90 protein-coding genes and 11 pseudogenes (2 of these 101 running past the window's edge) are annotated in these 115,343 nt (G+C 69.6%); 54 read left to right on the forward strand and 47 right to left on the reverse strand.

Annotation, left to right across the window (positions count from 1 at the left end; genetic code table 11):
• The 3 genes in view from ACJX2R_RS47455 to ACJX2R_RS47465 are tightly spaced (at most 32 nt apart) and all read left to right on the forward strand, a layout consistent with a single transcriptional unit that may run on beyond the window.
• Positions 1-385, forward strand: partial view of a carbohydrate ABC transporter permease gene (locus ACJX2R_RS47455; protein WP_371105926.1) — the final stretch only. 527 nt of this gene lie to the left of the window's left edge; the window shows 385 of its 912 coding nt (coding positions 528-912); its start codon lies beyond the left edge, outside the window; the stop codon is at positions 383-385.
• An 11-nt stretch (positions 386-396) separates the two neighbouring features.
• Positions 397-1,740, forward strand: coding sequence for an ABC transporter substrate-binding protein (locus ACJX2R_RS47460; RefSeq protein WP_413105202.1), 1,344 nt, complete (start codon positions 397-399; stop codon positions 1,738-1,740).
• A 32-nt stretch (positions 1,741-1,772) separates the two neighbouring features.
• Positions 1,773-2,975, forward strand: coding sequence for a Gfo/Idh/MocA family protein (locus tag ACJX2R_RS47465; protein ID WP_413105203.1), 1,203 nt, complete (start codon positions 1,773-1,775; stop codon positions 2,973-2,975).
• Between the two features lie 34 nt (positions 2,976-3,009).
• Here ACJX2R_RS47465 and ACJX2R_RS47470 read toward each other — a convergent pair whose 3' ends face one another.
• Together ACJX2R_RS47470 and ACJX2R_RS47475 are read right to left on the reverse strand one after the other, a co-directional pair.
• Positions 3,010-3,690: a GntR family transcriptional regulator gene (locus tag ACJX2R_RS47470; protein ID WP_413106132.1), complete on the reverse strand. Its 681-nt coding sequence runs from the start codon at positions 3,688-3,690 to the stop codon at positions 3,010-3,012.
• A 127-nt stretch (positions 3,691-3,817) separates the two neighbouring features.
• Entirely contained in the window at positions 3,818-5,191 is a 1,374-nt protein-coding gene (locus ACJX2R_RS47475) for an aminopeptidase P family protein (protein WP_413105204.1), read from the reverse strand.
• A gap of 199 nt (positions 5,192-5,390) precedes the next feature.
• Between ACJX2R_RS47475 and ACJX2R_RS47480 the strand changes: the two genes are divergently transcribed.
• Positions 5,391-7,742, forward strand: a complete 2,352-nt coding sequence (locus tag ACJX2R_RS47480) for a collagenase (RefSeq protein WP_413105205.1) — start codon at positions 5,391-5,393, stop codon at positions 7,740-7,742.
• An 82-nt stretch (positions 7,743-7,824) separates the two neighbouring features.
• On the opposite strand, the gene ACJX2R_RS47485 is transcribed toward ACJX2R_RS47480, so the two are convergent.
• From ACJX2R_RS47485 to ACJX2R_RS47500, 4 genes and pseudogenes are all read right to left on the reverse strand, one after another.
• A complete protein-coding gene (locus tag ACJX2R_RS47485; RefSeq protein ID WP_413106133.1) occupies positions 7,825-8,310 on the reverse strand; it encodes a hypothetical protein in 486 nt (161 codons plus the stop codon).
• Positions 8,311-8,552: 242 nt separating this feature from the next.
• Positions 8,553-9,370: pseudogene (locus tag ACJX2R_RS47490) on the reverse strand (rod shape-determining protein).
• Positions 9,367-9,735, reverse strand: coding sequence for a TraR/DksA family transcriptional regulator (locus ACJX2R_RS47495; RefSeq protein WP_262697831.1), 369 nt, complete (start codon positions 9,733-9,735; stop codon positions 9,367-9,369). The pseudogene ACJX2R_RS47490 and the gene ACJX2R_RS47495 overlap by 4 nt, the downstream one beginning before the upstream one ends.
• Before the next feature lie 49 nt (positions 9,736-9,784).
• Positions 9,785-10,114: a TraR/DksA family transcriptional regulator gene (locus tag ACJX2R_RS47500; RefSeq protein ID WP_413105206.1), complete on the reverse strand. Its 330-nt coding sequence runs from the start codon at positions 10,112-10,114 to the stop codon at positions 9,785-9,787.
• A 375-nt stretch (positions 10,115-10,489) separates the two neighbouring features.
• Here ACJX2R_RS47500 and ACJX2R_RS47505 point away from each other — a divergent pair, with 375 nt between their 5' ends.
• From ACJX2R_RS47505 to ACJX2R_RS47520, 4 genes are all read left to right on the forward strand, one after another.
• On the forward strand, positions 10,490-11,452 hold the full coding sequence (locus tag ACJX2R_RS47505) for a HAMP domain-containing sensor histidine kinase (protein WP_413106134.1): 963 nt from the start codon (positions 10,490-10,492) through the stop codon (positions 11,450-11,452).
• A 2-nt stretch (positions 11,453-11,454) separates the two neighbouring features.
• The gene (locus ACJX2R_RS47510; RefSeq protein WP_413105207.1) at positions 11,455-12,186 is read left to right on the forward strand and encodes a response regulator; all 732 of its coding nucleotides are present in this window, start codon (positions 11,455-11,457) and stop codon (positions 12,184-12,186) included.
• A gap of 561 nt (positions 12,187-12,747) precedes the next feature.
• Complete coding sequence (secD, locus tag ACJX2R_RS47515) at positions 12,748-15,093, forward strand: protein translocase subunit SecD (protein WP_413105208.1); 2,346 nt, start codon at positions 12,748-12,750, stop codon at positions 15,091-15,093.
• A 130-nt stretch (positions 15,094-15,223) separates the two neighbouring features.
• Positions 15,224-15,607, forward strand: coding sequence for a hypothetical protein (locus ACJX2R_RS47520; protein WP_413105209.1), 384 nt, complete (start codon positions 15,224-15,226; stop codon positions 15,605-15,607).
• Positions 15,608-15,678: 71 nt separating this feature from the next.
• On the opposite strand, the pseudogene ACJX2R_RS47525 reads toward ACJX2R_RS47520, so the two are convergent.
• Positions 15,679-15,972, reverse strand: a pseudogene (locus ACJX2R_RS47525) (TetR/AcrR family transcriptional regulator); the annotation flags it as partial.
• A 72-nt stretch (positions 15,973-16,044) separates the two neighbouring features.
• Here ACJX2R_RS47525 and ACJX2R_RS47530 point away from each other — a divergent pair.
• Positions 16,045-16,769: pseudogene (locus tag ACJX2R_RS47530) on the forward strand (SDR family oxidoreductase).
• Between the two features lie 52 nt (positions 16,770-16,821).
• Here ACJX2R_RS47530 and pdxA read toward each other — a convergent pair.
• Entirely contained in the window at positions 16,822-17,835 is a 1,014-nt protein-coding gene (gene pdxA / locus ACJX2R_RS47535) for a 4-hydroxythreonine-4-phosphate dehydrogenase PdxA (RefSeq protein WP_413105210.1), read from the reverse strand.
• A gap of 411 nt (positions 17,836-18,246) precedes the next feature.
• Between pdxA and ACJX2R_RS47540 the strand changes: the two genes are divergently transcribed.
• From ACJX2R_RS47540 to ACJX2R_RS47555, 4 genes are all read left to right on the forward strand, one after another.
• Positions 18,247-19,227: an aldo/keto reductase gene (locus ACJX2R_RS47540; protein ID WP_413106135.1), complete on the forward strand. Its 981-nt coding sequence runs from the start codon at positions 18,247-18,249 to the stop codon at positions 19,225-19,227.
• Positions 19,228-19,265: 38 nt separating this feature from the next.
• Entirely contained in the window at positions 19,266-20,051 is a 786-nt protein-coding gene (locus ACJX2R_RS47545; RefSeq protein ID WP_413105211.1) for an HpcH/HpaI aldolase family protein, read from the forward strand.
• Positions 20,051-21,004, forward strand: a complete 954-nt coding sequence (locus ACJX2R_RS47550) for a phosphoglycerate dehydrogenase (RefSeq protein WP_413105212.1) — start codon at positions 20,051-20,053, stop codon at positions 21,002-21,004. The genes ACJX2R_RS47545 and ACJX2R_RS47550 overlap by 1 nt, the downstream gene beginning before the upstream one ends.
• 199 nt (positions 21,005-21,203) lie before the next feature.
• On the forward strand, positions 21,204-22,631 hold the full coding sequence (locus ACJX2R_RS47555) for an Nramp family divalent metal transporter (protein ID WP_413105213.1): 1,428 nt from the start codon (positions 21,204-21,206) through the stop codon (positions 22,629-22,631).
• Between the two features lie 216 nt (positions 22,632-22,847).
• Here ACJX2R_RS47555 and ACJX2R_RS47560 read toward each other — a convergent pair whose 3' ends face one another.
• Positions 22,848-23,135, reverse strand: a complete 288-nt coding sequence (locus tag ACJX2R_RS47560; RefSeq protein WP_413105214.1) for a hypothetical protein — start codon at positions 23,133-23,135, stop codon at positions 22,848-22,850.
• Between the two features lie 6 nt (positions 23,136-23,141).
• Between ACJX2R_RS47560 and ACJX2R_RS47565 the strand changes: the two genes are divergently transcribed.
• Positions 23,142-23,306 carry a MerR family DNA-binding transcriptional regulator gene (locus ACJX2R_RS47565; RefSeq protein WP_413105215.1) on the forward strand — a complete coding sequence of 55 codons (165 nt, stop codon included), beginning with the start codon at positions 23,142-23,144 and terminating at the stop codon, positions 23,304-23,306.
• A gap of 65 nt (positions 23,307-23,371) precedes the next feature.
• Here ACJX2R_RS47565 and ACJX2R_RS47570 read toward each other — a convergent pair.
• From ACJX2R_RS47570 to ACJX2R_RS47580, 3 genes and pseudogenes are all read right to left on the reverse strand, one after another.
• A pseudogene (locus ACJX2R_RS47570) lies at positions 23,372-23,998 on the reverse strand (MHYT domain-containing protein); the annotation flags it as partial.
• A gap of 1,003 nt (positions 23,999-25,001) precedes the next feature.
• Positions 25,002-25,952 (reverse strand): hypothetical protein, encoded by a 951-nt coding sequence (locus tag ACJX2R_RS47575; protein WP_413105216.1) that lies wholly within the window; start codon positions 25,950-25,952, stop codon positions 25,002-25,004.
• Positions 25,953-26,742: 790 nt separating this feature from the next.
• Positions 26,743-27,555 carry a LysR family transcriptional regulator gene (locus ACJX2R_RS47580; RefSeq protein ID WP_413105217.1) on the reverse strand — a complete coding sequence of 271 codons (813 nt, stop codon included), beginning with the start codon at positions 27,553-27,555 and terminating at the stop codon, positions 26,743-26,745.
• A 69-nt stretch (positions 27,556-27,624) separates the two neighbouring features.
• Here ACJX2R_RS47580 and ACJX2R_RS47585 point away from each other — a divergent pair, with 69 nt between their 5' ends.
• Together ACJX2R_RS47585 and ACJX2R_RS47590 are read left to right on the forward strand one after the other, a co-directional pair.
• Positions 27,625-28,521: an NAD(P)H-binding protein gene (locus ACJX2R_RS47585; RefSeq protein ID WP_413105218.1), complete on the forward strand. Its 897-nt coding sequence runs from the start codon at positions 27,625-27,627 to the stop codon at positions 28,519-28,521.
• Entirely contained in the window at positions 28,518-29,210 is a 693-nt protein-coding gene (locus tag ACJX2R_RS47590) for an SDR family NAD(P)-dependent oxidoreductase (protein ID WP_413105219.1), read from the forward strand. The genes ACJX2R_RS47585 and ACJX2R_RS47590 overlap by 4 nt, the downstream gene beginning before the upstream one ends.
• A gap of 51 nt (positions 29,211-29,261) precedes the next feature.
• Here ACJX2R_RS47590 and ACJX2R_RS47595 read toward each other — a convergent pair whose 3' ends face one another.
• Together ACJX2R_RS47595 and ACJX2R_RS47600 are read right to left on the reverse strand one after the other, a co-directional pair.
• Entirely contained in the window at positions 29,262-30,050 is a 789-nt protein-coding gene (locus tag ACJX2R_RS47595; RefSeq protein WP_413105220.1) for an MBL fold metallo-hydrolase, read from the reverse strand.
• Positions 30,047-30,610 (reverse strand): ester cyclase, encoded by a 564-nt coding sequence (locus ACJX2R_RS47600; protein ID WP_413105221.1) that lies wholly within the window; start codon positions 30,608-30,610, stop codon positions 30,047-30,049. Before ACJX2R_RS47600 ends, ACJX2R_RS47595 begins: the two co-directional genes overlap by 4 nt.
• Positions 30,611-30,765: 155 nt before the next feature.
• Between ACJX2R_RS47600 and ACJX2R_RS47605 the strand changes: the two genes are divergently transcribed.
• Entirely contained in the window at positions 30,766-31,500 is a 735-nt protein-coding gene (locus ACJX2R_RS47605; RefSeq protein WP_413105222.1) for an RNA-guided endonuclease TnpB family protein, read from the forward strand.
• A gap of 34 nt (positions 31,501-31,534) precedes the next feature.
• Here the strand turns inward: ACJX2R_RS47605 and ACJX2R_RS47610 are convergent, their stop codons facing one another.
• Complete coding sequence (locus ACJX2R_RS47610) at positions 31,535-32,638, reverse strand: hypothetical protein (RefSeq protein ID WP_413105223.1); 1,104 nt, start codon at positions 32,636-32,638, stop codon at positions 31,535-31,537.
• Between the two features lie 129 nt (positions 32,639-32,767).
• Between ACJX2R_RS47610 and ACJX2R_RS47615 the strand changes: the two genes are divergently transcribed.
• On the forward strand, positions 32,768-33,466 hold the full coding sequence (locus ACJX2R_RS47615) for a TetR/AcrR family transcriptional regulator C-terminal domain-containing protein (protein ID WP_413105224.1): 699 nt from the start codon (positions 32,768-32,770) through the stop codon (positions 33,464-33,466).
• Positions 33,467-33,617: 151 nt separating this feature from the next.
• Positions 33,618-34,385 carry a hypothetical protein gene (locus ACJX2R_RS47620; protein ID WP_413105225.1) on the forward strand — a complete coding sequence of 256 codons (768 nt, stop codon included), beginning with the start codon at positions 33,618-33,620 and terminating at the stop codon, positions 34,383-34,385.
• Between the two features lie 202 nt (positions 34,386-34,587).
• On the opposite strand, the gene ACJX2R_RS47625 is transcribed toward ACJX2R_RS47620, so the two are convergent.
• Positions 34,588-34,926: a GNAT family N-acetyltransferase gene (locus tag ACJX2R_RS47625; protein WP_262697853.1), complete on the reverse strand. Its 339-nt coding sequence runs from the start codon at positions 34,924-34,926 to the stop codon at positions 34,588-34,590.
• A gap of 168 nt (positions 34,927-35,094) precedes the next feature.
• Here ACJX2R_RS47625 and ACJX2R_RS47630 point away from each other — a divergent pair, with 168 nt between their 5' ends.
• The 11 genes from ACJX2R_RS47630 to ACJX2R_RS47680 all read left to right on the forward strand — a co-directional run bounded on the left by ACJX2R_RS47630 (position 35,095) and on the right by ACJX2R_RS47680 (position 47,510).
• Entirely contained in the window at positions 35,095-35,661 is a 567-nt protein-coding gene (locus ACJX2R_RS47630) for a snapalysin family zinc-dependent metalloprotease (protein WP_413105226.1), read from the forward strand.
• A gap of 130 nt (positions 35,662-35,791) precedes the next feature.
• Positions 35,792-36,868 carry an ABC transporter substrate-binding protein gene (locus tag ACJX2R_RS47635; RefSeq protein WP_413105227.1) on the forward strand — a complete coding sequence of 359 codons (1,077 nt, stop codon included), beginning with the start codon at positions 35,792-35,794 and terminating at the stop codon, positions 36,866-36,868.
• A 17-nt stretch (positions 36,869-36,885) separates the two neighbouring features.
• Positions 36,886-37,965 carry a FecCD family ABC transporter permease gene (locus tag ACJX2R_RS47640; protein WP_413106136.1) on the forward strand — a complete coding sequence of 360 codons (1,080 nt, stop codon included), beginning with the start codon at positions 36,886-36,888 and terminating at the stop codon, positions 37,963-37,965.
• On the forward strand, positions 37,962-38,759 hold the full coding sequence (locus ACJX2R_RS47645) for an ABC transporter ATP-binding protein (protein ID WP_413105228.1): 798 nt from the start codon (positions 37,962-37,964) through the stop codon (positions 38,757-38,759). Before ACJX2R_RS47640 ends, ACJX2R_RS47645 begins: the two co-directional genes overlap by 4 nt.
• A complete protein-coding gene (locus tag ACJX2R_RS47650; protein WP_413105229.1) occupies positions 38,756-40,165 on the forward strand; it encodes an MFS transporter in 1,410 nt (469 codons plus the stop codon). Before ACJX2R_RS47645 ends, ACJX2R_RS47650 begins: the two co-directional genes overlap by 4 nt.
• Positions 40,166-40,202: 37 nt before the next feature.
• Positions 40,203-42,029, forward strand: coding sequence for an asparagine synthase (glutamine-hydrolyzing) (asnB, locus tag ACJX2R_RS47655; RefSeq protein ID WP_413105230.1), 1,827 nt, complete (start codon positions 40,203-40,205; stop codon positions 42,027-42,029).
• Between the two features lie 12 nt (positions 42,030-42,041).
• Positions 42,042-43,316 (forward strand): cytochrome P450 family protein, encoded by a 1,275-nt coding sequence (locus tag ACJX2R_RS47660; RefSeq protein WP_413105231.1) that lies wholly within the window; start codon positions 42,042-42,044, stop codon positions 43,314-43,316.
• A gap of 72 nt (positions 43,317-43,388) precedes the next feature.
• Positions 43,389-44,324 carry an L-tyrosine/L-tryptophan isonitrile synthase family protein gene (locus ACJX2R_RS47665; RefSeq protein ID WP_413105232.1) on the forward strand — a complete coding sequence of 312 codons (936 nt, stop codon included), beginning with the start codon at positions 43,389-43,391 and terminating at the stop codon, positions 44,322-44,324.
• Between the two features lie 21 nt (positions 44,325-44,345).
• Complete coding sequence (locus ACJX2R_RS47670; protein WP_413105233.1) at positions 44,346-44,633, forward strand: hypothetical protein; 288 nt, start codon at positions 44,346-44,348, stop codon at positions 44,631-44,633.
• A gap of 31 nt (positions 44,634-44,664) precedes the next feature.
• A complete protein-coding gene (locus ACJX2R_RS47675; RefSeq protein WP_413105234.1) occupies positions 44,665-46,923 on the forward strand; it encodes a heavy metal translocating P-type ATPase in 2,259 nt (752 codons plus the stop codon).
• A gap of 74 nt (positions 46,924-46,997) precedes the next feature.
• Positions 46,998-47,510 (forward strand): copper chaperone PCu(A)C, encoded by a 513-nt coding sequence (locus tag ACJX2R_RS47680; protein ID WP_413105235.1) that lies wholly within the window; start codon positions 46,998-47,000, stop codon positions 47,508-47,510.
• An 89-nt stretch (positions 47,511-47,599) separates the two neighbouring features.
• Here ACJX2R_RS47680 and ACJX2R_RS47685 read toward each other — a convergent pair whose 3' ends face one another.
• Positions 47,600-49,534 carry an NAD-binding protein gene (locus ACJX2R_RS47685; RefSeq protein ID WP_413106137.1) on the reverse strand — a complete coding sequence of 645 codons (1,935 nt, stop codon included), beginning with the start codon at positions 49,532-49,534 and terminating at the stop codon, positions 47,600-47,602.
• Between the two features lie 471 nt (positions 49,535-50,005).
• Here ACJX2R_RS47685 and ACJX2R_RS47690 point away from each other — a divergent pair, with 471 nt between their 5' ends.
• Positions 50,006-51,379, forward strand: a complete 1,374-nt coding sequence (locus ACJX2R_RS47690; protein ID WP_413105236.1) for a PHB depolymerase family esterase — start codon at positions 50,006-50,008, stop codon at positions 51,377-51,379.
• Here the strand turns inward: ACJX2R_RS47690 and ACJX2R_RS47695 are convergent.
• Both ACJX2R_RS47695 and folE read right to left on the reverse strand, forming a co-directional pair.
• Positions 51,363-52,340, reverse strand: coding sequence for a glycoside hydrolase family 16 protein (locus ACJX2R_RS47695; RefSeq protein ID WP_121825891.1), 978 nt, complete (start codon positions 52,338-52,340; stop codon positions 51,363-51,365). The two genes, ACJX2R_RS47690 and ACJX2R_RS47695, sit on opposite strands and share 17 nt — an antisense overlap.
• Before the next feature lie 431 nt (positions 52,341-52,771).
• A complete protein-coding gene (folE, locus tag ACJX2R_RS47700; RefSeq protein WP_413105237.1) occupies positions 52,772-53,428 on the reverse strand; it encodes a GTP cyclohydrolase I FolE in 657 nt (218 codons plus the stop codon).
• Between the two features lie 216 nt (positions 53,429-53,644).
• Here folE and ACJX2R_RS47705 point away from each other — a divergent pair, with 216 nt between their 5' ends.
• Complete coding sequence (locus ACJX2R_RS47705) at positions 53,645-54,412, forward strand: helix-turn-helix transcriptional regulator (protein ID WP_413105238.1); 768 nt, start codon at positions 53,645-53,647, stop codon at positions 54,410-54,412.
• Positions 54,413-54,428: 16 nt separating this feature from the next.
• Here ACJX2R_RS47705 and ACJX2R_RS47710 read toward each other — a convergent pair whose 3' ends face one another.
• On the reverse strand, positions 54,429-55,109 hold the full coding sequence (locus tag ACJX2R_RS47710) for a response regulator (RefSeq protein ID WP_413105239.1): 681 nt from the start codon (positions 55,107-55,109) through the stop codon (positions 54,429-54,431).
• Positions 55,110-55,124: 15 nt separating this feature from the next.
• Entirely contained in the window at positions 55,125-56,396 is a 1,272-nt protein-coding gene (locus ACJX2R_RS47715) for a sensor histidine kinase (protein ID WP_413105240.1), read from the reverse strand.
• Between the two features lie 254 nt (positions 56,397-56,650).
• Here ACJX2R_RS47715 and ACJX2R_RS47720 point away from each other — a divergent pair, with 254 nt between their 5' ends.
• The 7 genes from ACJX2R_RS47720 (at position 56,651) to ACJX2R_RS47750 (ending at position 64,702) form a co-directional block, all read left to right on the forward strand.
• Complete coding sequence (locus ACJX2R_RS47720) at positions 56,651-58,867, forward strand: MMPL family transporter (RefSeq protein ID WP_413105241.1); 2,217 nt, start codon at positions 56,651-56,653, stop codon at positions 58,865-58,867.
• 772 nt (positions 58,868-59,639) lie between these two features.
• Entirely contained in the window at positions 59,640-60,143 is a 504-nt protein-coding gene (locus ACJX2R_RS47725) for an RNA polymerase sigma factor (RefSeq protein ID WP_413106138.1), read from the forward strand.
• Positions 60,140-60,958, forward strand: a complete 819-nt coding sequence (locus ACJX2R_RS47730; RefSeq protein ID WP_413105242.1) for a zf-HC2 domain-containing protein — start codon at positions 60,140-60,142, stop codon at positions 60,956-60,958. Before ACJX2R_RS47725 ends, ACJX2R_RS47730 begins: the two co-directional genes overlap by 4 nt.
• A gap of 20 nt (positions 60,959-60,978) precedes the next feature.
• Complete coding sequence (locus ACJX2R_RS47735) at positions 60,979-61,788, forward strand: ABC transporter ATP-binding protein (RefSeq protein WP_413105243.1); 810 nt, start codon at positions 60,979-60,981, stop codon at positions 61,786-61,788.
• Positions 61,785-63,182, forward strand: a complete 1,398-nt coding sequence (locus ACJX2R_RS47740; RefSeq protein WP_413105244.1) for a hypothetical protein — start codon at positions 61,785-61,787, stop codon at positions 63,180-63,182. The genes ACJX2R_RS47735 and ACJX2R_RS47740 overlap by 4 nt, the downstream gene beginning before the upstream one ends.
• Complete coding sequence (locus ACJX2R_RS47745) at positions 63,179-63,751, forward strand: hypothetical protein (protein ID WP_413105245.1); 573 nt, start codon at positions 63,179-63,181, stop codon at positions 63,749-63,751. The genes ACJX2R_RS47740 and ACJX2R_RS47745 overlap by 4 nt, the downstream gene beginning before the upstream one ends.
• 225 nt (positions 63,752-63,976) lie before the next feature.
• The gene (locus ACJX2R_RS47750) at positions 63,977-64,702 is read left to right on the forward strand and encodes a FadR/GntR family transcriptional regulator (RefSeq protein WP_413105246.1); all 726 of its coding nucleotides are present in this window, start codon (positions 63,977-63,979) and stop codon (positions 64,700-64,702) included.
• Between the two features lie 79 nt (positions 64,703-64,781).
• Here the strand turns inward: ACJX2R_RS47750 and ACJX2R_RS47755 are convergent, their stop codons facing one another.
• The 3 genes and pseudogenes from ACJX2R_RS47755 to ACJX2R_RS47765 all read right to left on the reverse strand — a co-directional run.
• Complete coding sequence (locus ACJX2R_RS47755) at positions 64,782-66,218, reverse strand: glycoside hydrolase family 43 protein (RefSeq protein WP_413105247.1); 1,437 nt, start codon at positions 66,216-66,218, stop codon at positions 64,782-64,784.
• A complete protein-coding gene (locus ACJX2R_RS47760) occupies positions 66,215-67,858 on the reverse strand; it encodes a glycoside hydrolase family 27 protein (RefSeq protein WP_413105248.1) in 1,644 nt (547 codons plus the stop codon). The genes ACJX2R_RS47755 and ACJX2R_RS47760 overlap by 4 nt, the downstream gene beginning before the upstream one ends.
• A gap of 143 nt (positions 67,859-68,001) precedes the next feature.
• Positions 68,002-68,949, reverse strand: a pseudogene (locus ACJX2R_RS47765) (arabinofuranosidase catalytic domain-containing protein); the annotation flags it as partial.
• Between the two features lie 852 nt (positions 68,950-69,801).
• On the opposite strand from ACJX2R_RS47765, the gene ACJX2R_RS47770 reads away from it, so the two are divergent.
• Positions 69,802-70,722 (forward strand): alpha/beta hydrolase family protein, encoded by a 921-nt coding sequence (locus tag ACJX2R_RS47770; RefSeq protein WP_413105249.1) that lies wholly within the window; start codon positions 69,802-69,804, stop codon positions 70,720-70,722.
• A gap of 235 nt (positions 70,723-70,957) precedes the next feature.
• On the opposite strand, the pseudogene ACJX2R_RS47775 reads toward ACJX2R_RS47770, so the two are convergent.
• Positions 70,958-72,156, reverse strand: a pseudogene (locus ACJX2R_RS47775) (family 78 glycoside hydrolase catalytic domain); the annotation flags it as partial.
• Between the two features lie 95 nt (positions 72,157-72,251).
• Here ACJX2R_RS47775 and ACJX2R_RS47780 point away from each other — a divergent pair.
• Positions 72,252-73,181 carry an alpha/beta hydrolase family esterase gene (locus tag ACJX2R_RS47780; RefSeq protein ID WP_413105250.1) on the forward strand — a complete coding sequence of 310 codons (930 nt, stop codon included), beginning with the start codon at positions 72,252-72,254 and terminating at the stop codon, positions 73,179-73,181.
• Between the two features lie 211 nt (positions 73,182-73,392).
• Here the strand turns inward: ACJX2R_RS47780 and ACJX2R_RS47785 are convergent, their stop codons facing one another.
• From ACJX2R_RS47785 to ACJX2R_RS47795, 3 genes are all read right to left on the reverse strand, one after another.
• A complete protein-coding gene (locus tag ACJX2R_RS47785) occupies positions 73,393-74,436 on the reverse strand; it encodes a LacI family DNA-binding transcriptional regulator (RefSeq protein WP_413105251.1) in 1,044 nt (347 codons plus the stop codon).
• Between the two features lie 152 nt (positions 74,437-74,588).
• Positions 74,589-75,971 (reverse strand): MFS transporter, encoded by a 1,383-nt coding sequence (locus ACJX2R_RS47790; protein WP_413105252.1) that lies wholly within the window; start codon positions 75,969-75,971, stop codon positions 74,589-74,591.
• Between the two features lie 196 nt (positions 75,972-76,167).
• The gene (locus ACJX2R_RS47795) at positions 76,168-77,088 is read right to left on the reverse strand and encodes a dihydrodipicolinate synthase family protein (protein WP_413105253.1); all 921 of its coding nucleotides are present in this window, start codon (positions 77,086-77,088) and stop codon (positions 76,168-76,170) included.
• Between the two features lie 322 nt (positions 77,089-77,410).
• On the opposite strand from ACJX2R_RS47795, the pseudogene ACJX2R_RS47800 reads away from it, so the two are divergent.
• Positions 77,411-77,694, forward strand: a pseudogene (locus tag ACJX2R_RS47800) (hypothetical protein); the annotation flags it as partial.
• A gap of 280 nt (positions 77,695-77,974) precedes the next feature.
• Here the strand turns inward: ACJX2R_RS47800 and ACJX2R_RS47805 are convergent.
• From ACJX2R_RS47805 to ACJX2R_RS47835, 7 genes and pseudogenes are all read right to left on the reverse strand, one after another.
• A complete protein-coding gene (locus tag ACJX2R_RS47805; RefSeq protein WP_413105254.1) occupies positions 77,975-79,957 on the reverse strand; it encodes an alpha-L-fucosidase in 1,983 nt (660 codons plus the stop codon).
• Positions 79,958-80,021: 64 nt separating this feature from the next.
• Positions 80,022-82,427, reverse strand: a complete 2,406-nt coding sequence (locus ACJX2R_RS47810; RefSeq protein ID WP_413105255.1) for a ricin-type beta-trefoil lectin domain protein — start codon at positions 82,425-82,427, stop codon at positions 80,022-80,024.
• A 468-nt stretch (positions 82,428-82,895) separates the two neighbouring features.
• A complete protein-coding gene (locus ACJX2R_RS47815; protein ID WP_413105256.1) occupies positions 82,896-84,329 on the reverse strand; it encodes an arabinofuranosidase catalytic domain-containing protein in 1,434 nt (477 codons plus the stop codon).
• 435 nt (positions 84,330-84,764) lie between these two features.
• Positions 84,765-84,914: pseudogene (locus ACJX2R_RS47820) on the reverse strand (transposase); the annotation flags it as partial.
• A 264-nt stretch (positions 84,915-85,178) separates the two neighbouring features.
• Positions 85,179-86,081 (reverse strand): annotated as a pseudogene (locus tag ACJX2R_RS47825) (non-reducing end alpha-L-arabinofuranosidase family hydrolase); the annotation flags it as partial.
• Positions 86,082-86,354: 273 nt separating this feature from the next.
• Positions 86,355-86,533: pseudogene (locus ACJX2R_RS47830) on the reverse strand (xylosidase); the annotation flags it as partial.
• A gap of 380 nt (positions 86,534-86,913) precedes the next feature.
• A complete protein-coding gene (locus tag ACJX2R_RS47835) occupies positions 86,914-87,879 on the reverse strand; it encodes a glycoside hydrolase family 6 protein (protein WP_413105257.1) in 966 nt (321 codons plus the stop codon).
• Between the two features lie 446 nt (positions 87,880-88,325).
• On the opposite strand from ACJX2R_RS47835, the gene ACJX2R_RS47840 reads away from it, so the two are divergent.
• Positions 88,326-89,339, forward strand: coding sequence for a LacI family DNA-binding transcriptional regulator (locus ACJX2R_RS47840; RefSeq protein ID WP_262697883.1), 1,014 nt, complete (start codon positions 88,326-88,328; stop codon positions 89,337-89,339).
• A gap of 376 nt (positions 89,340-89,715) precedes the next feature.
• Here the strand turns inward: ACJX2R_RS47840 and ACJX2R_RS47845 are convergent, their stop codons facing one another.
• The 3 genes from ACJX2R_RS47845 to ACJX2R_RS47855 all read right to left on the reverse strand — a co-directional run bounded on the left by ACJX2R_RS47845 (position 89,716) and on the right by ACJX2R_RS47855 (position 92,515).
• Positions 89,716-91,185, reverse strand: a complete 1,470-nt coding sequence (locus tag ACJX2R_RS47845; protein WP_413105258.1) for a sensor histidine kinase — start codon at positions 91,183-91,185, stop codon at positions 89,716-89,718.
• Positions 91,182-91,925, reverse strand: coding sequence for a response regulator transcription factor (locus ACJX2R_RS47850; protein WP_413105259.1), 744 nt, complete (start codon positions 91,923-91,925; stop codon positions 91,182-91,184). Before ACJX2R_RS47850 ends, ACJX2R_RS47845 begins: the two co-directional genes overlap by 4 nt.
• 164 nt (positions 91,926-92,089) lie before the next feature.
• Positions 92,090-92,515 (reverse strand): PepSY domain-containing protein, encoded by a 426-nt coding sequence (locus ACJX2R_RS47855; RefSeq protein WP_413105260.1) that lies wholly within the window; start codon positions 92,513-92,515, stop codon positions 92,090-92,092.
• Between the two features lie 505 nt (positions 92,516-93,020).
• Here ACJX2R_RS47855 and ACJX2R_RS47860 point away from each other — a divergent pair.
• Genes ACJX2R_RS47860 through ACJX2R_RS47885 form a run of 6 tightly spaced genes read left to right on the forward strand, consistent with a single transcriptional unit; the run spans position 93,021 to position 100,275 of the window.
• A complete protein-coding gene (locus ACJX2R_RS47860; RefSeq protein ID WP_413105261.1) occupies positions 93,021-94,616 on the forward strand; it encodes an IucA/IucC family protein in 1,596 nt (531 codons plus the stop codon).
• Positions 94,617-94,672: 56 nt separating this feature from the next.
• Positions 94,673-96,391 carry an IucA/IucC family protein gene (locus ACJX2R_RS47865; protein ID WP_413105262.1) on the forward strand — a complete coding sequence of 573 codons (1,719 nt, stop codon included), beginning with the start codon at positions 94,673-94,675 and terminating at the stop codon, positions 96,389-96,391.
• Positions 96,388-97,584 (forward strand): type III PLP-dependent enzyme, encoded by a 1,197-nt coding sequence (locus ACJX2R_RS47870; protein ID WP_413105263.1) that lies wholly within the window; start codon positions 96,388-96,390, stop codon positions 97,582-97,584. The genes ACJX2R_RS47865 and ACJX2R_RS47870 overlap by 4 nt, the downstream gene beginning before the upstream one ends.
• Before the next feature lie 6 nt (positions 97,585-97,590).
• Positions 97,591-99,183, forward strand: a complete 1,593-nt coding sequence (locus ACJX2R_RS47875) for an MFS transporter (RefSeq protein ID WP_413105264.1) — start codon at positions 97,591-97,593, stop codon at positions 99,181-99,183.
• Positions 99,180-99,659, forward strand: a complete 480-nt coding sequence (locus ACJX2R_RS47880; RefSeq protein ID WP_413105265.1) for a hypothetical protein — start codon at positions 99,180-99,182, stop codon at positions 99,657-99,659. The genes ACJX2R_RS47875 and ACJX2R_RS47880 overlap by 4 nt, the downstream gene beginning before the upstream one ends.
• A gap of 22 nt (positions 99,660-99,681) precedes the next feature.
• Positions 99,682-100,275 carry a DUF1232 domain-containing protein gene (locus ACJX2R_RS47885; protein WP_413105266.1) on the forward strand — a complete coding sequence of 198 codons (594 nt, stop codon included), beginning with the start codon at positions 99,682-99,684 and terminating at the stop codon, positions 100,273-100,275.
• 240 nt (positions 100,276-100,515) lie between these two features.
• On the opposite strand, the gene ACJX2R_RS47890 is transcribed toward ACJX2R_RS47885, so the two are convergent.
• The 6 genes from ACJX2R_RS47890 to ACJX2R_RS47915 form a co-directional block, all read right to left on the reverse strand.
• Entirely contained in the window at positions 100,516-101,055 is a 540-nt protein-coding gene (locus tag ACJX2R_RS47890; RefSeq protein WP_413105267.1) for a hypothetical protein, read from the reverse strand.
• Positions 101,056-101,358: 303 nt separating this feature from the next.
• Positions 101,359-101,631, reverse strand: a complete 273-nt coding sequence (locus tag ACJX2R_RS47895) for an HPr family phosphocarrier protein (protein ID WP_413105268.1) — start codon at positions 101,629-101,631, stop codon at positions 101,359-101,361.
• Positions 101,632-101,966: 335 nt separating this feature from the next.
• Positions 101,967-103,409: a glycoside hydrolase family 1 protein gene (locus tag ACJX2R_RS47900; protein ID WP_413105269.1), complete on the reverse strand. Its 1,443-nt coding sequence runs from the start codon at positions 103,407-103,409 to the stop codon at positions 101,967-101,969.
• Positions 103,409-103,786, reverse strand: a complete 378-nt coding sequence (locus tag ACJX2R_RS47905) for a PTS lactose/cellobiose transporter subunit IIA (protein WP_413105270.1) — start codon at positions 103,784-103,786, stop codon at positions 103,409-103,411. The genes ACJX2R_RS47900 and ACJX2R_RS47905 overlap by 1 nt, the downstream gene beginning before the upstream one ends.
• Positions 103,787-103,870: 84 nt before the next feature.
• A complete protein-coding gene (locus ACJX2R_RS47910) occupies positions 103,871-105,109 on the reverse strand; it encodes a PTS sugar transporter subunit IIC (RefSeq protein WP_413105271.1) in 1,239 nt (412 codons plus the stop codon).
• Positions 105,106-105,435 (reverse strand): PTS sugar transporter subunit IIB, encoded by a 330-nt coding sequence (locus tag ACJX2R_RS47915; protein ID WP_262697899.1) that lies wholly within the window; start codon positions 105,433-105,435, stop codon positions 105,106-105,108. Before ACJX2R_RS47915 ends, ACJX2R_RS47910 begins: the two co-directional genes overlap by 4 nt.
• Before the next feature lie 261 nt (positions 105,436-105,696).
• Between ACJX2R_RS47915 and ACJX2R_RS47920 the strand changes: the two genes are divergently transcribed.
• Complete coding sequence (locus ACJX2R_RS47920; RefSeq protein ID WP_413105272.1) at positions 105,697-107,634, forward strand: BglG family transcription antiterminator; 1,938 nt, start codon at positions 105,697-105,699, stop codon at positions 107,632-107,634.
• A 204-nt stretch (positions 107,635-107,838) separates the two neighbouring features.
• Here the strand turns inward: ACJX2R_RS47920 and ACJX2R_RS47925 are convergent.
• Positions 107,839-108,048, reverse strand: a pseudogene (locus tag ACJX2R_RS47925) (SDR family NAD(P)-dependent oxidoreductase); the annotation flags it as partial.
• A 467-nt stretch (positions 108,049-108,515) separates the two neighbouring features.
• On the opposite strand from ACJX2R_RS47925, the gene ACJX2R_RS47930 reads away from it, so the two are divergent.
• Positions 108,516-109,577: a sugar phosphate isomerase/epimerase family protein gene (locus ACJX2R_RS47930; RefSeq protein ID WP_413105273.1), complete on the forward strand. Its 1,062-nt coding sequence runs from the start codon at positions 108,516-108,518 to the stop codon at positions 109,575-109,577.
• A 221-nt stretch (positions 109,578-109,798) separates the two neighbouring features.
• On the opposite strand, the gene ACJX2R_RS47935 is transcribed toward ACJX2R_RS47930, so the two are convergent.
• Positions 109,799-110,416, reverse strand: coding sequence for a TetR/AcrR family transcriptional regulator (locus ACJX2R_RS47935; RefSeq protein WP_413105274.1), 618 nt, complete (start codon positions 110,414-110,416; stop codon positions 109,799-109,801).
• A gap of 245 nt (positions 110,417-110,661) precedes the next feature.
• Between ACJX2R_RS47935 and ACJX2R_RS47940 the strand changes: the two genes are divergently transcribed.
• The 3 genes from ACJX2R_RS47940 (at position 110,662) to ACJX2R_RS47950 (ending at position 115,193) form a co-directional block, all read left to right on the forward strand.
• The gene (locus ACJX2R_RS47940; RefSeq protein ID WP_413105275.1) at positions 110,662-112,134 is read left to right on the forward strand and encodes an aldehyde dehydrogenase; all 1,473 of its coding nucleotides are present in this window, start codon (positions 110,662-110,664) and stop codon (positions 112,132-112,134) included.
• Positions 112,135-112,203: 69 nt separating this feature from the next.
• A complete protein-coding gene (locus ACJX2R_RS47945) occupies positions 112,204-113,556 on the forward strand; it encodes an aspartate aminotransferase family protein (RefSeq protein WP_413105276.1) in 1,353 nt (450 codons plus the stop codon).
• Positions 113,557-113,681: 125 nt separating this feature from the next.
• Positions 113,682-115,193: an APC family permease gene (locus ACJX2R_RS47950; protein ID WP_413105277.1), complete on the forward strand. Its 1,512-nt coding sequence runs from the start codon at positions 113,682-113,684 to the stop codon at positions 115,191-115,193.
• Between the two features lie 26 nt (positions 115,194-115,219).
• Here the strand turns inward: ACJX2R_RS47950 and ACJX2R_RS47955 are convergent, their stop codons facing one another.
• Positions 115,220-115,343, reverse strand: the 3' portion of a protein-coding gene (locus tag ACJX2R_RS47955) for a DUF418 domain-containing protein (RefSeq protein ID WP_413105278.1). Its footprint extends 1,118 nt past the window's final position; the window shows 124 of its 1,242 coding nt (coding positions 1,119-1,242); its start codon lies beyond the right edge, outside the window — the gene reads right to left on this strand; its stop codon occupies positions 115,220-115,222.

Below are 115,343 nucleotides of genomic sequence, written 5' to 3' on the forward strand. Positions count from 1 at the left end.
GTTCGCGGTGTTCTTCCTGCGGCAGTTCTTCATGAACGTGCCACGGGAGGTCGAGGAGGCGGCGCTGCTCGACGGCGCCGGAAAGGTGCGGATCTTCTTCCGGGTGCTCCTGCCGATGGCGGCCACCCCCATCGTCACCCTGGCCGTCCTGACCTACATCACGTCCTGGAACGACTACTTCTGGCCGCTGATGGTGTCGTACAGCGACAGTTCGCGTGTCCTGACGGTGGCGCTGGCCACCTTCCGGGCACAGACCCCGCAGACCGGCACCGACTGGTCCGGGCTCATGGCGGCGACCCTCATCGCCGCGATCCCGATGCTCGTGCTCTTCGGTCTCTTCGCGCGCCGCATCGTCAGCTCCATCGCCTTCACCGGGCTCAAGTAGGGGGACATCAGATGCGATTCCGTACGGTCGTGGCGCTGACCGGAGCGCTGGCGCTGTCCCTGGTGACCGGATGCGCGAAGGGCGGATCCGCCGGGTCGTCCGCGCACACGGTGACGTACTGGATGTGGGACACCAATCAGCTTCCCGCCTACCGGGCCTGCGCGAAGGGCTTCGAGAGGGAGAACCCGGGCCTGAAGGTCAAGATCACCCAGATAGGCTTCGACGCCTACTGGACCAAGCTCACCGCGAGCTTCATCGCGGGCACCCAGCCGGACGTGTTCACCGACCATATCCAGAAGTTCGGGCAGTTCAGCGACCTGAAGGTGCTGCAACCGCTCGACGACCTGGGCATCGAGAAGTCCGACTACCAGCCGGGGCTCGCCGACAACTGGATCGGCGAGGACGGCCACCGCTACGGTGCCCCGAAGGACTGGGACACGGTCGCCCTCTTCTACAACAAGAAGATGGCCAAGGCGGCCGGGATCTCCGCCGGGAAACTCAACGCCCTCTCCTGGAACCCCGAGGACGGCGGCACGTTCGAGAAGGCCATCGCGCACCTCACCATCGACAGGAACGGCAAGCGGGGCGACGAACCGGGCTTCGACAAGCACCACGTCAAGGTCTACGGATTGGCCACCGGAGGCGCGGGCGACGACAACGGCCAGACCCAGTGGAGCCCCTTCACCGGCTCCGCGGGCTGGTCCTACACCGACAAGAAGCGGTGGGGCACGAAGTACAACTACGACAGCCCCACCTTCCAGTCCGCCGTCAAGTGGTACTTCAGCCTGGCGAAGAAGGGGTACCTCGCACCGCTCGAGGTCTACGGTGATCAAGCGAACCCGCCCAACGCGCAGGTGGCCGCGGGTAAGGCCGCGACAGCCTTCGACGGCGCCTGGATGCTCTCGACGTACTACGGGGCCAAGGGCCTGGACGTCGGCACCGCCCGCACCCCGGTCGGCCCCACCGGCAAGCGGGCCACGATGATGAACGGCCTGGCGGACTCGATCTCCAAGGACGCCCGCAACAAGGACGGCGCCAGGAAGTGGGTGAAGTACCTGGCCTCCGACGCGTGCCAGACCGCCGTCGGCAAATACGGGGTTGTCTTCCCCGCCACCCCGGCCGGCACCAGGGCCGCCGTCGCCGCCTACGGGAAAAAGGGAATCGACACCACGGCCTTCACCCAGCCGGTGGCGGACAAGAAGGACTTCACGACCTTCTCGTTCCCGATCACCAACTACGCCGCTGACGTGTATGCGCTCATGCGCCCCGCGATGCAGGACCTCTACGGGGGCGGCGCGCCCGCGAGCGGCCTCGACACGACCAACAGCCAGATCAACTTCATTTTCGATCAGTGAACTCTCCACGACTTCATGAAAGGCATTGCCGCATGACGTTCTCCCTCGGCATCGTCGGCGCCGGGCAGTTCTCCGGCCAGTTCGCCAAGCTGTTCCTCGCCCACCCGGGCGTCGGCGATGTCCACGTCACCGATCTGCTGCCCGAGCGGGCGGAGGAACTGGCCGCCACGGAAGGACTGTCGGGAACCTTCCCCTCGTACGAGGCGATGCTGGAGTCGAAGGCGGTCGACGCGGTGGCCATCTTCACCCAGCGCTGGACACACGGCCCGCTCGTACTCCAGGGTCTGAACGCCGGAAAACACGTGTACTCGGCGGTACCGATGGCGATCAGCCGCGAGGAGATAGCGGCGATCATCGAGACCGTACGCGCCACCGGCCTGACGTACATGATGGGTGAGACGAGCCAGTACAACCCGGCGACCGTGCACGCCCGCGACCAGATCGCCGACGGCGCCTTCGGACGGCTCTTCTACGCCGAGGGCGACTACGTACACGACATGGACCTCGGCTTCTACGAGGCATATCAGTACAGCGGCGGCGAGAACTGGAAGGCGACCGCCAGCTATCCGCCGCTGCTCTACCCGACGCACTCCGTCGGCGGGGTCCTCGGCGCCTGGCAGACGCACGCGGTGAGCGTGTCGGCGATCGGAGTGAAGGACGATCGCGGGGACGGCGTCTTCGACCAGGAGATCAGCCAGTTCGGGAACGACATTTCCAACGCCACCGCGCTGTTCGAGGTAGCGGGTGGCGGCTCGTTCCGTACGAACGAGTTCCGGCGGGTCGGCTATCCCTCGCACATCCGCGAATCGCGTTTCCGGTTCTTCGGGACGGACGCGAGCATGGAACAGCTCGCCACGGTGAGCTTCTGGCAGGACAAGGAGGGGGTCAAGGACATCACGGAGCTGCTGGAACCCAAGCCGACACTGGCTCCCGATGACCCGTCGCTCGAGCACATCGCGCCTGCCCTGCGCGCCGCCTTCACTTCGGGTTCCGCGCCCGTGCACGACCGGTCGCGGCTGCCCCGGGAGTTCGACCACCTGCACAACGGGCACGAGGGAAGCCACCACTTCCTGGTGGACGACTTCGTGAACGCGGTCAACACCCGCACACTGCCCTCCGTGAACGCATGGGTCGCGGCCCGCTACACCCTGCCGGGCATCGTGGCGCACGAGTCAGCGCGGCAGGGCGGAGTCCGGTTGGAGATCCCCGACTTCGGGGACGCGCCCGAGAGCTGAGCGGCCGTGGACCGGCTGCCCTCGGGGCAGCCGGTCAGGTGCCCGGACCTGTCGCGCCCTTGGCCCACAGCGAGCGCACATGGCCGAGGTGGCGGGCCATGCACGCCTCGGCGCCCGTCACGTCACCGGAGACCATCAGGTCGAGGAGTTCGATGTGCTCTTCTGCGGACGGGATCAGCTGGTCGCGCTCGTCCAGTGTGGTCAGTCCGTACAGCCGTGAGCGTTTCCGCAGGTCGCCCACGGTTTCTACGAGCCGGTCGTTTCCGCCGAGCGCGAGCAGGGACAGATGGAACTGACGGTCGGCCTCCAGATAGCCGATGAGGTCGTGCTCGCGCGCGGCGCGCACGATCTCCTCCGCCACCGGGCGCAGCGCCTCCAGATCCTCGCGGGCGGCGCCGCGGGTGATCCGGCCGATCATGGGGACCTCGATCAGAGCGCGGATCTCGGTGTACTGGTCGAGGTCGCGCTCGTTGACCTCGGTGACCCGGAAGCCCTTGTTGCGTACCGGCTCGACGAGGCCCTCGCGGGCCAGGTCGAGCATCGCCTCGCGCACCGGCGTCGCGGAGATTCCGAAGTCCTCGGCCAGACCGGGCGCCGAGTAGACCTCGCCGGGGCGCAGTTCCCCGGAGATCAGCGCGGCGCGCAGGGCATGGGCCACCTGGTCGCGCAGCCGCTCCCTGGTGGTGATGAGGTTGCGCTGCTTGAGGTGGCCCATGGCGGTTGGTGTTCCCTTCGTGTCCCGTGCCTTCACGGCCGAGAGGATCACCAGAGTACAATGTCATGTTGTTCTCGCGGGCGTCGTTCTCCGGGTACCCGTGTGCGGACGCGGCTGCCGCTCCGATTCAGCGACCCTCGATCAGCTCTCCCATCCACGCCTCGATCGCGTCCGGGGTGCGAGGTAGCGCACCCGACATCAGCCGTGCTCCTTCGGCCGTGATGACCAGGTCGTCCTCGATGCGCACCCCGATGCCCCGCAGTTCGTCCGGGAGCGTCTCGTCGTCGGCCTGGAGGTAGAGGCCGGGCTCGACCGTCAGCACCTGACCCTCCGCCAGTACCCCGTCCAGATAGGTCTCCGCCCGTGCCTGGGCGCAGTCGTGGACGTCGAGCCCGAGCATGTGTCCGCTGCTGCACAGGGTGTAGCGACGGTGGAAGTCACCCTCGGGGCTTTTGAGCACACCCCATTCGGTGAGCCCTTCCGCGATCACGCGCATCGCGGCCCGGTGGAAATCGCGGAAGCTCGCGCCCGGCCTGAGCGCCGCGATGCCCGCGTCCTGGGCGGCGAGCACGAGGTCGTACACCTGCCGTTGCACGGGGGAGAACCGCCCGGAGAGCGGGAGGGTGCGCGTGATGTCGGCGGTGTAGAGGGTGTCCGTCTCCACGCCCGCGTCCAGGAGCAGCAACCGCCGTGCGTCCAGGGGCCCGTCGTTCCGTATCCAGTGCAGGACGCAGGCGTGGGCACCGGACGCCACGATGGTCTCGTAGCCGGTGCCATTGCCCTCCGCGCGGGCGCGCAGACCGAAGACGCCCTCGATCCAGCGCTCGCCGCGCGGGTGGGCGAGGGCGCGGGGGAGGGCGCGCACCACGTCCTCGAAACCGGCGACCGTGTGGTCCACGGCGAGCTCCAGCTGCCCCACTTCCCAGGCATCCTTGATCAGCCTCAACTCGCTCAAGGCCGCGGACAGTTCGGCGTCGACCGTGGCGTCACGGCCCGGCGGCAGCTCCGTCCGGTCGCCGATGACGGCACAGCGGATGCCGGTCATCCGCGCGGTCTCGTCGAGGTCGGGGCGCCGGCCGACCCAGAACTCGCCGTAGCGCCGGTCCCGGTAGAAGCCGTCATCGGTGCGCGGCGAGCGGGGCCGCGCATACAGGACCGCCTCATGCCGGTGCGGCCCGTCCGGCTCCAGGACCAGGACATGCCCGGCCTGCTCCTCGCCGGTCAGACCGGTGAGCCAGGCGTACGCGCTGTACGGCCGGAAGCGGTGGTCGCAGTCGTTCGAGCGGACCTTCAGCTCTCCCGCGGGGATGATCAGCCGCTCGCCGGGGAAGCGGGCGGACAGCCGGGCGCGGCGAGCGGCGGTGAAGCCGGCGGCGGCCGGCCGGATGTCCACGGGCGGCGGGGACGGCGCCCAGCCACCCGTCATGAAGACCTCCAACTCCGGTGAGACGGGCAGGTCATGGCCGGCCGTCCGAGGTGCGCCGGTCAGGGGATCGTGCATCGGTCCTCCTCGATCCGTACGTTGACAGGCTCTCCGCGATCCGTCGCGTCGAGAGCCTTGCACCCTGTGCAATTTCACATTATTACGTTACGCATCACATGGCACCACGCGCTCTCATGTGCAGCCCCCCACAGGGCAGTTCAGGCCCTGAGGCACCGCTGCCCCATATCCCTCGCCACCTCCCTCACAGGAGCCAACGGTGTTCCAGTCGAGAAACCCGCGCGGATCCACGCGCGGAAGTCTGCTCACGGCCTTGGTGGCGGTGACGCTCTGCGTGACGGCGACCCCGTCCGGTCACGCGGCCGTCCCCGCTCCCGCGCGCCCTTCGGCGTTACGGCCGGTCGCCTCGCCCGACCCCTTCGACAGGGTCGACCGCCTGGCCAAGGCCCCCGGCCGGGCACGTAAGGTCCCCGCCCCCGGCGGCCTCACCGGCGGCGGTGTCCCCGGCACCCGAACGCCCGAGCCGAAGGGCCGGGGCAGTGCCGTCACTCCGCGCGCCACACTCGGCGAGGCATCCGTGCCCTGCACGCTGGACGGCGTCACCGGTCTGTCCCCGGAGCCGTTCGCCGACTTCCTGGCCGACCCCGCCGTCACCGCCGACGGCTGTCTGCGCTCCATCCTGTGGACCTGGGACCAGCGACTCGTCCCCGTCATGTCGGACGGGCATGTCCAGGCCGTCTCCCGCCGCATCACCCACCTAGCCGCCTCCCACGACGGCAAGGACGGCAGCCATCTGCTGGAGATGTTCACCTATCTGCACGCGGTGGCGTACCAGGACTTCTCACACGACGAGATCGACATCACCGACGCGCCGACCGTCAACGCCATGCGCGGGGCGGTCGACGCCTTCGGCTCGGCCGCCCGTACCTTCGACGCCACCCGGCCCAACGCCGAGACCCTGCGCGAAGCCCTGGACGCGGCCTCCGCCCCCGGTCTGCGTCAGCACCAACTGCCCCTGATCAAGCGGGTGCTGGCCACCATGGACGCCCAGCACCCCGAAACCGCCCAGGACACCTCCTGGGCCGGAGCCGCCCTCGCGGCGCTCACCGTCAACTACCTCGGCGTGTATCCCGGCAACAAGGACGCCGCCTTCCACGCCGCGGTGACGGCCGACCCCTCATACCGGGCGACCTTCAGCTCCTTCGCCGGCCACACCCACCTCAAGGACGGGCCCAACGCCTGGGTGGTGCGCGACGCGCTCAGCGAGTACGGCCGCTTCGGTCAGATCGAAGGGCTCCGCGACGAGATCGTCTCCGGCCTCGGCACCCTCCTGGACACCACCGCCCGCAACTTCGGGGACAGCAGCGCGCCCTGGGCGAAGGTCGCCACCTGGCTGGGGGTGTTCGAAGCCTGCGCCCCGTACCACGTGTGCAAGGACGACATCGAGAGGCGTCTCTTCCCGTACACGTACACCTACGGCACGGGCGGCACCGACGGCATCCAGGTCCGCACCGCCCTCGACCGGGACACCGTCGACCAGCTGTACTACGCGAGCAAGCAGGTCAAGGCGCAGTTCCACCGGGTGCTCGGCACCGACGCGCCCCTCGCGGACGACACCAACACCACGCTGCATGTCGTCCTGTACGGCTCCCGCGCCGACTACGAGAACTTCCACCCGCTCCTCACCGGCATGGACACCAACAACGGCGGCGTCTACATCGAGAGGGGGGCGACCTTCTACACCTACCAGCGGCGCGTACCGCAGGACTCCTCACTGACCCTGGAGGAGCTGTTCCGCCACGAGTACACCCACTACCTCAACGGTCGCTGGGCGGTGCCCGGACTGTTCGGCGAGGGACCCTGGTACGAGGGCGACCGGACCACCGCGATGGACGAGGGCACCGCCGAGTTCTTCGACGGCGCCACCCGCGACGACGGCATCCGGGTCCGCAAGTCCCTGGTCCAGGGGATCATCGACGACACGGCCGGCGGCGGGCCGCGCATGACCGTGAACCAGCTCCTGCACGCGACGTACGACGGCGACGGCTTCCGCTTCTACGACTACGCGGGCACCTTCTTCGAGTTCCTGTGGATCGAACACCCCTCCCTCCTGCGGGAGATGTACCGCGACCTGCGCTCCGACGACCCGGCGGCCTTCGACGCCTGGCGCGGCCGACTCGGCGGGGACGCGGGGCTCCAGAGCGCGTACGACCGTTTCCTCGACGAACGGATCGCCCACGTCGGCGACTTGTACGTGCCCCACACCACCTACACGCCCCCGGGCGAGCTCCGTGACACCACGGCCGACCAGATTCGCTCCTCCTTCACCGCGATGACCGCGTCCGACCCGACCTGCCGTGCCACCGGAGCGCCGGAGCGTCCCCGGTTCGTCTGCGCCGGCCGGATCACCGCGAACCTGACCGATGCCGGAGACACGGACGCGGTCTTCGAGGACATGTCCGAGACGGTCGACTACTTCATACTCGACCGCGCCGCGGGCGGCGACAACAACCTGACCGACATGAACTGCTGGTTCGGCGAGGTGGAGATCTGGTCCAACCAGCGCGCGGGCACGTCGGACTACACCTGCGAGGGCCCCCTCCACGGCTGACGCGTCACCGGCGTCGAGGTCGCGCCCCTGGCCCATGGACAAGGCTTCTCGGGCCGGGGGCGCGACTGCCGTCGGCCGTGGCTCAGGGGGAAGTGGTCCAGCGTGGCGCGGTCTCGGCCCACTCGGTGTCCCACTCGGCGAGATTGCGCCGGCGCAGGACCACGGCGGCGCAGCGGTAGGCGGCGGCACCGGTGAGGAGCACGGTCAGGAAGGCGACGAGCGCCCAGCCCATGGTGCGGCTGCGGATCTGTTCGGCGGTCATGGGCGGCTCGGCGATCGCTCCGTCCGCGTCGACCCACACGTGGACGGAGCTGCCCGCGTTCAGCCCGGGAAGGACATCGGTCTCTGCGGTGCGGGTCCGTCCGTTCGGGTCGGTGAAGCGGACCGTGGCCGGGTAGCGGTTCTCCCTCGCCTCCGCCGATCCGGGCTCCGGATGACCCGGGGCGTCGTGGGTGAGGACGGCGGTGGTGCGGTTCAGGGCCTGTCGCCGGTGCTCGACGGACGCGTGGTAGTGGCGGTGGGCGGCGTCACCGGTGGCGAACGCGGCACCGAGCCCCAGGACCGGCACGAGCAGCAACAACGCCAGTGCGATCCGGCCCCGAAGACGGTCGGTGCACCGGTACAGCGGATTGTGCCGCCAGCGCCACAGCGACAGGGGATGCGCGAGCCCGTGGTGCGGGGGGTCGGGAGGCGGCTGCGCGGGGGGTATCACGCCGGACACGGTGGTTCTCCTTCCGGGGTCGGGGGATGGCGTAGCGGAGACCCCGGCCGGTGGGGCGGCGGGGTCGGGACAGCGAAGGAGCGGGCCGGTCAGGGCGGGGACGTACCACTGGCCGACGGATGGCGGTGCGCGGCCTGGAGGAACTTGGCGGCGCCGCGGATCGCCGCGGTGTGCGGTGCGGGAACGGCCCGCAGAGGCGCGTGCGTACCGCCGATGAGCCGGCGAGTGAGGTCGGGGCGCAGGGCGCCGCCCCCGGCCAGCAGGGCTCCCCGGGCCAGGGCTCGGCGGTGAGGGACGTGCGGTCCTGCCGGAGCATTGAGGTGATCATGGCGGTGATGGCTTCGCCGATCTCCGCCGTGGCGCCGGCAACGGCGAGGTCGGCGGTGCCCAGGGCGGTGCGGCGGGCATCGAAGACCAGGCCGTCGAGGAGGAGCACCACTTCGGTGAGGTGGGCGCCGATGTCCACCACGAGCAGCGGCAGGGCGAGGTCGGCGTCCGCGGCCAGGGCGATGGCGCGTGCGGTGGGGACGATCAGCACCGCCCGCGGGCGCAGCACCTCCACGGCGGTGCGGGCCCGCTCCCGGTAGGCGGGGCCGTCCAGCACGGGCGCGGTGACCACCACCAGCGGGCGGGTGAGGCGGGGCAGGCGATGGCTGAGCAGCCGGTCGAGCATCCGGGCCGTCCCCGGGACGTCGACGATGGCGCCGCGCTGGATCGGGTACACCGCCCCGGCACCGGGGAAGGTGATGGTGGGTACGTCGAGGACCAGGCCGCGGCCGGCGATCCAGGCGCGGGTGCGGGCGCTGCCCAGGTCGAGGGCGAGGCCGCAGCAGTGCCGGCACGACGGCCAGGGCCGGTGCCGGTGCCCGGCGGGGGAGCCGGACCGGAAGCGGCGGAGGACGGTCATCGTCCGGCCTCCCGCACCTGCTGGCACCGTGCGCAGTAGCGGGCCTGCGGAACGATCATCAGTCGTTCGCGTTCGACGGGGCGGCGGCACAGGTGGCAGGTGCCGTAGCGGCCCTCGGCGATGCGCCGCAGCGCCGCCTCCACGTCGGCGAGGACCATGCGCGCGGAGGCGGCGACCTTGACGTGTACTTCGGTCTGTGCCGCGGAGCGGCGCCGGAGCAGATCCTCGGCGCGGGGCGGCGCGGCGATCTGCCGCAGCTGTTCCTGGCGGAACAGGAGCTGTTCGTGCAGGTTCTCCCGCAGCGCGGCGAGATCCTCTGGCGACAGGTGCGCGGCACGGTCGCCGATGGTCTGGTGGTTCACCACTTCACCCCTTTGAGCAGGGCGGAGACGAAGACGGGTCGGATGGGGCGGGTCAGGCGGTGGCGCGGCCCTGGCAGGCGACGCAGTACCGGGTGTAGGGGAGGATCTCCAGGCGTTCGGCGGGGATGGGCTTGGCGCAGCCCTGGCAGGTGCCGTAGGCGCCGTCGTCGACGCGGGCGAACGCCTCGTCGATCTCGGTCAGCACCTGCTGGATCGCCTCCGTCTGCGCGGACACCAGATGGGCGTCCGTGCTCTGCATGCCCTCGTCGAGGGCGCGCAGCTGGGCCAGGCGGCTGTTGCGGGCGTGTTCCAGGCGCTGGCGGGCCTCATGAGAGGTCAGTCGCCCGGGGCGGGGACCGGTCTGGGCGGTGTCGAGCGGCACGGTGAGGTCCTTTCTCGAAAGGCGCGCTACGCGCGGCAGCGGCCGCCCGGTCGCACCGGCCGCGGTCTCCACGACCGCGAGCACCGGCCGTACCGGACGGCTCGATCTTCTTCGACTCTGCTCGACTCGGCGTCGGAAGCCCATCGGGCGCGGACCCCATTTGCCCGGGACAGCGGTGACCACGGGGCGGTGGCGGGGGACGGCGCATGGGTACCCGATGACCTCGGATATGGGGAACGGACCCCATCGACCGTGCGCGGCGCGGGAGGCAGGCTGTGTCAGGCTCGGTCGTGATCAGTCGCCGCGACTCCGCCCGGGGCGATGAGCGACAGTAGAGATGATCACACCCGGAGCGCGGAAGGAGGAGTGTCCCAGGTGTCGCTGTTCTGGCGGATCTTCGGGCTCAACGCCCTGGTGCTGGGCACCGCCACGGCGCTGCTGCTGTGGGCGCCGGTGACCGTATCCGTGCCGGTGCTGCTGACCGAGGCGATCATCCTGGTCGGCGGTCTCGCCGTCATGCTGGTCGCCAACGGCACCCTGCTGCGCTGGGGCCTGGCCCCGCTGGACCGGCTGACCAGGCTGATGACCACCGTCGACCTGCTGCGCCCGGGCCAGCGGCTGCCCGTGCCCGGTGCCGGCGGCGGCAGCGAGGTGTCCGAGCTGATCCGCACCTTCAACGCCATGCTCGACCGGCTGGAGCACGAACGCGCCACGTCCAGCGCCCGCGTACTGCTCGCCCAGGAGGCGGAGCGCCGCCGCATCGCCCAGGAACTGCACGACGAGGTCGGGCAGAGCATGACCGCGATCCTGCTGGTGCTCAAGCGCGCCGCGGACGACGCCCCCGAGCCGCTGCGCGAGGATCTCTCGCAGGCCCAGGAGATCACCCGGGAGAGCCTGGACGAGGTGCGCCGACTGGTGCGCCGCCTGCGGCCCGGTGTCCTGGACGACCTGGGCCTGGTCAGCGCGCTGACCTCGCTCACGCAGGACTTCGCCACCCACACCGGGCTGCGTGTCGTGCGCCGCCTCGACGCCGACCTGCCCACCCTCGACCAGGAGAGCGAGCTCGTGCTGTACCGGGTGGCTCAGGAGAGCCTGACCAACGCGGCCCGCCATGCGGACGCACGGCAGGTCGAGGTGAGCCTGCACCGCGTCGGCGAGGCGGTGGCGCTGGAGATCGCCGACGACGGCCGCGGTATCGAGGCCGCCTGCGAAGGCGCCGGGATCCGCGGCATGCGCGAACGGGCCCTGCTCGCCGGGGCCACCTTGGACATCACCTCGACGCCCGGTACCGGCACCCGGATCCGCCTCATCACACCCGCACCCAGGAAGCAGCTCTGACCATGTCCGATCCGACCCCGCCCGGACCCAGCACGGACTCGGCACCGTCTCCCACGACCTCTCCCACGACCTCTCCCACGACCGCGACGCCGACCCGCATCCTGCTCGCCGACGACCACGCTCTCGTACGCCGTGGCGTACGCCTGATCCTCGACAGGGAACCGGACCTGGAGGTCGTCGCCGAGGCCGGGGACGGCGCCGAGGCCATCGAGGCGGCCCGGAGCCAGGAGATCGACCTGGCCGTGCTCGACATCGCCATGCCGCGCCTGACCGGCCTCCAGGCCACCCGCGAGCTGGTGGCGCTCAAGCCGGGCCTGCGCATCCTGATGCTGACGATGCACGACAACGAGCAATACCTGTTCCAGGCGCTCAAGGCCGGGGCCTGCGGCTATGTGCTGAAGTCGGTCGCCGACCGCGATCTGGTCGCCGCCTGCCGCGCCGCGATGCGCAACGAGCCGTTCCTCTACCCCGGCGCGGTCACCGCCCTGATCCGCAACTATCTGGACCGCGTCCGCCACGGCGAGGAAGACCCCGACCAGCTCCTCACCCCCCGCGAGGAGGAGGTCCTCAAACTCGTCGCCGAGGGGCACTCCTCCAAGGAGATCGCCGAGATCCTGTTCATCAGCGTCAAGACCGTGCACCGCCACCGGGCCAACCTCCTGCACAAACTCGGTCTGCACGACCGGCTGGAGCTGACCCGCTACGCCATCCGCGCCGGTCTCATCGAACCCTGACGCCCACCCCGCGTCGAGCACCCGGCGGGACATCGAGCACTCAGCAGGAAGGGACGGTGCATGCGCCCAGCACCCCGCACCATCCCGGCCGCCGGTCACCGGCTCGCGGGAACGCTCATCGCGCTCCTCGCCGTCCTGCTGGCGCTGATTCCCGCCGATACCCCGCGGGCCGTTTCCGGCCCGGTGCCCCAACCGGCCGCGGTGGCCCATCCGGCCCCGGCGGCCACGGGCGCCGAGCGCCCGGACACCGGTCCCCGCGCGGATGACCCGTGCGCCGCCGGATGCGCGGCCCAGGCCAGGGTCCGCCACGACCACCTCGGTGAGCGCCCGTGCCCACCGGATCACCACGCCACCGACCCCCGCGATACGGATGCCGATCCGGCTGTCGCGCCACGTACTTCGGCGCCTTCGGTATGCGTACCCGTCTCTCCCGGCCGATCGGCCCACGACCGCGGCCGGGCCCCTCCGGCGGCCGCGGGTAACTGACGCCACCCATCACCCTTTCTTCCGTCGCGGCCGCGCGTGCCGCTGCCGCGACGTGCCTGCCGGAGGCTCGTGTTGATGCGCCGCAACATGTGGAACAAGCGGAACAAACGTCAAAAGTCCCTGCGCATGCGTGCGCTGCTCGCCCTCGCCGTGATCGCCGGATCGCTGGCCATCGCCCTCACCACGCCGGTCCGCCTCGGCCTCGACTTGCGCGGCGGTACCCAGATCACGCTGGAAACCCGCTCCACCCCCACCGCCGACGCCGACGGGGCGGCCACCGACCGCACGGTGGAGGTGCTGCGCGGCCGCATCGACGCGCTCGGCGTCGCCGAACCGACCCTCGTCCGCTCCGGCGACCACCGTATCCTCGTCGAGCTGCCCGGTGTGTCCGACCCGAAGAAGGCCGCCGATGTGCTGGGCCGCACCGCGCAGCTCACCGTTCACGCGGTTCTCGGCCCGGCCGGGACCGCTGACCGCGCCGCCTCCCCGCCGGCCGATCCGGCCAAGGAGCGCGTTCTGCCGGACGAGTCCGGACAGCCGCTGCGACTGCGTGCCGCCGATCTGACCGGACGGGACGTCGAAGGCGCCGACGCCCGCTTCGACCAGCAGGGCGGCGCCGGCTGGCATGTCGCGGTCGACTTCTCCGAGACTGGCCAGGACCGATGGCGGCAGGTCACCGCACGGGCCGCCTGTCACCCGGCCGGCGACCCACAGCGCCGGGTCGCCATCGTCCTCGACAACAAGATCATCTCCGCGCCGCAGGTCGACCCCTCCGTATCGTGCGGGACCGGCATCCTGGGCGGCACCACCCAGATCACCGGCTCCTTCGACGACTCCGAAGCCCGCGAGCTGGCCCTGCTCATCTCCGGCGGCGCACTGCCCGTACCGGTCGAGACCGTCGAACAGCGCACCGTCGGCGCCACGCTCGGCGATGCGGCGATCGAGGCCGCGGCCCGGGCCGCCGTCATCGGCACCGCACTGACCGCACTGTTCGTCATCGCCGTCTACCGGCTCCTGGGCCTGCTCGCGACCGTGGCGCTGGCCTGCTACGGCCTCATCTCCTACGCCGCCCTGGCCGCGCTCGGCGCCACGTTGACCCTGCCGGGCCTCGCCGGGTTCGTCCTGGCGATCGGCATGGCCGTGGACGCCAACGTCCTGGTCTTCGAGCGGGCCCGCGAAGAGTACGCGGCCCGCAGCCGCCCCAGCCCCCGCTCGGCGCTGACGGCCGGGTTCCGCGGCGCCCTCAGCGCGATCGCCGACTCCAACGTCACGACACTGATCGCCGCGGGCCTCATGTTCGCCTTCGCCTCCGGCCCGGTACGCGGCTTCGGCATCACCCTCGCCATCGGCGTCCTCGCCTCGATGGTCAGCGCCCTCGTGATCAGCCGGGTGCTCGCCGAGTACGCGGTGGGCCGCCCCGCGGTCTTCCGCCGGCCCCGCGTCACCGGCATCGCGAGCACCGGCTGGGTCCGCGATCGGCTGCTGCGCCGCGACCCGTTCCTGCTGCGCCGTCCCCGCCGCTGGCTGGCCGCCTCCGCCGCACTCGCCGTCCTGGCCGCGTCCGGCATCCTCGTGCGCGGCCTGGACTTCGGCATCGAGTTCACCGGCGGCCGGCTGATCGAGTACGCCACCAGCACGCCCGTCGACCCCGACCGGGCCCGCACCGCCCTCACCGACGCCGGATTCCCCCGCGCGGTCGTGCAGTCCTCCGGCGACACCGGGCTCACGGTGCGCGCGGAGAACCTGACCAACACCGACGAGGCCACCGTCACCGAAACCGTCAGCACCCTCGGCGGTGAGACGAAGAAGGTCCGTGACGAGTTGATCGGCCCCAGCATGGGCGACGAACTGCGCCGCAACGCCCTCATCGCGCTCTCCCTCGCACTGGGCGCCCAACTGCTCTATCTCGCGGTCCGCTTCCGCTGGTTCTTCGGGACGGCGGCCGTCGCCGCGCTCGCCCACGACGTGGTGATCCTCATCGGCGCCTTCGCCTGGCTGGGCAAGCCCATCGACGGGGTTTTCCTGGCCGCCCTGCTGACCGTCATCGGCTACTCGGTCAACGACTCCGTCGTCCTCTTCGACCGCGTCCGCGAACTGCTCGGCCGCGACCGCGCCACACCGCTTCCCCGCCTGACCAACCGGGCGATCTTGCAGACCCTGCCCCGTACCGTCAACACCGGCATGGGTGCGGCATTCATCCTCACCGCCCTCGCCGTCCTCGCCGACGACACCCTCGCCGACTTCGCCCTCGCCCTGCTCATCGGACTGGCGGTCGGCACCTACTCCTCCGTCTTCACCGCCGCCTCACTCACCATCGAACTGCACCCGCATCGAAAGGTGTCGCGGCCGCCGCGGTCCGGTCGGCGGCACCCCTCCTCGGGGAAGAACGCGGTGTCGACTTCCGACGCAGCCCCTCGATAGGGTCACCGTCGTTTCCGAACTCATGTCCTTCCCCACGGCGCCCGCCGCGCCGGCCACTTGCCACTCGCCCGGTCGTTCATCGAGAGCGGCGGGCCCGTCCCCCGTGACACACCGACGAAAGGACAGCGTCATGCGCAAGCGCTCCCTCACTCTCGTGGTCTTATCCGCCGCCTTCGCGGGCATCGCCGCCACCGCGCCCAGCGCGTCGGCCGTCGGCCGCAGTGCCTGCCCGGACGGCAACTTCTGCCTGTGGCCCACCTTCGCGTCCTACCCCACACCCGTCGAAACCCCGGTCCTGGTGACCAGTGGCGACTGGTCCGGAGACGCCGACGGGCTCGTGTTCCAGAACACGGGGTCCCGCGCCGTCGACGTGGAGTACACCACCTATATGAACGACGGGACCGTCCCGGTGGACGGCACGGTGTGCGTCACGAGAGACAAGGCGAGCAGGCAGTTCTTCTACAACCCGACGACCGTGCACAAGGTCACCTGGCGTGCCGACAACACGTGCTGACATGACCGCACCACGGGCGCTTCCGGACCGGAAGCGCCCGCCCTTCCACCAGCCCCGGTCGCCCGGCCCGCTCACCGCGTCGCGCAGGGAGCCTTCAGACCGTCCAGGGTGAGGTCGAGGAGGCGTTCGGCCCGTTCCCGGTGTTCGGGTCCGGGTGAAGTGAGGGCGATGCCTTCGAGGGCGGCGCCCATGTCGGTGGGGCTGATGTCGGTGCGAATCGTCCCGGCGGCCGCACACGCGTCCATCAGGGCGGTGATGGCGGCCTGGATCATGTCCCGGCTGTGGCCGTAGGGGTTGTTTCCCGCGGCGGCGATGGCACGCAGGGCGTCGGCCATGCCGAATTTCGCGGTGACGTAGTCCAGGTAACCGGGGGCGTCCCCAGTTCCCCTGTAGGTCCTGGTCTGACCTGCGTATATCCCCTTGGAAGGACATTGGCCATGTCAGGTGTCGAAGGCAAGGTCGTAGCGATCACAGGTGCCAGGAGCGGCATCGGAGCGGCGACGGCCACCTACCTCGCCGAGAGGGCGCCCGGCTCGTGCTCGGGGCCCGGCGGGAAGACCGGTTGTACGCGGTGGTGGACCGGATCACGGCGCGGGGCGGCTCGGCCGTCGGGGCCGTCATCGACGTGACGCGCCGCGAGGACCTCAAGCGGCTGACGGATGTGGCGGTCGACCGGTTCGGCCGACTCGATGTCCTGGTCTCCAACGCCGGCACGATGGTGGTGTCACCGTTCGACGAACTGCGCCAGGACGACTGGGACGCGATGGTCGCGACGCATATCACCGGCCTGCTGAACGGTATCGGGGCGGCACTTCCCGTGTTCCGGCGGCAGCGCTCCGGCCAGTTCGTCAACATCGCCTCCACCGCGGCCTACGTCGTGAAATCCCCGCAGGCCGTCTACGCGGCCACCAAGACGGCGGTGAAGGTGCTGACCGAGGGGCTGCGGCAGGAGTCGGGACCCGATCTGCGCGGCACTCTGGTCTCACCCGGATTCACCAACACCGAGGGCGTGGGCAAGGGGGCGAGTCCCGAGGCAGCGGCGGCGGCGACCCGGCAGCGCGACGAGATCGCCATCCCGCCCTCCGCCATCGCGTCCGCGATCGAGCAGCCCGCCGGCATCGACATCAGCGAGGTGGTCGTCCGGCCCACCGTGCAGGCCTGACAACCGGGGGAGACGACCACGTCCGACCCGTCCCCCTGCCGGAGGCGGCGGTTCAGCCCGCCGGGGTGACCGGCACCGTGGCCATCCCGGCCGCCTGGCGCAGCGCCTCGACCATGCTGCCCGCTTCCGCCGTGCCCGTTCCGGCGATGTCGAAGGCGGTGCCGTGGTCGACGGAGGTACGGATGACGGGCAGGCCCACGGTGAGGTTGACACCCGCCTCGATGCCCAGGACCTTGACCGGACCGTGGCCCTGATCGTGGTACATCGCCACGATCAGGTCGTAGTCGCCGCGCGACGCGAGGAAGAAGGCGGTGTCGGCGGGGAGCGGACCCCGGGCGTCGACGCCGTCGGCGCGCAGCTTCTCCAGGGCCGGAACGATCTTCTCGTCCTCCTCGCCGTAGCCGAACAGGCCGTTCTCGCCCGCGTGCGGGTTGATGCCGCAGACGCCGATGACCGGGTTCGGGGTGCCGGCGCGGACCATCGCCTCGTGGCCGCGGCGCACGGTGCGCTCGACGAGGCCGGGCTCGATGCGGTGGACGGCGTCGATCAGACCGATGTGCGTGGTGACGTGGATGACCTTCACCTTCTCGGTGGAGAGCATCATCGAGACCTCCTCGGTCCCGGTCAGATGGGCGAGGAGTTCGGTGTGGCCGGGGTAGAGGTGGCCCGCGGCGTGCAGGGCCTCCTTGTTGAGCGGTGCGGTGCAGATGGCGTGCACCTCGCCCGCCACGGCGAGTTCGGCGGCGCGCCTGATGTACGCGTACGCGGCGTCCCCCGCGAACCGCGACAGCTTCCCCCAGGACAGATCGGCGGGGAGCAGCCCGAGGTCGACCACGTTGACGCGGCCGGGTGTGAACTCCGCGTCGCGCGGATGGTCGACGGCGGCGATCTCGCAGTCCAGGCCGAGGATGCGGGCGGCCTCGCGCAGCCGACGCGCGTCACCGATGACGACGGGGCGGCAGCGGGTCAGGACGGCGTCGTCGAGCAGGGCCGCGACGACGACCTCGGGGCCGATACCGGCACCGTCGCCCATGGTGACGGCGATGAGGGGGAGGGGGGTGGGCATGTGAACAACTCCTAGGCGGGAGGCGGGAGGCGGGGCGGGCGGCAGGAGGTGGACGGTGAGGTTCGGGCGGCCGCCGTGGTGGCAGCCGGACGGGGCCGCGGCGCGGCGGCGAGTACCCGGCACCGTCGGTGGACGACACGGGCCGGGCCCAGTCAGGATCATGGCATAAGCTGCGTGAACTGCGCGATACATCTTGCGTGATTTACGCAACCGTGCGAGCGTTCCCATGGCGCCGACGGCCGTCACCCATGGACCGTGTCGCCGCCGTGACCGGCCGGGACCACGGACCACAGAGCCACCCACGGCCCAATGTGCGATGCGCACATCACGCATGTGATCGCCTACGAGTACGACCGCACCACCCGTCTCACCCGCACCACCCGCAGCACCCGCCTCGGAAGGAACCCGCCCGTGACCGTCGGTCTCGCACTCCCGCATGTGCCCGTCCCGTTGTCCCCGCTCGTCCTCGGGACGATGACCTTCGGCGACACCGCCGACCGCGCGACGGCCGCCGCGATGGTGGACGCCGCGCTCGACGCGGGCATCACCGGCGTGGACACCGCCAACGGCTACGCGGGCGGTGAGAGCGAGCGCATCCTCGCCGAGCTGTTGCCGGGCCGCCGTGACCGGGTGGTCCTCGCCACCAAGGCCGGCATCCCGCACCCCGACCAGGGCGAGCACGCGCCGCTCTCGCCCGAGGGCCTGCGCGCCGCGCTCGACGGGAGCCTCAGGCGCCTGGGCACCGACCACGTCGACCTCTTCTATCTGCACCAGCCGGACCGCGCGACACCGCTCAGCGCGACCCTGGCGACCGTCGCCGAGTTCGTACGGGCGGGCAAGGTCCTCGCCCTCGGCGTCTCCAACTTCGCCGCCTGGCAGATCGCCGAGCTGAACCGCGTGGCCGACGAGGTCGGCGCCCCCCGCCCCGTCGTCGCCCAGCAGCTCCACAACCTCCTCGCGCGCCGCGTCGAGGAGGAGTACGTCGAATTCGCCGCCACTACCGGACTGCGCACGGTGGTCTACAACCCGCTCGGCGGCGGTCTGCTCACCGGCCGCCACCGCTTCGACCAGGTCCCGGAGGGCGGGCGCTTCGGCGACTCCAAGGTGGCCGCGATGTACCGCGAGCGGTACTGGAACGAGGAGGTCTTCCAGGCCGTCGCCGACCTCACCCGCATCGCCTCCGACGCGGGCCTGCCGCTGACCGACCTGGCCCTGCGCTGGCTGCTGTCCCGGCCCTCCACCGACGCGCTGCTGCTCGGCGGTTCCAAGGTCGAGCACCTGAAGGCCAACATCGAGGCCGCGTCCGCGGGTCCGCTGCCCGCGGACGTCCTGACCGCCTGCGACGAGGTCGGCGCCCGGCTGCGCGGCCCGATGCCCGCCTACAACCGCTGATCCGCCGCCCACCTCGCAACGCCGCAAGGGAGACACACATGGCCACCGGCCGCACCTCCGCCCAGTTCATCGCCGCACTGCGCGATCGTGAGCAGCTCATCGGCTACTGGTCCCTGCTCGATTCGCCCGTCGCCGCCGAGCGCCTCGCCCGCGTCGGCTACGACTACCTGGCCTTCGACGCCCAGCACGGCCTCTTCGGCTACCAGGGCATGCTGAACAACCTCCTCGCCACCGACACCAAGGGCAGCACCGCCGTCGGCATGGTGCGCGTCGAGGCCAATGACCTCACCTACATCGGCAAGGCGCTCGACGCGGGCGCGAGCGCCGTGATCGTCCCGATGATCGACAACGCCCGGGACGCCGCCGACGCCGTGGCCGCCGTCCGCTACCCGCCGCTGGGCCGCCGCTCGTACGGCCCGATGCGCGCCCAGCTCCGGATCGGCCCGAACCCGGCCGACACCCACGACCAGACCGCCGTCCTCGCGATGATCGAGACGGCCGACGGCCTGGCCAACCTCGAGGAGATCTGCGCGACCCCCGGCCTGGACGGCGTCTACGTCGGCCCGTCCGATCTGCGCCTGGCCATCGGCGGCGCGACGTCCACCGACCCCGCCGTACAGGACGAGTTCGAGCAGGCCCTCGCCCGCGTCCGCAAGGCGGCCGAGGCGGTGGGCATCGCGGCCGGCATCCACAACGCCGACGGCGAGAGCGCCGCCCGCCGGCTCGCCGAGGGCTTCACGTTCGCGACGGTCGCGGCCGACGTCGTGCACCTCCAGCAGATCGCGACGTCCCACCTCCGGGCGGCGCGCGGCGAGGCCCGCTGATGCCGACCACGCTCATCACCACACCCACCTTCGCCCGGCATTCGGCGCGCCCCTGGCAGATCCTGGAGGAGGGCGGAGCAGGTCCCCTGCGCCCCCGCGAGGACGCGGCGCTGCCCACCGCCGAACTCCTGTCGCACGCGGCCGAGGCCGATGCGCTGATCGTCGGCATGGACCCCATCACCGCCGAGGTGATGGACGCCGCACCCCGCCTCAAGGTGATCGCCAAGCACGGTGTCGGCGTCGACACCATCGACGTGGCCGCCGCCCACGCGCGCGCGATCCCGGTGGTGTGCGCGCCGGGCAGCAACTCGCGTGCGGTGGCGGAGTACACCTTCGGTCTGCTGCTGTCCGCGGCCCGCTCCCTGACCGCCTCGCACACCGCCGTGGCGGCGGGCGGCTGGCCGAAGCTGTTCGGCCCCGAACTGCACGGCAAGACGCTGGGCATCGTCGGCTTCGGCCGCATCGGCCGCCTGCTGGCGGGCTACGCCCGAGCCTTCGGGATGGACCTGCTCGCCCACGACCCGTACGTCTCCGAGGCCGACGTCCGCGCGCACGGCGCCGAACCGACCGCGCTCGACGCCCTGCTGGCGCGCGCCGACGCCGTCAGCCTGCACACTCCGCCCGATCCGTCCGGCACCCCGCTGCTCGACCGCTCCCGCCTGGCGGCGATGAAGCCGGGCGCGATCCTGGTCAACGCCGCGCGCGGCGGCCTCATCGACGAACGCGCGCTCGCCGACCTGCTCGGCTCCGGGCACCTCGGAGCCGCGGCCCTCGACGCGTTCAGCGCCGAGCCGCTGCCCGCCGGCCATCCGCTGCGCGAGGCCCCGCGCACCGTCCTCACCTCGCACATGGCTGCCTGCACACCCGAGGCCAACCAGGCCATGGGCGCGATGGTGGCCGAGGACGTCGTCCGCGTACTGGCGGGTGAGGAGCCGCACCACCCGGCGCGCTGAGACGCGGACCGCACACGGCCCCACGACACGCCGGGGCACACCGCACCGCGACACGCGGCGGCACACGGCCCCACGACATGCGGTGGCACCGGCACCACGGCACGCGGCGGCACACCGCACCACGACACGCCCCCCACCCGACCCCTGTCCCCATTCCGGATACCGGCGACGGCGCCGGAAGATCCTCTAAGGACCCGCTATGTCCACCACGACCGACGGCGCCACGGCGGCGCCGCCACCCGCGCAGACCGACCCGTACGCGCTGCGCGCCGAAGACGCCCGCCCGGCCCCCGAGACCTTCAGCGGCCGACTGCGCCACCTCGGCCCCGGGCTCGTGCTGTCCGCCGCCGTCGTCGGCTCCGGTGAGCTGATCACCACCACCTCGCTCGGTGCGAAGGCCGGGTTCGCCCTGCTGTGGCTGGTGATCGTCTCGACCGCGGTCAAGGTGTGGGTGCAGATGGAGCTGGCCCGCTGGACCATCCTCAACGGCCGGCCCGCGCTCGACGGGTTCCGCGACGTGGGCCCCCGGATCGGCCGGCTGAGCTGGATCAACTGGCTCTGGATCGGCATGGACTTCGCCAAGATGTTCCAGCGCGGCGGCATCATCGGCGGCACCGCGGCCGCCTGCTCGATCCTGCTGCCGATCCACGGCGGGTCGCTGAGCACATCGTCGCTGACGATCTGGGCCCTCATCGTGACCGGTGCCGCCATCCTCATCCTCCAGACGGGCAAGTACCCCGTCGTCGAGCGGGTCGAGATCATCGGCATCACCCTCAAGACGATCATCACCTTCGGCCTGGCCCTCGCCCTGCCGTTCACCGCCTTCGGATACGGCCCCGAGCAGTTCGCCGACGGGCTGAGCTTCCAGATCCCCGCCGGCACGGTCGGCATCGCGCTCGCCATGTTCGGCATCACCGGTGTCGGCGCCGACGAGATGACGACGTACACCTACTGGTGCCTGGAGAAGGGCTACGCCCGCTGGACCGGGCCCGACGACGGCAGCGAGCAGCGCGCCCGGCGGGCCGAGGGCTGGCTCAAGGTCATGCGGCTCGACGTGGGCGTCTCCTGGGTCGTGTGCACCATCTGCACCCTGTCCTTCTACGTGATCGGTGCCTCGGTGCTCCATCCGCAGGGCCTGGTGCCCGAGGGCAACGACATGATCACCACGCTGTCGCACATCTACACCGACACGCTCGGCCCCTGGGCGGAGTACCTGTTCCTGGGCGGCGCGATCGCCGTCCTCTTCTCGGTCACCGTCGCCTCGTCGGCCAGCGTTCCCCGCCTGTGGACCAACACCCTCGGGCTGCTCGGGGTGGTCGACTGGCACGACATGCGCTCGCGCACGCGCACCATCCGCATCCTCACCTGCTGTCTGCCCCCGGTGTGGATGTGTATCTTCCTGTGGGTCCAGTCCCCGGTCCTGATGGTGCAGATCGGCGGCATCGGCGGTGGCATCTTCCTGCTCGCGGTCGTGGTCGCGGTCTGGCGCCTGCGCTACACCGGTGTCCCGCCCCGCTTCCGCGCCAATCCCTGGCTGACCGCCGCCCTCGTCATGAGCAGTGTGGCGATCGCCTTCCTCGGGGTGTACGGAGTGCTCGACACGCTCGAGCTCACGCCCGGGAGCTGAACCGGCGTACCGGTCGACTCGTCCGCCTTCACGCCCTGGCACTCCCGCCCGGCCCGCCGAGTGGGAGTGCCTTCGCATCCCCACATTCCGCAGCAGGCGCCGACCTTCCGCATCGTCTGTCTCACGCACGCGCACCGGTTCGGCCGTGCCCAACTCCGTGGCCCGAGCACGCCGTGCGCGGGCCGAGCTCGACGGCCGCTGCGACCGGTCGGATCCTCAATCCCCATGTCCTTCGGCCGGTGTGTCCAGCAATCGGTTCAGCTCGTTCCCGGCCTCTTCGTAACCAGCGTCGGAGATCCGTTGCAGCTCACGTAGGTCGCCGGTCGCGACCGCGCGTCGAGTGAGCAGGAACCCGGCGCGCATGCACCCCTCGTCCAACAGCTCGCTCAGCTCCCCCAGGTCGCCGACTGCGTCGGCGAGGTCGGCCAGCCGGTCCAAAGCGGTCTCGTTTCCCTCATCGGCCAGCTCGCGCAAGGTCTCCCGGTTGATGTTGGTATTCGCCATGACGCCATGGTGCGAGCCTGCCCCTGGGGAAAGGTCAAGTGGGACGATGGCAGGGTGATCACCATCGGGCAGCTGGCCAGGTACGTCGGAGTGTCGATCAAGACCATTCGCGTCTATCACGACAAGGGCCTGCTCCCCGAGCCCGACCGTTCCTCGAGCTGTCAGGGGTGAGGGTCTTCGGTGAGATTGGGGGAGGCGGGGGACGGCAGGGCGGCGGGGCAATGCGGCAGCTGGACTCAGGCGGCCGGTGCCGCGGCGTCGTCGGGCGGTGCGGCCGCGGTGGCGTCGGTGCTTTCGGCTGCCTCGCGCTCCGTGGGCGACAGAGCCACGAAGGCCGAGGAGAGGAAGAGGAACGAACCGAGGAACACCGCGAGGGGGAAGATGAACTGCGTGGCCGTGGCCCCGTCCAGTACGCCCCCCTGCGGGGCGAGTTCGATCCGCACGGCGGCCATTCCGGTGTAGTGCATGCTGGACACGGCGAGCCCCATGACGAGCGAGGCGAGCGTCGCTCCCGCGGGGCCGCGCACCACAATGGCGGCCCACAGCGCGGCGGTCGCCGCGGCGACGGCGATGACCATCGAGAGGACGACGAACGGCAGCTTGTAGCCGACGCTGCCGTGCAATCGGAGTGCCGCCATTCCGAGGTAGTGCATGGCACCGACGCCGAGGCCGGTGCCCAGACCACCCATCAGGAGCGAGCGCCAGCGTGATCGCCCGTAGCCGATGATGAAGACGCCTGCCCCGACCACCGTCATGGCCACCAGCAGGCTCAGGAGCGTGAGCGGGACGTTGTAGCGAACCGGGGTCCCGTCGACTCCGAAGCCGAGCATGGCGATGAAGTGCATCGTCAACTTGCGAGTTCCGTGATCACGATCCGCGTCACCCGGACACTTCAGCTGTCCCGGCGATGAAACCCTTGCGGTGCGCCTATGGCATAGATCACTGTGCGGCACGCGGGGAGGTGCTTGGAGGCCCGTTCGGCACCGGAGGCTCGGGTTTTCCGCGGGGGCGCTACTGGCGAGGAGGTCGTCTGCCTCGTGGGGGCTGGTCGCTCCCTCTGTTCCGGGGCGTGCGGCCGGGCCGTTGGTGTTCTGCCGTGGCGGGAGCGGGGGCCGGTTCTCTGGGGGCTGCGATCAGTCCGATCAGCGCGGTCAGTAGTCCGATGACCTGGCCGAAGAACCCCAGCCACGTCGTCAGCAGGGCCGGCTGGTTGGCCTCCGGCTGCTGGGCCATTTCCGCGGTGTCCCCGGGTGGGCCGGAGGCTCCGGGCGGCGGAGGCGCTTGCGACGAGCCGGGGGCGGAGGGTGGCGGGGAGGTTGGTGGTGCTCCGGAGGTGGTCTGCGGGGCCGGGGTCGTGGGTGTCGTGGGAGGCGTCGGCGGGGTGGATGTCGGGCTGTGAGAGTGCCGGGGTTTCGGGGTGACCGTTCGCACCGGTTTCACCGTCAGCGTGGTCAGACCGCCTGCTGTGAGGAGAGTCCCGGCCAGCAAGAGGCCGAGGGCAACCATCAGCACGGTGGACTGGATGGTGAGGACGGCGAGAGTGCCACGTCGCGGGGGGCGCCACATAGGGGCCACTGTACGAACGCGCCGCATCGAAATGATTACGTTCCGTTGCGCCTGTCGGGGTAAGGACTCGCCGCCTGCCGCCGGTGCCCACCCGCAGGGACACGCCGGCCCGGCCTGGAGGCAGGCTTTGCTGACGGTCTCGGGGATCAGCACGGGCAGGTCGGCGCCGCCGTGGTCGAGGACGGCAGCGGTCGTCATGTCATAGCCGTCGGCCGGTGCCGGTGCCGGTGCCGGTGTGGCCGGGCGGGGAGCCGTCAGCCAGCCGTGGGTAACCGGCACCGCCACCGGCCAACCCCGATGCTACGGCTGTGTGATCGTCATGCTGGGAACACGCCCGCCAAGGCCTGAGATCGCCCCAGAGGTACCGACTCCCGCGGTATTGTCGGCGTATATCCAAAAGCCCACGTTGAACGTGTACTCGTGGCCCGCCCGCATCGGGAACTGGGTCCTCATCGGAGTATCCGTTACGGGGCTGGTTTGGGCCTGGTCCGCCCACTCGTCGACGCTGACACGCTTTCGCCACAGCTTGTGGGACTGATTCGCTTTGAGCTTGCCGTCTTCAAGGATCGTGCACTCCGTACCGCCCTCGACGGTGGCGTTGCTTCCGATACCGAACGCCCCCACGACCCAGAACCAGCCCAGTACTCTCAGCGAGTCCCCACTGAGCAACCCGTTGACAGTCGGCCGGAAGAGCAGGCCGAATCCCGCATGTGCTTCGACGAACTTGCCGCCGGCTCCCGGAATCCACGGTCCGCACCGGCCTTGCAGGGACACCTGCCCCAAGGGGCGGTTGGTGGATGACGTGTACGGGGCACTTCCACCTGTGTTGTGCCACCGCCAGTCGAAGTGATACGGCGCGGTGAAGACTTGCGTCGCACGAACGTCGTGAATACGCAGGGTGGCTTCTTCGATCCCGACGGGGTGGTCAGCGCCCATCTCCAGAATCGATGGCTCATCGAATCTCAGCGGTGTGTGGTCGCGCAGGTGGTGGAATTTCTTGATTGCCGCCTCATCCGCTTCGACTGCCTTGCGGAGAGGAGCATTGATCTGATCGGAGAGCTCCTGATACCCCGCTTCCACCGCGCGTTGCTGCTCTCGCGCTTCGATACCGCTGGCCGCCATATGCTCAACCGAGCGCCTGGCGACTTTGCGCTGCTCCGACGTGAGATCTTCACTGAAGTCGATCTCGATGGCTGGCTCCATCTCCCGCTCGGGAGTGGGCAGGAGGCCGGACTCATACGCGATGGCCATGGAGAGCTCCCTAGCTTCGTGCCGGTTTCCACTTCTGGGTAACGCAAAGAGAAGATGGACATGCGCGACTACAGCGGCGGACGATATCGTGAGCCACTCCCGCTCATGCATACGCGGCCTGGCATGACGCGCATTGCAACGCCCACACCGCGAGAGTTTTCAGCGGTGGTGGCTGGCCCCAGCACATTGGACTCTTTCAACTGGGATGGAGATACTTCGGTACCTCACTTCGAGTGAATCACTCCGGTTCGGTCCTCGCAATGTGTGCGTTAGCGCGTCTACTCTCCGCCGTCGCGACCCGCGCCGTTAACCCTGAGTATTCAGCGCACGTGGGTGATCTGATGCCCTGATAGCAAAAAGGTCCCTTGGATCGCTGGATCGGCCTGCCTGACTGTAGGTGAGCCCGGCCACGCGTGACCGGCTTGCCGCGCTGGCGGCCGAGGACAAGCACGACGATCCGGCGGCTTGTCGAAGAGCTCGCCGAAGGCCGACTGACCCAGGCCCCGAGCGCGCAGTGCGCCGCGCAGGCCCGTGCCGAGCTCGCCTCCCACCTGGCCAGCGTGCTCATACGACCGCGGCTTGCGCCGCTGGTGCCGGTGCTCCTCAACGACCCGCGCGTACGGCTCTGTGAGGTTGTGCGGTCGGCTCGGCGCGCGATTCCGTCATCGGCACGCACAAGATATTCGACCCGCGGCTGTGGCCGTCGGTGCTCACCGCCGTCCGGGTCGCCGGAAGCCTGGGACCCACCCTGCCCTGCCGGTCGGTGACCGGTTCGGGCTCCGCCGGCCGCTCAGGCGCGCCGCAGCGTCGCGGTGGCGATCTCCAGGAAGTCGCGCAGCGGTTGCTTCTCGTGCCGGTCAGCGGCGACGGCCAGGCAGGTCTCGGCCCCTGGCGCGTCCGTGACGGGGAGGTGGACGAGGTCGGGGCGGGAGTAGGAGCGCGCGGCGCTCATGGAGATGAGCGCGATACCGTGCCCGGCGGCGATGAGCTCGAACTTCTCCTCGATCGAGGACATCGGCCGGGTCGTCGCGGTGATCATCTTCTCGCCGTCGAGGTCGGCGGTGGTGAGCTTCTCGCGGTGCGCCAGCGGATGCGTCGCGGGCATACAGGCGACCCTGGGCTCGTGCCCGATGGGGATGGTGCGCAACCCCGAGTCGTCGAAGGGCTGGCGCAGATAGGCGACCTGGGCCCGGCCGTCCCGGAGCGGCGCGTCCGGCTGCCACCAGTGGGCCGGGACGACGTCGGTCTCGACGTCCGGGTGGCGCGATGTGAAGGCCCGGATCGCGGCCGACACACGCAGCCCGGGGGAGAAGGCGACAACGAGGCGCTGGGCACCCCGTTCGGCGTCGTGTACGCGCCGCACCGCCGCGGCGACCGTCCCGAGGATCCGCTGCGCCTCCTCGTGGAGCTGTTTCCCAGCGGGAGTCAGCTCCACGCTGCGAGTGGTCCGTACGAGCAGGGCGCACTCCAACTCCTGCTCGAACGCCTTGATTTGGCGGCTGAGGACCGGCTGGGCGATGAAGAGCTGCTCCGCGGCCCGGCCGAAGTGCCGGTGCTCGGCCACCGCGGCGAAATAGCGGAGCTTGCGCAGATCGAGATCCATGCCCTTAAGGTATCAATTGCCGGAGAAGGTATTGGACGCTACAGGGCGCCCGCCCCGAGACTCATAAACATGATCGTTATTACCGCTCCCACCGGCCAGATCGGCAGCCGGGTCATGGGAATCCTGCTCAACGAGGCCCCCGAGCGGGGCGAAGAGCTGAGGGTCATCGTGCGCGACCCGGGGAAGCTCCCCGAAGCCGTCCGCGCCCGAGTCGACGTCGTCACCGGCTCGCACGGCGACGCCGAGGTCGTCGACCGGGCCTTCGCCGGCGCGGACGCCGTCTTCTGGCTGGCCCCGCCACACCCGCGGGCACCGAGTCTGGACGCCGTCTACTCCGGGTTCACCCGCCCCGCCGCGAAGGCGTTCACGGTTCACGGGGTCGGACACGTCGTCGGCGTCTCCGCGCTCGGCCGCGGCACCCCCGCCGCCGACCGCGCCGGGCATGTGACGGCCTCGCTGGCCATGGACGACCTCATCGCGGGCACGGGCGTGGCCTACCGGGCGCTCGCCTGCCCCAGCTTCATGGACAACCTGCTGCGCCAGGTGGCCTCGATCCGCGACGACGGCGTGTTCACCGACACCGCAGCCGCCGATCGCACCGCACCGACGGCCACCACCGGAGACATCGCCGCGGCCGCCGCCGGTCTGCTGCTCGACCGCTCGTGGACGGGGACGGGCGAGGTCCCGGTGCTGGGCCCCGAGGACCTTTCGGCCAACGACATGGCGCGCATCATGTCCGAGGTGCTCGGCCGTCCGATCCGCTACCAGCGGCAGTCACTGGAAGACCTCCGCGCCGCATTCACGGGGCGCGGCGTCGGCGACGCCATCGTGCAGGGCTACGTCGACATGATGCGCTCCAAGGACGACGGTATCGACGAGGGCGTGCGGCGCACCCCCGAGACCGCCAGTCCGACGACCTTCCGCCAGTGGTGCGAAGAGGTCCTCAAGCCGGCGGTCCAGGCGTGAACGCCCCCAAGACCGCGCTCATCGTCGGCGCGTCCCGCACCCTCGGACTCGGTCTCGCCACCGAGTACGCGCACCGCGGCTGGAACGTCATCGGTACGGTCCGGGGCGAGCGGCGCACCGGCCTCCACGACCTGGCCGAGGCATCCGGGGGCCGGGTCATGGTCGAGTCGATGGACATGACGAAACCGGACGAGGTCGCCGCGCTGCGCGAGCGCCTGGCGGGGCGCACGCTGGACCTGCTGTTCGTCAACGCCGCCATCACCAGGGGCAACATCCCGATCGGCGACGTGCCGACGGAGATGTTCACCGAGGTCATGGTCACCAACGCACTCAGCCCGATGCGCGTGGTCGAGTCCCTCCGCTCGCTGGTCGCCCCGACCGGGACCATCGGCGTCATGTCCTCACGCCAGGGCAGCCTCGGCCTGAACACCAAGGGCGGCCAGGACGTCTACCGCGCCAGCAAGTCCGCCCTGAACCAGCTGATGCGCAGCTACGCCGCCCGGTACGCCGAAGCCGCGCACACGCTGCTGCTCATGTGCCCCGGCCACGTCCGCACCGAACTCGGCGGCCCGGACGCACCGCTGACCATCGACCAGTCCATCCCGGGCGTGGTGGACACGATCGACCGCCACGGCGGCGAACCGGGCCTGAAATTCCTCAACCACCAGGACCAGCTCGTGCCCTGGTAGCCCAGGTAGTAGCCGCCGCACCCGGGTGCGGCGGTACCCGGGCTTCTTCCCTCAACCGGCCCGCATCCTCTCGTACAGGACCGGGTCGTGGGCGCAGATGATCGTCAGGTCGGGTTCCGCGCGCCGGTGCAGCTCGCCGAGGCGGGCGTGGTTGGCGCGGACCTGTTTCAGGTCGTACGCGACGGCCGCTTCCATGGCGCGGAGGGCAACGGGCACGGGGGTGCGGCCGTCGAGGGTGCCGGGGTGGTAGAAGGCGTCCCCGGCGTGCAGGATCCAGCGGGTGCCGGTGTCGACCGCGACGCAGGCGTGGCCGCGGGTGTGGCCGGGGAGGGAGACCAGGACGATGCCGGGCGCCACGGAGTCGAGCTCCTTGGCGGCGGCGAACCCGCGCCACGCCTCGCCGTCCGGGCCGTGCTCGACGATGCTCGGGCCGTGGGCCCACTGGGCGGGGCGGAAGCGGAGGCGTTCGCGCCAGGAGGGGGCGTGGATCGCGCCGTGTGCCTCGGCCGCGGTGACGTGGACGGTGGCGTGCGGAAAGTCGGCGAGGCCACCGATGTGGTCGGCGTCGAAGTGGGTGAGGACGATATGGCGGACGTCGTCGCGGCGGAAGCCGAGCCGTTCGACCTGGCGGGCGGCGGTCTCTTCGGGGTCCAGGGCCGGTTTGATGTAGTGGCGGGCCGGGCCCACTCGGCGGCCTTGGGTGGCGATGTCCATGAGACCGAAGCCGGAGTCGACGAGCACCAGCCCCTGTGCGTCCGTCTCGAGGAGGAGGACGTGGCAGACCAGCCGCGGTCCGCCGCGCAGGCGCATGGTGCCGCAGTTGAGGTGGTGGACCTTCACGACAGGTCCGCCTTCGGCGTGTTGACGAGGGCGGGGTGTGGGGTGCCACCGGCCTCCTTGAGGAGCCCGCGCAGGCAGCGGACGGCCAGGAGCCAGTTGCGCGGATCGCGCAGGTTCAGACCGCCGATCAGCTGTTTCAGCAGTGTGAGGCTGTCGAAGTAGATCCGCTCGCAGACGAGGTTCTCGGCCCCGTCCCCGTCGTCGCCGAAGATGAAGTACGCGGTCATGCGGACACGGAAGCGGCTTCCGGTGGCCGGGATCGCGCCGAGCGGGCCGAGGTGCGTGCCCAGCAGCCAGAATTCGACGATCACGGCGTCGCCGCTGTGGCGCAGGGCGATGATCTCGTGGTCCTGGTCGGGGAAGGCGCGGCGGCTGTCGCGGTAGTAGCCGCGCACGGCGGTGTCGCCGTCGTGGACCGTCATCGTGGGGATCAGTTCGTAGCGCGGATGCGGGAAGGTGGCCAGAACGTCGTCCCACTCCTGGCGGACCTCGTCATGGAAGTGGTCCAGGACCAGCTTCTGGCGGGACGCGAGGATTTCGTCGCTGATCACGGTGGTCATCGGGAACCTCCGAGGAAGGCTCCGCCTTCGGTCGGGGGAGGGACCGGACTCCTGCGGAGCAGGACAGGGAGAGCCGAATCGCCGTCGGGGCGATGCGGTGTCCGCCACTGACAACCCGTCATATGGTCACGAGCTGATGTGCTGGTTTGTGAGTCATGGCCACTCACGTGAAGCGGGCGTATCGGTACCGCTTCTATCCGACCGATGCGCAGGCGGCGGAGTTGTCGCGCACGTTCGGATGCGTGCTGTCCTCGGTCCCCCTCCAGCGGTTCGTCTCCCTCCTGGTCGAGGACCCCGCCGTCCAGCCGCTTCCCGCCACCGGCTCGGCGGTCGGTATCGACGCCGGGCTCGGCCACCTGCTCACCCTCTCCACGGGCGAGAAGATCGCCAACCGGGCCAAGGTGCGGCGCGACGTCGCCAGGGTCTACGCCCGCATCACCGACCGTCGCCGTGACCATCTGCACAAGCTCACCACTCGACTCGTGCGTGAGAACCAAACGCTCGTGATCGAGGACCTCACCGTCCGGAACATGCTCAGCAACGGCAAGCTGTCCCGGGCGATCTCCGACGCGGCATGGTCGCAGTTCCGGAGCATGCTGGAGTACAAGGCCGCCTGGTACGGCCGTGAGGTGATCGCGGTCGACCGCTGGTTCCCCTCCTCCAGGCTGTGCTCCGTATGCGGCACCCTGCAAAAGAGGACGCCGCTCAGTGTCCGTACCTGGACGTGCGCCTGCGGTGCGACCCATGACCGGGACGTGAACGCGGCGAAGAACCTTCTGGCCGCCGGACTGGCGGTGTCGGCCTGTGGAGCTGGTGTAAGACCTCAACGGGAGTCCTCCCGGACGGGGCAGTCGGTGATGAAGCAGGAAGCCCCACGGCGCGAGCCGTAGGAATCCCCCTCGTTCGTTTACGAGAGGGAGGAAGTCAACGGTGGGTCACTGCCTTGTGGGTGAAGGTGGGGCCGGTGCCGGGGTTGGTCCAGGCGGCGGTCAGTTCGCTGGAGGGGAAGAACTGCGGGAAGCGGGGATCGGCCTGGGCGCGGTCGACGAGCGTCTTCTCGATGATGAGCGAGTTGTACTGCTCGGCGGTCGTCTCGATGGTGTTGGCGTTCAGCACGACCTCCTGCTGCCACGCGCGAGCCCAGCGGGCGATGCCGGGCATGCGGGAGTGCTCGGGGGTCAGGCACTCGGCGGCGATGGCGTTCTCGCTGGACGCCCAGATGCCGCTGGAGGTGTTCAGCAGCAGGGTCTGATTGCCCAGCACATGGCCTGGGGTGGAGATGACCGCGACACCGGGGCCGAGGAGCAGTGAGCCGTCGATGGCGCACAAGGCCTCGGGCCGCACGTCCCGATAGGCCTCGGGCTGGTACCAGGGGCGCTGGAGCGGGTGGAGCTCGGACATGGCCAGCAGTTCATGCCGCTGCACGATCACCTTGGCGCGGGGGAACGCGGGCTCGACCGGACGGTCGCCGAAGTCCGGCTGGGGGGTGCTGGTGCCGATCCACCGGCGCAGGTCCTGGGTGTGCAGATGGTCGAAGAGGAGATAGTCGACGTCCTCGGGCGCGATGCCGAGCCGGGCCAGGTGCCCGAGGACGGTGCCGTGTTCGGTGACCATCAGGGATCGCACCGGGCCGGGTGTGCGGCGGGCCAGTGCGGCGAAGTACGGGGTGTTACGGCCGAGTTGGACATCGCTCGGCTCGAACAGGAGCACCCGTCGCCGCCCGTCGCTCTCGGTCCAGCGGATGACGAGCATGCGGTTGGTGATGGCGAGGAACGGGGCGATGGCCCGGGAGGCGCGGAAGAGGCCGAATCTCGTCGGATAGGGCAGGGTCACCAGGTCGCAGGTGGTGACGGTGTCCGGGGTACCGGTCGCCGCGAACTCGGTACGCAGCGCCTCCGCCCGCGCGCGGGCCCACACGAGCTGTGCGCCGTAGCCGCCGGGTATGTCCGCGAGGCCGTCGAGGGTGGTGATCGGGGTGCCGAGCGTGGGCATGTCGCGGGCATCGGTGTCCTGCCAGGCGAGTTCCATCGATCGAGTCCTTCTTCCCTGGTCGGCTCGTGAACCCCGTGTGACCGCCCGCAGTGACACTTGCACCGCAAGTCTTGTGGGGCGGAACGCTAGACTTGCGCCGTAAGTGATGTCAAGGGAAGGTGACGCATGGCGGCGCGAGGAACCGGCCGTGGCAGGCGGGTCGGCCTGACCCGTGAAAAGGTGATCGCGGCGGCGGTGGCGATGATCGACCGCGATGGCCCCGACGCCTTCTCCCTGCGCAAACTGGCCACGGAGCTCGACATCGAGAACATGTCGCTCTACAACCACGTACCGAACAAGGGGGCCCTTCTCGACGGCGTCGCCGAAGCGCTCCTGGCCGGTATCGCCTTTCCCGAGGAGGAGGGCGGATCATGGCAGAAGCGGATCAGGGCGCACGCCGCCGCCTTCCGCGCCGCCGCCAAGCGGCACCCGAAGGCGTTCCCGCTGGTGCTGACCCGGCCCACGCAGTCGCCCGCCGCCCTGGAGGCCATGCGCTCCACGCTGTCCTGCCTCGACGAACTCCGACTCGCCCCCAAGGAGATGGTCCATGTCCTGCGCGGCTACACCGCCTTCATGGTCGGCTCGATCATGCGTGAACTGGGTTATGCCATCTATCTGGGCGCCATGGACAGCGACCAGGTCCAGCAGCGCACCGAAGCCATCGCGGCCTCCGGCGACCCGATTCTGACCGCGACGGCGCCCTATCTGGCCGACAGCGATCACGACGCGGAGTTCCAGTACGGGCTGGAGCTGATGATCTCCGGCCTGGCCGCCAAGGTCGGCGTCCCCTACGAGGCCCCAGCTGCGGGTATCAGCTTGATCTGATGTGTCACGAGTGGGTATCCGTCTTGCGGTGGGGCGCCCACCTGGGGATGTGTGGCGACGCGGCTCGCCTAGAGTGCCGGTCATGTCCCAAACAAAGATCTTCAAGAACCTTGCTCACCACCCGCGGTCCACGTGGGCGCCGTCCCGGCGAATGAAGAAGACCCTGATCGCGGCCGTTGGCATCGGCATGGCCGTCGCGTTGAGCGGATGCAACGAGGACACCAGCAGCGGCACGGACAAGGACACCGGCGCCGCGGAGTCGAAGGCGCCCTCCAAGGGCTCGTCCCAGTCCTCCGCCCCGGCCAGCCCCTCGGGCGATCAGCCGTTGTTCACGGGGTGGCAGACGCAGACCTCGCAGAAGCACCACTTCCGTTACGACGTGCCCGCCAAGGCCGAGAAGTGGAAGATCCTCGACGAGGAGACGGCCCTCTCCTACACGGACAAGAACGGCCAGCCGATCGTCGTCATGACCGCGGCCGGCAACTACCGTGAGGGCGGCTGCGCGTCGAGCCCCAATCCCAAGGCCTTCGGTGAGGCGGGGAAGGGGCAGCTCGCCACCGTCGGCACCACGGGCGGTGGCAAGGACGGCACGCTCCAGGAGAACGCCCGCAACTGGGCGGGCAACTGGGGCTTCGCCGCGTACGGCGGTGCGGACCACAAGCCCAAGATCAAGGTCAGCCAGGCCAAGCCGTGGAAGCAGGGGGGTATTGAGGGCTACACCGCGACCGCCCAGGTCACCGTCACCAACCGGCCGAGCTCCTGCGTTCCGCCGAAGGCCGTCGTGCACAGTATCGCGCAGAAGCTCCCCGACGGGACGATGCACGGCTGGGTGATCTACGCGGACCAAGGAGTTCCGAAGGCGCTGACGGACGCCCAGCTCAAGAAGATCATGAGCACCGTCCGGTCCACCGGCAGCTGACCACCGGCTGGCTGCCGGGCAGGGCGAACCGCCAGGCCACGCAGCCGTACGGGGGTCGCTGGATGTTCGGGTGCCGGACCCGGAAACGGGTCCGGCCGCATCCGAGGTGATTCAACCTTCGGGCGCAGACGCGGAGCGGCGCCAGGGCCCCGCACCCGGCGGATGGTGCGCCCTTCGGCCGCTGGTGCGCCCTCCTCAGCGGTCAGTCCAGCTCCGCTTCCAGCCACCGCAGGACATCGGGGGTCACGGGGTCGGTGATGTCGGCGAACTCACCGTGCTTCTCGACGAACTTGGCCACGTACGAGCAGACGGGCACGATCCGCTTCCCGGAGCCGCGTACGTCGGCGAGTGCCCGCTGGACCAGCAGCGCGGCCAGGCCCTGCCCGGCGAACGCGTCGTCGACCTCAGTGTGATGGAAGACGCGCTGCTCACCGCGGTCGCGGTACGCGGTCAGGCCGGCGCGCTCACCGTCGACCAGGATCTCGTATCGATGCCGGGCATCCATCCGCTCGACGATCGGACCGGCGGAAGGCTGGCTCATGGGGTGCCTTTCGGACGTGGTTTCAGATTGCGGATATTTTGTCATGGTAGCTGCCGCGGAATCCCTCCAGTGGATTCCTGCTGCGGTGCGGGCACGGGAAGGGGCGCGGAAATCCGCGACTTGTTCCCTGCTTTCCGTGCGAGACGTCAACGGAAACCCATAGGAGCGATGGAGATGGTGGCAGTGCCGAGACGAGTGATGAATCTGATGGCGGCCGCAGTATGCGCCGGTGCCGTCGTGGTGAGTGCCGGTGCTCCGGCGAATGCCGTGGAGCCCGAGCCGGAAGTCATTCCGATCGATCTCCTTCTGGCCGGATCCTATGCGGATCCGGTCCGGGATGCGATGGACATCTGGAACAAAGCCGTCCCCGGAATCACGTTCGTCGAGCAGAACACCCCGGCGGCTTTACGGGTCAAGGAATACACGACCGCGAACGGCACCGGTTCCCACTCCTTCGTCAACGGCTTGGGCAGGGGCTGGGTCTACCTCGAAACCGGGGATGCTCAGAAGTACAAGCCGTCCCGCATCGCCGTGCATGAACTGGGGCACATTCTGTCGCTCAGCGACCTTGGACCGGGCAGCGTCTGCTCCAAGGTGATGTCCGGCGCCTGGGCCGGCCCCGAATGCACCAACGATCAGCCGGACGCGGAAGAAGCCGCCGAAGTCGCGGATTTCTTCGCCGCGCACGATGTCGGTGACCCGGTACCGGGCTGGGGCACCCCCTCGGAGGGCTGAACGCGCGACGCCGCCGCGGGACGGCATTCGCATGCCCGCCAACGCGCGGGAACCGACTCCGGATCCGCCACGACTACTGCACCGGGCGATGTTCCCGCCCCGTGTGGCAAGTGGATCCAGGAGTGTTTCGATGCGTTCTCGTGTGTGGTGGGGTACGACGGCTGTCGTGCTGGGCGGCCTCCTCGTGGCGGGCTGCGGCGACGGAGGCGGCGGCGGGGACGGCGACAAGGCGAGGGCCGGCGCCGAGAAGCCCGCCACCGGCGACCACCCGGTCACCGTCACCGACTGCGCGGGCGCCGAGACCACGTTCTCGAAGGCCCCCGAGAGGATCGTCACCAGTAACGCCTCCGGCCTGGAGCTGCTGCTCCGCCTGGGCGCCGGTGACAAGGTGCTCGGCACCGGCTTCCCGCCCGGCGAGGGCACGCTGCCGGGTGAACTCGACGCGCGGGCGCGGAAGGTGAAGGTGCTCGCCCAATCCGTGATCCCGAAGGAGAAGCTCCTCGGCTCCGGCGCGGATGTGTACATCGACACCTTCGCCTCGATGAACATGGGCGGCGGTATGGGCGACGCTCCGACGGAGGAGGAGTACCGGGCGGCCGGGATCAAGCACATCTACCTCAAGTCCACCGCCTGCGCGGCACGGAACAAGCGCGCGCTGACCGACCTGTCCGCGGTGGAGGCCGACATCACCTCCCTGGGCGCGGTCACCGGCACGGGCGCGAAGGCGAAGGAACTCGTCGACGGCATGAAGGAGAAGGTGGCCGCCGTCCAGAAAGCGGTCGGCAAGACGGCGGAGGATGAGCGGCCGACGTACTTCTTCTTCGACTACGACGCCGGTACCAAGCAGCCCACCGCGGTCTGCGAGAGGCAGGTCGCCAACGCGGTGATCACTCTGGCCGGTGCCCGCAATGTCTTCGCCGACTGCGACGGCGACTACAAGCAGGTCGGCTGGGAGGAGGTCATTTCCAGGAACCCGGACTGGATCCAGCTCGGCGTCCGTAACCGGGGCAGCCGGGCGGCGAACGAGAAGGCGTTCGACGAGGCGCGGAAGTGGCTTGAGTCGAACTCCGCCACCAAGGGCCTGAAGGCCGTCAGGGCAGGCCACTTCCTGCGCATCGGCTCCGAGCAGACCACCATCGGCGGCGTCGAGAACGCCGACACCGTCCAGAAGATCGCCAAGACCCTCTACCCGGGCAAGGTCGGCTGACCGTGCTCGATGTCACGGTGAGCCGGAAGGGCGCCACCGATGGCGCCACCGACGCCCCCGCGCGCACGCGGCGTTCCGTCCCCGCCGGGCCGCTGGCGCTGCTCCTCGCGGTGGCGCTGCTCGCGGCCCTCACGGCGGCGGTCGCCTGGGGCTCCACGTCGATCCCGCCGGGCGAGGTGTGGAGCGTGGTCTGGCGCAGACTGACCGGCCATGCCCCCAGGCCCGGAACGAACGACCTGATCGTCTGGCAACTGCGCCTGCCCCGCGCCCTGTTGGCCGCGCTGGTGGGCGCCGGGCTCGGTCTGGTCGGTACGGCGATGCAGGCCCTCGTCCGCAATCCGCTGGCCGACCCCTACTTCCTGGGCGTCTCCAACGGCGCCTCCCTCGGCGCCGTCGCCGCCATCGTCCTCGGCCTCGGCACCGGGGGCGCCCTGGGCCTCGGCCTGTCCGGCGCCGCGTTCGCGGGAGCCCTGGCCACCTTCGCCCTCGTCTGGGCGGTGGCCCGGCGCGGCGGGGGATTCGCGCCGCTCAGACTGGTGCTCGCCGGGGTGGCCATCGGGCAGTTCCTGTCCGGCTTCACCAGCTACCTCGTCCTCCAGGCCGGGGACGAGCAGCAGACGCACAGTGTGCTGTTCTGGCTCATGGGCAGTCTCAGCGGCGCGAGCTGGCCCCTGCTGGCCGCCCCCGCGGTGGCGGTTCCTGCGGTCCTGCTGCTGCTCCAGGGCCGGGCCCGGGGGCTCAACGCGCTGCTGATGGGCGATGAGACGGCCGCCGGGCTCGGCATCGACGTCGTACGGCTGCGCCGTGAGCTGTTCGCGGTCACCAGCCTGCTCACCGGCGTCCTCGTCGCGGTCTCCGGGGCCATCGCCTTCGTCGCGCTCATGGTCCCCCACGTGTGCCGTCTGGTCGTCGGCGGTGACCACCGTCGCCTGCTGCCCGTGTCGGCGCTCTTCGGCGCGCTGCTGCTGGTGGTGGTCGACCTCGTGTGCCGCACGGCCATGGACACGCAGGAGCTCCCGGTCGGGGTCGTCACGTCGCTGATCGGCGCTCCGGCGCTGCTGTATCTGCTGGACCGGCGGTTGGGGAGCGGGAGTTGAGGATCGACATCGAGGGCCTTGACGTGGCGTACGCCGGACGCACGGTCGTGGCCGGGGCCCACCTCATCGCGGCCGCGGGCGAGATCACCGGCCTGGTCGGGCCCAACGGCAGCGGCAAGTCCACGCTTCTGCGGACCGTGTACCGGCACCTGAAGCCCGCCGCCGGGCGCGTGCTGCTCCAGGGCACCGACATCCGCGAGCTGAGCCCCGCCCGGTCGGCCAGGCACATCGCGGCCCTTCCGCAGGAGCGCGGTGAGGACTTCGAGCTGACCGTGCGAGAGGTCGTCGCCATGGGCCGCACCCCCTACAAGCGGGCGTTCGCCGGGGAAGACGCCGCCGACCGGGACATGGTCGCCCGTGCCCTCGCCGATGTCGGCATGGCGGACCACTCGGCCCGCCGTTTCAACGAGCTGTCCGGCGGCGAACGCCAACGCGTGCTGCTGGCCCGCGCGTTCGCCCAAGCGACGGACGTCCTGGTCCTGGACGAGCCGACGAACCACCTCGACCTCCGCCACCAGGTCGAACTGCTCGCCCTGCTGCGCGGCCACCGTCGTACGACCCTGGTCTCGCTGCATGACCTCAACGCCGCCGCTTCCGTGTGCGACCGGCTCCACGTCCTGCACGGCGGCCGCGTGGTCGCCTCCGGCGCACCCCGCGAGGTGCTGCGACCGGCCCTGCTGGCCGAGGTGTTCGGCGTGCGCGCGGCCGTGATCGAGCACCCGCTGACCGGGGACCCGCTGATCGCCCTCGACCACCGGGAAGACGTGGTGGTTCACCAGAGGGAGGGCGCATGACGGACGACACGTCCGGTGCGGAGCGGCCCGGGGACGTAGCCGAAGTCCACGACCGCTGGCTCCTGGTGTCCGTGGCGGGCGTGCTGTCGTTCGTGGCGATGCTCGACATGAATATCGTGAACGTGGCCCTCGCGGACATCTCCGCGGGCCTGGGGGTGTCCGCCACGGTGGCGCAGTGGGTGACCCTGGGCTATCAACTCCCCGTCGTCGCCCTGCTGTTGCCCGTCGGCCGCTGGCTCGACGACATGGATGTCCGCCCCGCGCTGCTGGCCGCGACCGCCGGCTTCGGGCTGTGCAGCGCGCTTGCCGCCGCGTCCCCCTGGGCGTCCTGGCTGATCGCCGCCCGGATCGGACAGGGTGCGTGCGGCGCCGTGCTGTTCGTGCTGATGCCGGTGCTGGCGGTCCGCTCCGTACGGCCGGAACTGCGCGGGCGTGCGATGAGCGTGCCGGCGACCCTCGGCCCCCTGGGCGCCGTCGTCGGACCGGCGGTCGGCGGGCTGGTCCTCGACCATCTGGGCTGGCGCTGGATCTTCCTGGTCAAGATCCCGCTCTGCCTGGTGACGCTGGCGGTGGTGCGGCGGGCGATGCCCCGGGGCGGGCGCCCGCGCGGCCCTGACCGGCGCTCCGTTGCCGATACGGCCCTGGTGGCCACGGGAGTAACGATCCTGCTGTTGGCCCTGACCCTGGGCTCCGACGCGCCCGCCTGGCTCACTCTCGCCCTCGTCGCCGTACCACCGCTGTGGTGGTGGCTGCGGGGCCCGGGCGGCCGTCCGGTGACCGATGTGCTGCGGGCCGCGGGGCTGCTGCGGGTGCACGGCGCGGTGCTGGCGCTGGCGGTGGGCTTCGCCGCCATGCACTACGTGGTCGCCCTGCACCTCCAGCACGACGAGGGCGTCGGCGCGACCACCACGGGCCTGACCGTGCTCGCCTTCCCCCTCGGCATGGGGCTGGCGGGCCCCCTCGGCGGACGGCTCGCCGACCGCTGCGGTGCCAGGCCCGTCGCGGTCGCCGGTGCCGCCCTCACCGCCACCGGGCTGCTGCTGCTCGTCCTGCCGGGCGACGGCTGGTCCCCGCCCGAGGTGGCCTGGCGGCTGGTCCTGGCCGGCCTCGGCATGGGGCTGACCGGTGGGCCCACCCAGGCCCTGGTCATGGGCGCCGCTCCGCCGGGCCGCACCGCCACGGTCGGCTCCACGGTGCAGCTCGCCCGCAGCCTCGGCTTCACGCTCGGCCCGGCCCTCGCCACGGCGGCCTGGCGGCTGACGGGTCCGGACGGCGGCGCACGGACGGCCCTGGCGCTCGCCGCCACCGCCGCCTGCCTCGCCGTACCCCTGCTCGCCCTGCCCGCCCGGGGTCCGGCGAACCTCCCCGAGAAGGCCACCGACACGGCACCCGCCGCACCCCGCTGAGCATCGATCCGTAAGCCCCCACCGAGGAGTCGTACCCATGTGCGGAATCACCGGCTGGGTGTCCTTCCACCAGGACGCCCGCACCCGGGCCCCGGTCATCGAGGCCATGACCGCCACTCTCACCCCGCGCGGGCCCGACGCGGGCGGGGTCTGGCTCGGCGAGCACGCCGCGATCGGCCACCGGCGCCTGGCCGTCATCGACATCGAAGGCGGCGTACAGCCGATGACCGACCGGCCGGATCACCCGACGAGCGTCCTCACCTACAGCGGTGAGATCTACAACCACCATGAGCTTCGCGCCCAACTGAGGAACCTGGGCCATGAGTTCCGGACCCGCGGTGACACCGAGGTGGTGCTGCGCGCCTACGCCGAGTGGGGCGAGTCGGTGGCCGACCACCTGGACGGCATGTTCGCGTTCGCGGTGTGGGACGAGCGGAAGGGGCGGCTGCTCCTGGTCCGCGACCGGCTGGGTGTCAAACCCCTGTTCTGGGCGGCCGTCGACGGCGGTCTGGCCTTCGCCTCCGAGCCCAAGGCGCTCTTCGCCCACCCGGAGATACGGCCACGGGTGGACGCGGACGGGCTGCGCGAGGCGTACAGCCTGCTGTTCAACACCGGTCCGACAGTGTGGTCGGGCGTACGGGAGGTCGAGCCCGGCGGCCTGCTCCTCCTGAACCGGCACGGCATCCGCGAACGCCGCTACTGGCGGCTGGAGGCCGGTGTCCACCAGGACGACCGGGACACCACCGTCGCCCGCGTCCACGACCTGGTGAGCACCGCCGCCCGCGCCCAGCTGGAGGCCGACGTCCCCCTGTGCTCCCTGATGTCCGGCGGTATCGACTCCACCGTCCTGACCGCCCTGCTCGCCGACGAACTGCGCCTGCGCGAGGGCCCGGACGCCCGTATCCGCTCCTACGCCGTCGACTACAGCGACCAGGCCGAGAGCTTCACCGGCGATGTCCTGCGCACCGGCCACGACACCCCGTACGCCACGGAAGCGGGCGCGTTCATCGGCACCGATCACAGCACGGTCGTGCTGGACCCGCGCGCTCTGCTCGACCCCGAGCACCGCAAGGCCGTGGTGGCGGCCCGCGACTCGCCGATCGGTGTCGGCGACATGGACACCTCCCTCTACCTCCTCTTCGGGGAGATCCGGAAACACTCCACCGTCGCCGTGTCCGGTGAGGCAGCCGACGAGGTTTTCGGCGGCTACCCCTGGTTCCACGACCCCAAGGCGCTCGCCGCGCCCACCTTCCCCTGGCTGCTGGTGACCGGCGACGAGGCCGCCATGCCGCTCAACCCCGAACTCGACCTGCGCATCGGGGAGTTCCGCGACGACACCTACCGCGGGGCCCTGGCCGCCGTACCGCATATCGAGGGCGAGTCGCAGACCGAGCACCGGCAACGTGAGACGCAGCACCTGTCGCTCACCCGCTGGCTGCGCCAGCTCCTGCACCGCAAGGACCGGCTGAGCATGGCACAGGGCCTGGAAGTGCGCGTCCCCTACTGCGACCACCGGCTCGTCGAGTACGCCTTCACCTCCCCATGGGCGCTGAAGAGCTTCGACGGCCGGGAGAAGAGCCTGCTGCGCGCGGCGGGCACGGGGCTGGCGCCCGAGTCGGTGCTGCACCGGCCCAAGAACCACTACCCGGCCACCCACCACCCCGACTACAACCGCGGCCTACAGGACATGGCCCGCGACGCACTCACCGATGACCGGGTCCGCTCCCTCGCCGACGAGACCCGCATCAAACCCTGCCTCGACACCGCGCCCGATCAACTCCGGTGGGGCCACCGGCTCCGCCTCGAACGCGTCGTCGACCTCGCCCTCTGGCTCGACCACCACCAGCCCGACCTCGCCCTCTGAGGAGCGCCCTCCATGACCCCCCAGGAGCCTCTGCCCACCAGGGCCGCGGACCGCCCACGCGAACCCCTGCCCGACCCGGTCCCGCTCATGGGCCGCCCATACAAGGCCGATCCCTATCCGCTGTACGAGCGGATGCGTGAGAGCGGTCCGGTCCATCGCGTCCTGTTCCCCAGCGGTGTGCATGCCTGGCTCGTCACCGGTTACGAGGCCGCCCACGCCGCGCTGAACGACGACCGCCTGGGCAAGGACCACGACCGGGGCAACGACCACTGGCGCGCCCGTGCCTCGATCATGCCCGAGCCACAACACTCCCAGCTCCAGGCGCACCTCCTGCACCAGGACCCGCCCCACCACACCCGCATGCGGCGCTTGGTCACCGACGCCTTCACCCCGCGCCGTATCGAGCGGCTGCGGCCCCGTTTCCAGGAACTGGCCGACGCCCTCGTCGACGCCCTCCCGGAAACCGGTCCCACGGACCTCGTCTCCGGCTTCGCCGCCCACTTCCCGTTCCGGGTCCTCGCCGAAGTGATCGGCCTGCCGGCCGAGTTGGCCGCCCGTTTCGACCGCGACTGGGGCAAGGTCGTCCAGCCGGTAGGCCCCACCGACCCCGGACGCCCGCTGTACGAGGCCCGCCTGCACGGACTCCAGGGCTACATCGCCGACGTCGTCGCCCACAAGCGCGAACACCGGCAGGACGACCTGCTCAGCAGCCTCGTCATGGCCCGCGAACGCCGAGAGCTGTCGCCGGAGGAGCTGGACTCGATGATCTTCCAGCTCCTCGTGGCCGGACAGGAACCGGTCACCAACCAGATCACCACCGCCCTGATCGCCCTCTTCCGCCATCCCGCCGAGCTCGCCCGGCTGCGCGACGACCCCGGCCTGACGCCCCGCGCGGTCGACGAACTCCTCCGCCACGACAGCGCCTTCGAGCTGACCACATGGCGCTTCCTCGACCAGGACGGCGACCTGCACGGTACGAGGATCCCGGCCGGTGACTCGGTGATCATCTCGCTGTGCGCCGCCAACCGTGACCCGCGCCGCTTCCCCGACCCCGACGCACTCGACCTCGACCGCTCGCCCAACCCCCACCTGGCCTTCGGCCACGGCATCCACTTCTGCCCCGGAGCCGCCCTGGCCCGGACCGAGCTCCGGATCGCCCTGGACACCCTCCTGGCCCGCCTGCCCGGACTGCGCCTGGCCATCGACGACGAGGACATCGAGTGGATCCCGGCGGTCCTCGGACGGGGCACCAACCACCTGCTCGTCGGCTACGACCGGCGCGTATGACCCGGCACGCCGAGGCGCCATACGGCCATGCCCGCTTGCCCGCGTCGCACCCCCTCACGGAGGACCCCATCCATGCCGCCGACGACCACGCCGGACATCCGCTCCACGAGCGGCATCAGCGCCGCCATCCTCAACCTGCTCCTGCCGCACCACCGCACGAGCGCCGCCGCGCCCGGGGGAGTGGTGGCGTTCCCGCACCAACTGCGCCAGATCGCCGGCTTCGTACGCGCCGGAGAACCCGTGATCTTCACCCTGCCCGGCTTCCCGTGCAAGTCCCCCAACCTCGCCAAGGTCCTCGGCCACCTCCCCGACCAGGGCGAACGCCTGTCACTGGGCTTCCTGAACACCCTGTGCGAGGAGATCGAGCGGATCCACCCGCCGGGCGCCCGCGTGATCATCTGCTCCGACGGCCATGTCTTCGGCGACCTCATCCGCGTCCCGGACGACCGCATAGACGCCTACGCGGACGCGCTCGGACACCTCATACGGGAGGCGGACCTGCACCGCCTGTCCGTCTTCGACCTGCGCGATGTGCTGGGAGACCTGCCGTACGGCGCCAAGCGCGCCCGGGTGCACCAGGGTTACGCCCCCACCCTGGAGGCGCTGCGGGCGGAGGTCCGCTCCGAGGGCCACACCCTGGCCCTGTACCGGGGCATCACCCGATTCCTCGTCGACGACACCGCGGACTTCACCGGCACCCGCTCCGCCCTCCAACGCGAATGCCGCAGACGCGCGTACGGCGTCATCCAGCGCAGCCGCGCCTGGGGCGGACTGATCGCCGAACACCACCCTCGCGCCGTCCGGTTGTCCATTCACCCCCAGCCCGTCGGCGCCCCGAAGTTCGGCATCCGCCTGCTCGACGCCCACGACGTCTGGACCACCCCCTGGCACTCCGCCGCCCTGCACCGCACCGACGGCACATGGACCCTCATGCCCCGGACCAGTGCGGAACAGCTCGGCCGCCTCGTCCACCGCCACGGCAGACCGAGCCATTACGAACAGAGCTGAGAGCGATCGGAGTTTCCTCATATGGAGCAGAACCACCGACCTGCCCGCCGCCGGGCGGCCACGTCGCTGACCCGAGCATTGCCCCCGCCCGCGCTGTGCGGCTTCCTCCTGCTGCTCGTGGTGGTGTTCGCCGCCTCCCACGCCGTCGGCACGAGCGCCGGGCCCGTCGCCCCCGGCATGCACGGCACCGGCACGACACAGGACGGCTCAGGAGGCGGCCACGACGGTGGCGGCATGGACATGGACGGCATGGGCAGGGACGGCATGGGCAGGGACGGCATGGGCACGGACCACGGAAGCGGGCGCTGATGGCCACCGGATCGACGTCCCGGACGGCCGTGTGACCGACCTCTCCGTCGGCGGAATGACCTGCGCGGCCTGTGTGCGGCGCGTCGAGAAGAAGCTGGCCGGGCTGGACGGGGTCACGGCGAACGTGAACCTCGCCACCGGCCGGGCCCGGGTGAACCACCCGCCCGGAGTCGGCCAGGACCAGCTGATCGCGGCCGTCCAGCAGGCCGGCTATTCCGCCGCGCTCCCCGAACCGCCCGGCGAGCGACGGCGCGAGGACGGGGACGAAGGGGACGAGGCGGAGGACGCCCGGCGGGAGCGCGACCGGCTGGTGATCACGACCCTGCTCGCGGTGCCGGTGCTGGTCCTGTCGATGGTGCCCGGTCTCCAGTTCCGCGACTGGCAGTGGCTGTGCTTCGTACTCGCCGCGCCCGTCGTCGTCTGGGGAGCCTGGCCCTTCCACCTGCGGGCGGCGCGCGGACTGCGACACTCGGCGGCGACCATGGACACCCTGGTGTCGCTGGGAGTCGTGGCCTCCTTCGCCTGGTCCTCCTACGCGCTGTTCCTCGGCGGCGCCGGCGCCCCCGGCATGCGGATGCCGTTCAGCCTGGTGCCCACCGCCCCGGACGGCGTCGCCCATATCTATCTGGAGGCCGCCGTCGGCGTACCGCTGTTCGTCCTGGCGGGCCGCCACCTGGAAGCACGGGCCCGGCGGGGAACCGGCGCGGCACTGCGCTCACTGGCCCGGCTGGCCGCCAAGGAGGTCTCGGTACGCGACGGCGACGCCGAGCGCCTGATCCCGATCGGGCAACTGCGGGTCGGTCAGGTCTTCGTCGTCCGGCCCGGGGAGCGCCTGGCCACCGACGGCACGGTCGTGGAGGGCGGCTCGGCCGTCGATCTCTCCCTGGTGACCGGGGAGAGCGAGCCGGTGGAGGTCGGCCCCGGCGCGCCGGTGATCGGCGGTGCCGTCAACGCCGGAGGGCTGATCCTCGTACGGGCCACCGCGGTCGGAGCCGACACACAACTGTCCCGTATCACCCGGCTGGTGACCGAGGCCCAGGCGGGCAAGGCACGGGTGCAGCGGCTCGCCGACAAGGTCGCGGGGGTCTTCGTCCCCGTCGTGCTCGCCCTGGCCGTCACGGTGCTGGGATTCTGGCTCGGGGCCGGCGCCGAGCCGCAGGCGGCGATCACCGCGTGCGTGGCCGTCCTGGTCGTGGCGTGCCCCTGTGCGCTGGGGCTGGCGACCCCCACCGCGCTGATGGCGGCCACCGGCCGGGGAGCCCAACTCGGCGTCCTGGTCAGCGGGGCGCGGGCGCTTGAGGGACTGCGGCACCTCGATGCGGTGGTGCTCGACAAGACCGGCACTCTCACCTCCGGGCACATGAGCGTCGCCCGGGTCACGGCCGTGCCGGGCGGACTCGGCGAGGAGCGAGTGGTCCGGCTGGCGGGCGCGGTCGAACAGGGATCGGAACATCCGCTGGGGCGTGCCATCACCGCGTATGCCCGGCGAACCGTTCCCTGGGAGCCGCTTCCGGCCGTGGCCGACTTCCTCGCGCTGCCGGGGAGGGGCGTCCGCGGGCGGGTGGCGGGCCGGCTGGTCGAGGTCCTGGCCCCGGACGACGCGTTGCCTCCCGCCCTGGCCCGGGCGCTGCCGGTCGGCGCGACCGCCGCCCGCACCCCGGTCGTGGTCCGCGTCGACGGCGAGACCGAGGCGCTGATCGAGATCGGGGACGTCCTGCGGCCGGGGAGTTACCGGGCGGTGGACCGGCTCCGCCGCCTGGGGGTGCGACCGGTGCTCGCCACCGGCGACCGGGAGGCACCCGCCCGCGCCGTCGCCGCCGACCTGCGCATCGAGGAGGTGCACGCCCGCTGCACCCCGGAGGGCAAGGCGGCCCTCGTCCGCGAGCTGCGGGAGCGGGGCAACCGGGTCGCCGTCGTCGGCGACGGTGTCAACGACGCGGCCGCCCTGGCCGGAGCCGACCTCGGCATCGCCATGGGCACCGGCACGGACGTGGCGATCGGGGCGGCCGACGTGACCCTGGTACGCGGTGACATCGAGACCCTGGCGGATGCGGTCGGTCTCGCCCGCAGCGCGCTGGGCACGATCCGGGCCAATCTGCTCTGGGCGTTCGGCTACAACGTCGTGACCGTGCCGCTGGCCATGGTCGGCCTGCTCAACCCCATGCTGGCCGCGGTCGCGATGTCGGCCAGCTCGCTGCTCGTGGTCGGCAACAGCCTGCGACTGCGTGTCTGGCAGCCGTCACCGACCGGCGGCCGCCCTGCCCGGCCCGCCGCCCGGACACCACTGTGATGCCCCTGTTCGCCGCTCGCGGACTGACTGCCTGCCCGCGACCGCGGCCCGATACCGAGGTGGAGATCCGCCCGATGACAAACCCCTCCTGGACGCCCAGCCACCGTCGCCTCACGGACTCCCTGCGGGTCGCGGCCGCTCCGGCCTGCGCCTGTGTCCTGGCACTGGGCGGTCTCGCCGTATGGACCGCCTCGGGCAACGCGGGCAGGCCCCCGCGCATCGACGTCACCGACGCGCGGCTCTTCCTTCCCGCCCCGGGAGCGTCCCGGACCGCCGCGTTCTTCCGGATCACCAACACCGGCGGGGCGCGGGACCGGTTGATCGGGGTGACGTCCTCCGCGGTCACCGGGGGGATCTCGCTCAGTCGTCACCGGATGACCGGGCGGGGATCGGCCTACCCCCAGGCCGCGGAGTCCCTGCCGGTTCCGGCGGGCGGCACGCTCGACATGTCACCGTTCACCAGTGATGTGACCGTCCCGGCCACGGCCCGCTGGCGGGCCGGAGACCTGGTGCCCTTCACCCTCCGTTTCGAACACAGCGGACGTGTCGAGGCCAACGCCGTCGTCGTGCGACCCGGCGAGGGCTGAGTGAGCCTGGTCGAGTGGGGGCGGGGGAAGCCGATGCCGAGGCGATGGTCTCCGCCTTGCCGACCGCGTCCCGTCTGCTGGTCGCCGTCTCAGCGGTCCGCTCTCCGCGGTCCGTGAATACCGGCGGGCGGGTGACCGCCGAGGAGTTCACCCAGGCCCTGGCGGGTGACGGCCAGCACCACGCGGTCCTGTGACCGCAGGACGTAATCGGGGCGCGGCTCCCACACCAGGGCGGGTTGCCGGGTGGCCTCGCCGTAGCGGGGTGCCGCCGCGAGGTCGCGTTGCCGGTCCTCGGGTTCGGCGGTGTCCAGTGCGATCACCCGCCAGGCACCCGGTGCGAACGCCTCGGCGACGGTACGCCCCTCCAGCCGCGGATGTCCGGCGACGTGCAGCGCGGCGAAGATCAGTACCCGGCGCTCGACCGGTATGGCACCCAGGATCTGGCGGCCCATCATCGCCCCGGCGAAGGCGGGCGCGGCCAGACTGGAGACGCTGCGGCTGCGGGTCAGCGCCTGTGGGTGGGCGGCGCGCAGGGTGCGGTAGACGGCGGTGGCGAAGTGGTCGTCGTACAGGCGCAGGGCCACCCGCAGCCGGGGTTTGACCGAGCGGGCGTACAGTGTCGCCTCCAGGTTGGTGGTGTCGACGCTGGTCAGGGCGAGCAGGGCGTGTGCGCGTTGGATTTTGGCGGCCTCCAGGACGCCCTCCTGGGTGACGTCGCCGATGACGGTCGGCACCCCCAGCCTGCGGGCCAGCGGGATGCCGCGCGCCTGGGGATCCTCTTCCACGCACACCAGGGGGATGTCCATCTCCCGGAGTCTGGCCAGGACCCGGGTGCCGACCTTGCCGAGTCCGAGCAGCACGACGTGGCCGGACAGGCCGCGCGGCGGGCGGCGCAGCGCGGACGCGGTGCGGAAGGTGCCCATCGCTTCCAGCGCGGCGGCCACCAGCACGGGCAGCAGGAGCAGTCCGGTCAGCCCGGACAGCAGCTGGAGGATCTTGCGTCCGGTCGGCTCGTCGAGCGCGGGGTCGTCGATCGCCAGGACGTCCAGCACCGTGAGGTAGGCCCCGTGGAGGAGACCGGCCCCGGTGAAGTACCAGGAGGCGACGGCGAGCGCGAGCACGGCGGTCGCCATGCCGGCGACGGACCAGCGCAGCCGGCGGGAGAACAGTGAGGCGAGCGGCAGTCTGCGGCTGCCGAGCCGCCGCGGCGGCAGCGGTGTGCCGGTGGCGGAGACGGCTTCCAGCACCACCGTGCCGCGCCCGGTGGCGGCGGCGACCTCGTCGTCTCCCGGCAGCAGTCTGGGCCCTTCGTCCCCGCTGCCCTCGGAGCCCTCGCTGCCGCCCGGATCGCTGGTGGTGGACGAGAGCAGGGCGAGGGTGCACAGCCCCGGATCGGCGACCTCGTCGGAGCCGGGCGGAATGCGCTCGGCCGCGCGCAGCAGCAGCCCGTCTGCCTGTACCACCTTGCTGGTGCCCGCGACGGCGGTGGCCGCCAGTGCGGGGGCCACGGTGTCGGCATCCGACAGCACGGCGGTGGACGCGTCCAGTTCGGCCGGGTCCATACCGGGGGCGGCGACCCACGCCGCCTGGTCGAGGAGTTCCTCCAGGTGCTGGCCGAGTTTGCGGTTGTAGAGCCGGATGACCAGGCGCAGCCGGGGGTTGAGGCGGCGAGCCCGCAGCGCGGCGTGGATGTTGGCCTCGTCGTCGTCATGGACCAGGGCGAGCGCTGTCGCATGCTCGATGCCCGCCTCGGCCAGCACCTCGTCGTCCAGCGCCGGGGCCTCCATGACCTCCACTCCCCGGTCCGGGGCGGCGTCGTCCGGGGACCTCGGCGGCGGGACCCGTCCCACGGCCGTGGTCAGCCGGCCGAAGAGCGCGGCGGCACGGCCTCCCGCCATCCTCCGCCCCGTGGGTTCCGCCAGGGAGACACCGCCCGGGATGATGAGCGTCACCCGTGCCCGGTAGACGACGTGGAGCTCCGCGGCCAGGCGGTGGGCGAGCGCGTCATCACCACAGACGACCATGTGCGGTGCGGCCGGCCCGGGTGGTGCGGTGGATGAGGAGAACACGACGTCGAAGCCCCCGTTCGGTCAATGGCTGTCGGCGGTCACCTCAGGGCGGAGTGCCGCGGCCACGGGCATCCGAGGCACAGTGACACCGTCACGTTGGAGAGCCCGGTACGCGCCCGAGCGAAGTCCAGCACTTCAGCTACCGCGTCAACAGCCTTCATCGTATGGGCCCGCGCGGCGAGCACCGGCACTGTCCCCGCGTGACGGAGCCGACTCACCTCCGCTCGCCCGATTCCGACGGGACAGGGCCAGGCCCTGACCACACAAATGCGCTTCCGCCTGCCTCGCCCTCTGAACGGCGCACCCGGCCACGCATCGGCGCTCACCCCGCCGTACCGCTCATCCTCGGTTCCCCGCACCAGGCGACCGGCTCCACGTCCGGCCCTCTCGGGCCGCCCGACAGCTTACGGAGGACCCATGAGAAAGATGACCAGACGTACGGCGTTCGCCATGGCGGGGGGTACCGTCACCGGCTCATTGCTGAGCAACACGGCCACTGCGGTGGCCGACGCTCCGGCGCCGGGACGGCCGGTGGCGTCCGGAGCCAATCCCGTTCTGCGGACCGCCCTCGTCACACAGGTGACGCCCAGGGACAACTGGCGGGTGACCGCCGTCGCCATCCGCTACGCGGATCCCATCGACATACGCGGCGGTGTCATCCCACCCTCCGCGTTCCAGGTCACCGCCGACCTCGGCGGACAGAGCGCGGCCCGGACGGTCACCCGGGCCTACCCGAACACCGTGGCCAGGACGGACGACCGCCCCAACGCCGGACGGCCGGGCAGATATCTCGTCATCGAGCTCGACCCGGACGACGCCAACGCACGGGCCTCCGGCACCGACCCTCTTCCGCTTCATCGCGCCTACACCGTCAGGCAGGTGGCGGATGTGCGGACCCACGGCGGTGACCTGGTGCTCGCGGCTGGTCCGTTGGCGATCCGGAACGACGACGTCATCACCCCGGTGGTCGACGACTTCACCGCGGGATCGTTCACCGACTCCACGGGATTCGGGCTGGCCTTCCGGCTGTACCAGCCGGAAGGGTTCGTACGGAGCCCGGGGGCGGCCGCGCGGTATCCGCTCGTCGTCACCCTGCACGGCGGTGGCGAGGTCGCGGACAACAACATGACCCAGCTCACCGCCAATCGCATCGCCGTCACCTTCGCCAAGCCGGAACGTCAGCGTCGGCACCCGGCGTTCGTGCTCGCCCCTCAGATCCCACTGCCCCGCCCAATGGACGGACCCGACGGTACGGACTGGACCGACCCCAAGGTCCGCGCGGCGCTGGTCGAACTCATCGACGCCTTCACGACGCGGCGCCCCGTCGACGCGGATCGGCTCTATCTCGTCGGTCTGTCATCGGGCGCGCGAGGCATCTTCAACCTGCTCCCGAGGCGTCCCCACACCTTCGCCGCGGCCCTGGCCACCGCCGGCTGGGGCGCCCCGTCCACCATGGACGGGATCACGCACATCCCGATGTGGACCGACCACTCCATCGACGACCCGGTGGTCCCCTACCGCGAGGGACGGTTCGGAAAGCCCGGCACCTGGACGCTGATGAACGCGCTGGAGAGCGCCGGTGCACCGGTCACCCGCGGGGAGTGGGCCAACGGCCTGCCGAAAGCGGAGTTCGAAGCCCGTTCCAGGGCCCTGCTGAACCGGGCCCGCCGGGCCGGCAGCCATGTGCTGTTCACGAGCTACACGCCGATGCGCCCGGCCCCGCCGCGCTGGTGGGACCGGGCGCTCTGCTACCAGGACGAATGTGCTGCGCGGTACTACTTGCTCACTTGCTCACCTTGACCGAGAACCAGTCCACGCTCATCCCCGCACCGGAGGTGGTGTCCGCCGCCGGTGAGGTGCAGCCGCAGACCTTGTTGGGATATGAGCCGCCGACCGCGACGTTGAAGATGGCGAAGAACCCGTGGTCCACGGCCTTCTTCCAGGTCTCGGCGGACACCTGGTTCTGCTTCACCGTGAAGGTTTCCTTGCCGTCGCGGTAGAAGCGCAGCTGTTCGGCGGAGGTGTCGGTGCGATCCACGATCACGGAGTACGTGTGGTAGTCGGTCTGACAGCCGTCACACGGCAGCAGATCGCTGGTGATCCCGTCCGGGTCGTGGCACTCGCCGGCCCACTCACCGCAGTGGAAGGTGTTCGAGTGCTTGCTGAGCCCGTTGACGTCCTCCATGATGTCCAGCTCGCCGATGCTCGGCCAGTTGGTGGCCCCGACCGGGCGGGCGTCGGCGCCCATGGCCCAGAAGGCGGGCCAAATGCCGAGGCCCTTCTCGGGGTTGGGCTGCTTGAGGGAAGCGCTGATCTCCAACTGCCCACCGGCGGGCGCCTCGAAGTCGGTGCGCTGGGTCTCCACGCGGCCGGAGGTCCACTTCCCGGAGCCGTCGCGGATCGGCTTGATCACCATGTGACCGTCACCGTCGTGGTAGACGTTGTCGGTCGAGTCCGTGACCGACTCGATCTCGCCGGTGCCCCAGTTCGCGGCGCCGCCCGGGTAGCCGGTGCCGATGTCGTACAGCCAGTCGTTCTTGTTCAGGCCGGTGCCCGCCGCGCCGTCGAAGTCGTCCTGGAAGACGGTGGTCCACTCGGCCTTGGCCGCGGGCTCACCCGCGGCGGCGGTGTTGGAGGACACCGTGAGAGCCAGCAGTCCGGTCACCGGAAGCGACAAGGCGGCCACGAAGGCCAGAACGCGTCGTCGGCGGCGGCGGGGTTTGGCCTCCGCCGTCGTGCCTGAGGAAGTGATCCTGAACATGTGGGGGGCTGCTTTCGTTCGTAGGAACAGCGTTGATGGGGTGTGCGAGCCCCCGTAGCCCGCTCCTGGCGTGGGGTGATGGGAGATCGGGCTACGGGAACTCGGGCACAGTGGGCAGAGCGAGCGCCGATGGGGCCGAGAGAGCGCTCACACGGAACGACTGTCTTGGACCTTGCCCTTGCCGGTCAAGGGTCATGCTGAATTCACTAGTTGAACTAAAGCCTTTGGCTTGACCGCATCGCCGCGGGAGTATCGATCTCCCCACTTCAGAGTTGGAGGCATGGCTCGGGTGCCATCACTCGCTCTCGCCAACTCTTGACGGCGCGCCACGTCGTCATCGGGTGCGATCGCCGCACCGGCCGGCATGGCGTCATGCCTCACTCGGACGCGAACCGTCACCGGTCGCCGCGGTGTCGTCCGTACCGTAGCGATTACGAGGTCGCGCCGGTCAGGGCGAGGAATTCGGCGCGCGAGCGGGCGTCGGAACGCAGCAGTCCGAGCAGGGTGGAGGTCATGGTGCTCGATCCGGTGGCCTGGACCCCGCGCAGGGTCATACAGGAGTGCTCGGCCTCGATCACCACACCGACGCCCTTGGGCTCCAGATGGGTCTGGAGCCAGTCGGCGACCTGCTTGGTCAGGCGCTCCTGGACCTGCGGGCGGCAGGCGAAGTGCTCGACGACACGGGCCAGCTTCGACAGCCCCAGGATGCGGCCGCCGGGCAGGTAGCCGACGTGGGCGGTGCCGACGAACGGCAGCAGATGGTGTTCGCACACCGACCGGACGGGGATACGCCGGGCGAGGACGAGCTCGTCGTAGCCCTCGTCGTTGGGGAAGGTGGTCAGGTCGAAGGGGCGCGGGCTGAACAGCTCGGCATACGCGCGGGCCATCCGGCCCGGTGTGCCGCGCAGGCTCTCCGACGAGGTGGGGATTCCCAGGGCGTTGAGGAACTGGCCGGCCGCGGCTTCCGCGGCGGCCAGGTCGATATCGCCGGACTCATGGACCACCCGCAGAGCGGGGCCCGCGGGCGCCGACTCCTCCTGGTCATGCGGGCGTATCCGGGCGGTGGCGCGGGGTGCGAGCTCGGTCATGTCAGCTGCCACCGATGCCCGGAGCCGTGGGCAGGACGAGGACGTTGTCCATGGAGAACTCCCGAGATGAGCATGGCGAAGGCAGCCGGACACTCCTGGCTCCCAAACGAGTTTCGCCAATAAATCTTGGTCTTATTGCGGTGGTACGTCAAGCCACGCAGTGCAGAGAGCCAAAAGGGTGCATGTGCCCATGTGAGTGGGGGTTATCGTGCTCGGGTGGCTTCTGACTCGACTCCGCCGGCCGACGCGGTCAACACCGCCATCGACTCCGTCAGCGTCCTGAGCGAGGACTCGCGGCGGCGCATGTTCGTCTTCATCCGGCGTGCCGGACGTCCGGTCACCCGCGACGAGGCCGCCGCGAGCGTCGGCATCTCCCGCAAGCTGGCCGCCTTCCACCTCGACAAGCTCGTCGACGCCGGCCTGCTGCGCGCCCGCTATGAAACGCCCGGCGGGATCCGGAAGGTCGGCAGACGGCCGAAGGTGTACGAACCCACCGACGCTCAGATCACGGTCAGCATCCCCGAGCGGCGCCATGAACTCCTGGCGGACCTCCTCCTGGATGCCGTCCTCACCGAGGAGGCCGACGAAAACGCCGCGCAGGCGGCGGTGCGGGCCGCCGAGCGGCGCGGCCGGCGGATGGGCGAGGCCGCGCGGGACGAGACCCGCCCCGGCCGCCTGGGCCCCGAGCGCGGGCTGACCGTCTGTGAGCGCCTGCTGGACGAGTACGGCTACGAACCCGTCCGGGAAGCCCCCACCGAGCTCCGGCTGCGCAACTGCCCGTTCCACCCGCTGACCGCGAAGGCCCCCGACTTGGTGTGCGGCATGAACCACGCCTTCCTCGCCGGTTACGTCAACGGCCTCGAGGTCAACGGGGTCCGGGCCGTGCTGGCTCCCGAGCCCGGGAAATGCTGTGTGCGGCTGGGCCCGAGCGACCTCAATTCTCCCCGAGGAGTTCAAGAAGTCCCTCACCAAGCTGGAACGTGAGGTGCCGGCGGCCGTCTCATCCGCTCCCGCGGACTGCTCCATGTTCCCAGGCCCAGGCCGCGACCTCGACCCGGTTGCGGGCGTTGAGCTTGGCCTGGATGCGTGCCAGGTACGTTTTCACCGTCGACAGCGACAGGAACAACTCATCGCCGATCTCCTGGTTCGTGCGCCCTACGGCCACCAGCCGGACGATGTCCCGCTCCCGTTCGCTGAGACCTGCGTCATCGGACCCCTCGGGTGCCTGTGCCGTCCCGCGTTCCGTCGCTTCCAGCCGCCGCAGGAGCCGCACGGTGACCGCTGGGGAGATCAGGGCGTCGCCCCGTGCTGCCGCCTGGACCGCCTCCACCAGAAGGTCGGGAGAGGCGTCCTTGAGCAGGAAACCGCATGCGCCGTTGCGCAGTGCGGTTCTTACGTAGTCGTCCTGGTCGAATGTGGTGATCACGACGACGTTCATCGGATCGGCCACGCCGGGACCGGCCAGCTGTCGCACGACTTCCAGCCCGTCCAGCCGCGGCATGCGAATGTCGGCCAGCACGACCCGGGGACGCAGACGACGCGCGAGTTCGACGCACTCCACACCGTCTGCCGCCTCACCGACCACGGTGATCCCTGGCCGCACACCGAGGATCAGGCTGAATCCCATCCGCACCAGTTCCTGGTCGTCGGCGATGACCACGTCAATCCGGGGTTCGGGCACCGACCGTTCCTATCATCACGGGGCAGGGCTGCGTCGAGATGGCCCGGGCCGCTTTGTCAGGGCCTGGCTCGGTCGGGGCTCGGCCCGGGGGCATGACGCTGCGAGCGGGAGGGCGGCGGAGACTTCCCATCCGCCGCCGGGCAGCGGCCCGGCGCGCAGGGTGCCGTCGAGGGCCTCGATGCGCTCTTGGAGCCCGAGCAGGCCGAAACCGCCCCGGCCCCCGGCCGGTTTGAGCGCCCTGCGGTGCGGTGGAGTGTTGGTGACGGTCACGCGCAGTCGCTCGGTGTCGGCGTCCAGGCGGACGATGGTGTGCGCGTCCGGTGCGTGGCGGCGTACGTTGGCCAGGGCTTCTTGGACCACGCGGTGGGTGGAGGTCTCCACTTCGGGCCGCAGTCGGGCCGCCCGCGCTGCCGCTGTGGCTTCGAGGCGTGCGGTATCGGCTTCGGTGGGCCCGGAGCCGGGCGACGCGGCGGCGCAGTGGGCGGACACGAGTTCACCGAGATCGGTGAGCAAGTCGCCGGGCAGCAACGGCGTGTTGTTCTCCTCTCGCAGGACGTGGACCAGACGGCGTGTGGATTCCAGGGTCTCGGCACCGGCCTGGGCGATGTTGCGCAGGATGGGCCCGACCTTGTCTGGTGCGGCGGCCTGGATGGACAAGGCGGCGTTGGCCTGCACGATGATGCCGGTCATGTGATGGGCGATGAGATCGTGCAGATCGCGGGCCAGGGCGAGGCGCTCCCCGTATCGGACCTCGCGGGCCGTGCGCTCTCTCCGCGCTTCCAGGGCTCGGATGGTATAGCCGAGCGTGATGAAGATGGCGAGCGCGACGGTCAGCACATAGCCGCCGCCGGTGAACGCCTGCCACGACCCGGTACGCAGGGGCAGCAGAAGTACGGTCGCGCTGATCAGGACGGTTTCCGCCACCGCGGCGGCCGCCCGGCCGGGTTGGGCCGCGGTGCGCAGGAGCATGCACAGCAGGCCCAATGTCTCCAGTGCTCCCCACCACGCCATGGTGCTCGGTGCGATCAGGCTCCAAGCGGTCAGTGCCAAGGACAGTGACACCACGGCGGCGACGCACTTACCCAGCGACGGTGACCAGGGGGTCTCGGTGACAGCCAGGGCGATCAGGGGGCCGGTAGCCACGACGGGCAGCCAGACGGTTCCGAACGCTATGGAATCGCTCCTGACCACGGCGATGTCCGCCAGCCAGGTGAGAGCGAACACGAACAGGCCGCTGACGGTGATCAGCCGTCTGACGCGCGGAGTACGCGGAAGATGTCGATCCACGCTCCTCAGCGTAGGAGGGCGGGTGGGCGCGCGGCTGTCGGCCGAACGACCGACAGCCGCGCGCCCACCCGGTACGTACGGCTGACGTGCCGCCCCGTGCCCCGGGCCGACGATGGTGATCGCGGGCGGTCGACGACATTCACCAAGGGTCGGCCTGTGACCAGCGCGCCGTCCCAGGAGGCGGCGTGTGCGGCACTTCCCTGTCCCAACCTCCCGTCCCAACATCGCATTAGTAGAAAGTTTTCCGCACCCTCATGGCCACCTTCTTGCACTGGATCGGTCGGACCGCTTTCAAGCGGCGCTGGCTGGTGCTTGTCTTCTGGGGCATCGTCGTTGCCGCTGTGGGCGGCGCCGCCGCGCAGACCACCAGTGGTTCGACGTCCGCCATCACCCTGCCCGGCACCGAGTCACAGCGCGCCAACGACCTGCTGGGCGACAAATTCCCCGCGGCCAACGCGAGCGGCGCCACCGCCCGCGTGGTGCTGCGGGCCCCGCACGGGGAAAAGATCACGAGTAAGGGCAACCATGCCTCGGTGGCCACGACCCTGAAGGACCTGGCGGCCTCCTCTTCCCGGATCAGTACCGTCAGTGACCCCTTCACCAGCGGAACGGTCAGCAAGGACGGCGCGACCGCCTACACCACGGTCACGTACCGGATCACGGCCGCGGAGCTCACCGATCGTGACCGTGAGCGATTCGACGACGCTCTGAGCGAGGGCAGGAAGACGGGGCTGACGGTCGAAGCGTCCGGCAACGCGGTCGCCACGGAGGAGGAAGGGGCCTCGGCCGAGGCCATCGGCTTCGCTCTGGCGGCGGTCATCCTCTTCCTCACCCTCGGCTCATTGATCGCCGCAGGTCTTCCGCTGCTGACGGCCGTGGTCGGAGTGGGCATCAGCCTCTCCGCGATCACAGCGCTGAGCTCGGTCTTCGATCTGAACAGCAGCACCTCGGCACTCGCCTCGATGCTGGGTATCGCGGTCGGGATCGACTACGCGCTGTTCATCGTCTCCCGCTACCGCTCCGAACGTGCCGCGGGCCACGGCGCCCGCGAGGCAGCGGGCCGGGCGAACGGCACCGCGGGGTCGGCCGTCGTCTTCGCCGGCATCACCGTCATGATCGCCCTCGTCGGCCTGGCCGTGGTCAACCTCCCGGTGCTGACGGCCATGGGCATCACCGCGGCCGGAGCCGTCGCCGTCGCCGTCCTCGTCGCCATCACGCTGATCCCGGCCCTGCTCGGCTTCGCCCCCGAACGCGTCCGCGGACGCTCCCGCGACCGAGCGGAGGGGCGTGACAGCCGTGAGGCCAAGGCGCGGTTCGGCCGACGGTGGGTCACCGCGGTGGTGCGCCGACCGGTGCGGGCCCTCGTCCCCGCTGTGGCAGCACTGATCGTGGTGGCGCTCCCGGTTACCGGGCTGGAGCTCGGACTGCCCGACGACGGCTCCAAGCCGCCGTCCACCACCCAGCGCAAGGCATACGACATGCTCGCGCAGTCCTTCGGAAAGGGCTTCAACGGCCCCCTGACCGTGGTCGTCACCGACCAAGCCGCGGCCACCGCCAAAAAAGCCGCCGTCACCATGGGCTCGAAGATCCGCGAACTGGACGACGTGACCGTGGCGACCGCCGCCGTGTTCAACACCTCCGGTGACACGGCCATCATCACCGTCATCCCCGACAGCGCGCCGTCCGACGACGCGACCAAGGCCCTCGTCACCAACATCCGTTCCCTGGCGACAGCGACGGAGCACTCCGTCGGTGCCCAGTCCATGGTCACCGGCACCACCGCGCTGAACATCGACGTCTCCGACAAGTTCAGCGCCGCCCTGGTGCCCTACCTCCTGGTCGTCGTCGGACTGGCCTTCCTGGTCCTGATCCTCGTCTTCCGCTCCCTGCTGGTGCCCTTGAAGGCAGCACTGGGCTTCCTGCTGTCCGTCCTGGCCTCGCTCGGCGCCGTGGTCGCCGTCTTCCAGTGGGGGTGGCTGAAGGACCCGTTCGGCGTCGAACAGCCCGGGCCGATCATGAGCCTGATGCCCATCCTCACCGTCGGCATCGTCTTCGGCCTGGCCATGGACTACCAGGTCTTCCTGGTCACCCGCATCCGCGAGGCATATGTCCACGGCGCCGATCCGCGTCAGGCCGTCGTCACGGGCTTCGAGTACAGCGCCAAGGTCGTCACAGCCGCGGCCCTCATCATGATCTGCGTGTTCGCGGGCTTCATGAGCTCCACCGACTCCGTCATCGCGGCCCTCGGACTCGGCCTCGCGGTCGCTGTCGCCCTCGACGCCTTCATCGTCCGTATGACCATCGTGCCGGCGGTCCTGACACTCCTCGGCCGCCGGGCGTGGTCCCTGCCCGCCCGGATCGACCGTGTCCTGCCCAACGTCGACATAGAAGGCGAGCGGTTGGCCAAGTCCCCAGCGGCCGGCGCGCGGCCAGAACCCGCGACCGAACTCTCGAGGCCATCGACCCGCTGACCGCCCGGGTTGAGATCCCGGGCCAGGGCGGCGTTGACGCGCTCGTCCGCGGGACGCAGCGCCGCGGATGCCGCGGCGATGTTGGCCACGGCACCGCAGTGTGCGCGGGAGGTCCCGATCAATCCATGCCCATCTGCCACTGGCGTGCGGCGCGGCGATCGGCGTAGCGGACCTTGCGGTTGGCAGCCCTCACCCACCCCTGCCATTCCTTATACGCTGAGCGTTCCTGGGTGCGTGCGCAGCATGTCCATGGGGAGGCCATTCCGGTGACGGTGGCCCATCGGCAGCGGGTGCCGGTGTCCTGCCGGGGCGGGTGCGGCGGAAGGTCGCAGGGGCCGTGCCGGTGGTCGTGCAGAGGCAGGCCACCGTGCTCTCGGTGGCGTACCCACGATGGTTTCGTCTTGTCCGTGCGGGACATCTCGTTCCTCCGGAACCAGCCGCCCGGGGTCCCGGGCTCTCCGGGCGGCTAGCGCAACCGCGTCATCACCATCTCCTGCTCTGTGTCTGTGTTGCCTGTGCCGGGCAACGTATGCGTCGTCCATGTACATCTTGCGGGCCGGAGGCTTCGGCGCAGCGCTGTCGGCGGCTCATTCTGCCGCGGACTGGTGACCGGCCGCACTGCCTCTGCCGTCGGGGCGGGGCTTCCGAGCCCCCGTATGTGACGGGGGTCACGCCCGGAGGAAAACCTGGCGTTCCTGCCTGACGTCTTGCGGGTGTGAGATCAGTCAGGAAGACAGTGGGCGAACTGGACGAGGAGCGTCTCGTCCGGCTGGTGGCCAGAGGCGACCGTGCCGCGTTCGAGGAGCTGTACCGGCGTACGTCGCCGTGGATGGCGGTGCGGTTGCGCCGCAGATGTGCGGACGAGCAGATCGTCGCCGAGGTCATGCAGGAGACGTATCTGGCGGTATGGCGCGCGGCGGGTGCGTTCATCGGGGCCCCGGCCGGGGGAACCGCCGTCGGCTGGCTGTGGACGATCGCGGCGCGTCGGCTCGTCGACGCGTTCCGGCGCAGGGCCCACCACGCGGAGCCGCCGCCCGCGGCTGTCCCGCGGTCCCTGGCGCCCGCCGCCGAGGAGGAGGCGCTCGCGGCGACCGTCGGCGGTGAGGTCGGAGACGCGCTGCGGCGCCTCGCGCCGGAGCTCAGAGAGGTACTGCAAGCCATGGTGCTCGACGGGCTGTCCGTCCGGGAGACCTCCGTCTTGCTGGGATTGCCCGAGGGCACGGTCAAGACCCGTGCCCGCCGGGCCCGGATCGAGATGCGGAAGGCACTGGCATGAGTGTGGAACACGCGTCGATTCGGATCATCGACGCCTACGCGCGCGGCGAGACGGACCTCGCCGCCGACGAGGTGTGGGCCCTGGAGGCCCATCTGGAAACGTGCCGGGTATGCCGTGACCGGCTGTCCGCCTCCGTCACGGCGCAGGCGCCCGCCGTTGCGACGCTGATCGGCACGGTGTGGTCGGACCTCGAACCCCAGCTCGCCGGCACCGCCCGGGCACCGCGTCGACGCCGCTGGTCGGCGCGGCTGTCGAGGTGGATGACGCCCGTGATGGTGCCCTGGCTGACCATGGTCGTGGGCGTGACGCTGCTCGCGTTGCTGCTCGACCTGGCCGACACCGGCTCCGGCGAGGTGTCGCTGGTGCTGCTGCTCTCCCCGGTCCTGCCCGTCCTCGGCGTCGCGGCGTCGTGGTCGCGCGGTCTGGACCCGGCGTACGAGCTGACGGCCTCCGCGCCGAGGGCGGGACTGTACCTGGTGCTGCGGCGCACCGCGTCCGTACTCGCCGTGGTCGTCCCCGCGTTGCTGCTGGGCGGATGGGTGACGGGAGTGACGGCCGCGCAATGGCTGCTGCCCTGTCTGGCCTTCACCTCGACGACTCTGGCGCTCGGCGGTGTCGTCGGTGTGACCCGCGCCGCCGCCTGGGTGGTGGCCGGATGGGCCGCTGTGGTCGTGGCACCGACCCTGGCCGCCGGCCGTACGACCTTCGCTCTGGCGACGGACGGCCTGCCCGTGTGGGGGCTGATCCTCGCGCTCGGCATCGGTGTCGTGATCGCCCGCAGGGGCGCGTACTCCGTGCTGGGAGCCCATCGTTGACCATGAGAAGGGAACACCACATGATGACCGCGGTGAGCGCGGCCGACATCGCACCGACGCCCTACGCCTGGGAGATCCGGGCCACCGGGCTGAAGGTCAGGGTCGGCAGAAAGCAGATGGCCGTCGACGGGGTCGACCTGTCGCTGGGCACCGGCGTACACGGCCTCCTCGGCCCCAACGGGGCGGGCAAGAGCACCCTCATCCGGGCCCTGGCCACCGTACTGCGCCCCGCCGAGGGCACCCTGGAACTGCTCGGCGAGTCCGCGGGCGGCAGGGGTGAGTACCGTGCGCTGCGCCGCCGGATCGGCTACCTGCCGCAGGAGTTCGGCTACTACAAGCGCTTCACGGTCCGCGAGTTCGTCGAGTACATGGCGTGGCTGAAGGAGGTGCCCAAGGCGGACATCCCCGCGGCGGTGCAGCACGCCGTGGAGCGGGTGGGCCTGGCCGACCGTGCCGACAAGCGGATGAAGACCCTGTCCGGCGGCATGGTGCGGCGGGTGGGCATCGCCCAGGCCATCGTCAATGACCCGTCGATCCTGCTGCTGGACGAGCCCACGGTCGGCCTGGACCCGGCGCAACGGCTGCGCTTTCGCGAACTGCTACAGGAACTGGGCAAGGACACCTGCGTGGTCGTCTCGACCCACCTCGTGGAGGACGTGGCCGCCGCCTGCACCGACGTGGTGCTCTTCGCCGAGGGCCGACTGGTCTTCCAGGGCACCCCGGACGACCTGGCCGCGGCGGGCGGTCCCGAGCACGTGGGCGACAGCCCGCTGGAGCGCGGCTACTCGGCACTGCTGCTGGGCCCCGGCCAGGGAAGGGGCGCCTGGTGAATACGCATGTCCTGCGAACCGAGCTGAAGCGCTCCGTCGCCCCCTGGGCCGGCGCCGTGACCCTGACGAGCGCGCTGGCGTTCCTGTACCTGGTGAACGCCGAATGGTGGAGGGGCACTACGGCGTGGACGGCCCAGTGGACGTCCCTGGCCCTGTGGACCCGCGCCCTGCTGTTCTACCTGTGGCCGCTGGCCGTGGGGCTCGGGGCGTTGCAGGGCCTGCGTGACCACCGCTCGAAGATGTCCGAGCTGCTGACGACCACATCGCGCCCCGCCTGGCACCGCGCCGCCACGCTGGCGGGCACGATGGCGATCAGCCTGGCCTCGGCCTTCGCGCTGCTCGTCCTCGTGGGCGCGGTCCAGGTGCTCGCCAACACCGAGTACACCCACCTCGGATGGCTGCCGATCTCGCTGGTGGGGGCGCTCTCGCTCGTCGCGGGAGCCGTGCTGGGCATGGGAGCCGGGCGCGCCCTGCCGTCCGCGCTCACCCCGCCGCTGCTGGCCATGGGCGCCTTCGCGTTCACGGCCCTCATGCACATGTCGCTGGGCCGGACGGAGACGGACACGGCGACGGGAGTCCCGAGCACCGAGCCGAACCGTCTCTCGCTGCTGTCACCGGCGGTGGACGACGTGCGCGACGCGCTCGTCACGCTCTCCGCCTCCGTGCACGTCGGGCAGACGATCTGGCTGCTCGGCCTGGCCGCGACAGGCTTCGCGCTGCTGGTCGCCGTGACCCCGCGCACCCGGCTGCTCGCCCTGACGCCCGTACTGGCGGGCGCGGCCGTCGCCCTGCTCGTCCTGCCCTCCGACCCGCGCCGGATGTATGTCCTCGACAAGGCCGCCGCGGAGTTGGTGTGCGATGGCCCGGTATGCGTGACCAGGATGCACCAGGCACGACTCGCCGACCTCGCGAGTCACGGCAAGAAGGCGCTGCGCCTGCTGCACGGTGCCCTGGGAAGCCGGGCGCCGGTCTCGGTCCGGGAGAACACCGCCGTACAGCCGGAGGGTTCCACGCCGCGGTGGTCGAGCAAGACCGTGCTCATCGACTTCGACGACGACATCATCGCCGCCGCGAAGGGTGAGGAGCTGTCCCGGGCCCTGATCGCCAAAGGCATGGTGCCAGGGTGCTCTCCCGTTGGCTGGAGCGGCACGGGGGGAGAGGACATCGCGCGGACCGTCGCCGTGGGCTGGGTTCTCGGCGACCTCAATTCGATGCCCGGCCACGGGGCGCCGAACATGCGACGCGAGGTCGGCACCCAGGCCCGCGCGGTGTGGAAGGACCTCAAAGTGCTGCCGCGGGCCGAGCAGCTCCAGCGGATCAACGCCATGCGCGCCAACGCGCTCTCCTGCAAGGGAGACGCACTCGACGCGCTGACCGGCGGTGCGTACTGGTGAGATGGCTGACGCTGTACGCGCGCTCGCGTCAGGTACCCGCGTCACTCGCCGCGGTGGTGATCACCACGGTGACGGTGTGGACACTCGCCCGGGATGGCAGCGGGGGGCCGGGTGATCCGCGGATGCCCGCGCTCGTCCTCGCCGCGGGAGCGATGGCGTTCTCGACCGGGCTCAGCGGGCAGGACCTCGCGCTGGACCGGACGGCCGCGATCCGCTGGGCACCCCGCAGGGCGGTGCACGTGCTGGCCGCCGGCGCGGTCGTCGCCGTGGTGCTGCTGGCGGTGCAGGCGACGGGGAAGGACCTGGCCACCGCCGAGTTCGTCGTGCGGGACAGCGCGGGCCTGATCGGGCTCGCCGCCGGGGCGGCGGTGTGCGGGGGACAGTACGCGTGGACGCTGCCGTTCGCCTGGCTCTCGTTCTCGTTCTTCGCCCCGCCTCCGACGAGCGTGCCGACGCAGGTGGCGTCCTGGATGATGCTGCCACCCGGCACGGCGGCGGGCACCTGGACAGCCCTGGTCCTCACGTTCGCCGGCACCACGGCCTACGCGGTCGCGGGACCGAGGCGGTAGCCGGTCCGGGCCACCGGACCGGGGCACGTCAGGGACCATGTGCGCTGCGGACTCGCCGCGGCGCACCATGGGGCGACCTACGGCGAGGACAGCCTCATGAGCTTCTTCGCCGGCGGCGGCACGGCCATCTTCGGCTCCGCCGGCGCACCCTGATCCCGTCCCTTTTGGAACATGGGAGGTCCTGTTAGCGTGGCATGGCGTGAGCAGGGAGTGTGGAGTCCGCCTATGTCACTGACCGACAAGGCAATCGCCCGCATCAGGGAGCTCATCCAGTCCGGCGAACTACCGCCGGGCGCCAAACTGCCCCCCGAGCAACAACTGGCCACGGAGCTTGGTCTGTCCAGGAACCTGATGCGTGAGGCGGTCAGGGCGCTTGTTGTCGCGCGGGTCCTGGATGTCAGGCGGGGCGACGGGACCTATGTGACGAGCCTGGAGCCCGCGCTGCTGCTCGAGGGGCTGGGCGCGGCGGTGGAATTGCTCCACGGTGACACCCTGCTGGAACTGACCGAAGTGCGCAGGCTCTTCGAGCCCGTTGCCACCGGCTTGGCCGCCACCCGGATCTCCGACGACGACCTCGTCGTGGTCAGGCACCACCTGGACGCGATGAGGACCGCCCGCGACGATGTCGAGTTGCTCAACGAGCACGACGCCGCCTTCCACAGGGCGGTGGTCGCAGCTGCCGGGAACAGCACGCTGGCTACGCTGCTGGAGGGCATCTCCAGCCGCACCGTGCGCGGCCGGGTCTGGCGCGGCATGGTCGACGACCACGCCGGTGACCGGACCATCGCCGAGCACGAGGCGATCTACGCCGCCCTGCTGCGCCGGGACTCCGCACTGGCCGAGGCTGCGGCGCTGATGCATGTGAGCACGACGGAGCAGTGGCTGCGTCAGCACCTGGACCACGACGAGCCCGCCGGCCGGCCGGGTCCGGCGGGCGACGAGGCGTCGTAGCGGAGTGGCGCCGTACGGCGCGCCCACCGCCACCACGACGAGGCCGTCGCGGTGGCGGGGCCCGGCCGCGCGTCAGCCATCACCCGCCCGCCCGTCCCGGCGGGGCAGTGGTGGCGCCGGCGGTGAACCGCCACCAGTCCGCGTTGGCCAGGTAGCCGCTGCCGCCCGCAAACCGCAGATACAGGTCCTGCGTGCCGGTGGCGCCGCTGACCGGGCAGGACACCGTCGTCCAGGTCTGCCAGCCGCCGGTGTTGGGCACGCCGCACCGGCCCACGACGGTTCCGTTGGGTCCGCCCAGACGCAGTTCGATGGCGCTGCCGCCGGTCGCCGAGGCCACACGTGCGGTGAAGGAGGACGGGCCCGCGCCGAAAGCGACACCTTTGACCTTGATGTAGTCGCCGTTCTCGGTGTACCCGACGTTCCTGCCTCCCTCGCTGGACGGCTCCGTCTCGATCCCGGATTCCCAGGCGATCGTTTCGGCCTCCTGACGGGTGTATGGGTCGAGCGTGCCGACTTGGGGCGCCCCCGTACTGGTCATGTTGATCGTCGGGATGGTGCCGTCGGGGTTGTAGGAGAACCTCTCCACGCCGACCGAGCGGGTGTAGCCGCTTCCGCCCGGAAGCGCGCCGTTGTGGTAGAAGAAATACGAATTACCTTTGAAATCGACGATGCCCGGGTGGTTGGTGAAGCTGGCGCCCTGCGTGGGCATGATCGTTCCGCGGTAGGTCCATGGTCCGGTCGGGCCGGGGGCGGTGGAGTAGGCGATGAACTCCGAGCAGCACTTGGCGGCATACACGATGTAGTACAGGCCGCCTCGTTTGTAGACCCAGGGCCCTTCCTCGAACAGCGTGGGCCGGTTGGGATCACCGGTGCGGGTGCCGAAGCCCGCCGTGGTGAGCGGGATCTTGGCCGGGTTGCCGGAGTAGGAAATCATGTCGGCGTTCAGCCTGACGTACCACAGGTTCGGGTTGCCCCAATACAGATACGCCTGTCCGTCATCGTCGATGAAGACGGTCGGGTCGATCTCGCCGTTTCCGACCAGCGGGTGGCCGAGGGCGTCGCGGAAGGGTCCGGTGGGGCTGTCCGACACCGCCACGCCGATGGCCATGCGGCCGGTCGCGCGCTCCGTTGTCGGCACGTACCAGTAGAACTTTCCGTTGCGGTTGACGACCTGGCCCGCCCACGCGTTGGCGGACGCCCAACTGAAGGAGGCCACGCTGAGCGGAGAGCCGTGGTCGGTCCAGTTGACCATGTCGGCGGAGGACCACACCCGCCACTCTTTCATGGTGTAGTTGGTCGAGTTGTCCTCGTCGTGCCCGGTGTAGAGGTAGACGCGGCCGTCATGGACCAAAGGCGCGGGGTCGGCCGTGTAGACGTGCTGCACGATCGGGTTGTCCGCCCTGGCCTCCGTGGGATACACCCCTGCGGGCGCGAGGACCATGGCCAGCAGGAGACCAGCCGCCCAGGCGACCGCTCGCGTGAGTCTCGTACGAGTGGGCTGTGGTCGTCTTCTCATGTGCGGGTCCACCTCTGGTTGCCCTGACCGTTGCAGGTCCACAGGATCAGCGGGGATCCGTTGGTGGTGCCGGCTTGATCGACGTCCAGGCACAGGCCGGCGTGGACGTTGCGGATCGAACCGTTCGCCTCGAGTGTCCATTTCTGGTTGTCCTGTCCGTTGCAGGGCCAGGTGATGATGCGTGTGCCGTTGGCGGTGCCCTGGTCGTAAGCGTCCAGGCACTTGTCGCCGAAGACGCGTATCTCGCCGCCGGCCCAGGTGGTCCACAACTGGCCGGCGGCCGTGTGGCAGTCCTGGATCAGCACCCTCGCCCCGGCCGCGGTCGAGGCGTTCTCCACGTCCAGGCAACGGCCGGACCCGTCACCGCGCAGCCGGGAGGTGGTGGCGGCCAGCGGAGTGCCGCCGGTCACCCGGAACGCGGCGACGCCGTGTGCGGGCACACTCGCCGAGACCTGTCCGGTCGTGCTCGATGTGCTGCCGGTCCACAGGTCGGTGAGGGTGAACGACCCGCCGGACAGGCCGACCTGTGCCGCCGTGGCGGTGACGGTCGCCGTGCTGTTCCCCCGGTTGAACAGGCCCACGGCGACCGAGCCGTCGGACAGGGGCTTGGCGAACACCTCGGTGTCTCCGTCGTCGCGCACCCTGCGCCCGCCCGCGCCCAGCGGGTCCTGGTTCACCGCCAGCAGGCGCGGGTTGCGCAGGACCGCGCTCACATCGGCCGACATGGTGCGGATGTCGTTGCCCGCCATGAGCGGCGCGGCCATCAGTGCCCACAGGGCGAAGTGGGAGCGGGACTCGGTCAGCGACAGCCCGGGGCGGCCGACGACGAGCATATCGGGGTCGTTCCAGTGGCCGGGACCCGACTGCGCGGCCAGCGGCGCGGTGACGTCCACGACGTTGCCCACGCCCATCGGATAGCTGTTGGTGTTGCCGTTCTGCCAGATGTCGAGCAGGTCCTCGGTCGTCCGCCACAGGTCGGCGACCTCGCCCCAGTTGTATGTGTCGCCGGTGATGGCGTGGTAGCTGTTCGGGTTGATGCTGTAGACGATCGGGCGCCCGGCCCCGCGCAGCGCGTCGCGCATGAGCGTGAACCGCGCGACTTGCTCGTCCCGGGTGCCGGCGGAGGAACACCAGTCGTACTTGAGGTAGTCCACACCCCACGAGGCGAACGTGCGGGCGTCCTGGGCCTCATGCCCCTTGCTGCCGGTGGATCCCGGGTAACTGCCCCCGCCCTGCGCACACGTGCGCTCGTTGGGCACCTGGTAGATGCCGAACTTCAAGCCTTTCCCGTGGATGTAGTCCCCGAGCGCCTTCATCCCGCTCGGGAATTTTGTCGGGTTGGCCCGCAAGTTGCCCGCGGTGTCGCGTTGCGGGTCGAACCAGCAGTCGTCGACCACCACGTATCGGTAACCGGCGTCCCGCATGCCCGAGGAGACCATCGCATCGGCGGCCTGCCGGACCTGTGCCTCGGTGACGCCGCACCCGAAGCTGTTCCAGCTGTTCCAGCCCAGCGGCGGGGTGAGCGCCGGACTGCCCGGGGCCGCCTGGGCGGTCGAGTGGCCCGAGGCCGTGGTGAAGACGGTGCCGATCAGCGCGGCGGCCGTGAGGAAGCGGAGTAATCGTCCGCGTGGTTTCGACACGAGATGGTTCCTTCCTGGAAGGATGCGGCGAGCGATCGCCCGCGGTGCGCGCGATGCGGCGGCAGGCGGATGCCGGGCAGACTGTCGGCCCGGATGGTCGCGGAGGAGGGCGGCGGTCGTCGGGACCGGGGAACAGCCGCGGTTCAGCGGTACCCGGCCGCGGTGATATTGGCCTGTACGGCGTTCTCCGTCTGGTCGGAGGGGTAGCCGGAGACCATGGCTCCCTCGTAGAACGTGCCGGCGCTGAGGTTGGTGTTGCCGTTGCAGCAGTCACCGCCGCTGCCCAGGATGATGGCCCCCTGCTTCTTCATGGGGTTGTAGCCACCGGGGAGGGAGCCGGCGTACAGCGTGTTCAGGCTTCCGGACTGCGCGTTGCTGCCCTTGATCGCGAACCGGGTCGTCCCGTTGTTCTTCAATGTGGCGGTGACGAACTTGCTGGTGAAGGCCCGCTGGTTCGGGTTCCAGGACTGACTGCCCCCGGAGTACAGGCCCCATTCGAGGTCTGCCTGGACCCATGGGCCGTTCCCGGAACATCCGCCGAACCAGCACTGCGTGCTGAAGTTGATCGCGTCCATGGCTCCGGGGCCGTCGGCCTTGCGGGTGGTCTCGCTGTTGCCGTAGTCGAAGCAGCAGCCGCCGTTGACGTGCGTGCCACTCGTCACCATGTACATGCCCTCAGGCGTGCTGCCGGTGGGGACGCCCGTCGTGTGGCCGTCACGCCAGTAGCTGTTCCTGGGATTGATGTACAGCGAGTAGGCCTTGTTGCCGCCGACCGTCAGCGATTCACTCGCCGCGTTCGCGGCGGTGTCGGAGCCACCGACTCCGCCCGGCCCCTGGTAGCCCAGGTTATTGCCGTGCCCGGACTGGTCGTAGACCCAGGTGATGACGCATGAGGTGCCCGCGCAGAACGAGTCCTGGGCGGCGGCGTCGGCGACGCCGCCTGCCGCCAGGGCGCCGATGTCCCGGGTCGCGTTGTCGGACGAGCGCCTGACTTGGTAAAGCTTGCCGGTGTACGAGCCATAGAGCGCCCGCACCGTGCTGTGCGCGGCCACACACGGCGTGCCGCCCGACGCGTAGATGTCACAGGGGCCGGTGGCGGCTGCGGACGCCGGCGCCGGCCGGCCGAACACCGCCACAAGTAACGCAATCAACATCAGCGCCGAGCCTGTGGCCAAGGTGGCGGGCGAGCGCCGGCTACGGGACACACCGCCCGGCACGGAAACCAATGAAGACTGCACCGTCTCCTCCTGGAGGGTGTCTGATCAGGAACATGACATATCTGCGCGGCGCGGGTCAGCTGGTGGCGTAGGGCACAAGAAGCGGTCGTTTGATATCTCGAACTGCTGTCGAAACACCGGACAGAGATGGATGATAGGGGAGCCCCGAAGGCTGTCAAGACCGCACACCGAACGGGTGTGGAGATCGCGATGAAACCGCAGTCCGGCGGTGGTCCTGCGGGGCGGAATCGTCGGCGACATGTGATGTTTGGCCTCTCCCGCCGCCCATGCCACAGGGCCGTCGGCTCGAGTTCCGCAGCAGGTGCCCGTATTGTTCGACGTCAAGTCTCTTGACAGCCCCAAAGATCCCATGGGACCTCTAGAGGGACATGGGATGTATCGGAGCACCTGCTGCCCCTCCCGTGCCCGCGCTCCCCGCTTCCGCACATGCCGCCGGAAGGTCATGTCATGACGATCGACAGGCGCGTCTTCCTCACCGTCTCGGGCGCGACAATGCCGGGCCCACCGCACCGCGACGGCCATCACCACCCTGGACGGCGGCCACTTCGCCCTACCGCTGGGCTCGCGCCTCCGGCGGTGGCGGCCGTTCCACCGCCGGACTGACGCCCGTATCCGCCCCCTGAGCAACCTCTGCGGGATTCCCTTTCACGCTGGCGCACCGCGCCCGTGTGCCCCGCTCACCCCTACAACAAGAAGGAGTCACCCATGTCGATGCGACGGCGTACCTTACTGGGCCTCGGCGCGGCCGCGGCCACGGGCATGGGCACGTCCCTGCTCGGCAGCAGCGCGGCCGCCGGCACCCTGTCACCGCGGATGGCCTCACCGCGGCAGGCACCCACCGCGCAGTTCGCCATCGGCGTGCGCCAGTTCTACTGGTCGCGTGGCAGCCGCCAGCTGAACACGAAGATCTTCTACCCGGCCTCCGGAAACGCGGGCGGCAATCCCATCCCGAACGCGCCCATCGCCAACGGCGTCTTCCCCATCGCCGAATGGAGCCACGGCATGGGGTGCAACTCCGACTGCTACTCCTCCCAGACCCACGATCTGGCCGCCGCGGGCTTCATCTGCCCCGCCCCCTCGTTCTCCGACAACACCAACATCGGCAGCGTCTACAACGGCAACTGGTCGAAGGACGTCTCCGAGGTCCTCACCCGGACACTGGCTCTCAACAACACCTCGGGCGACCCGTTCGCCGGGCACATCGACACCCGCGCCGGTGTCGGTGTGTCAGGCCACTCGATGGGCGGGATGACCACCCACGGCCTTCTCACCTCCTGGCCGGACAACCGCATTGTCGCCGCCGTCCCGGTCGCCTGCGTGGACATGGGCAACCCCGCCGGCCTCCACGCCAATGTGCTGTTCATCCACGGTGATCACGACCCGACCTGCGACTACAATTCGGCGCGCGCCGCGTACGCGGAGCTTCCCTCGCCCAAGGCGTTCCTCACTCACGTCGGGGCGGACCACGGTCAGTACCTGACCCCGGACTACCGGTACTACGCCCAGACCAAGAACACCTTCCTGGACTGGTTCCGCTGGAGCCTGTACGGCGACACCGCCGCCCGCGACCGCCTGCGAAGCGACGCCACCAGCAACGGCACCTCCTGGCAAGCGGCCCTCACCTAGTGAGAGTCGGACCGCTCCAGCAGGCCCGGGAAAACCTCAGTACGGCCGGCCCACTGAGGGCCGACCCGTTCACCGTCCATGGGCTCGGACAGTGAACACCCAGGTTCCGGAGCCGACTCGGTACGCGGCCGCTTGGCCGGTGACCTGTGTCTTCCTCGCTTCGGTGGGGGCTTGGACGCGGTGGTCCTTGTCAGTCAGAGGTACCCGTACCACCGCGCGGCTGTTGGCCGGGATGGAAGCGTGCGTTGAACGCGTTCTTGATGCGGCCTGCCAGGGACGCGAAGTGGCGCGCGTCCTGCCGGTCCCCGAGGACTCCCGCGGCCTTCGCGGCGGCCCGGGCCTGCTGGTAGGAGAGGGCGGTGTTGACCAGGGAGACCTCGCTGGTGCAGCCCCCGGCGGTGGGGCTGCCCATGCCGTCGTTGGCCTGCGACCGCCGGCCATATCGGGCTACTGTGCCTTGACGTCGTCGGATGGCAGCGCCGTGCCCGGCGGCAGGTCCCGCAGATACTTCGCGTAGCAGCTCCCCATGCCGAATTCGCGCGTCGCGGCGTCCCGGTAGGCCTGGACGTCCATGGCCGGAGGGGTGCGCTCGTCGCGCACCGGGGTATCGGTGGGCGTGCTCATGGAGTTGTTGAGGACGCTCCAGCGGTTGTTGTGCCAAATGCGGTTGAGAACCTCGCTGGAGGAGCTGAAGGTGCCGGTCGACGGCACATCCGCGTGGACGACGCGTGCGCGCACGTCCCCGAGGCCCGCCGTCCCGGGGAAGCCGGTGACTTCCAGGTAGCGGAAGCCGTGGTAGGTGAAGCGCGGCTCATAGGTCTCGCGACGGCCCGTTCCCGCCAGGGTGAAGGTGTCGGTCGCCGCCGCATCGCGATTGGTGGGGGCGTCCAGCGTGCCGTCGGCGTTGAGCTCCTCGACCACCGACACGCTTTCCCAGGAACGGTCGTCGAAGCCGGACTCGTCCCAGCCGTCCTGTTCCTTCCGTGCGTCGTAGGACTCACCGTCGTACAGATCGTCCGCGGTGATCGGGCCGAGGGACCACTTCCAGGACGGGTCGGTGGTGAGGCGACGCCGGGTACCGTCGGTGAAGGTGACGTCCAGCAGTGCGATCGCCTGCCGTCGGCCATTCCAACGGAAGCCGTACCGGCTGAAGTTCTCCCCGTAGCCATGACCCAGCCACAGTCCCACGGTGTTGCCACCCTTGCGCAGCGCCTTCGTCACGTCGTACGTGTCGTACAGCACCCGCCGGTCGTAGGGCGTGTTCGCAGGTGCGAGGACGCGGTCACCGACCTTCGCGCCGTTGAGGCGCAGCTCGTGGAAGCCGAGACCGGCCACATACGCCCGCGCGCCGGCCACCTCCTTGTCCAGGGAGAACTCCTTGCGCAGCAGGGGAGCCCCGGCCTGTGGATCGGATGGGCCGATCCACCGCGCACCCGCCTTGAGCCAACATTGGGCACAATATGGTCGGCCGTCATGAACATGCCTAACCTTGTGAGTGAATCTCGTGACCACTAGGAGGTGGTTGCACCATGACCGCAATCAGAACCGTGCTGGCGGCTGTCGCCAGCGCCTTGGCACTCCTCGTCTCCGGTCTCGTTCTCGCGCCGCAGGCGACGGCCGCTTCGCTCACGGAGGTGACCAACTTCGGCAGCAATCCGGGCAACCTGCGCATGCACGTGTACGTGCCGGACTCCCGTCCGGCCAAGCCGGCGATCGTGGTCGCCATGCACGGCTGTGGCGGCTCGGGGCCGGGGTTCTACCAGAGCAGCGAGTTCGCGTCGCTGGCCGATCAGCGCGGCTTCGTCGTCATCTACCCGACCGCCACGAAGCAGACAGCGATGAGTAATTGCTTCGACGTGTGGTCCGATGCCTCCAAACACCACAACGGCGGCAGCGACCCGGTCTCGGTCGTCTCGATGGTGTCGTATGTGGAACAGCACTACGACGGAGACCCGCAGCGGGTCTTCGTCACCGGCAGCTCGTCCGGCGGCATGGAGACCAGCGCGCTGCTGGCCGACTACCCGGAGGTCTTCAAGGCCGGCTCGGCGTTCATGGGAGTCCCCTTCGGTTGCTTCGCGAACGAGGCCGACTTCCCGCCGTGGACGAGCAAGTGTGTGGGTGGGAACATGCACAAGACGGCACAGGAATGGGGAGACCTGGTCCGGCAGGCGTACCCGGGCTACTCCGGCCCCCGTCCTCGCGTGCAGCTGTGGCACGGCACCAACGACACACTCGTGCCTTTCCAGCTCATGCAGGAAGAGACCAAGCAGTGGACGGACGTCTTCGGGCTGAGCCAGACACCGACCTCGACGGACCAGCCGCAGCCGAGCTGGACGCGGCAGCGCTTCGCCGGGGCCGACGGCGCCGTGCGGCTGGAAGCCATCAGCGTCTCCGGGGCGGGGCACCAACTGCCGATGGGTGGCATGGCCGCCGCAGCCGTGCAGTTCTTCGGTCTCTGATCCTGTTGCGCGACCTCGGCAGTTCGCCTGACCTGCTGAGTTCGAGTCCTTCCCGAGACCGTCAGCCCGCTGTGGGGCAGTCGCTGTCGGGCGGGCATGCGTTGCCGGCCTGGCCCACCTCTTCCTAGCCCACCGGGCCGTGGCGCGGGACCATGAGCCGGAGTTCAGCGGTGCGCGGCGGTCGAGATGCCCATTCGGCCGTTGCGGGCGGTCAGGCTGCGCGCCCGGTGGTACGGCGGGGGATGAGGGTGGGGGCGAAGGTTCGGGTTTCGGCGGGTGCTCCGGTGACGAGGCCGATGAGTTGGTCGACGGCTGCCGTGGCGATGGCATCGAAGGGGACGCGGACCGTCGTCAGCGGTACGGGCAGACGGGCGGCCAGAGGGATGTCGTTGTAGCCCACCACCGAGAGGTCGTCGGGGACGCGCAGGCCCGCGCGCTGGACAGCCGAGAGGACACCGATGGCCGTGTTGTCGTTGACCGCGAAGACCGCTGTCGGCCTCGGTGTGAGGTCGAGCAGCTGGCGGCCCGCGGTCTCGCCGCTTTCCATGCTGAAACTGGAGGGCAGGATCAACTGTTCGTCGGCAGGGAGACCGGCTTCCCGCAGCGCGTCCTCGTAGCCGGCGCGGCGGCCCAGCGCGCTCGAGGCATAGGCAGGGCCCGCGACCAGGGCGATGTGCCGGTGGCCGAGGTCGATGAGGTGGCGGGTGGCGAGATAGCCGCCCAGGCGGTCGTCGCCCACCGCGGCCGGGCTGCCGCCGTGGGCCCGCAGCGCCAGGACGTGCGCCACGCCCTTGTCCGCCAGTTCCTGGCAGAAGCCGCCGTCGGTACGGGCGGTGGTGAGGATCAGGCCGTCGACGCGGCGCTGGAGCAGGACGTCGCCGCTCTCGTGTTCGCGGGCAGGGTCATCGTGTGTGGTGGCGACGAGGGTGTGATACCCGCGTTTGAGGCCGGCGGTGGCGATCTCCTCGTAGAGCATGGCCATCACGGTGTCGGTGAGCCGGGGTACCAGCACGCCGATGGTATTGGTCTGTTGACGGCGGAGGTTGGACGCCACCGGGTTGGGCGCGTAGCCGATGGCGTCGGCGACCTCACGGATCCGCGCGGCGGACGGGCTGCGGTAGAAGCGGTGCTCGCGGTTGAGGGCGCGTGACACCGTGGAGGGGCTGACGCCTGCGGTCCGTGCCACGTCGGCGATGGTCGGCGGTTTGCCCCCGTTGGCCGCGGGCGCGGAGTCCCCGGTCTCGGGCCTGTCCATCGTCCTGGTGTCCCCTCCGTCGGCTCCTCGACACGACAAGCCTATCTACAGCGCAACCCGGAGAGAAAACGATTGCACAAAAGGGTGTGCGCGACTTTCGGCGGATGCTCCTGTGCCGCCCCGTGGGCGGCACAGGGCGGCGTGGCGATTGCTCAGGGTGACAGTTCCTCCAGGACCCTGCCCTTGGTTTCGATGGCGAAGACCGTTGTGACCAGGCCGCCGATGAGTGCCACGGCGGCGAAGGCGGTGAACACATAGCGGATGCCGAAGTCCGCGACGATCCAGCCCACCATCAGCGGACCGATGGACGACCCCGCCCGCAGCCACGCACTGCCGAAGCCGGTGCCGATCGCGCGCAGTCGGGTGGGGTACAGCTCGGCGGAGTAGAGGTACAGGGAGAAGGCGATGGTCTGCAAGATCGCGTAGGCGATGGGGGCGAGGACGACGACCTGGGTCGCGGCGGTGGCGCCCAGGGCCGTGAGGACGAGGAGCGGCACGGTGGTGACGAAGAAGGCGACGGCGTACCACCGCTTGCGGCCGACCTTGTCGATCAGCAGCGCGCAGATGACGGAGGCGACGACACCCACGCCCGAGGTGATCCAGCCATAGGCGAGGCTGGTCTCCAGAGGGAGGTGGAAGACCTGCTTGTAGAGGGTGGGCAGCCAGGTCACCAGGCCGTTGTTGATCATGTAGACACACACCCACAGGACCCAGATCATGAGGGTCCGCTTGAGGTAGATGCCTTTGAAGAGCTCGCGCCAGTCCGACCGGGCCGCGGACAACGTGTCCACCGGGCGGACGACCGGCTCGGGCAGCGGCAGGCCCTGTTTGGTGGCGTCGGCCTCCAGTTTCCGTACGACGGTCTCGGCTTCCTCGTGGCGTCCCTTGGCAGCGAGCCAGCGGGGGGACTCGGGCATCAGCCAGCGCAGCGGGATGGCCAGGATGGAGGGGATGAGACCGACGACGAACAGGGCCCTCCAGCCGAACACCGGGGCCAGGAAGTAGGCGGCGATCCCGGCGAACATCAGGCCGGCGGGGAAGATGACCTCGTACATGAGGAAGAAGCGGCCGCGCTTGCGGGCCCCGATGAATTCGTTGATATAGGCGCTGGCCACCGGTACCTCGCCTCCGGTGCCGACGCCCTGCACGAATCGGAAGATCATCATGGATGTGCCGCTCCAGGCGAAGAGGCACGCGATGTCCATCGAGACGAACAGCACGATGGTGATGAGCAGGGTGTGCAGGCGGCCGATCTTCTCCGCCAGTGCTCCGAAGACGAGTGCGCCGACGAGCTGGCCCAGGTATCCGGCCGAGAGGATCAAGCCGACCTGGGAGGAACTGAGGTTCCACTCGTCCACCAGTTGTGGCATGGCGAACGCAATGGCAAGGACGGTGTAGGCGTCGAAGAAGGTGGCGCTGCCGACGATGACTCGGATCAGGGTCAGGCGGCGTGTGACGGGAAGTCGTTCGAGGCGGGCTACCAGCGCGGCGTTCGCGGCCTTCGCTGCTCCTCCGTCGGCGACAAAGGTTGTCATGTCTGTCGTTCCTCGCCGGTGAGGGGATGCCGGCCGCGGAGGGCGGTGCGGGCCGGCGGATGGGGACACAGGATCGGCAGCTCCTGCTGCCGATCCTGCCAGGCCCGACGGAGAGGCTCCGGCCGGGCGGGGGCCATGGGCCCCTGCGACCGAGCGATGGGGAGCGGACTCGGCCGGGCAGGGGGTGGAGCGCCGGTCAGATGAGCTGGGCCTGCTTCAGTGCGAACTCGATCTCGGCGGCGGCCCGCTCGCCGAGCGGCTGGAGCGGCTGGCGCACGGTGACGTCCCTCAGGACCCCGCGGGCCTTCAGTCCGATCTTGAGCGCGACGGTGCCCTCCATGTGGGATCCGCGGTGGTAGACGGCCTTGGTCACCGGCAGTAGCCGGTTGTGGATCTCCCGAGCCTTGGCATAGTCCTTGGCCTTGCCCGCGGCGATGAGCTCGACCAGCGGCTCGGGGGCGAGGCCGCCGTAGCCGACCAGGGCGCCGTCGACGTCGAACATGGTGTGCAGCAGGTATTCGTCGTGGCAGGTGAGGATCTGCAAGTCGGGGAACTGCTCGCGCAGGACCGGGATCTCCGTGTCCCAGCGGCGCATGTTGCGCACGCCGTTCTTGGTGGCGACGGTGCCGGGCTGGGCGGCGATCTCCAGTTGGGTCTCCAGGTCGTAACTGGCCTTGGTGGCGTCCGGGTACTGGAAGAGGATGTTCTGTAGGCCGGACTCCTCGTGGATGGCTCGGTAGCGCTCCTGTGGCGCACCCTTCTGGAAACCGAAACGCAGCCAGCCGTGCGAGGGGTATACCAGCGCGCCGATCGCCCCGGCGTCCGCCGCTCGCTTCGCCTCCAGGGCCGCGGTCTTCGTGCCCTCGGTGGTAATTCCCGCGATGATCGGCACCCGACCATCGACTGCGTCGACGAGCGTGCGGATGAGCGTGACCTGCTCCTCCGGCGTCAGGTACGTACCTTCGCCGGCATGCCCCAGACACACCAGCCCCTTCACGCCCTGCACGGAGACTAGCCAACGCGCGAGATCGGCGTTGGCCGCGTGGTCCACCTCGCCGTCGGCGGTGAATGCGGTGACGGGGGCGGGGACGAGGCCCCGCAGATCCATTGGACTCATGGCACACTCCTTGTGCAATCGATGACGGAATCGATTGCACAACTGTCGTCGGTCGTACGTCAAGGGGTAGGGCACGGCAACATGGCGCGGTTGAAGGTGTACGCCGACGGGGATACCGGCGGCCTCGGCGACGAGGAACGGAACGCTGGCACCGCTGACCGCACTGTCGTCCCTGTGCACCCCGCTGACCTCAGCGTTACCCGCACACGCGGACACCGCGCTGTGCGATCAGTACGCCAGCACCAAATCGGCGGCGCGAGGAGATGGCGCCGGGGTGCCGCGTCGGGATGGCCGAGCCGCTCACCTGGCACGAACGCAGGACACCGGCAAGGAGGGCACCCGGCTCCCGGTCAACATCAACGAGTACGCCTTCAACTGCCACACCTCCGGCCCCGGCCGGATGGAGAACTGCACCATGCAGGGCGTCGCCACGCTGGATGAGAACAAGCGGCAGGCCCGGCTGCTCTTCGGGGGTCCGCTCTTCGGGGGTCCGCCGGCGAGGGCCACATCGCCTTCGCGGGCGTCCCGAAGAAGGTCTTCGGGGACCGTGTGCACGCCTGGGTGCGGGAGATCGAGTGGAGCGGTCAGGTAGGCGATTCCTCCGGCCACGAAGGGCAGCCGGTGGGGCACAGCCCGTCTACAACCTGCCGAGGCGAGCCAAAACCCCTGCCTGCGGCTCGGGGGCGGTCCGGCTCGCCAAGGACCGGACTGGGGTGGCGTCAACAAGGGGACGGTGACCGGCGGTTCGTCCACCACCCTCGTCGACCGCCTTACCGTCACACCCGGCGTCGGCAGGCTGAAGCCGTGTACGTACGGGGCGCAGGACGCCAAGCTCGCGGGCTCGGCCACCTCGCGCCGTACGCGCGGGAGGTTCGATTGGGGTGGGTCACACGCCGGTGATGGTCCATTCGTTGTTGGTGCTGGAGTTCGGAGTCCACATCACCGTGGTCGAGCCGACCGTGGTGCTGCCACCGCCGTCGAGGGCGGTACCGGTGCCCCGATTGATGATCTGGTAGCGGTTGCCACCGAGGCTGCCCAGCGACCACTGCTGGTTGTTGCCGCCGTTCCAGACCTCCTGGCGGGCGGGAGCGCCGTTGGCGGAGTCACCCCAGCTGTCGGCGGCCATGCCGTTGGTGCGGTTCATGATGCGGTAGTAGCCGTTGCCGAGGTCGATCAGCTGCCAGTGCAGGTTGGTGCTCCCGTCGTAGTTCCACTGCTTGAGGTTGGACCCGGAGGCGACGTCGCCCCCGCTGTCGAGTGCCAGTCCGCTGGTCACGTTGGCGATCTTCACCCAGGTCGTCGAGCCGCCCGGCGCGCCCAGGACGGGGATCTCACCGGAGAAGGTGAGCTTGACCGTGTACGCCAGGGCGCTGAACGGTGGGTTGGACGAGGGCATGGTGAGGTGCAGGCCGGAGGCGTCCTGGACCGGTGCGGGCAGGTCGATGTAGGCGCCGGCGGTGTTGTTCAGCAGTTTGGCGCCGGTCAGGCTGCTGAGGTTGATCTGGTTCGAGTTCAGTGTCGTGATGGTCATGGTGCCGCCCTGCCAGCCCAGCGCGGTGGCGTAGAGAACCTTGTTGTCCCGGCTGCGGGTGAACCGGACGTCCTGCGGTTTGCCGGCCACCGGTCCGCTGAACGAGCCGCCGCCCATCTTGGTGGGGCCCTCGCCGTAACTGGCCCAGGAGCGGGTGGAGTAGACCGCCTCTCCGAAGCGGCCGAGCCAGTCGCCCATGGCGAGCAGGATGGACCGCTGCCCGGAGGGGATGGTGCCGTCGGACATCGGGGCGATGTTCAGCAGCATGCTGCCGCCCTTGCTGACCCGGTCGATCAGCGAGTGCAGCAGTGCCTGTGTCGAGTAGTAGCCGATGCCCTCCGTGTAGCACCAGCTGGAGGAGGAGACGCTGTCGTCGGTCAGCCAGTAGGGGGTGAGCAGCCCTGCCGGGCCGCCGCGCTCGAAGTCGAAGACCTCACCCTTGTTGTTGAGGCCGTCCTTGTACGTCGCGACCACGTCCGTGTTCCACGAGACCGCCTGGTTGTAGTAGTGCGCGAGGAACTCGAGCCGGTAGGACTCCTGCACCAGGTTCAGGTCGAAGTCCTGCCAGACCAGATCCGGCTGGTAGCCGTCGATGATCTCGATCAGCTTGTCGTACCAGAGCTTGTTCTCCGCGGCCGAGCCCTGCTGGGCAAAGAGGACGCGGAGTGCCGGGTCCGACTGTGACGGCACGTGGTCGTAGTAGCCGTTGAAGTGGTAGGCGTGGTGCAGCGAAGCCATGAACTTCAGCCCCTGCCCGCGGATGGCCTGCGCCTGGAGACCCACCAGGTCGAGCCTTGGACCGTGCCGGACCGAGTTCCACGGGTTGGAGCGGCTGTTCCACATGGAGAAGCCGTCGTGGTGCTCGGCGACCGGCCCGGCGAACCTGGCGCCGGCGGCCTTGAACAGCTTCGCCCAGGCGTCCGGGTCCCACTTGCCGCCCTGGGAGACCGGTTTGGGGGCGAACTGCACGTAGTTGCCGGTCTTGTCGCGGGCGCCGTCGATGAAGTTGTTGTACGGCCAGACCGAGGGGTCGCCGTAGGTGGCGATGTGGTGTCTGTTCTCGGCCGAGCCGCCGATGTACATGTTGCGCGGATACCACTCGTTCCCGAACGCGGGAACGCTGAAGACGCCCCAGTGGTAGTAGATGCCGAACTTGGCGTCCTGGAACCAGGCCGGGGCCGGCGGGTGCTGGTCCACCGAGGACCAGCTCGCGGTGTAGCTTCCGGGACCGTCGGTCGCGGCGGCCTCGGGGGCGAACCGCAGCAGGCCGAAGGCCGTGGCGGCGCCGGCCGCCGCCAGCAGTCGGCGCCGACTGAGCGGCAGGGAAGAGGAAGACATGGGGGCCTCTCGGGGAATTGACGGAGCAGGTGCGGTGGTCGTTGATCGTCGGCCGGTCACCGGATCAGTCGCGCGTCCACTTCTGGTTGTTGCTGCCGTTGCAAGTCCAGAGCTGGAGCAAGGTGCCGTTGGCCGTTCCCGCGCCGGTGGCATCCAGGCACAGGCCGGACTGGACACCGGTGATCGTGCCGTCGGCGTGGAGCGTCCACTTCTGGTTGCCGCCGCCGTCGCAGTCCCAGATGTCCACCTTGGTACCGGGGGTGGTGCCCTGGCCCGCGGCGTCCAGACAGTAGCTGCCGTACACCCGCAGCTCACCGTCCGAGGTGTTCGTCCACTGCTGGTTGCTGCCGCCGTTGCAGTCCCACAGCTCCACCTGGGTGCCGTCCGTCTGCGATTGGTTCGGTACGTCCACGCAGCGCCCGGAACCGACCCCGACGATCGCGCCGGTCGTGCCGCCGTTGCCGCCGCTGCCGGGGGTGATGGACAGGTTGTCGAACTGTGCCGTCTCGCCCTGGCTGGTCGCATAGCCGATCTGCCCGCCGGCCCAGGTGCGGTCGTTGACGGAACCGACCGTGGAACCGTCGATGACGGCGGTGATGGTGGTGCCGGAGAAGGTGAGGGCCAGGGTGTGCCACCGGTTGGTGCCCAGTGCCGCGGTCGTGCCGCGGGCCAGGACGGAGACGTTGCCGCCGGTGTTGGAGTTCAGGATCGACCAGGCCCCGGTGTCGCTCACTCGCAGGTGGTAGGCGTTGAGCCCGCCTGTGCTGTTGTAGTCCTGTGCGCCTGCACGGCCGATCAGCTCGGCGTATCCGGGCTGTTCGAGCATCACGTCGGACGAGACGGTGTAATTGCTCCAGCCCACGTCACCGAGCAAGGCGTGCGGATCGGACAGCGCGTCCCAGGTGATCGGTTTCTGCGGGCTCATCTGGCGCACGCACTTGCCGCCGCGACCGCCGCCGCAGCCCACCTCTTCGAAGGCGCCCTGCCAGTCCATGAGGTACTTGGCCTCGGTGCCGGTGGCGTAGCTGTCGAAGGAGTCGGTGTACGGCAGATCCATCGTGTCCTGGGCAGGGCCGGTGGCGGTGCCCTTGCCCTGACCGGTCGTGGTGGTCAGGGTGTAGACGCGACCGGGCCGCACGGTCAGGCTGAAACCGTTGCCGGACGGCGTGATGTCTGTGGCGTGCACGAGGTAGTCGGCCGGGTTGTTGGAGTTGACGTCGGTCGACCAGACGTGGACGGTTCCGGTGGACAGCCCCCCGGCGACGGTGAAGTTCAGCGTCTGGGCGCCGCCGGCGTCCATCGTCTCGATGACCGTGGAGTAGTCGGAGTTGTTCTTGGACTTCAGTGAGACGTAGCTGCCGTTGTTCCGGTTGCCGCCGATGTAGCCGCTGGAGGCGTCGAGGTACTTCCACCCCGGGCTGGTGAACTGGCTGGTCTGCGCCATTACCCAGGCGTTCTTGCCGATCCTGTAGTGCCCGGACCACGGCTGCGCGGCCAGGGCGAGCCCCATGGTGGGGTACGGCAGGTTGGGTGTGAGCGCGGCGACCACCGGCCAGTTGAGATACGCGGTCATCCGGCCGTCGATGTATCCGCGATTGATGCCGCGGGCCACGGCCGGGGCTCCCGCATTGTAGTCGTCCGAGCCGTTCTCGCTGGCCCACAGCTGCTTGCCGGACGATGTGGCGGCCGATGGCACCGAGCAGTTGGACTGGGACGACCGGTAGCCGCAGGGGTAGTGCGTGCCGATGATGTCCACCGCGGCGGCGAACGCGGGGTTGGAGTTGACGTCGTTCGCCACGGCCCAGTCGGAGTCCGCCGCGACGACCTTGGTGCTGCCGTAGCCGTTGCTGTTGAGCGCGCTGCGCAACTGCTCGTACCAGGAGACGTTGTAGCCTCGCTCGTTCCACCCGCCGAGGTAGTCGATGGTCAGCCCGTGCTGCTTGGCGCAGCCCAGCCACGAGAGCAGGTAGTTGATCATGTCGGTGGACCAGAAGTTCCCGCCGCCGATCCAGCCGGGCGCGCCCCAGGCGAGTCCGTACAGCTTGATGTCCGGGTTGCGCGCTTTGGCTTGTTCCATCAGCCACCATTCGTAGCCCCGGTCGCAGTTCAGGTCGGACCGGGTGTGCTGGTGGCTCGGCTCGGCCCCCGAGGTGGAGTTGGTGTCGCCGCCGATCTCCGCTTTGAGGATCTGGAGGGAGGCACCGTAGCCGGGCCGGAACAGGTAGTCGAGGACCTGGCCGCGCTCGGGCTCGGGATAGTCGATCAGGAGTCTGCTGTTGCCGCCCCCGCCGCTGATCGCGCCGACGCCGTCGAAGGTGCGGCCGCCGGACGCGCCGTTGATCGTGATGGAGGTGGCCGCCTGGGCCGGCACGGCAGCCGTGCCGACGAGGCCGCCGGCGGCCAGGACGAGGCCGGTGAGCACGGCCGTCGAGGCGCGCAGACGCCGGAACAGCCGTCTGAATGCTGACACGGTCGGTTCCTTTCGCAGGTCGGAGGCGTCCCGTGGCCGCCGGTCCGGCCATGGGGCGCGGTGACTGTGCTGTGCTGTGCTCGTGCGACTCGTGCGACTCGTGCGACTCGTGCTGCTCGTGGTGGCCGTGGCTCCACGGTTGCCGGAGACCGCTCGCGGACGGGCGTCCGTTCAGCCGCGGTCAGCGGAGGATGAAGGGTCGCGGTCGTTGCGGTCCGGGGTGAACGCGTGAAGCCGACCCAGTTGGAGCAGTCGCCGTTGTCGCACGGGTACCTCGTGTTCGACGGCCGGCCGCCGTTCGCGCCGTAGATGTCGCTGACGAGCACCTGGTACCGCGCGTGGTAGGGCGGCTGCCAGACGGCCGGGTCTCGCTCTCGTCCTCATCCGTTCCTCCTGCGGTGGGGCGCCGCTGCGTTGCGGCGCGCGTGCTGGACGGGGGCTGCCACCTCCCGCGGGTGTGAAAGGAGCTCAGCGGTAGCCGGCCGCCGTGACGTTGGCCTGTACCGCGTTGTCGGTCGCATCGGAGGGGTAGCCGGCGACAATGGCTCCTTCGTAGAAGGTGCCGGCGCTCAGGTTGGCCCCGCCGCCGGGCTTGCAGCAGTCGCCGCCGCTTCCCAGGACGATGGCTCCTTGTTTCTTCATGGGGCTGTAACCACTGGGAAGCCCACCGTTCCACAAGGTGGTCAGGCCACCGGATTGTGCGTTGCCGCCCTTGAGGGCGAATCTCGACGTCCCGTCGTTCTTGAGCATCGCGGTGACGAACTTGCTGGGGAAGGCCCGCTGGTTGGGGTTCCAGGACTGGCTGCCTCCGGAGTACAGGCCCCATTCGAGATCGGCCTGCACCCAGGGTCCGCTTCCCGAGCAGCCGCCGAACCAGCACTCGGTACCGAAGTTGATCGCGTCCATCGCCCCGGCGGCGTCGGCCTTCCTGTCCGTCTCACTATTGCCGTAGTCGAAGCAGCAGCCGCTGTTGACATGGGTGCCGCTGGTCACCATGTACGCCCCTTCGGGCGCGGCACCGGTCGGCACGCCCGTCAGATGACCGTCCCGCCAGTAGCTGTTCCCGGGGTTGATATACAGCGAGTACGCCTTGGTGCCCCCGGCGGTCAGCGACTCGGAGGTCGCCTTCGCGGGGCTGCTCTGACTCGATCCCGGGACCTGGGCCGATCCCTGGTACCACAGGTCGTTGCCGTGTCCGGACTGGTCGTAGACCGCCGTGATCACGCACGAGGTACCCGCGCAGAACGAGTCCTGCGCCGCCGCGTTGGCGAAGCCACCGGGCGCCAGCACGCCGATGTCCCTGGTCGCGTTGTCCGAGGAGCGCCTGACCTGGTAGAGGCTGCCGCTGTACGAACCGTAGAGCGCCCGCACCGTGCTGTGCGCGGCCACGCACGGCGTACCGCCCCCGGAGTAGATGTCGCACGGTCCGGACCCGTCGGACCCGGGCGGAAGTGTCGGTGTGCTCCACTTCTGGTTGCTTTGGCCATTGCAGGCCCACAGGATGACCGCGGTGCCGTTGCTGGTGCCCGCCCCGTTGACGTCCAGGCATAAGCCGGACTGGACGCCGGTGATGGACCCGTCGGAGTTCTGCCGCCACATCTGGGTCGACCGCCCGTCGCACGACCAAATGATCACCGGGGTTCCCGGAGCCGTCTGGCTGTCGCGGGTGTCCACGCACCGGGTGCCGCTCATCGTCCTCAGCTCACCCGCCGACGTGAACTCGAACAGCTGATTCGCCTGGTGGTTGCAGTCCCAGATGTCCAACGCCGTTCCCAGCGTGTCGGCGTTGCCCTTGACATCCAGACACCGCCCCGACGCCGAGCTCACCAGGGGAGCTGTCACTGCCGGCGCCGATGCCGACCATGTCGGCCCGGCCGCCGGCAACATGGTCAGTAGTGCCATCACGCATACTGAGGCGACCGTCGGTAAGCGTGGTTGACGAGCCGCAGGGCTCCGGAGCGAAACAGATGAAAGCTGCATTCTGCTCCTTGAATATGTGAGGAAGGGGACAGAGAGTGCCGTGTCCGCACCCTCAGACATCCCATGTCCCATAGTGATTCCACCGGTCGTTCACACTGTCAATAGGCATGTCTGCCTCAATCGGAAGCCGATCCATCCCATGTTTCTTTTGCGCTGGTCAGCCCGCCGTGGCGTTCCGGGCCCCTGGAACCACCCGTAGGCGGGCGCCCCTCCTGACCGAGACAGCCACCCGATTCATCCTCGACAGCCAGGCCAGTCAGGTTCCGGACGCCTGCTGGCGTCACCGCGTTCGGCGCGAACAGCAGCCCCACGGAGATCAGAACAGCGTGTCGGTGCCCTGCGCCGGCTGGAGCGGTGGCTGTGCATGTGGGCGACGGCCTGGGCCGCGTGGTGGAGGGTGTCGCCGCGCCGGCGGCAGTCGCGGAGGATCTTGTAGTTCTTCATCCGGCCGATGACGTGTTCCACGCGGGTACGGACCCTGCGGTGCTCGGCCTTGTCGTCCTCCTTGAGGTGCCGTCCACGATCCACATCCGCTCGGGGCATCGGCCGGGCGGGAAACGGGCGCCAGCGCGAGCAGCGGCCCCAGCCGCTGGATAACCCGGCACCGTGGAGGACGAGACGCCGGGCTCGATTGAATGTGACGGCCCGCCGGATTCCCCGGGGGCCGTTTCGCCCATCTGGCCTGCCGCGGGTCGGACCACCGCCCGAGGCGCACCCGCGCGGGCGGCGGGGTGCCCACAGGCGGGTGGCCCACCCGAGGAAAGCGCGAGGTCAGCGCTGCAAGGTAAGGACGCCCGGCCGCCAGGGCAGTTGGTCGTAGGGACCGCCGGCGGAGGGGGACTTGCCCTGGTAGAGGAATTGCAGGTTACAGGGGTCGACGGTCATGGTCTGGTCGGGGTTGTTGCGGACCAGGTCACCGTGGCTGATGTCGTTGGTCCAGGTGGCACCGCTGTTGGCCTTGCCCGCGAAGGGGTTGCTTTCGCTGCTGGCCTGCGGGGTCCACGAACCGTTCAGGCTGGAGGCCGTGAACGAGCGGAAGTAACGCCCCCTCGCACCGATCGCCTCAACGATCATGAGGTACTGGTTCTGGTCCTGGAGCTTGTAGACCTGCACACCCTCGAACAGGTTGTTCGTCGAGTCGCTCATGACCGTCGTGTACGACGAGCCGAAGCTGCCCGGGAAATTCCCGATCGGCATGCTCGCTCGGTAGATCTTGCCGTTGTCACCGGCGAAGAACAGGTACATGTTCTGGCCGTCACCGATCAGGGTCTGGTCGATCGGGCCGGTGCCGGAGCCGGAGATGCTACCGGTGAACAGCGGCTGCGGCGAGGACCAGCCGTTGGGGTTGGTGGGGTCGCTCGACGTGCGGTAGATGAAGGGCCACGCACCCCACTGGTACGCCAGCACCCAGATGTTCTTGGGCGCGAAGTAGAACAGCGTGGGCGCCACCGCGGCCTGGCTCATCCCGGTCTGGCCGGCCGACGCCATGTCCGACCAGTTCGTGAAGGGACTGAACCTCATCGAGCCGTAAGACGATCCCGACACGTTCGACCCGTAGACCAGGTGTTTGCCGTTGTACACCACGTTGGTGAAGTCCTTCAGTGAGACCCACCCGTTGGCAGGCTGCGCCAACACGCCCGTCGACGTCCACCGGTACGTCGATGGAAGAGAACACGCGCTGGTGGCCGCCTGAGCCGGGTTGGCGACGAGCGTCGCCGCCAACGAGGCCAGGGCCGCAACCGAGGCGCCGAGCATCACAGATAGACGTTTGCGGTTGAAAGTTCCTTCGCGCATGAGGACCTCTTGATTCTTGAGTAAGTGGTTCCGGCTGGCCCCGTCGGAGGTTTCCGGACGGGTTCGTCGTGGTGGAAGCTCGCCGCACGGTGACCCTCATCCGCGAGCCGTTCGAGGTCCGATCGAGACCGGGGCTCGCGCGGGACGATGCCGGTTGCTGTCCATGGTCAACCTGCTGACCTCCACCACCCGGCTCGTTCCGCCCTCGCGCTTGACACCGATCCACGCGGAGGGTTGTGCGGTAGCGAGAGTCCGGCCCGTTCGCCGTCCCGCGTCGCGGGGTGGTCGAGCTGGACCGTGGCAGTGGAGGTGGGTCCCCGGACGCGGCCGGTGGCGGCGGCTGGCGCGCGACGAGGGAAGGGCTGACGCGACCATGACATGCGCATGTGTGGCGTGCTCCTTGCGGCTCGGTCGTTCCGGCGGCGTGGCCCGGAAGTGTCCTGCTGTGCGAGTGGAGCAGCTGTGCTGTGTTCGTGATATCGAACAAGGGTCGAAGTGTCGAGCAATCTGGATGGTAGGGGACCGGTGAGCGGCGTCAATACCTTTCGCGAGATTCGCGGGCAGCACCGGAATGGGGAAGCTGCGGGCCAGACCCAGAATCGTATTTCCGAGCGGGACAGGGTCCGCGTAGGACTTCGTGGCCGGGGCGTGGCGGACGGTGCCCGTGGCCCGGTCGCGGGGCGGGGAGGAGCCAGGCCACGGGAGTACTGGATCAGTAGCCGTAGACCATCTTGTAGGCGACCTCGGGGAGAAACTGTCCGGCCGAGGAGCCGGCTCCGACACCGCAGTTGCCGTCGGACTCGCCCGGGGCCTTGATCCACAAGAGCATCTCGGCGCCTCCGCCCAGCTGGGTGGGGGTGCCGATGCGGCGGCCTGAGGGGTTGCACCACTGGCCGTTGGAGCCGTTGCCGTTACGGCTGGTGTCGACGACGAATGGCTTGGTGTAGCCGTAGCGGGCGTTGAGTTCACTGTTGACGGCGTTGCCGTAGGCGGTGTTCTCGCTCGTGGTGAAGTAGTTGGAGACGTTGAGGGAGAAGCCGTGGGCCTGTCGAAGGCCGGCTTCGTGGAGGCGCCGGGCCATGGTCGCCGGGTCCGCCCAGCCCGGGTTGCCGGCGTCGAGGTAGACCCAGGTGTTGGGGGCCTGGCGGCTGAACTGGGTGAGGGCGCCGGTGAGCATGCCCTCGCGTTCGTCGATCTGAGCCTGGGTCATGCAACCGTAGTCCCCGAGGGAGTCCGGTTCGAGGATGACGACAGCCGGGCGGTTGGCGATCCCGCCGGCGAACTGGGCGATCCAGGTCGCGTAGGCGGACGGCGAAGCGGCCCCGCCCGCGGAGTGCCCGCCGCAGTAGTCGCGGTTGTATATGTTGTAGGCGACGAGGATGGGCAGTTTGTCCCCATGGTCCGCGGCGCCCACGTACGCGCCGGTGGCGGTGCCGATGGTGCCGCTCCAGGAGCCGAACCAGCGGGCCATCGGGGTACTGGCGATGGAGGCGTTGATCGCGGGCGCCCGGCCGTCGCCGGGGTTGGCGGCGACCCACCTCTTCGCGCTGGAGTCGGGGTCCACATAGAACCCGTTGGTCATGGTGGTCGGGTCGGCCGCGTGGGCGGACGGTGCGATGGCGAGCGCCAGCGGCAGAGCGAAGAGCGCTGTCATCAGGGCGCGGAGTCTGTGGCGCATGACTGTACCTCGGTTTCCTGACAGGGATGTGCCGGACGCTCTTGGTCATGAGCGAGCGACGCGCTGAGGAAGTGCGGTGGTACAACGCCCCCTTGTGCCGACGACTCTCCGGCAGGGACGACAGGGCCAAAGTTCGGTAGTGAGTATTGGGAGCGCTCCCAGTGGAAGCGCTCCCAACAGCACCGAGAGCACCTGGGGTGTGGTCGGTATGGTGTTGCTGGCTGGTCAAGCTGTCAAGGGTCGACGTACAACTCGCCCTTCACAGGGCGAGGACAAGGCTCTACAGTCCCATAATTGGAAGCGCTCCCAGGGCGCTCCCAGGGCGCTCCCAGTCCTCCGGTCCCTGAGGGCTCCGTACCCGTCCTCCGTCGCCCACCGGCGGGTGGCAGCGGCATGAGCCGGGGGAGACGCATCCCGTCCGATCGAGAGGGAAGGGCTCATGACTCATGGCGGAAGACGCGCCCCGTCGGCAGCCGACGCTCGACGAGGTGACCGAACTCGCCGGCGTCTCCCGCTCCGTGGCGTCCCGCGCGATCAACAACGCACCGCACGTCAGCCGTGCCAAACGCGAGGCGGTCGAGCGGGCCGTCCGGCAACTCGGTTACGTACCCAATCCGACCGCCCGCGCTCTGGCCACCCGCCAGACAGGAGCGGCCGCCCTGGTCGTCTCCGGGGAGGACCCGTCGATCTTCGCGGATCCGTTCTTCGCCCAGGTGATCGTGGGAGCGTCGGCCGCTCTGGAGGAGGCCGATCTGCATCTGATGCTGTGCCTGGCCGCTTCCGACCGGAGCCGCGAGCGGGTGGGGGAGCTCCTCCGGTCCAAGGGCGCCGACGGCGCCATGCTGATGGCGCTGCGTGAGCACGATCCGCTGGCCCGTATGGCCGAGGAGGCGGAGATGCCCGTCGTGTTCGGCGGACGCCCGGTCGGTACAACTCCCCGGTGGTACGTGGACGTCGACAACGTCGGTGGAGCGCGCGAGGCGACCGAGTACCTGGTCTCGCGCGGCCGGACTCGCGTAGCCGCGATCTGCGGGCGTCTGGACACCGAGGTCGGACGCGCCCGGTACCGCGGATACCGGGATGCCATGCTGGCGGCCGGCCTCGATCCGCTCCCGCCGCAGGAGGGGGACTTCACCGAGCCCAGCGGAGCCGCCGCCATGGCCGCACTGCTGGCGAACCACCCCGACGTGGACGGGGTGTTCGCCGCCAACGACAACATGGGCGCGGGAGCGCTGCGCGCGTTGCGCGAGGCAGGCCGGGTGGTCCCCGTCGACGTCGCAGTGGTCGGCTTCGACGACCTGGCCGTCGCCCAGATCGCCGATCCGCCCCTCACCACCGTCCATCAGCCCATAGCGGCTCTCGGCCGGGAGATGGCGCGCATGCTCGTCGCACTCATCAGCGGACAGGATCCCACCCCGCTGATCCTGCCCACCCGCCTGGTCACCCGCGCCAGCGCCTGACGGGCCTGTCCCGACGAGCAGGTCCGTGAGGGGTGGGCCGGCGTTCCGTCGTGCGGACGATCACCGTGCCGGCGAAGACCCCGGAGCTCATGTCATGTCGGCCCGCTGCGGCGCGGGTTCCCTCGCGCCGGCCGGAGCGCCGACCTGTCCTCAGCGCGGCCGAGCCATCAGCGAGGACAGCGCCGCGAAGCACAACCCCTCCGCCCACTCGTACGGCAAGCTGCCTGCGTAGCACCGTGTTCTCGTGGCGGAGCACCAACAGTTCGGCTCCCTTGCCGGCCCACTTGCGTAACAGCACCGCTGGAACGGAAAGCGGCCGCGCACCGGTCCGTGCAAGGACGCGTGACGCGCGCCTGAGCCCGTGGTCCCGAAGACTTCAGCCCGTCCGTGCGGGCGGTGTGGCCTCGTGTCGGGCGCGGGTGGCGGCACGTGGGCGGCGAGTGGACGGTGGGCGGTGGGCGTCGGCCGGTTTGAGGCGGACAAGGGCGTCCAGGCCGCCGCCGGGTGCGGCGTCCAGGGTGACGTCGCCGCCGCCGGCGCGGGTGAGCTGCTGGACTATGGGCAGGCCCAGTCCGGTGCCGTCGTGGTAGGCGTCGGCGGCGCGCCAGAAGCGGTCGAACGCGCGCTGCCGTTCGCTCTCGTTCATGCCGGGGCCCTGGTCGATCACGTGCAGCGTGACCTGCGCCGGGGCGCGGGGATCCTCGCCCACCGGGGTTTTCGCGAGGGTGATGACGGATCCGGGGGGTGAGATCCGCAGTGCGTTGGAGAGCAGGTTGTCGATGATCTGTTCCAGAGCGCCTGGCACCGCCCATACCTGACCGACGCTCGGGCCGGTGACCGCGATGTCGACGAGGTGTTCGGCGGCGAAGGCGGTCCACATGGCCGCCCGGTCGGCGACGACGGTGTCCAGGTCGGTGGGTTCGGGGGTGGTGGCCGAGCTCTCCAGCCGGGCCAGGGCGAGCAGACCTTGCACCATGCGGCCGAGCCGTTCCACTTCGCCCACGGCCTCGTCGAGGCTGCCCTGGGCGCGGGGGTCGAGGTAGGGCTCGAAGTTCTCAAGACGCAGACGCAGTGAGGTCAGTGGCGTCTTCAGCTGGTGGGACGCTTCGGAGGCGAACGCCTCCTGGGCGCGCAGCAGATGTTGCAGACGGGAGGCGGTGTCGGTGAAGGAGGAAGCGAGCTGTCGGAGCTCGGGTGGGCCGAGGTTGGTGGCGGGGGGATCTTTGATGTCGCCATTGGCCAGCTGAGTGGTGGCACGTTCGAGGGCCCGGACGGGGCGGGTGATCCAGCGGGCGAGGGCGAAGGCGATCAGGGCGACGGCGGCCAGGACGCCGACCCCGACGGCGGCCAGCACCAGCCAGGCGTCACGGATCTTCTCGGTCAGCCCTCCGAGAGGGTAGGTGACGCGTACGACACAGCGGACTGTGGTGCCGGAGCTTCCCGGCATGGTGGCGACGAACGCTTCACCGCCCAGGACCGGGTCCTGCCGGGTGCCGGTGGTGGATCTGTTGCCCAGTGCGGTGGCGATGTCGGGCTCGCCGGAGAGGTCCGTGCCGGTGGCGACGGTGTTGCGGGAGTCCGTCAGCACCTTTCCCATGCTGTCGACGACGATCACGTGGCTGCCGGTGCGGCGGGCGAAACCGGCCGCCACTTGCGGCACGTCGGAAGCCGCCTCCTCCTCGACCTTCTCCTCCAGGACCTCGGCGAGCATCACCGCGCCCTGCTGGCCGCTGTTGCCGAACCTCGACGTCTCTCCGCGGGCGTACACGTAGCCGAATGGCACCTCGAGGCAGAGCAGTACCAGCAGTATCAGGCTGAGGTAGCTCAGGAGGAGGCGGCGTGTCATAGGGCGTTTCCGCTGTGCTCGGGAGAGCTGGGGTCGGATGCTTCGGGGGGCGGGGTGAGGCGGTAGCCGATGCTGCGGATGTTGTCGATCCAGGAGGAGTCGCCCAGTTTGCGGCGCAGTGCGGCGACGTGGACGTCGAGGGTTTTGGTGGGGCCGAAGTAGTTGGGCTCCCAGACGGTGTCGAGGATCTGCTGACGGGAGCAGACAGCACCGGGGTCTTGGGCGAGATAGGCCAGCAGGTCGAACTCCTTGGGGGCCAGGGCCACCGGCGCCTGATGCAGGGTCACCTGGCGGGCGCGACGGTCGATGATCAGCGGGCCCAGGTGTTGGACCCCGCTGGCCAGCCCGTTCGCAGCACTTGATGCCTCCTGGTCGGCCTCCGGGGCGGTGGGCCGGGCGCGTCGGGTGACGGCACGGATACGCGCGACCAATTCCCGTACTCCGAAGGGCTTCGAGAGGTAGTCATCCGCGCCGAGTTCGAGGCCGAGTACCCGGTCGACTTCGTCGCTCCTGGCAGTGATCATGATGATGGGCACATGCGAGCGGAGTCTGAGGGCCCGGCAGACGTCGATGCCGTCCATGTCGGGCAGCCCCAGGTCCAGCAGCACCATCTCTGACGGGTCGGCGGCCAGTCCGTCGGCGCCGGTACGGGCATGGTCCACGGTGAACCCGAAGCGGTTCAGCCCTTCCATCACCGGTCCGGCCACTCGGTCGTCATCCTCAATGAGCAAGACACGCATGTCGACAGGTTCACAGACTTCAGGTCTGCCGGGTGGCGAAATCACCGGAACCTCTCACGAGTCGATGTCGGCGATACGGGATCTGTTGGACACGGCGGCGCGGGGCCGTCGATCGGTTCAGCCATAGCTGCCGGCCGACGGCCCGCGAGGCTTGCCGAGCTGTGTCAGCCCTCGTTCTCCTCGGTGCCTTCCTCCTTGGTCTTGACGACCTTGAAGCTCTTGTCGAGGTAGACCTCTATGGCCGTACCGTCGGACTTCTGCACCTCGACCGCGTAGAGGCCGGGGTTCTCCTGGTCCTCCTCCGACTTCAGGACGGTGCCGGGGTGTGCGGCCAGGGCCGCCTTCTCGGCCTTCTCCTTGAGCGCGCCGGTCAGCGGCGGCTCCTTCTTCTCACCGGCCTCGTCACCGGCCTCGTCACCGGCTTCGTCACCGGCCTCGCCGCCTTCGGCCGCCCCGGCATCGGCCGGGGCGGAGGCAGTGGCCGCTGTGTCCTTCGCGTCATCCTTGGAGTCCGAACCGCCGCAGGCGGCGAGCGAGAACATCAGGGCGACGGCCGGGATGACGGCAAGCGCGCGGATCTTGGCATTCATAAAGTCCTCCAGGAAAGGCATGCGGTCATTTCCAGTGGGCGAGCTGACCGCCGCGGTTCGGTGTCTGTCGATGCAAAAACCTTAGAACCGGGCGCTACAGCGGATACCCAGCGTTGTGACAGCGTGGAGTTAGGACTCTGATAAGAATCTTCAACGCCTACCGCCGGTCCATTTACTCACCCGACGGATGGCGAACGGCTCCCATGGGCGCCAGCAGCCCTGATACAGCCCATCGGCGGTGCCCCCTGCTTTCCGCCGCGGACGGCAGATCGACTGAAACGCTTGATGGTTCTTACTTCGACGCTGTGTGTGCGCTGGAACGGTGTTTACTCCGCCTCCCGTAACGTCGATGACAGCACGGGAAACCTGCGGAATTCGTATGCGCCGCTCTTGATGGTGAACGGCCCATCGTGAGAATTCCCCGGTTATTGCCGCCGCATGGCGTCACCGACCACAACGGTTTTCCGGCCTTCTCCTTTCTCCTCTGCTCAACCGGACGGTGCCCATGCCACAAGCGACGATCGATGAACTACGCCGGATCCGCCCTGACCTGGTCGAGCCGTTCACCGTTCACCTCCCGGGTGCCCGGGCGACGGTGCTCGGCCGGCTATGGGGAGCCTTATCCCGCGAGCCCATTCCGGGTATCACGGGCCGGCGGCACGAGGCGGACACCTTGGTCATCACCCTGGAGGACGGAACCCGGCTCACCGCCCCGTCATCCGTAGCCGACCGCTTCGCCATCATCCCGGAGGACTTCACCGTGACCGGCCCCGATGGGCCGGTCACCGACCCGGCCCGTCTCCTGGATGCCCTGGGGCGGCGCACCGCATCCGTGGAGCGGCTGGCCGCCGAACTCGACAACAGCGTGGCCAACCTCGCCCTCGCCCGCGCCGCGCACGCCGACACCACCACGCGCGCCATGGAGGACTCGGCCGACGCCGAGCAGGCTGTGACCGACGGCCATCCGCAGCACCCGTGCTGCCGCACCCGCACCGGCCTGTCCGTGGCCGAGGTGCTCGCCTACGCGCCCGAACACCATCCGATGGTCGAGCTGGCCCTGCTCGCGGTTCCCGCGAGCCGCTGGCAGGGCACGGGGGACTGGCCGTCCGAGCTGCGCGATGGCGACACGTTCCTGATGCCGCTCCACCCCTGGCAGCGCGACCACGTCGCGGTCCATCACACCGACCTCATGGTGATGGAGGGCCGTACGATCTCGGCCCGGCCACTGCTGTCCATGCGCACGCTCGCGCCGCAGAATGCCTTGCCGGGCTGTCACATCAAGACCGCCCTGGATGTGCAGGTCACCAACTACCGGCGCACCATCTCCCCGGTCGAGGTCGCCGACGGGCCGCCGCTGTCCGAGCTGGTCTCGGCGGTCGTGGACAAGGCCGGGTACGGCGAGAGCCTGCGGGTGCTGCGCGAACTCGGCGGCGGCACCGTACGCGTGAACGGTGAACCGTCGTCGAGCCTGGCGGCGATGGTCCGTGAGTCCAGCGAACGCCACCTCGAGCCCGGCGAGATCGCCGTACCGCTCACCGCCGTGCACGCCACCGGGGCCACCGTCGTGGCAGGAGATCCGGTGCGCTGGCTGTCGGACTTCGCCGGGCTCGTCCTTCCCCCGGCCCTCACGCTGCTGTCCATGGGCGTGGCGCTGGAGGCCCATGGCCAGAACACCCTCGTCGCCCTGCGGGAGGGGCGGCCAGTACGGGTGCTCTACCGCGATCTTGACGGGGTTCGGATCCACCCCGGCAGGCTGGCGGCCCACGGTTTCACCCTGCCGCCGCTGGCCGGCAGCCGGGCCGGGGACGACGAGAACGCCCTGCGCACGAAGCTGTTCGGGGGCCTGCTCAGCGGGGTCTTCAGCGAACTGGTCGACGTCCTGTCCCGTACCCGCGGCGCCGATCCCGAGGACCTGTGGGCGGCGGTGGCGAAAGTGGGCCGACACGTCTACGGCGAGCTGCCCACCACCACCACCGGCGACGCCGCGGCCTTCTTCGCCGACACGCTGCCGTTGAAGGCGACCATCGCCATGCGGCTGGCCGACAACCCCGGTACGGCGCGGTGGATCCCCGTCCCCAACCCCATGGCCCGCCACCGCTGACGCCCGTGATTCCCCAACACCCCCTCGCCCCGACGCACGCACTGGAGCCGCACCGCATGCCCGCCCCCAGTACCACCACGTCCGCCGCGCCGACCGGCAGTCATGCCCCGACCGCGGACGACGTCACCGCGCACACCCTGCTCAACTGCCTCATCCGCGAGGTGTCGGCACCGGAACGCCAGGTCACCGTCGACCAGGACACCCTGCTGCTGCGGTTACCCCGCCGCGACATCCTGCTGCGCGTCCCGCTGCGCCGCGTCTCGCTGATCGGAGCGCACCGGTTCACCGGCCCGGTCCAGCGGTACGACGGCACCACCTGGACCACCGTGAGCTGGCGGGAACTGGCCGGATACCTCCAGGACGAGCTGGAGCTGCGCACCGGCATCGCCAACGAGGAGTTCCTGGACCAGGTCACCGACAGCCGCGAGACCATCCGCGCCGTGCTGGAACAGCGCGCCGACCGGACCCCGCCGACGGACCCGTACCTGGAGTCGGAACAGTCCCTGGTCTTCGGCCATCGCTTCCACCCCACGCCCAAGGCCCGCACCGGCGAGCCGGAGGACTGGCTGGAATACGGTCCGGAGACCGGAACCCGCTTCCCGCTGCGCTACCTGGCCGTCCGCCGCCACCTCGTACGCGAAGAAGGCGATCTGCGGCAGCTGGACGCGCTGCACCAGCCGTCGGACCGCCCCGGCTTCGCCACCCTTCCCGTGCACCCCTGGCAGTACCGGATGCTGGGCGGCCACCCCGGGCTGCGCGCGGCGATCGCCGCCGGGGACATCGTCGACACCGGTATCACCGGCCCCCACTTCGCGCCCACCGCATCCGTGCGCACCCTGTACCAGCCGGAGGCCGACACGTTCCTGAAGTTCAGCCTGAACGTGCGCCTGACCAACTGCGTCCGCAAGAACGCCAGCTACGAGCTGTCCGGCGCCGTCGCCCTCAACCAGCTGCTGGGGCCGCTCTTCAGCCGGATCGGCGACGACCATCCGGGGTGTGCGCTGCTCGCCGAGCCCGGCTTCCGCACCATCGCCCTCGGCGACGACACCGCCCTGCTGGAGGGCTTCGGCGTCATCGTACGAACCGGCCTGCGCGGCCACCTCCGGCCCGGCGTGACCCCACTGCTCGCCGCCGCGGTCGCGGACGAACACCCCACCAGCGCCGCCCATGTCTCCCACCTGCTCGCTCGCGGCGACGGCGACGCCCTCGCCTGGTGGGACGCCTACCTCGGCCTGCTGCTCCCACCCGTGCTGACCGCCTACTTCACCCACGGCGTGGTCCTGGAACCGCATCTACAGAATGTCGTCGTCGGAGTCCGCGACGACGGCACCCCGGCCCAGATGCTCTTCCGCGACCTGGAAGGCACCAAGCTCCTCCCCGACCACCACCGCCAGGCGCTCGCGGACCTGCCCGAGGACGTCCGCGGCCCGCTCACCTACGACGCAGAACGCGGCTGGAACCGCGTCGCCTACTGCCTTCTGGTCAACCACACCGCCGAAGTGCTCGCCGCCCTCGCCGACACCGACCCCACCCTTGAGCCCGCCCTGTGGGGACTGGTCCACGACCACCTCGAAACCTACGCACGCTCCGCGGGCGACCCGCCCCGGCTGCGCGCCCTGCTCTCGGGCGTACCGCTGCCGGCCAAGGCCAACCTTCTGCTGCGCTGGTCCCGTCAGGCCGACCGGAACGCCGGATACGTTCCCCTGCCCAGCCCGCTCGGCGCCGACTTCCCCCGCAAGGTGACCCGCGATGCAGTCCCGGAGGTGACCCGATGAGGGACGGAATCGTGCGCCACATCGACGGCCTGGCCGGCGAGGACCTGCCCGCCTACGTCTACGACCTGCACGCCTTACGCGAACACGCCCGCGCCATCCGCGCCGCCCTGCCCGAACGCGTGGAAGTGCTGTACGCGGCCAAGGCCAACTCCGACCCCGAGCTGCTGAGCGCGCTCAGCGAACACGTCGACGGCTTCGAAGTCGCCTCGGGTGGAGAACTGCGCCACATCCGCGGGCTCTTCCCCGGCACACCGATCGCGTTCGGCGGCCCCGGCAAGACCCCCCGTGAACTCACCCAGGCTCTGGACACGGGTGTGGAACGGCTGCACATCGAGAGCGAGCAGGAGCTGCGCCTGCTCACCACCCTGCTGGGCGGGCGCACCGTGGACATCCTGCTGCGGGTCAACCTGCCCATCGCCCTCGGCCCGGTGGCACTCGCCATGGGAGGACAGCCCAGCCCCTTCGGCCTGGACCCTGCCGACCTCGACCGGTGCCTGGCGATCATCGCCGCCGACCACCGGATCCGGCTGCGCGGCATCCACGTCCACCTCGCCAGCGGCCTGGACGCCACCGCCCACCTCTCCCTGGCCGGCGACGTCCTGGCCTGGGCCCGCGACTGGGCACACGCCCACCGCATCGAACTGGCCGAAATCAACATCGGCGGCGGCATGGGCGTCGACTACGCCCACCCCGACCAGAAGTTCGACTGGGCGGCCTTCGGCGCCGGGCTCGGCCGGCTCCTGGCCCGCCACCCCGGCCTGACCCTGCGGATCGAACCCGGTCGCTCGGTCACCGTCTACTGCGGCTGGTACGTCACCGAAGTCCTCGACCTCAAGCGCAGCCACGGCCAGGCGTTCGCCGTCCTGCGCGGCGGCACCCACCACCTGCGCACCCCGGCCACCAAGCAGCACAACCAGCCGTTCCGGATCCTCCCCGCCGATGCGTGGAGCCGGGCCTGGGACCGGCCGGAGGCCCACGACGAGCCCGTCACCCTGGTCGGGCAGCTGTGCACCCCCAAGGACGTCCTGGCACGCCGCGTCCCGGTGGGACGTCTGCGCACCGGTGACCGGGTCGCGTTCGCCATGGCCGGCGCCTACGCCTGGAACATCTCCCACCAACAGTTCCTCATGCACCCTGCCCCGGCCTTCCACCACCTGGACCACGCGCCCGTACCCGCCGCCTCCCACCCGTAGAAGACCATGACCGAGCACCGCCAACTCCGCGGCAGCGACAGGGTACGCACCCTGCGCGAGGCCCTTGCCACGCCCGACAGGGGTGGCAAGCACCGGCGCGTCCGCAAGGGCGGCAAGCGGCGGGCCCCGAGCGAGGCCATCGCCACGCTCGGGGCCCGCAATTTCCGCCGCTATCTGGCCGGACAGCTTGTCTCCAACGTCGGCACCTGGATGCAGCGTGCGGCCCAGGACCTTCTGGTCCTCCAACTCACCGGAAACAGCGGCGGCGCGGTGGGCATCCTGACCGCGCTCCAGTTCCTGCCCCAGACCCTCTTCGGGCTCTCGGGCGGCGTCATCGCCGACCGTTTCGCCAAGCGCCGCCTCCTGCTGATCACACAGACCGCCATGGGCCTGCAATCCCTGCTCCTGGGCGTCCTGACGGTCACCGGAGCGGTGAACGTGGGGAGCGTGTACGTCCTGGCCTTCATCCTGGGCACGGCGACCGCCCTGGACTCCCCGGCCCGCAACGCCTTCGTCTCCGAACTGGTCAGCAGAGAACGCCTCCCCAACGCGGTCAGCCTGAACTCCGCCCAGTTCAACGTCGCCCGCATCCTCGGCCCCGCCGTGGCGGGCCTGGCCGTCGCCGCCGCCGGAACCGGACCGGTGTTCCTGACCAACACCGCCTCCTACCTCGCCGTGCTCTACGGGCCGATCACCATCCGCCCCGACGAACTGCACGCTCCCCGCCAGTCCAAACGCGGCAACGCCCGCCTGGCCGACGCCTTCCGCGCCATCAGAGCAACTCCGGACCTGCTACTGCCGATCACCGTCGTCGCCTTCGTCGGTACCTTCGGACTGAACTTCCAGGTCACCATCTCCCTGGTCGCCATCACCGTCTTCAACTCCGGCGCCGCCGCCTACGGTTACCTGTCCGCGGCCTACGCCGTGGGCAGCCTGATCGGCGCGGTCCGTGGTGCGGGCAGACGCAAACCACCCACCGCCCACCGCCTGGTGATGTCCACCGTCGTCTTCGGCCTCCTGGAAGCAGCCGTCGGACTCATGCCGGACTACGCCACCTTCATGGCCCTCCTCATCCCCACGGGCCTCGCCTCGGTGACCGTGACGACCACCGCCAACGCCATGACCCAACTCCACGCCGACCCCGCCCTCCGGGGCCGCATCCTGTCCGTCTACCTCCTCGTCCTCCTCGGCGGCACCCCCCTGGGAGCACCCCTGGTCGGCGTCGTCTCCGACACCCTCGGCGCCCGCTACAGCCTCATCCTCGGCGGCGCCGTCTCCGCACTGTCCGCCGTCGCCATGTCCGCGCTGATCACGGCACGGGCCCGCCGAGCCCGACCCGCCGAGCAACACCACACCGCCCCACCCGTCAGCGAGCCCAGCACCCTCCTCACCCCGCACCCACCACAGGCACACGGGGACTCCGGCGAAACCATCAGAAGCCAGCGGCCCTCTCCCCAGCCGCCTCTCCCCGCTTCCACAAGCCTGTCGCACAGCCCTCGTCCTACTGACCTCCAGGAGGAGACGTGTCCCCCGATCCTGAAGCCCGAGGCCGGTCTTCTGTCCCCGATGACCTGGACGACACGGCCATCATCAGCGTGACAAGCGGTGAAACCGCATCACCGGCCAGCCATTCCGATGAAGCGCGAGCCGCCCCCGACGAGACCCCTCTCGGCATCGCTGATGCATGGCCCACCAGCACCTCCACAGAGCCACGAGCCAAGCTCGACGGCCGGGAGCCAAGGGGCGAGTCTCTCTGGAACCGCCTGGGCGACCGCAAGGCCACGGCCATCACCGCAGCCGTCGCCGCCGTAGTCCTCGCCGGTTCGCTCCTCGCCATGTCGATGGTCACCGACACCGTGTCCTTCTCAACCGGCGGCACGCAACCCGCGGGAGGAGAAGCCTCCATCACCGCGCCCACGGACCCCGCCGGCGACCCCATCCCGCCGCAAGCCTCAACCGCGCCACCGCCGTCAGTCAGTCCCAGCACGACCGGCCCCTCCCGGGGCGACGATGACGAGGAACGCGAAGACAACCACGAGGACGAAGACGAAGACCATGAAGGCGGCGAACGATAGCTGTCCGCGCCAGCCTCTGCTGGTGTCGGTGAGCACCGCGGACGCTCCATCGGCAACGCGAGTGCGGGTGTGGCGCAAGCTGCGCTCGCTGGGGGCGCTCCACCTCCAGCAGTCGGTATGTCTGCTGCCCGACCGGGATGGTGTGCGCCGCCAGGTCACGCGCCTGCTCGCCTCCGTCCGCGCCGATGGCGGCACCGCGCGCCGGCTGACGGTGGACATCGCCGACGACGCCGGCCTGCTCGCCGCGTGGCTGGCCCTGCTGATCATGCTGGCGCTGATCCGCCCCAAGGGGACCCTGCTCACCGAGGCCATCCGGCTGCTGCCAGACCTGGTACGGCTCCTACGCCGCCTGGCCGCCGACCGTACTCTGCCCCGCAGTGTGCGGGTACGGCTCGGCCTCCTGATGGTCTACCTGGCCCTGCCGATCGACCTGATCCCCGATTTCCTGCCCGTCATCGGCTACGCCGACGATGCCATCATCGTCGCCTTCGTCCTGCGGTCCGTCGTCCGGCGGGCCGGGATCGAGGCTGTACGCGTTCACTGGCCCGGTACCGAGGACGGCTTCGCCGCCCTGTCCCGCCTGGCCGGACTGCGCAAAGCCGAACCACGGAAGTGAAGGAAAGCCCCACAATCTGTAGGTCTCGTGTCCGGGGTCAGGACATGCCGTCGGTCGACGTTGACGCCTTCCCGCTCGACCATCACCGCAGTGTGGTCCACGGGACACTCCGGGAGAGCTACCCTCTCAGGCGCTATGTGATCTCCCAACTCGAAGCCGAACAAGAACGTCAGCCCCACCACGGCCTGGTGGAGGCGCCCGTGCCTCCTGCCCGCTGCCCTGGGGAGTCGGGTTGGTCACTCATCGACGGTAGGCCAGCCAGTACAGGACCATCCGATCGTTCTGTCCGCGGGTGAACCCGGTGGCGCAGAGGTCGGAGCCCTCGAGCGAACCGCCCCACAGAGAGCTCTGCATGATTACGACGCCGTCCATCTTCAGGCTTTCGCGGGCGTCCGTGGGCCCGGTGGCCCACATGTAGTTGGCCGGCTCGAGGAGGTAGATGTTGAGTGTGGCGGCGTTGCCCTGGTGCAGGGCGCGCTTCATGTCCCGTTCGGCCTTGGTGTCGGGCTCGGCCTTGTACCAGTTCTTGTTGACCGTCCAGTCCATGCTCTTGAGTTTGAACCGGAATCGTGTATTGGTCGCCGTTTTGCTTTGGGCACCACCGTATGCGCCGTTGACAATGTCGATCATCTTGCGGATCCGTTTGGGTCCGACCGCGTTGTCCTTCTTGTGCTTCTTGATGGTGTGCACAGCCACCTTGACGTGGATGGGACTGGCCGCTCGGCTCGTCTGCGCGAGTTTCGGCTTGGCCGCGAGCCGCTGCCGCATATCGGCGTCCATTGCTTGCACCTGACGCTGCGTGCGTTTGGGCTCCTCGCGGCCGTGCGGGCCACTCGGCGGGGTCGCGCCTCCCCAGGTGACGGGCCTGTTTCGTGCCTTCCATGTTGGAGAGCGTGCGGGTCACCGAGTATCCGGCGGGAGGCGGTGGTGTCCCTGCCGACCCGGGGGGCGATACCCCGCCGGGTGGCGTGAGTTGGCGTGCGCCCGGGCCGTCGCGCTCGGGACCACCATCGGCCCCGCCGCCTATGCCGACTCCCGAGACCGGCGGCGGGTGCGACTCTGCGGGCACCGTGTCCACGGCAGTCACTGCTCGGTGTCGAAGTCTGTGGAGAGGACCGCGACGAGGTCGTCAAGCACTCGTTCGGCGTCGGGCCCCTCGGCAGATACGACGACCTGCTCACCGTGCTTCACTGCCATGCTCATCACTTGCAGAATGCTCGCAGCGTCGACAGGCCGGTCGCCGGCGCGTGCGATCGAGACGGGGAGGCCGCTCTTGAGGGCGGCCTGGGTGAAAGCGGACGCGGGGCGCGCATGCAGACCGACCTGAGAGGCGACGATGACGGTGCGCTGTGGCAAGGTGTTTCCTTACGTCGAAGGCGGGTTGGTTTCGGTCACTCGTAACATTGGGAGACCCGGGGATGCCTGGTGTGGCTTGGGTTATTCGCGGTCCCGGACGCTGGAGCACTTCCCTGCGTTGGAGGGAGGCTTTGACCACAACGGGTCGAAGGCGTCTCCGGCGCTTCAGCGGCAACATGGGCCGACCTCGCACGGCATCGCCAGAACGTGCTGAGGGCCTTCATGCGCGCCGGTCGCGCCCATGGGCTCACAGCGTGTCAGGTCCCCGTCGCACTGGGCTGGCAGACTTCAGGACGATCAGTGGGCTGGCGGGGAGGCGGCGGCAGTTGCCGACGTCAGTCGAGTTGCGCGCCGTTGGACGCTGTGACCTGGCGGTACCAGCGATAGCTGTCCTTGAGGATCCGTTCACCTGACCCAGCGCCCGTGTCGTCGCGGTCGACGTATATGAAGCCGTAGCGCTTGCTCATCTCGCTCGACGAGCAGCTGACGATGTCGATCGGTCCCCAGGGGAAGTACCCGATTACCTCGACGCCGTCCCGCAGGGCCTCTCCGACCGCTCGTACGTGCTCGCGCAGGTAGTCGATTCGGTAGTCGTCATGGACCGAACCGTCCGGCTCGACCTCGTCCTTCGCCCCCAGACCGTTCTCCGCGATCATGATCGGCACTTGGTAGCGGTCGTAGTACTGGTTGAGCGCGACCCGCAGGCCGCTGGGGTTCACGGCCCATCCCCAGGCGCTCCGCTCGAGGTACGGGTTGTCCTTACTCTCGCGGTGTCGGTACGCCATACCCGCTGCGTCCACCACCCGCGTGTAGTAGTAGGAGAAGGCGAAGTAGTCGGCCTTGCCTGCCGACAGAACCTCGGCGTCGCCATCGGCGAAAGTGACCGTGATGTCGTTGTCCGCGAAGTAGCGCCAGGCGAAACCCGGGTAGGCGCCGCGCAGCGCGACATCCGAGAAGAAGTACTCCATCTGGTTCTGCTTGAGGGCCGCCAGGACGTCTTCAGGGCGCGGGGACGCCGCGTCGCAGTTCCCGTGAGCCAGCATGACGCCGACGTGCGTCTCGGGGTCTATGGCGCGTGCCAGACGCGTGGCGCGTGCACAAGCGACCAACTCATGGTGGATCGCCTGATACTTGGCGGTCCATAGGTCGCTGACCCGGTCCGCCGCGACCCCCAGGTGGTTGAACGACTCATGCGTGATGAGATTGATCTGGTTGGCCAGGATCCACCAGCGCACCTTTCCGGCGTACCGACGAAACAGGACCTCGCAGTAGCGGACGAACATGTCGACGACCTCACGCGAATACCACCCGTCATAGGTGAGAGTGAGGTTCAACGGCATTTCGTAGTGCGACACCGTAATGACCGGTTCCATGCCGTTCGCAATGATCGAGTCGATGAGACGGTCATAGAACAGCAGCCCGGCTTCGTTCGGCTCCGCGTCGTCGCCCTGGGGGAAAATCCGCGCCCAGCTGATCGACGTCCGGAAGGCATTCAGGCCGGCGCCGGACAGGAGCTTGAGGTCGGCGTCGTATGTGCGGTAAAAGTCGATTCCGTCCCGTTTGGGGTAGCGTCCTTCGTGGTCTTCCATTGCCGCTCGGACCTGCTCAGTCGTGACCTCCTTGTTCGACCGCTTCGTCAGCGGCAGGTCGCCGCGGAACCGGTTGATGTCGGCGATCGACCAGCCTTTCCCGTCCTCGCGCCACGCGCCTTCGGCTTGGTTGGCCGCGATGGCTCCACCCCAGAAAAATCCGTCGGGGAACGGTGTGGTTGTGGTCATCAGCAGTTCTCCCTTGTCCCGTCGGTGGCGTCTGTATGGGGGGCGACCGCGTCGAGCCTTTCGCCCACGGCCCGAAACACCACCAATAGCTTGCGAACCAGACGAATCTCGCTGTCGGTTGTCATCATCGTGTCCTGGGCGTGGCTGAACAGGACCGGGAAGCCAACGGCTGCGGCGCCTCCGGCCTCCGCCTGGATGATGTCGGTGTGGACTACGTGTGCCTCACGGAGCGCTTCTTGCGCCTGGGCGAGGTAATCGGTGGCCCGGCCATAGTCCCAGTCGGCGATCGCGCTGATGGCCTCGGAAACGAGCTTGCGGGCCTCGCCCGCACCCATCAGGATCTGCATGGCCGCGCTTGCGGCCGCGTCTTGTTCCATCTAGGCATCCCCTTATGGTGTGGCGCGACATCGGCCGCGGCGTTGACAGCGTGCCGCGGAAAGCCCCGAGGCACCGGATACTGGCTAGGACGCTGCGGTTTCTGTCGTCTCCGCCTTTTCTGCGGCCACGGTCTGCTTCTCATAGGCGCGGAAGAACGGGTACCAGAGGGATGCGGCGACCACGAAGACCACGACAGCAAGGACGATGGCGCGAGCCGACGATGTGGTGAGCCACGTGCTGATCGGGTATGGCACGTACCAGAGGTCGAACAGCCGCGTCGGCACAGGAGCGAGCGGGATCACCTTGGTGAACAACCAGACGACGATCGGCAGAATCAACCCCTGCAACCACATGGGGATCATGAGCATCGGGTTCCACACGACCGCACCGAAGACCACCGGCTCATTGATGTTGAATGCGGCGGGCACCAACGATGCTCGGCCCAGCGCACGCAACCGTGTCGAGCGCGACCGAGCGAGCATCAGGACGAGCGGGAGGGTGGCGCCCACGCCTCCGATCCACAGGTAGGCGGAGTAGATCGTCTCCGCGGTCACGACGTTCGTCGCGGTGCCTGCCATGTTCGCAGTGACGGCCGCCAGGAAAATGGGTTTCTGAATCGGCTCCAGGACCCAGCCCGAGATGCCCATCGAGTACAGGGCACAGTGCAGGAACATCCAGAAGGCGAAGCCCCAGGGGGTCTGCATCACCTTTTGCAGCGGCATCAACGCCGTAACGATCGTGTTGTACAGATCGAATGTCAGCAGGTCGACCACGGCCCAGCCGGTCAGCACCACAACGGCGATGGGCAGCATGGCGTCGAACCATGCCCGGACGAAATCGGGCAGCGCCGAGCCTTCCTTGAAGAAGGAGAAGCGCCCGAACATGCTCATCACCCAACCGGTGAAAAGTGCCGCGGTGATCGCGACGAACATGCCGCCTGCCCCGAGCGCGCTGTTCCCGAAGCCGGGTTTTCCGTCGGCGACGACCTCCGGGGTGATGATGATCAAGAAGAGCGACACGCTGCTGAGCCCCGCGATCAGGCGCTGTTTGCGTAGCCGCTTCTTTTCCATGAGGTTGAACGGGATCAAGAAGGCCACGAACAACGAGACAAGGCCCATCGTCCAGCCGAACGGAACCTGGAAATCAGGGAGCCAGGTGGCGTAGTCCCGAGCCACGGAGAGCAGGACAAAGACCGAGCCGAGGAAAATGAACGGCAAGATCTGCATGATCGAGTCTTTGAGCGTTAGCACCCAGACGTTGTTGTTGACTTTCGACATCCGCGGCGCGAAGGAATGTTCCAGCCATTCCGTCACCGCGCTCATGGCCGTGCACCGCTTTGTCCGATGGCCTCCAGCAGGTGATCCACAGCCTTTTCGCCATCGAGTGTCGAATAATAGTCCGGTCGCATCAGAACCACCTTCACCGGATATTCGCCGACATAGTCATCGATCTCGTCGATGATGTACGCGAGGTGGGGCCCGACCATAAGCACGTCGATCTCGTCGATGAAATTCTCGATCTCGCTCTCGCTGCGAGCCATGACGCTCATGTCCACCCCCCGTGCTGTGACTGCCTTGCGGATGTTGTTTGCCATGAAGCCGCTGCTCGCTCCAGAGCCGCAGACCAACAGAACACGCAACTTCGACATGTCTGTCCCTTCCCTTGAGCGGGACGCCCGTGCCCCGCCTGGCTCACCGTGACAGCTCGACGACGAGGCGTCGCCGAGCCCGGCTGAGAGGACAGACTCCCTTTGCCGCGGTGGGACGCACCAGACAAGGCTCTTCCCCCATGCCGGAACCCGGATCGGTGCGTCGGCGTTCCTCCATCGCGGAACCAACCGGCTTTGCCTGCGTCCGCTACCAGGTGCTATTCATCCTTGGAACAGTGCCATCGCGGAAGGGCGGAGGACGTGACACTCGACCGTCGCGAGGAGCTCCTGCGAATCCTCCGCCGCGCGACAGGCCCGGTCTCGGGTGCGGCGCTCGGCGCGGAGCTTCACGTCTCGACGCGCAGCGTCCGGCAGTACGTGCGAGCCATCAACGCCGGAGCGGGCGAGCCAGTGATACGAGCGGGTCATCACGGATACCAACTCAACCTGTCCGCATTCCAACGCCTGAACTCCCGCGGTCAGCACGCGCACCGCAGATACGAGACCCCGCAGGAGCGGCTGTACTTCATCGCGCGCTATCTGGTCACACACCAGTCCGGTGGGCGACTGTCAGGGCTTACCGAGCTACTCTCGGTAAGCTCCGACACGATCGATGGAGACCTGTCCCGGACGCGTGAGCTCTTTCGTGCGCACGGCTTGCGGCTGCGGCGCGACCGCGACCTGTTGCGGGTCGAGGGGAGCGAACGAACCAAACGACAGCTCGTCCGTCAGCTCCTGCTCGACTCAGGAGACGGCATCACGCCCGCGACGCTGCGTGCCTGCGCCGATGACTACCGCGATTTCGATCTTCGCCTGTTGCGTCAGCGCGTGAGTAAGGCGCTGGAAGCGCAGGAGCGCGAGGTCAATGAGTACGTGCTCAGCGACCTGCTGATCCATCTGGCGATCACCGCCGACCGCGTGCGGCAGGGGCACACCATTGGCGGCCAGAGCGCCGGCGGTGTCGAGGACCCGGTCACCCCTGCGGCAGTGCCACAGACCGACGCCGCCGCCGCGGTCGCTGCTGCCGTCGATGAGACGCTGGGCGTCACCCTGCCACCCGAGGAGCGCCGCATCCTGCGGGACGTGATCGCGGTGCGCAGCAACCCGCGCAGACCGGCAGGCCTGCGCGGCACGGTGGTCGACCACGACGTGGTCGCGATGGTCCGAGACACGCTTCGGACCGTATCGTCGCAGTACGTGCTCGAGCTCGGTGACGAGTCCACGATCGCGAGCCTGGCCCTGCACGTCCAGACACTGATTGCCCGGGCGCGCGCTGGTCAGAGCCTGAGCACCCCACTCGGTGCGTCCTTCAAAAGGATGCACCCGTTTGTTCATGAGCTTGCTCTCCTCTTCGCAAGCGACATCGAGGCCCGCGCCGACATCCATCTCGAGACCGGTGAGATCGACTTCCTGGCGTTCCATCTGGGGACCCACTTCCGGCGACAGCTTGAACAGGGGCCACTGCTGACGGTCACGTTCGTCATGCCTCGGTACCACGACACCCATCAGGCGACTGTCGAGCAGCTGATGACGGCACTACGCGGGCAGGCTGTCGTGGAGAACGTCATCACCAGTCTTGAGCACGACTGGGAGAACGTGGCGAGCGACCTCATCGTCTCCTCCGTAGAGCTGCCGGCGAGGATATCGGCGCCGGTGGCTCATGTGAGCCCGTTCCTCACGCGAAGCGACCTGGACCTCGTGCTGGACATCGTGCGCGCGGAGCGCACGCGGCTGACCAGGCAGACGTTGAGGTCCAACCTGCTGTCGCTCATCGACCCTCGGTTGTTCCACCACCGTGAAGCAGTGGCCTCGCGTGAGGAGGCCCTCGCACTGATGTGCTCGACAATGGCCGCCGAAGGCTATGTCGAGCCGGACTTCCTGGAAGACGTCCTCGACCGCGAGCGGCGTTCGACGACAGCGTTCGGCGAGCAGTTCGCCGTGCCCCACTCGCTCTACATGAACGCGTATCGCACCGGTGTCAGCGTGCTCGTCACGGACCGACCTGTCCCGTGGGGTGCGGCAGCCGTGCGCTTGGTCGTGCTGTTCGCGGTGAGCAGCGACCAACGCCACGTCTTCCGAGACGCACTCGACGAGCTCATCGCCGTCCTCAGCGAACCGACCGGCGTCAGCACGTTGCTGACCGGCACGGAGTCCCATGCCCGCTTCCTTGCGGCGATGGACGATCTGCTGCTGGTTTAAGAACGACCGGCGATAGGCATCGGGGGCGGGGGAGGGGACAGAGCAGGCGCGGGTCCATGTGAGCATGGTGTCTCCGGGCTGGGAAAGTTCGCCGCGGCACGGGCTCAACCCTGCGCGGCGTGAGCGACCTGCTCCCACTCGGCCCAGGTACGCAGCCGCCGCGAGTACAGGTGCTCGACGAGCTCGACGGGCTGGGAACCGAACAGCACCCGCAGCGGTGGGTTCTCGGTGGACCGCCGACGACCCCGCCCAGTCGGTGGCGAAACCGCCCGGCTCGACCAGGGTCACCTTGATCCCCTGCGCCGCGACCTCCTGGGCCAGGGACTCGGAGAAGCCCTCCAGCGCCCACTTCGAAGCGTGGTACCCACCGAGCGACGGGAAGGCGCCGATGCCGCCGATGGTCGAGATCTGCACGATGTGGCCGCCGCCCTGCGCGCAGCTACGACCTCCCCTGCGTTCGTGACGTCGAGAGTCAGCGGCAGTACCGCGTCGTTGTACTTGTCCACCAGGTCCGCCAGCGTGTCCACGTTCCGGGCGGTCGCGGCGGGTGACAACCTGCTTGCGACCGCGGCCAGTCGCTCCGGGCTGGACTCGGTGTCGTGCCGCAGGAGCTGCGCTGCGGTGTCGGGGTGATAGCCGAGCTCCTCATGGTGGGCCGGTTGCCCCTCGCTTGGACGCCCGGCTCGCTGAGGCGCTCCGTGTTCCGCATGCATGCCTCCCGCCCATGCAAATGTATTGACATTCTTACCTCATCTCCTCATGGTGGGCTTGTACGTACTAGTTGTACGAACAAGGCAGCCGATCGAGCGGCGGGAGACCCCCGCCAGAGCGGCGGCCGCCGTCCGCGCCGACCGGTCCGGCTCTGACAACCCCTGCCGCACGTGGCAGGCCCGAACCGCTGTCTCCTCCTCTGGCTTTCGCCCAGGACCGGGCGTCACGTCAGTCCTGCTCTTGAAACGCCTAAAGGACTCACCATGAAGATCGGCCTGATCACCGATTCCGTCGGCCACCTGCCCTTCGAGCGGGCCTTGGACCTTGCCAAGGAGCACGGCCTGAGCTCGGTCGAGGTGGCCACCGGCAACTGGTCGGAAAGCCCGCACGCCGACTTGCCCGCGCTCGTATCCTCGGCCGAGGCCCGCGCCGGATTCGCGGGGAAGATCGCCGATCGCGGCCTGAGCCTCAGCGCCCTGAACGCAAACGGCAACCAGCTCCACCCGGTCTCAGGCCCGGAACACAACAAGGTCGTCCGTGACACGATCGAGGTGGCCGGCGCCCTCGGCGTTCCCACCGTCGTCATGATGTCCGGCCTGCCAGGAGCGCGGGGTGACTCCTCCCCGAACTGGATCACTACCTCCTGGCCCCCGGAGAACCTGGATGTCCTCGCCTACCAGTGGGACGAAGTGGCCATCCCCTACTGGAAGGAGCTCGCCGCCTTCGCCCGCGACAAGGGTGTGCGCCTGGCCATCGAGGCTTGCGGCGCGCAACTGGTGCACAGCGCATCAACCATGCTCCGGCTCATCGATAGCGTCGGGGCCCCCGAGACCGTCGGGGCGAACCTGGACCCTTCGCACCTGATGTGGATGGGCGCGGACATCCCCACCGTGATCCGTACGCTCGGCAGCTCCATCTTCCACGTGCACGCCAAGGACATTCGGGTGAACAAGCCGGAGGCCGCGCGCGACGGACTGCTCGACACCGTCGCGATCACCAACCCCGGTGACCGCGCCTGGAATTACGTCACGCTCGGTCTCGGACACCCCGGCGGGGCGACCTTCTGGGCCGACTTCGTCTACATGCTGCGCTCGGTCGGATACGACGGCACGCTCAACATCGAGCATGAGGACGCGCTGGTCAACTCGGTGGAAGGGGTGGGCCGGGCGGCTGATCTGCTCAAGCAGGTCACTCTCGTCGACGCGCCTGACTGGACGCCCGCACAGATCTGACGAAACCCCTGACACACCAACGGGTTGTGCGCGGCACCAGGATGCGCATGGCTCTGGTGACCGGCGTGGCATCGATGAAGTCCTGGGCTTGGTCGCCGATGCCGAACCCCTGGTAGGAGCCGGCCGTGATCGACGACCGAGCCGGTTCCGTGACGAAGTTCTGGGCTCCCGCTGAGCCCGGTTACTCCACCGGCGAAGACGGCCCGCCGCCCCTTCGCGCCCTACAATTCGACACAGCCTGTCACCGCCCGCGCGTGGGCCAGGATCAGTTGACGGGCTCTGTCGGGGCGCAGAGCCGCGTTGTGGCTGACGATGTGCAGGCCGTAGCCGTCTTCGAGGGCGACCAGTCCGTGTGCCAGGTCGTGGGCGCTCGCGGCGAGAGTGAACGCGCCGGTCGCGGCCCCGACCTCGAGCGCGGTCGCGTAGAGAGCGACTTCCCTGGCGAAGAGGGAGGTCATCAGCTCGGCGTGGCCGGGACTGCGGCCGGCGCGCCGATGGAGCTCGTAGAGCAGCCCGTGGACAGGGTCCTCCGTGATGCCGGGCAGACCGCTTTCGATGAGCGCGCGCAGGCGTCCGGCAGCGTCCCCGGCAGGGGCCCCGTCGTACGCCTGCTGCCGGGAGGCCAGGAAGCCCTCAACCGCTCCCCGGTGCACTTCCAGCACCAGATCGTCGAGCTCGGGGTAGTAGTACAGCACCGACCCCTGAGAGACGCCCGCCGCGTCCGCGATGTCTTTGAGACGCAGGCCCTCGAGCCCGCGCTGGGCGATGGCCCGGCCCGCGGCAGAGACGAGGGCCTCCCTGCGGGCCGTCTGATTGCGCGGTCTTCCGACTCTTCCCATGGCCGTTAATTCTCTGCCACCTGGACCAGGTTCCGCAAGAAGTTCCTGTCGAGAGCATTGACGTCTGGTTCATCAATTGTTTGAATCTCGGCTCAAAGAAAGCGGCGCAGGCATCCTCTGAGGAGCTGTCTCGCCTCTGCCGTGCCCGCTGGCTCGGCCAGCACTTCCCATATGACCCAGGCCACACGAGGTCCGAACGGGCATCGGTTCGCCCACGTCCCCACGACGCAATCGAAGGCCACAGCATGACGACGTACTCGCACTGGCGGCAGCGTGCCGCCGATCTCGCGCCACGCACACGCCTCTTCATCGACGGAGCGTGGACCGACCCCGTCGACGACCAGTGGTTCCCCACGGTGAACCCCGCGACCGGCAAGACCACAGCCCATGTGGCGTCCGGCTCGGCCGCCGACGTCGACCGGGCCGTGACCGCGGCCCGGACTTCCTTCGAGGACGGCCGCTGGTCGCGCACCGCACCCGCGGAACGCAAGCGGGTCCTGCTGGAGCTGGCCCGTCTCATCGAGGCCCACGGCGAGGATCTCGCGCTCTGCGACACCCTCGACATGGGCAAGCCCATCGCGGAGTCCCACGGCACCGACGTGCCCGGCGCGGCCGGTGTCTTCGCCTGGTACGCGGAGGCCGTCGACAAGCTCTACGACGAGGTCGCACCGGCCCCGCCCGGCAACCTCGCCGTGATACGCCGCGCACCACTGGGCGTCGTCGGCGCGGTCGTGCCCTGGAACTTCCCGCTCGACATCGCGAGCTGGAAGCTGGCGCCCGCTCTGGCGGCGGGCAACAGCGTCGTGCTGAAGCCGGCCGAGCAGTCACCGCTGTCGGCACTGCTGCTGGCCGAGCTCGCTGCGGAGGCGGGCCTTCCCGATGGCGTGCTGAACGTCGTCCCCGGGCCCGGCGAGGTGACCGGACGCGCTCTCGGCCTCCACCCGGGCGTGGACACCCTGGTCTTCACCGGCTCCACTGCCGTGGCCAAGCGGTTCCTCGCCTACTCGGCCGAATCCAACATGAAGCAGGTCTGGCCGGAGGCCGGCGGCAAGAGCCCCAATCTCGTCTTCGCCGACGCCGATCTGGAGGCCGCCGCGGAACGCGCAGCCTGGGGCTTCGCCTACAACTCCGGGCAGGTGTGCTCCGCCAACACCCGACTGCTGGTCGAGGCGTCCGTCGCGGAGGAGTTCACCGCCCGGGTCGCCGAATATGCCCGCACCTGGCTGCCAGGCGATCCGCTGGACCCCACCACTCGCCTCGGACCGCTGGTCGACGAGGCTCAGGTGGAACGCGTCCTCGGCGCGCTCCGGACGTCCGGCGGCACGCTGGTGTGCGGCGGTACGCGACCCGACCGGGACGGCGCCTATCTCGACCCCACCATCGTCACCGGCCTGGCACCCGACGACCCGCTCGTCCGGGAGGAACTGTTCGGCCCTGTGCTGACGGCGCTGCCCTTCCGCGACGAGGCCGAGGCGATCCGGCTGGCCAACGCCTCCGCCTATGGCCTGGCCGCCTCCGTGTGGACGCGGGACCTGGCCCGCGCCCACCGCGTCGCCGACGCCCTCCAGTCGGGGACCGTCTCGGTCAACACCGTGGACGCGCTCAGCCCGCTCGTCCCGTTCGGCGGTTTCAAACAGTCCGGCTACGGCCGTGACCTCTCCCTGCACTCCTTCGACAAGTACACCGGCCTGAAGACGACCTGGATCGCCTACGGCTGACCGTGCCGGCGCCCGACCACCTCGCCGGCACAGCACCCGCTCCCGCACCGAGCAAAGGAAACGCCACACATGACCACCGACGCCGCAGACCTCGCCCGCCTGGATCGGGCGCACATCATCCACCCCTATCTGCCGGGCAGCGCCACTGAGCGCGTCGTCATGACCGAGGGCTCGGGGTGTCGCCTCACCGACTCCGAGGGCCGCAGCTATCTCGACGCCACCGGCGGCCTGTGGCTGGCTCAGGTCGGCCACGGGCGCACCGAACTGGCCGATGTCGCCCACGAACAGATGAGGAAGCTGGAGTACTTCACCAGCTTCTGGGAGTTCTCCAACGACCGCGCCATCGAACTTGCCGCCCGACTGGCCGAAATCGCCCCCGAGCCCCTCAACCACGTCTACTTCACCTCCGGTGGCTCCGAGGGCAACGAGGCGGCCATCAAGATGGCCCGCTACTACCACCACCGCCGCGGGGAGAGCAGCCGGACCTGGATCCTGGCGCGCAGCAAGGCCTACCACGGCATCGGCTACGGCGGCGGCTCGGCCACCGGCTTCCCCCTCTACCACGAGGGCTTCGCTCCGATGATGCCGCACGTCTCCCACCTCACTCCGCCGTGGCCGTACCGCACCGAGCTGTACGACGGCCAGGACCCGACCGACTTCCTCATCCGCGAACTGGAGGACCGCATCGCGGAGATCGGCCCGCAGAACATCGCCGCGATGATCGGAGAGCCGATCATGGGCGTCGGGGGGATGCTCGTCCCGCCCGCCGACTACTGGCCGCGGGTGCGCGAGGTCCTCGACCGGCACGGCATCCTGCTGATCTTCGACGAAGTGGTCACTGCCTACGGCCGCGTGGGGGAGTGGTTCGCCGCCCAGTATTTCGGCGTCACTCCGGACATCATCGTCACCGCCAAGGGCATCACCTCCGGATACGTCCCGCTCGGCGCCCTCCTGGTGGGCGATCACGTCGCCGAAGCGCTGCTGCTCGAACACGGCTTTCCCATGGGCTACACCTACAACGGCCACCCCGTCGCCACCGCGGTCGCCGCCGCCAACCTCCGAATCATTGAGGAGGAGGGCATGCTCGCCCGCGCGACGAGCCTGGGCGCCTTCCTCCACAGTGAGCTGGAGGGCCAGCTCGGCGAGTTGCCGATCCTCGGGGAGATCCGCTCCGTCGGCATGATGCTCGCCGTGGAGCTGGTCAAGGACCGCGACACCCGCGAACCGCTGCCCCTGCATCCGGATCGGATGCCGCACGATGTGATCCGCCGCGAGACCGGCGTGATCGTCCGCGACTCCGCCCACAGCCTGGTGCTCTCCCCGCCGCTGGTCATGAGCGAGGCAGAGGCCAAGGAAGCGGCCTCCGCCCTGCGCAGCGTCCTGGAACGCACCGCACCGACCGGTGAGATCCGCGCCGCCTGACACTCGCCGGAGGTCCGGTGCCCCACCGGGCCTCCCCGCATCGCACGTCCCGACACGGACCCCACGCCGTCACCGCGCTCGCACGCGCTTACTCGCAGGCCCCTCTCCGCATCGAGGAAACACCCGTGTCCTCCAAAGTCTCGCCCACACAGTCGAGTGGTCCGCAAGCCACGACGGCCACCTTGCAGCGCAGTCTGAAGCGGTTCGACATCACCGCCATGGCCGTCGCCGCCGTCATCTCCTTCGACACAGTCGGACAGATCGCCACCGGCGGCGGCGAGGCCGCCACCTGGACGGCGGTCATCGCTCTCTTCTTCCTCGTCCCCTACGCCCTGCTGTTCGCCGAGACCGGCGCGGCCTTCCCCCAGGAGGGCGGCCCGTACGTATGGGTCAAACTCGCCCTCGGCCGTTCGGCAGCCGCTGTCACGACGCTGTTCTACTGGGTCACCAACCCCATCTGGCTCGGGGGTTCACTGGTCTTCCTCGCCGCCACGACCTGGGACGGTTTCGTCTTCCACCTGGGCTCGGGCACCGTCGCCGACTACGCCTTCAAGCTGCTGTTCGTGTGGGTCGCCATCCTCACGGCCGTCGTCTCCCTGCGCCGAGGCAAATGGATCACCACAGCCGGCGCAGCGGTGAAGGTACTCTCCCTCGCTCTGTTCACCCTCACTGCCGTGCTCTACGGAGCGCAACACGGCTTCCAGGGGCTGGCCGACACCCGCTTCACCCCGACCACGGCGGGCTTTCTCGGCCTCGTACCGGTCCTTCTGTTCGCCTACGTCGGTTTCGAAGCGCCCAACGCGGCCGGCGAGGAGATGCACGATCCTCAGCGCGACGTTCCCGCCGCCCTCGGACGCTCCGTTGCTGTCGCGGTGTGCTGCTACCTGTTGCCGGTCCTCGCGCTCCTGGCCGTCGTACCCGCCGGCAAGGTCACCGGCATCGGTGGTTTCATGGAAGGTGCCCGCCTGGTCTTCAGCGTATACGGCGGCGCGTCCGGCCCCCTGCTGACACTCACCGCCGTCATGTTCGTCTTCGCCCTCCTCACGCAGGGCAGTGCCTGGATGATCGTCAGCGACCGCATGCAGGCCATGGCGGCCGCCGACGGCGGCTTCTTCAGTCGGTCGCTCGGCGCCTTCCACCCCGGACTCGGTACGCCGGTGCGCACGAATCTGCTCTCTGGCGCGGTGGCCACGGTGTTCATGCTGGCCGCGATGCAACTCGCGGACGGCGACGCGGGCGCGGTCTTCACAGTGGTGCTCACCGTGGCGGTCACCACCCTGCTGCTGTCCTATCTAGTAGTCATCCCGGCCCTCGTCGTGCTCCGGCTGCGCCGCCCCGACGTCGTACGGCCCTACCGTGTTCCCTTCGGCAACCGTGGCTTCATGACCTGCGCGGCGCTGGTTTACGCCTGGATCCTGCTCGGCTCCTGGTCGGCTCTCTTCCCCGGAGTCCTGGAAAGGCTCTTCGGTATCGACTACGCCTTTCAGGACGCCTGGGGTGTATCGCGCCTCTCCTTCGAGGTATTCACCCTCGGCACCGTTGTCGCACTACTGCTGATCGGGACCATCGGCGTGATGGCGGCTCGCCGACAAGCCGCCGCGCCGATCCAGCGTGAAACAGGGCGCGGTGCGGTTTGACGCGGGGCCCGGTGAAACCGGTTCGTTCAGCGGACGAGCTCCGCCGGCTCGGTGGCCTTGCCCAGCACCCACTCCAGGGGGCCGCGCCTGAAGCCGCGGGACCAGAGTGCGGCGAAGAGCGTCACTGCCACGATGAAGCCGAGCAGCATG

The sequence above is a fragment of the Streptomyces sp. Inha503 genome, assembly GCF_047215865.1.
Taxonomy (GTDB): Bacteria; Actinomycetota; Actinomycetes; order Streptomycetales; family Streptomycetaceae; genus Streptomyces; species Streptomyces lycopersici.

What these genes read in the sequence shown, in the direction of transcription:
- ACJX2R_RS47460 (WP_413105202.1), top strand. Translation starts at nt 397, where the DNA reads ATGCGATTCCGTACGGTCGTGGCGCTGACCGGAGCGCTGGCGCTGTCC.
- ACJX2R_RS47465 (WP_413105203.1), top strand. Translation starts at nt 1,773, where the DNA reads ATGACGTTCTCCCTCGGCATCGTCGGCGCCGGGCAGTTCTCCGGCCAG.
- ACJX2R_RS47470 (WP_413106132.1), bottom strand. Translation starts at nt 3,690, where the DNA reads ATGGGCCACCTCAAGCAGCGCAACCTCATCACCACCAGGGAGCGGCTG.
- ACJX2R_RS47475 (WP_413105204.1), bottom strand. Translation starts at nt 5,191, where the DNA reads ATGCACGATCCCCTGACCGGCGCACCTCGGACGGCCGGCCATGACCTG.
- ACJX2R_RS47510 (WP_413105207.1), top strand. Translation starts at nt 11,455, where the DNA reads ATGTCCGATCCGACCCCGCCCGGACCCAGCACGGACTCGGCACCGTCT.
- secD (WP_413105208.1), top strand. Translation starts at nt 12,748, where the DNA reads ATGCGCCGCAACATGTGGAACAAGCGGAACAAACGTCAAAAGTCCCTG.
- ACJX2R_RS47520 (WP_413105209.1), top strand. Translation starts at nt 15,224, where the DNA reads ATGCGCAAGCGCTCCCTCACTCTCGTGGTCTTATCCGCCGCCTTCGCG.
- pdxA (WP_413105210.1), bottom strand. Translation starts at nt 17,835, where the DNA reads ATGCCCACCCCCCTCCCCCTCATCGCCGTCACCATGGGCGACGGTGCC.
- ACJX2R_RS47545 (WP_413105211.1), top strand. Translation starts at nt 19,266, where the DNA reads ATGGCCACCGGCCGCACCTCCGCCCAGTTCATCGCCGCACTGCGCGAT.
- ACJX2R_RS47550 (WP_413105212.1), top strand. Translation starts at nt 20,051, where the DNA reads ATGCCGACCACGCTCATCACCACACCCACCTTCGCCCGGCATTCGGCG.
- ACJX2R_RS47555 (WP_413105213.1), top strand. Translation starts at nt 21,204, where the DNA reads ATGTCCACCACGACCGACGGCGCCACGGCGGCGCCGCCACCCGCGCAG.
- ACJX2R_RS47560 (WP_413105214.1), bottom strand. Translation starts at nt 23,135, where the DNA reads ATGGCGAATACCAACATCAACCGGGAGACCTTGCGCGAGCTGGCCGAT.
- ACJX2R_RS47565 (WP_413105215.1), top strand. Translation starts at nt 23,142, where the DNA reads ATGGTGCGAGCCTGCCCCTGGGGAAAGGTCAAGTGGGACGATGGCAGG.
- ACJX2R_RS47575 (WP_413105216.1), bottom strand. Translation starts at nt 25,952, where the DNA reads ATGGCCATCGCGTATGAGTCCGGCCTCCTGCCCACTCCCGAGCGGGAG.
- ACJX2R_RS47580 (WP_413105217.1), bottom strand. Translation starts at nt 27,555, where the DNA reads ATGGATCTCGATCTGCGCAAGCTCCGCTATTTCGCCGCGGTGGCCGAG.
- ACJX2R_RS47585 (WP_413105218.1), top strand. Translation starts at nt 27,625, where the DNA reads ATGATCGTTATTACCGCTCCCACCGGCCAGATCGGCAGCCGGGTCATG.
- ACJX2R_RS47600 (WP_413105221.1), bottom strand. Translation starts at nt 30,610, where the DNA reads ATGACCACCGTGATCAGCGACGAAATCCTCGCGTCCCGCCAGAAGCTG.
- ACJX2R_RS47605 (WP_413105222.1), top strand. Translation starts at nt 30,766, where the DNA reads ATGGCCACTCACGTGAAGCGGGCGTATCGGTACCGCTTCTATCCGACC.
- ACJX2R_RS47610 (WP_413105223.1), bottom strand. Translation starts at nt 32,638, where the DNA reads ATGGAACTCGCCTGGCAGGACACCGATGCCCGCGACATGCCCACGCTC.
- ACJX2R_RS47615 (WP_413105224.1), top strand. Translation starts at nt 32,768, where the DNA reads ATGGCGGCGCGAGGAACCGGCCGTGGCAGGCGGGTCGGCCTGACCCGT.
- ACJX2R_RS47620 (WP_413105225.1), top strand. Translation starts at nt 33,618, where the DNA reads ATGAAGAAGACCCTGATCGCGGCCGTTGGCATCGGCATGGCCGTCGCG.
- ACJX2R_RS47625 (WP_262697853.1), bottom strand. Translation starts at nt 34,926, where the DNA reads ATGAGCCAGCCTTCCGCCGGTCCGATCGTCGAGCGGATGGATGCCCGG.
- ACJX2R_RS47630 (WP_413105226.1), top strand. Translation starts at nt 35,095, where the DNA reads ATGGAGATGGTGGCAGTGCCGAGACGAGTGATGAATCTGATGGCGGCC.
- ACJX2R_RS47635 (WP_413105227.1), top strand. Translation starts at nt 35,792, where the DNA reads ATGCGTTCTCGTGTGTGGTGGGGTACGACGGCTGTCGTGCTGGGCGGC.
- ACJX2R_RS47650 (WP_413105229.1), top strand. Translation starts at nt 38,756, where the DNA reads ATGACGGACGACACGTCCGGTGCGGAGCGGCCCGGGGACGTAGCCGAA.
- asnB (WP_413105230.1), top strand. Translation starts at nt 40,203, where the DNA reads ATGTGCGGAATCACCGGCTGGGTGTCCTTCCACCAGGACGCCCGCACC.
- ACJX2R_RS47660 (WP_413105231.1), top strand. Translation starts at nt 42,042, where the DNA reads ATGACCCCCCAGGAGCCTCTGCCCACCAGGGCCGCGGACCGCCCACGC.
- ACJX2R_RS47665 (WP_413105232.1), top strand. Translation starts at nt 43,389, where the DNA reads ATGCCGCCGACGACCACGCCGGACATCCGCTCCACGAGCGGCATCAGC.
- ACJX2R_RS47670 (WP_413105233.1), top strand. Translation starts at nt 44,346, where the DNA reads ATGGAGCAGAACCACCGACCTGCCCGCCGCCGGGCGGCCACGTCGCTG.
- ACJX2R_RS47680 (WP_413105235.1), top strand. Translation starts at nt 46,998, where the DNA reads ATGACAAACCCCTCCTGGACGCCCAGCCACCGTCGCCTCACGGACTCC.
- ACJX2R_RS47685 (WP_413106137.1), bottom strand. Translation starts at nt 49,534, where the DNA reads ATGGTCGTCTGTGGTGATGACGCGCTCGCCCACCGCCTGGCCGCGGAG.
- ACJX2R_RS47690 (WP_413105236.1), top strand. Translation starts at nt 50,006, where the DNA reads ATGACCAGACGTACGGCGTTCGCCATGGCGGGGGGTACCGTCACCGGC.
- ACJX2R_RS47695 (WP_121825891.1), bottom strand. Translation starts at nt 52,340, where the DNA reads ATGTTCAGGATCACTTCCTCAGGCACGACGGCGGAGGCCAAACCCCGC.
- folE (WP_413105237.1), bottom strand. Translation starts at nt 53,428, where the DNA reads ATGACCGAGCTCGCACCCCGCGCCACCGCCCGGATACGCCCGCATGAC.
- ACJX2R_RS47720 (WP_413105241.1), top strand. Translation starts at nt 56,651, where the DNA reads ATGGCCACCTTCTTGCACTGGATCGGTCGGACCGCTTTCAAGCGGCGC.
- ACJX2R_RS47730 (WP_413105242.1), top strand. Translation starts at nt 60,140, where the DNA reads ATGAGTGTGGAACACGCGTCGATTCGGATCATCGACGCCTACGCGCGC.
- ACJX2R_RS47735 (WP_413105243.1), top strand. Translation starts at nt 60,979, where the DNA reads ATGATGACCGCGGTGAGCGCGGCCGACATCGCACCGACGCCCTACGCC.
- ACJX2R_RS47750 (WP_413105246.1), top strand. Translation starts at nt 63,977, where the DNA reads ATGTCACTGACCGACAAGGCAATCGCCCGCATCAGGGAGCTCATCCAG.
- ACJX2R_RS47755 (WP_413105247.1), bottom strand. Translation starts at nt 66,218, where the DNA reads ATGAGAAGACGACCACAGCCCACTCGTACGAGACTCACGCGAGCGGTC.
- ACJX2R_RS47770 (WP_413105249.1), top strand. Translation starts at nt 69,802, where the DNA reads ATGTCGATGCGACGGCGTACCTTACTGGGCCTCGGCGCGGCCGCGGCC.
- ACJX2R_RS47780 (WP_413105250.1), top strand. Translation starts at nt 72,252, where the DNA reads ATGACCGCAATCAGAACCGTGCTGGCGGCTGTCGCCAGCGCCTTGGCA.
- ACJX2R_RS47785 (WP_413105251.1), bottom strand. Translation starts at nt 74,436, where the DNA reads ATGGACAGGCCCGAGACCGGGGACTCCGCGCCCGCGGCCAACGGGGGC.
- ACJX2R_RS47790 (WP_413105252.1), bottom strand. Translation starts at nt 75,971, where the DNA reads ATGACAACCTTTGTCGCCGACGGAGGAGCAGCGAAGGCCGCGAACGCC.
- ACJX2R_RS47795 (WP_413105253.1), bottom strand. Translation starts at nt 77,088, where the DNA reads ATGAGTCCAATGGATCTGCGGGGCCTCGTCCCCGCCCCCGTCACCGCA.
- ACJX2R_RS47805 (WP_413105254.1), bottom strand. Translation starts at nt 79,957, where the DNA reads ATGTCTTCCTCTTCCCTGCCGCTCAGTCGGCGCCGACTGCTGGCGGCG.
- ACJX2R_RS47815 (WP_413105256.1), bottom strand. Translation starts at nt 84,329, where the DNA reads ATGGCACTACTGACCATGTTGCCGGCGGCCGGGCCGACATGGTCGGCA.
- ACJX2R_RS47835 (WP_413105257.1), bottom strand. Translation starts at nt 87,879, where the DNA reads ATGCGCCACAGACTCCGCGCCCTGATGACAGCGCTCTTCGCTCTGCCG.
- ACJX2R_RS47840 (WP_262697883.1), top strand. Translation starts at nt 88,326, where the DNA reads ATGGCGGAAGACGCGCCCCGTCGGCAGCCGACGCTCGACGAGGTGACC.
- ACJX2R_RS47845 (WP_413105258.1), bottom strand. Translation starts at nt 91,185, where the DNA reads ATGACACGCCGCCTCCTCCTGAGCTACCTCAGCCTGATACTGCTGGTA.
- ACJX2R_RS47850 (WP_413105259.1), bottom strand. Translation starts at nt 91,925, where the DNA reads ATGCGTGTCTTGCTCATTGAGGATGACGACCGAGTGGCCGGACCGGTG.
- ACJX2R_RS47855 (WP_413105260.1), bottom strand. Translation starts at nt 92,515, where the DNA reads ATGAATGCCAAGATCCGCGCGCTTGCCGTCATCCCGGCCGTCGCCCTG.
- ACJX2R_RS47860 (WP_413105261.1), top strand. Translation starts at nt 93,021, where the DNA reads ATGCCACAAGCGACGATCGATGAACTACGCCGGATCCGCCCTGACCTG.
- ACJX2R_RS47865 (WP_413105262.1), top strand. Translation starts at nt 94,673, where the DNA reads ATGCCCGCCCCCAGTACCACCACGTCCGCCGCGCCGACCGGCAGTCAT.
- ACJX2R_RS47870 (WP_413105263.1), top strand. Translation starts at nt 96,388, where the DNA reads ATGAGGGACGGAATCGTGCGCCACATCGACGGCCTGGCCGGCGAGGAC.
- ACJX2R_RS47875 (WP_413105264.1), top strand. Translation starts at nt 97,591, where the DNA reads ATGACCGAGCACCGCCAACTCCGCGGCAGCGACAGGGTACGCACCCTG.
- ACJX2R_RS47890 (WP_413105267.1), bottom strand. Translation starts at nt 101,055, where the DNA reads ATGGACGCCGATATGCGGCAGCGGCTCGCGGCCAAGCCGAAACTCGCG.
- ACJX2R_RS47900 (WP_413105269.1), bottom strand. Translation starts at nt 103,409, where the DNA reads ATGACCACAACCACACCGTTCCCCGACGGATTTTTCTGGGGTGGAGCC.
- ACJX2R_RS47905 (WP_413105270.1), bottom strand. Translation starts at nt 103,786, where the DNA reads ATGGAACAAGACGCGGCCGCAAGCGCGGCCATGCAGATCCTGATGGGT.
- ACJX2R_RS47910 (WP_413105271.1), bottom strand. Translation starts at nt 105,109, where the DNA reads ATGAGCGCGGTGACGGAATGGCTGGAACATTCCTTCGCGCCGCGGATG.
- ACJX2R_RS47915 (WP_262697899.1), bottom strand. Translation starts at nt 105,435, where the DNA reads ATGTCGAAGTTGCGTGTTCTGTTGGTCTGCGGCTCTGGAGCGAGCAGC.
- ACJX2R_RS47935 (WP_413105274.1), bottom strand. Translation starts at nt 110,416, where the DNA reads ATGGGAAGAGTCGGAAGACCGCGCAATCAGACGGCCCGCAGGGAGGCC.
- ACJX2R_RS47940 (WP_413105275.1), top strand. Translation starts at nt 110,662, where the DNA reads ATGACGACGTACTCGCACTGGCGGCAGCGTGCCGCCGATCTCGCGCCA.
- ACJX2R_RS47945 (WP_413105276.1), top strand. Translation starts at nt 112,204, where the DNA reads ATGACCACCGACGCCGCAGACCTCGCCCGCCTGGATCGGGCGCACATC.